Annotated in this window: 105 protein-coding genes and 1 tRNA gene (1 of these 106 only partly in view); 44 read left to right on the top strand and 62 right to left on the bottom strand. The window is 66.4% G+C overall.

All coding sequences use genetic code 11. The features are described from left to right. The 4 genes from ESP51_RS07060 to ESP51_RS07045 all read right to left on the bottom strand — a co-directional run. On the bottom strand, positions 1 to 6697 hold the 5' portion of the coding sequence (locus ESP51_RS07060) for a PA14 domain-containing protein (RefSeq protein ID WP_206737237.1). The gene continues 152 nt to the left of window position 1, outside the view; the window shows 6697 of its 6849 coding nt (coding positions 1-6697); the start codon lies at positions 6695 to 6697; the stop codon falls past the left edge of the window. 1787 nt (positions 6698 to 8484) lie between these two features. Then, entirely contained in the window at positions 8485 to 8997 is a 513-nt protein-coding gene (locus tag ESP51_RS07055; RefSeq protein WP_206737236.1) for a barstar family protein, read from the bottom strand. Between the two features lie 579 nt (positions 8998 to 9576). Then, entirely contained in the window at positions 9577 to 10314 is a 738-nt protein-coding gene (locus tag ESP51_RS07050; protein WP_129520187.1) for a hypothetical protein, read from the bottom strand. A 91-nt stretch (positions 10315 to 10405) separates the two neighbouring features. Beyond that, positions 10406 to 10846, bottom strand: a complete 441-nt coding sequence (locus ESP51_RS07045; RefSeq protein WP_129520186.1) for a hypothetical protein — start codon at positions 10844 to 10846, stop codon at positions 10406 to 10408. Between the two features lie 325 nt (positions 10847 to 11171). On the opposite strand from ESP51_RS07045, the gene ESP51_RS07035 reads away from it, so the two are divergent. Both ESP51_RS07035 and ESP51_RS07030 read left to right on the top strand, forming a co-directional pair. Continuing rightward, positions 11172 to 11528 carry a DUF6188 family protein gene (locus tag ESP51_RS07035; protein WP_129520184.1) on the top strand — a complete coding sequence of 119 codons (357 nt, stop codon included), beginning with the start codon at positions 11172 to 11174 and terminating at the stop codon, positions 11526 to 11528. Positions 11529 to 11680: 152 nt separating this feature from the next. Beyond that, positions 11681 to 12196, top strand: coding sequence for a hypothetical protein (locus tag ESP51_RS07030; RefSeq protein WP_129520183.1), 516 nt, complete (start codon positions 11681 to 11683; stop codon positions 12194 to 12196). A 112-nt stretch (positions 12197 to 12308) separates the two neighbouring features. Here the strand turns inward: ESP51_RS07030 and ESP51_RS07025 are convergent, their stop codons facing one another. Continuing rightward, positions 12309 to 12659: a DUF2750 domain-containing protein gene (locus ESP51_RS07025; protein WP_129520182.1), complete on the bottom strand. Its 351-nt coding sequence runs from the start codon at positions 12657 to 12659 to the stop codon at positions 12309 to 12311. Positions 12660 to 14307: 1648 nt separating this feature from the next. Here ESP51_RS07025 and ESP51_RS20565 point away from each other — a divergent pair. Then, positions 14308 to 14481, top strand: coding sequence for a hypothetical protein (locus tag ESP51_RS20565; RefSeq protein WP_164990445.1), 174 nt, complete (start codon positions 14308 to 14310; stop codon positions 14479 to 14481). Further along, positions 14478 to 14819 (top strand): hypothetical protein, encoded by a 342-nt coding sequence (locus tag ESP51_RS07020; protein WP_129520181.1) that lies wholly within the window; start codon positions 14478 to 14480, stop codon positions 14817 to 14819. Before ESP51_RS20565 ends, ESP51_RS07020 begins: the two co-directional genes overlap by 4 nt. A gap of 89 nt (positions 14820 to 14908) precedes the next feature. Here ESP51_RS07020 and ESP51_RS07015 read toward each other — a convergent pair whose 3' ends face one another. The 3 genes from ESP51_RS07015 to ESP51_RS07005 all read right to left on the bottom strand — a co-directional run bounded on the left by ESP51_RS07015 (position 14909) and on the right by ESP51_RS07005 (position 17317). Beyond that, positions 14909 to 15337: a hypothetical protein gene (locus tag ESP51_RS07015; RefSeq protein WP_241843028.1), complete on the bottom strand. Its 429-nt coding sequence runs from the start codon at positions 15335 to 15337 to the stop codon at positions 14909 to 14911. A 182-nt stretch (positions 15338 to 15519) separates the two neighbouring features. Further along, positions 15520 to 16362 (bottom strand): restriction endonuclease, encoded by an 843-nt coding sequence (locus ESP51_RS07010; protein WP_129520180.1) that lies wholly within the window; start codon positions 16360 to 16362, stop codon positions 15520 to 15522. A 4-nt stretch (positions 16363 to 16366) separates the two neighbouring features. Further along, positions 16367 to 17317, bottom strand: coding sequence for a hypothetical protein (locus tag ESP51_RS07005; protein ID WP_129520179.1), 951 nt, complete (start codon positions 17315 to 17317; stop codon positions 16367 to 16369). Between the two features lie 430 nt (positions 17318 to 17747). Between ESP51_RS07005 and ESP51_RS07000 the strand changes: the two genes are divergently transcribed. After that, positions 17748 to 18473 (top strand): NYN domain-containing protein, encoded by a 726-nt coding sequence (locus ESP51_RS07000; RefSeq protein WP_129520203.1) that lies wholly within the window; start codon positions 17748 to 17750, stop codon positions 18471 to 18473. 419 nt (positions 18474 to 18892) lie between these two features. Here the strand turns inward: ESP51_RS07000 and ESP51_RS06995 are convergent, their stop codons facing one another. After that, a complete protein-coding gene (locus ESP51_RS06995; protein WP_129520178.1) occupies positions 18893 to 19417 on the bottom strand; it encodes a DUF6326 family protein in 525 nt (174 codons plus the stop codon). A 100-nt stretch (positions 19418 to 19517) separates the two neighbouring features. On the opposite strand from ESP51_RS06995, the gene ESP51_RS06990 reads away from it, so the two are divergent. Further along, complete coding sequence (locus tag ESP51_RS06990; protein ID WP_129520177.1) at positions 19518 to 20183, top strand: TetR/AcrR family transcriptional regulator; 666 nt, start codon at positions 19518 to 19520, stop codon at positions 20181 to 20183. A 204-nt stretch (positions 20184 to 20387) separates the two neighbouring features. After that, positions 20388 to 20469 (top strand) — tRNA-Ser (locus tag ESP51_RS20560). A 272-nt stretch (positions 20470 to 20741) separates the two neighbouring features. Here the strand turns inward: ESP51_RS20560 and ESP51_RS06985 are convergent. From ESP51_RS06985 to ESP51_RS06955, 7 genes are all read right to left on the bottom strand, one after another. Next, the gene (locus ESP51_RS06985) at positions 20742 to 23144 is read right to left on the bottom strand and encodes a glycoside hydrolase family 3 N-terminal domain-containing protein (RefSeq protein WP_129520176.1); all 2403 of its coding nucleotides are present in this window, start codon (positions 23142 to 23144) and stop codon (positions 20742 to 20744) included. Beyond that, positions 23128 to 23313 carry a family 1 glycosylhydrolase gene (locus ESP51_RS21240; protein WP_129520175.1) on the bottom strand — a complete coding sequence of 62 codons (186 nt, stop codon included), beginning with the start codon at positions 23311 to 23313 and terminating at the stop codon, positions 23128 to 23130. Before ESP51_RS21240 ends, ESP51_RS06985 begins: the two co-directional genes overlap by 17 nt. Positions 23314 to 23365: 52 nt before the next feature. Continuing rightward, a complete protein-coding gene (locus tag ESP51_RS06975; RefSeq protein WP_129520174.1) occupies positions 23366 to 24157 on the bottom strand; it encodes an SDR family NAD(P)-dependent oxidoreductase in 792 nt (263 codons plus the stop codon). A 203-nt stretch (positions 24158 to 24360) separates the two neighbouring features. Beyond that, positions 24361 to 26199, bottom strand: a complete 1839-nt coding sequence (locus ESP51_RS06970) for a glycoside hydrolase family 3 protein (RefSeq protein ID WP_129520173.1) — start codon at positions 26197 to 26199, stop codon at positions 24361 to 24363. An 87-nt stretch (positions 26200 to 26286) separates the two neighbouring features. Next, complete coding sequence (locus tag ESP51_RS06965; protein WP_129520172.1) at positions 26287 to 27192, bottom strand: carbohydrate ABC transporter permease; 906 nt, start codon at positions 27190 to 27192, stop codon at positions 26287 to 26289. Then, the gene (locus ESP51_RS06960; protein ID WP_206737235.1) at positions 27189 to 28268 is read right to left on the bottom strand and encodes a carbohydrate ABC transporter permease; all 1080 of its coding nucleotides are present in this window, start codon (positions 28266 to 28268) and stop codon (positions 27189 to 27191) included. Before ESP51_RS06960 ends, ESP51_RS06965 begins: the two co-directional genes overlap by 4 nt. 74 nt (positions 28269 to 28342) lie before the next feature. Next, positions 28343 to 29614: an ABC transporter substrate-binding protein gene (locus tag ESP51_RS06955; protein ID WP_129520171.1), complete on the bottom strand. Its 1272-nt coding sequence runs from the start codon at positions 29612 to 29614 to the stop codon at positions 28343 to 28345. Between the two features lie 227 nt (positions 29615 to 29841). Here ESP51_RS06955 and ESP51_RS06950 point away from each other — a divergent pair, with 227 nt between their 5' ends. Next, positions 29842 to 30597, top strand: coding sequence for a TetR/AcrR family transcriptional regulator (locus tag ESP51_RS06950; protein ID WP_129520170.1), 756 nt, complete (start codon positions 29842 to 29844; stop codon positions 30595 to 30597). An 82-nt stretch (positions 30598 to 30679) separates the two neighbouring features. Here ESP51_RS06950 and ESP51_RS06945 read toward each other — a convergent pair whose 3' ends face one another. Then, positions 30680 to 32125, bottom strand: coding sequence for a GH1 family beta-glucosidase (locus ESP51_RS06945; RefSeq protein WP_129520169.1), 1446 nt, complete (start codon positions 32123 to 32125; stop codon positions 30680 to 30682). Positions 32126 to 32178: 53 nt separating this feature from the next. On the opposite strand from ESP51_RS06945, the gene ESP51_RS06940 reads away from it, so the two are divergent. Further along, positions 32179 to 33378: a LacI family DNA-binding transcriptional regulator gene (locus ESP51_RS06940; RefSeq protein ID WP_338420339.1), complete on the top strand. Its 1200-nt coding sequence runs from the start codon at positions 32179 to 32181 to the stop codon at positions 33376 to 33378. Positions 33379 to 33437: 59 nt separating this feature from the next. Here ESP51_RS06940 and ESP51_RS06935 read toward each other — a convergent pair whose 3' ends face one another. Both ESP51_RS06935 and ESP51_RS06930 read right to left on the bottom strand, forming a co-directional pair. Continuing rightward, positions 33438 to 35075 carry an endo-1,4-beta-xylanase gene (locus tag ESP51_RS06935; RefSeq protein ID WP_129520167.1) on the bottom strand — a complete coding sequence of 546 codons (1638 nt, stop codon included), beginning with the start codon at positions 35073 to 35075 and terminating at the stop codon, positions 33438 to 33440. Between the two features lie 564 nt (positions 35076 to 35639). Next, positions 35640 to 36239 carry a hypothetical protein gene (locus ESP51_RS06930; protein ID WP_129520166.1) on the bottom strand — a complete coding sequence of 200 codons (600 nt, stop codon included), beginning with the start codon at positions 36237 to 36239 and terminating at the stop codon, positions 35640 to 35642. Positions 36240 to 36339: 100 nt separating this feature from the next. On the opposite strand from ESP51_RS06930, the gene ESP51_RS06925 reads away from it, so the two are divergent. Beyond that, positions 36340 to 36843, top strand: a complete 504-nt coding sequence (locus tag ESP51_RS06925) for a hypothetical protein (RefSeq protein ID WP_129520165.1) — start codon at positions 36340 to 36342, stop codon at positions 36841 to 36843. Positions 36844 to 37520: 677 nt separating this feature from the next. Then, positions 37521 to 37922 (top strand): DUF7144 family membrane protein, encoded by a 402-nt coding sequence (locus ESP51_RS06915; RefSeq protein WP_129520164.1) that lies wholly within the window; start codon positions 37521 to 37523, stop codon positions 37920 to 37922. An 83-nt stretch (positions 37923 to 38005) separates the two neighbouring features. On the opposite strand, the gene ESP51_RS06910 is transcribed toward ESP51_RS06915, so the two are convergent. Then, on the bottom strand, positions 38006 to 39523 hold the full coding sequence (locus ESP51_RS06910; RefSeq protein WP_129520163.1) for a leucyl aminopeptidase: 1518 nt from the start codon (positions 39521 to 39523) through the stop codon (positions 38006 to 38008). Further along, positions 39520 to 41187 (bottom strand): MFS transporter, encoded by a 1668-nt coding sequence (locus tag ESP51_RS06905; RefSeq protein ID WP_129520162.1) that lies wholly within the window; start codon positions 41185 to 41187, stop codon positions 39520 to 39522. Before ESP51_RS06905 ends, ESP51_RS06910 begins: the two co-directional genes overlap by 4 nt. Before the next feature lie 142 nt (positions 41188 to 41329). Here ESP51_RS06905 and ESP51_RS06900 point away from each other — a divergent pair, with 142 nt between their 5' ends. Next, positions 41330 to 42910, top strand: a complete 1581-nt coding sequence (locus ESP51_RS06900) for an SLC13 family permease (protein ID WP_129520161.1) — start codon at positions 41330 to 41332, stop codon at positions 42908 to 42910. Positions 42911 to 42986: 76 nt separating this feature from the next. Next, positions 42987 to 43259, top strand: a complete 273-nt coding sequence (locus ESP51_RS06895; RefSeq protein WP_129520160.1) for a hypothetical protein — start codon at positions 42987 to 42989, stop codon at positions 43257 to 43259. 93 nt (positions 43260 to 43352) lie between these two features. Here the strand turns inward: ESP51_RS06895 and ESP51_RS06890 are convergent, their stop codons facing one another. After that, entirely contained in the window at positions 43353 to 43655 is a 303-nt protein-coding gene (locus ESP51_RS06890; RefSeq protein ID WP_129520159.1) for a hypothetical protein, read from the bottom strand. 133 nt (positions 43656 to 43788) lie between these two features. Next, positions 43789 to 44082: a hypothetical protein gene (locus ESP51_RS06885; RefSeq protein ID WP_129520158.1), complete on the bottom strand. Its 294-nt coding sequence runs from the start codon at positions 44080 to 44082 to the stop codon at positions 43789 to 43791. A 161-nt stretch (positions 44083 to 44243) separates the two neighbouring features. On the opposite strand from ESP51_RS06885, the gene ESP51_RS06880 reads away from it, so the two are divergent. Beyond that, positions 44244 to 44762 (top strand): hypothetical protein, encoded by a 519-nt coding sequence (locus ESP51_RS06880; RefSeq protein ID WP_129520157.1) that lies wholly within the window; start codon positions 44244 to 44246, stop codon positions 44760 to 44762. 86 nt (positions 44763 to 44848) lie between these two features. Here the strand turns inward: ESP51_RS06880 and ESP51_RS06875 are convergent, their stop codons facing one another. The 4 genes from ESP51_RS06875 to ESP51_RS06860 all read right to left on the bottom strand — a co-directional run bounded on the left by ESP51_RS06875 (position 44849) and on the right by ESP51_RS06860 (position 49724). Next, the gene (locus ESP51_RS06875; protein ID WP_129520156.1) at positions 44849 to 45790 is read right to left on the bottom strand and encodes a carbohydrate ABC transporter permease; all 942 of its coding nucleotides are present in this window, start codon (positions 45788 to 45790) and stop codon (positions 44849 to 44851) included. Between the two features lie 2 nt (positions 45791 to 45792). Beyond that, positions 45793 to 46704 (bottom strand): carbohydrate ABC transporter permease, encoded by a 912-nt coding sequence (locus ESP51_RS06870; RefSeq protein WP_164990443.1) that lies wholly within the window; start codon positions 46702 to 46704, stop codon positions 45793 to 45795. Position 46705: 1 nt separating this feature from the next. Next, entirely contained in the window at positions 46706 to 48034 is a 1329-nt protein-coding gene (locus ESP51_RS06865; protein ID WP_129520154.1) for an ABC transporter substrate-binding protein, read from the bottom strand. 73 nt (positions 48035 to 48107) lie between these two features. Beyond that, positions 48108 to 49724: an FAD-dependent oxidoreductase gene (locus ESP51_RS06860; RefSeq protein WP_129520153.1), complete on the bottom strand. Its 1617-nt coding sequence runs from the start codon at positions 49722 to 49724 to the stop codon at positions 48108 to 48110. A gap of 35 nt (positions 49725 to 49759) precedes the next feature. Here ESP51_RS06860 and ESP51_RS06855 point away from each other — a divergent pair, with 35 nt between their 5' ends. From ESP51_RS06855 to ESP51_RS06835, 5 genes are all read left to right on the top strand, one after another. Continuing rightward, a complete protein-coding gene (locus tag ESP51_RS06855; RefSeq protein ID WP_129520152.1) occupies positions 49760 to 50599 on the top strand; it encodes a helix-turn-helix domain-containing protein in 840 nt (279 codons plus the stop codon). A 322-nt stretch (positions 50600 to 50921) separates the two neighbouring features. After that, complete coding sequence (locus ESP51_RS06850; protein ID WP_129520201.1) at positions 50922 to 51839, top strand: DUF817 domain-containing protein; 918 nt, start codon at positions 50922 to 50924, stop codon at positions 51837 to 51839. 131 nt (positions 51840 to 51970) lie between these two features. Beyond that, positions 51971 to 52846, top strand: a complete 876-nt coding sequence (locus ESP51_RS06845; protein ID WP_129520151.1) for an LLM class flavin-dependent oxidoreductase — start codon at positions 51971 to 51973, stop codon at positions 52844 to 52846. 83 nt (positions 52847 to 52929) lie between these two features. Then, complete coding sequence (locus tag ESP51_RS06840) at positions 52930 to 53307, top strand: hypothetical protein (RefSeq protein ID WP_129520150.1); 378 nt, start codon at positions 52930 to 52932, stop codon at positions 53305 to 53307. 161 nt (positions 53308 to 53468) lie between these two features. Then, a complete protein-coding gene (locus ESP51_RS06835; protein ID WP_129520149.1) occupies positions 53469 to 54671 on the top strand; it encodes a HupE/UreJ family protein in 1203 nt (400 codons plus the stop codon). A gap of 15 nt (positions 54672 to 54686) precedes the next feature. Here ESP51_RS06835 and ESP51_RS06830 read toward each other — a convergent pair whose 3' ends face one another. Beyond that, on the bottom strand, positions 54687 to 55361 hold the full coding sequence (locus tag ESP51_RS06830) for a type 1 periplasmic-binding domain-containing protein (RefSeq protein ID WP_129520148.1): 675 nt from the start codon (positions 55359 to 55361) through the stop codon (positions 54687 to 54689). A 14-nt stretch (positions 55362 to 55375) separates the two neighbouring features. On the opposite strand from ESP51_RS06830, the gene ESP51_RS06825 reads away from it, so the two are divergent. The 12 genes from ESP51_RS06825 (at position 55376) to ESP51_RS06775 (ending at position 67953) form a co-directional block, all read left to right on the top strand. Further along, a complete protein-coding gene (locus ESP51_RS06825; RefSeq protein WP_241843027.1) occupies positions 55376 to 57148 on the top strand; it encodes a purple acid phosphatase family protein in 1773 nt (590 codons plus the stop codon). A gap of 80 nt (positions 57149 to 57228) precedes the next feature. After that, complete coding sequence (locus ESP51_RS06820) at positions 57229 to 58245, top strand: COG1470 family protein (protein ID WP_206737233.1); 1017 nt, start codon at positions 57229 to 57231, stop codon at positions 58243 to 58245. Between the two features lie 52 nt (positions 58246 to 58297). Then, a complete protein-coding gene (locus ESP51_RS06815) occupies positions 58298 to 59068 on the top strand; it encodes a CPBP family intramembrane glutamic endopeptidase (RefSeq protein ID WP_129520147.1) in 771 nt (256 codons plus the stop codon). Positions 59069 to 59114: 46 nt separating this feature from the next. Then, positions 59115 to 59810 (top strand): hypothetical protein, encoded by a 696-nt coding sequence (locus tag ESP51_RS06810; protein ID WP_206737232.1) that lies wholly within the window; start codon positions 59115 to 59117, stop codon positions 59808 to 59810. A 51-nt stretch (positions 59811 to 59861) separates the two neighbouring features. Beyond that, on the top strand, positions 59862 to 62114 hold the full coding sequence (locus ESP51_RS06805; protein WP_241843029.1) for an ATP-binding protein: 2253 nt from the start codon (positions 59862 to 59864) through the stop codon (positions 62112 to 62114). A 135-nt stretch (positions 62115 to 62249) separates the two neighbouring features. Continuing rightward, positions 62250 to 62969 (top strand): alpha/beta hydrolase, encoded by a 720-nt coding sequence (locus ESP51_RS06800; protein ID WP_129520145.1) that lies wholly within the window; start codon positions 62250 to 62252, stop codon positions 62967 to 62969. A gap of 75 nt (positions 62970 to 63044) precedes the next feature. Next, positions 63045 to 64538, top strand: coding sequence for an aldehyde dehydrogenase family protein (locus tag ESP51_RS06795; protein ID WP_129520144.1), 1494 nt, complete (start codon positions 63045 to 63047; stop codon positions 64536 to 64538). Further along, the gene (locus ESP51_RS06790) at positions 64535 to 65635 is read left to right on the top strand and encodes an NAD(P)-dependent alcohol dehydrogenase (protein ID WP_129520143.1); all 1101 of its coding nucleotides are present in this window, start codon (positions 64535 to 64537) and stop codon (positions 65633 to 65635) included. Before ESP51_RS06795 ends, ESP51_RS06790 begins: the two co-directional genes overlap by 4 nt. Positions 65636 to 65778: 143 nt before the next feature. Further along, positions 65779 to 65964: a hypothetical protein gene (locus ESP51_RS21005; protein WP_241843026.1), complete on the top strand. Its 186-nt coding sequence runs from the start codon at positions 65779 to 65781 to the stop codon at positions 65962 to 65964. Next, a complete protein-coding gene (locus ESP51_RS21000) occupies positions 65931 to 66215 on the top strand; it encodes a hypothetical protein (RefSeq protein ID WP_241843025.1) in 285 nt (94 codons plus the stop codon). Before ESP51_RS21005 ends, ESP51_RS21000 begins: the two co-directional genes overlap by 34 nt. Next, a complete protein-coding gene (locus tag ESP51_RS06780; RefSeq protein WP_129520142.1) occupies positions 66212 to 66403 on the top strand; it encodes a helix-turn-helix transcriptional regulator in 192 nt (63 codons plus the stop codon). The genes ESP51_RS21000 and ESP51_RS06780 overlap by 4 nt, the downstream gene beginning before the upstream one ends. A gap of 143 nt (positions 66404 to 66546) precedes the next feature. Next, the gene (locus tag ESP51_RS06775) at positions 66547 to 67953 is read left to right on the top strand and encodes a ricin-type beta-trefoil lectin domain protein (RefSeq protein ID WP_129520141.1); all 1407 of its coding nucleotides are present in this window, start codon (positions 66547 to 66549) and stop codon (positions 67951 to 67953) included. 71 nt (positions 67954 to 68024) lie between these two features. Here ESP51_RS06775 and ESP51_RS06770 read toward each other — a convergent pair whose 3' ends face one another. The 4 genes from ESP51_RS06770 to ESP51_RS06755 are packed head-to-tail and all read right to left on the bottom strand — an operon-like array spanning position 68025 to position 72410. Further along, complete coding sequence (locus tag ESP51_RS06770) at positions 68025 to 69299, bottom strand: family 1 glycosylhydrolase (protein WP_129520140.1); 1275 nt, start codon at positions 69297 to 69299, stop codon at positions 68025 to 68027. Then, complete coding sequence (locus tag ESP51_RS06765; protein WP_129520139.1) at positions 69300 to 70151, bottom strand: carbohydrate ABC transporter permease; 852 nt, start codon at positions 70149 to 70151, stop codon at positions 69300 to 69302. Then, positions 70148 to 71098, bottom strand: coding sequence for a carbohydrate ABC transporter permease (locus ESP51_RS06760; protein ID WP_129520138.1), 951 nt, complete (start codon positions 71096 to 71098; stop codon positions 70148 to 70150). Before ESP51_RS06760 ends, ESP51_RS06765 begins: the two co-directional genes overlap by 4 nt. Before the next feature lie 55 nt (positions 71099 to 71153). Continuing rightward, entirely contained in the window at positions 71154 to 72410 is a 1257-nt protein-coding gene (locus tag ESP51_RS06755; protein ID WP_129520137.1) for an ABC transporter substrate-binding protein, read from the bottom strand. Positions 72411 to 72605: 195 nt separating this feature from the next. Between ESP51_RS06755 and ESP51_RS06750 the strand changes: the two genes are divergently transcribed. Beyond that, complete coding sequence (locus ESP51_RS06750; protein ID WP_129520136.1) at positions 72606 to 73625, top strand: LacI family DNA-binding transcriptional regulator; 1020 nt, start codon at positions 72606 to 72608, stop codon at positions 73623 to 73625. A gap of 68 nt (positions 73626 to 73693) precedes the next feature. Here the strand turns inward: ESP51_RS06750 and ESP51_RS06745 are convergent, their stop codons facing one another. From ESP51_RS06745 to ESP51_RS06730, 4 genes are all read right to left on the bottom strand, one after another. Next, a complete protein-coding gene (locus ESP51_RS06745; protein WP_129520135.1) occupies positions 73694 to 74707 on the bottom strand; it encodes a LacI family DNA-binding transcriptional regulator in 1014 nt (337 codons plus the stop codon). A gap of 15 nt (positions 74708 to 74722) precedes the next feature. Beyond that, positions 74723 to 75955, bottom strand: a complete 1233-nt coding sequence (locus ESP51_RS06740) for a Gfo/Idh/MocA family protein (protein ID WP_129520134.1) — start codon at positions 75953 to 75955, stop codon at positions 74723 to 74725. Positions 75956 to 76144: 189 nt separating this feature from the next. Then, the gene (locus tag ESP51_RS06735; protein ID WP_129520133.1) at positions 76145 to 77044 is read right to left on the bottom strand and encodes a TolB family protein; all 900 of its coding nucleotides are present in this window, start codon (positions 77042 to 77044) and stop codon (positions 76145 to 76147) included. Positions 77045 to 77110: 66 nt separating this feature from the next. Continuing rightward, positions 77111 to 77959 carry a 3-keto-disaccharide hydrolase gene (locus ESP51_RS06730; RefSeq protein ID WP_129520132.1) on the bottom strand — a complete coding sequence of 283 codons (849 nt, stop codon included), beginning with the start codon at positions 77957 to 77959 and terminating at the stop codon, positions 77111 to 77113. Between the two features lie 258 nt (positions 77960 to 78217). Between ESP51_RS06730 and ESP51_RS06725 the strand changes: the two genes are divergently transcribed. Then, positions 78218 to 79471 (top strand): ROK family protein, encoded by a 1254-nt coding sequence (locus ESP51_RS06725; RefSeq protein ID WP_164990442.1) that lies wholly within the window; start codon positions 78218 to 78220, stop codon positions 79469 to 79471. Positions 79472 to 79487: 16 nt separating this feature from the next. On the opposite strand, the gene ESP51_RS06720 is transcribed toward ESP51_RS06725, so the two are convergent. Further along, on the bottom strand, positions 79488 to 80468 hold the full coding sequence (locus tag ESP51_RS06720; protein ID WP_129520130.1) for a LacI family DNA-binding transcriptional regulator: 981 nt from the start codon (positions 80466 to 80468) through the stop codon (positions 79488 to 79490). Positions 80469 to 80645: 177 nt separating this feature from the next. Here ESP51_RS06720 and ESP51_RS06715 point away from each other — a divergent pair, with 177 nt between their 5' ends. From ESP51_RS06715 to ESP51_RS06690, 6 genes are all read left to right on the top strand, one after another. Next, on the top strand, positions 80646 to 81389 hold the full coding sequence (locus ESP51_RS06715) for a sugar phosphate isomerase/epimerase family protein (protein WP_129520129.1): 744 nt from the start codon (positions 80646 to 80648) through the stop codon (positions 81387 to 81389). Further along, positions 81386 to 82507 (top strand): Gfo/Idh/MocA family protein, encoded by a 1122-nt coding sequence (locus tag ESP51_RS06710; RefSeq protein ID WP_129520128.1) that lies wholly within the window; start codon positions 81386 to 81388, stop codon positions 82505 to 82507. Before ESP51_RS06715 ends, ESP51_RS06710 begins: the two co-directional genes overlap by 4 nt. 53 nt (positions 82508 to 82560) lie before the next feature. After that, positions 82561 to 83886 (top strand): ABC transporter substrate-binding protein, encoded by a 1326-nt coding sequence (locus tag ESP51_RS06705; RefSeq protein WP_129520127.1) that lies wholly within the window; start codon positions 82561 to 82563, stop codon positions 83884 to 83886. An 80-nt stretch (positions 83887 to 83966) separates the two neighbouring features. Beyond that, a complete protein-coding gene (locus ESP51_RS06700) occupies positions 83967 to 84953 on the top strand; it encodes a carbohydrate ABC transporter permease (RefSeq protein WP_241843023.1) in 987 nt (328 codons plus the stop codon). Then, a complete protein-coding gene (locus ESP51_RS06695) occupies positions 84946 to 85785 on the top strand; it encodes a carbohydrate ABC transporter permease (RefSeq protein ID WP_129520126.1) in 840 nt (279 codons plus the stop codon). The genes ESP51_RS06700 and ESP51_RS06695 overlap by 8 nt, the downstream gene beginning before the upstream one ends. Next, complete coding sequence (locus ESP51_RS06690; protein ID WP_164990441.1) at positions 85782 to 86177, top strand: nuclear transport factor 2 family protein; 396 nt, start codon at positions 85782 to 85784, stop codon at positions 86175 to 86177. Before ESP51_RS06695 ends, ESP51_RS06690 begins: the two co-directional genes overlap by 4 nt. Before the next feature lie 85 nt (positions 86178 to 86262). On the opposite strand, the gene ESP51_RS06685 is transcribed toward ESP51_RS06690, so the two are convergent. Next, positions 86263 to 86697: an Lrp/AsnC family transcriptional regulator gene (locus tag ESP51_RS06685; RefSeq protein WP_129520125.1), complete on the bottom strand. Its 435-nt coding sequence runs from the start codon at positions 86695 to 86697 to the stop codon at positions 86263 to 86265. 125 nt (positions 86698 to 86822) lie between these two features. Here ESP51_RS06685 and ctlX point away from each other — a divergent pair, with 125 nt between their 5' ends. Beyond that, positions 86823 to 87785 carry a citrulline utilization hydrolase CtlX gene (gene ctlX / locus ESP51_RS06680; RefSeq protein WP_206737231.1) on the top strand — a complete coding sequence of 321 codons (963 nt, stop codon included), beginning with the start codon at positions 86823 to 86825 and terminating at the stop codon, positions 87783 to 87785. 83 nt (positions 87786 to 87868) lie between these two features. On the opposite strand, the gene ESP51_RS06675 is transcribed toward ctlX, so the two are convergent. From ESP51_RS06675 to ESP51_RS06665, 3 genes are all read right to left on the bottom strand, one after another. Further along, a complete protein-coding gene (locus ESP51_RS06675; protein WP_129520123.1) occupies positions 87869 to 88354 on the bottom strand; it encodes a hypothetical protein in 486 nt (161 codons plus the stop codon). Between the two features lie 277 nt (positions 88355 to 88631). Further along, complete coding sequence (locus ESP51_RS06670) at positions 88632 to 89240, bottom strand: RNA polymerase sigma factor (protein WP_164990440.1); 609 nt, start codon at positions 89238 to 89240, stop codon at positions 88632 to 88634. A 343-nt stretch (positions 89241 to 89583) separates the two neighbouring features. Beyond that, complete coding sequence (locus ESP51_RS06665) at positions 89584 to 89949, bottom strand: DUF4406 domain-containing protein (protein WP_129520121.1); 366 nt, start codon at positions 89947 to 89949, stop codon at positions 89584 to 89586. Between the two features lie 56 nt (positions 89950 to 90005). Here ESP51_RS06665 and ESP51_RS06660 point away from each other — a divergent pair, with 56 nt between their 5' ends. Further along, a complete protein-coding gene (locus tag ESP51_RS06660) occupies positions 90006 to 90761 on the top strand; it encodes a DeoR/GlpR family DNA-binding transcription regulator (protein ID WP_129520120.1) in 756 nt (251 codons plus the stop codon). Between the two features lie 63 nt (positions 90762 to 90824). Here ESP51_RS06660 and ESP51_RS06655 read toward each other — a convergent pair whose 3' ends face one another. From ESP51_RS06655 to ESP51_RS06645, 3 genes are all read right to left on the bottom strand, one after another. Then, positions 90825 to 91397 (bottom strand): dihydrofolate reductase family protein, encoded by a 573-nt coding sequence (locus ESP51_RS06655; protein ID WP_129520119.1) that lies wholly within the window; start codon positions 91395 to 91397, stop codon positions 90825 to 90827. Positions 91398 to 91424: 27 nt separating this feature from the next. Next, complete coding sequence (locus ESP51_RS06650) at positions 91425 to 92726, bottom strand: serine hydrolase domain-containing protein (RefSeq protein ID WP_129520118.1); 1302 nt, start codon at positions 92724 to 92726, stop codon at positions 91425 to 91427. Positions 92727 to 93669: 943 nt separating this feature from the next. Next, positions 93670 to 94992: an ATP-dependent DNA helicase gene (locus ESP51_RS06645; protein WP_129520117.1), complete on the bottom strand. Its 1323-nt coding sequence runs from the start codon at positions 94990 to 94992 to the stop codon at positions 93670 to 93672. A 160-nt stretch (positions 94993 to 95152) separates the two neighbouring features. Here ESP51_RS06645 and ESP51_RS06640 point away from each other — a divergent pair, with 160 nt between their 5' ends. Further along, positions 95153 to 96199 (top strand): hypothetical protein, encoded by a 1047-nt coding sequence (locus tag ESP51_RS06640; protein ID WP_129520116.1) that lies wholly within the window; start codon positions 95153 to 95155, stop codon positions 96197 to 96199. A gap of 15 nt (positions 96200 to 96214) precedes the next feature. Here the strand turns inward: ESP51_RS06640 and ESP51_RS06635 are convergent, their stop codons facing one another. From ESP51_RS06635 to ESP51_RS06555, 17 genes are all read right to left on the bottom strand, one after another. Beyond that, positions 96215 to 96757 (bottom strand): gluconokinase, encoded by a 543-nt coding sequence (locus tag ESP51_RS06635; RefSeq protein WP_241843022.1) that lies wholly within the window; start codon positions 96755 to 96757, stop codon positions 96215 to 96217. Beyond that, positions 96754 to 98772: a bifunctional copper resistance protein CopD/cytochrome c oxidase assembly protein gene (locus tag ESP51_RS06630; protein ID WP_206737230.1), complete on the bottom strand. Its 2019-nt coding sequence runs from the start codon at positions 98770 to 98772 to the stop codon at positions 96754 to 96756. The genes ESP51_RS06635 and ESP51_RS06630 overlap by 4 nt, the downstream gene beginning before the upstream one ends. A gap of 107 nt (positions 98773 to 98879) precedes the next feature. Next, positions 98880 to 99167, bottom strand: coding sequence for an HU family DNA-binding protein (locus ESP51_RS06625; protein ID WP_129520115.1), 288 nt, complete (start codon positions 99165 to 99167; stop codon positions 98880 to 98882). A gap of 260 nt (positions 99168 to 99427) precedes the next feature. Beyond that, positions 99428 to 99733 carry a 30S ribosomal protein S14 gene (gene rpsN, locus ESP51_RS06620; protein ID WP_129520114.1) on the bottom strand — a complete coding sequence of 102 codons (306 nt, stop codon included), beginning with the start codon at positions 99731 to 99733 and terminating at the stop codon, positions 99428 to 99430. Positions 99734 to 99736: 3 nt separating this feature from the next. Next, complete coding sequence (gene rpmG / locus ESP51_RS06615; RefSeq protein WP_021760158.1) at positions 99737 to 99904, bottom strand: 50S ribosomal protein L33; 168 nt, start codon at positions 99902 to 99904, stop codon at positions 99737 to 99739. Next, the gene (gene rpmB / locus ESP51_RS06610; RefSeq protein WP_129520113.1) at positions 99904 to 100140 is read right to left on the bottom strand and encodes a 50S ribosomal protein L28; all 237 of its coding nucleotides are present in this window, start codon (positions 100138 to 100140) and stop codon (positions 99904 to 99906) included. Before rpmB ends, rpmG begins: the two co-directional genes overlap by 1 nt. Before the next feature lie 220 nt (positions 100141 to 100360). Continuing rightward, complete coding sequence (locus ESP51_RS06605; RefSeq protein WP_129520112.1) at positions 100361 to 101479, bottom strand: Gfo/Idh/MocA family protein; 1119 nt, start codon at positions 101477 to 101479, stop codon at positions 100361 to 100363. Then, entirely contained in the window at positions 101476 to 102246 is a 771-nt protein-coding gene (locus ESP51_RS06600; protein WP_129520111.1) for a ThuA domain-containing protein, read from the bottom strand. Before ESP51_RS06600 ends, ESP51_RS06605 begins: the two co-directional genes overlap by 4 nt. Positions 102247 to 102314: 68 nt before the next feature. After that, a complete protein-coding gene (locus ESP51_RS06595; protein WP_164990439.1) occupies positions 102315 to 103355 on the bottom strand; it encodes a LacI family DNA-binding transcriptional regulator in 1041 nt (346 codons plus the stop codon). Between the two features lie 170 nt (positions 103356 to 103525). Then, positions 103526 to 104413 (bottom strand): glycine betaine ABC transporter substrate-binding protein, encoded by an 888-nt coding sequence (locus ESP51_RS06590; protein ID WP_241843021.1) that lies wholly within the window; start codon positions 104411 to 104413, stop codon positions 103526 to 103528. Positions 104414 to 104424: 11 nt separating this feature from the next. Then, positions 104425 to 105378, bottom strand: coding sequence for an ABC transporter permease (locus tag ESP51_RS06585; protein WP_129520108.1), 954 nt, complete (start codon positions 105376 to 105378; stop codon positions 104425 to 104427). After that, the gene (locus ESP51_RS06580; protein WP_129520107.1) at positions 105375 to 106685 is read right to left on the bottom strand and encodes a quaternary amine ABC transporter ATP-binding protein; all 1311 of its coding nucleotides are present in this window, start codon (positions 106683 to 106685) and stop codon (positions 105375 to 105377) included. Before ESP51_RS06580 ends, ESP51_RS06585 begins: the two co-directional genes overlap by 4 nt. 374 nt (positions 106686 to 107059) lie before the next feature. Then, on the bottom strand, positions 107060 to 107473 hold the full coding sequence (locus ESP51_RS06575) for a Fur family transcriptional regulator (RefSeq protein WP_129520106.1): 414 nt from the start codon (positions 107471 to 107473) through the stop codon (positions 107060 to 107062). Then, positions 107470 to 108312, bottom strand: a complete 843-nt coding sequence (locus tag ESP51_RS06570) for a metal ABC transporter permease (RefSeq protein WP_129520105.1) — start codon at positions 108310 to 108312, stop codon at positions 107470 to 107472. Before ESP51_RS06570 ends, ESP51_RS06575 begins: the two co-directional genes overlap by 4 nt. Continuing rightward, positions 108312 to 109274, bottom strand: a complete 963-nt coding sequence (locus ESP51_RS06565; protein WP_129520104.1) for a metal ABC transporter permease — start codon at positions 109272 to 109274, stop codon at positions 108312 to 108314. The genes ESP51_RS06570 and ESP51_RS06565 overlap by 1 nt, the downstream gene beginning before the upstream one ends. Before the next feature lie 47 nt (positions 109275 to 109321). Next, positions 109322 to 110143 carry a metal ABC transporter ATP-binding protein gene (locus tag ESP51_RS06560; protein WP_129520103.1) on the bottom strand — a complete coding sequence of 274 codons (822 nt, stop codon included), beginning with the start codon at positions 110141 to 110143 and terminating at the stop codon, positions 109322 to 109324. A gap of 4 nt (positions 110144 to 110147) precedes the next feature. Next, a complete protein-coding gene (locus tag ESP51_RS06555) occupies positions 110148 to 111233 on the bottom strand; it encodes a metal ABC transporter substrate-binding protein (protein ID WP_206737229.1) in 1086 nt (361 codons plus the stop codon). 157 nt (positions 111234 to 111390) lie between these two features. Here ESP51_RS06555 and ESP51_RS06550 point away from each other — a divergent pair, with 157 nt between their 5' ends. Both ESP51_RS06550 and ESP51_RS06545 read left to right on the top strand, forming a co-directional pair. Next, a complete protein-coding gene (locus tag ESP51_RS06550; RefSeq protein WP_164990438.1) occupies positions 111391 to 111876 on the top strand; it encodes a GNAT family N-acetyltransferase in 486 nt (161 codons plus the stop codon). A gap of 46 nt (positions 111877 to 111922) precedes the next feature. Further along, entirely contained in the window at positions 111923 to 112402 is a 480-nt protein-coding gene (locus ESP51_RS06545; protein ID WP_241843020.1) for a GNAT family N-acetyltransferase, read from the top strand. A 69-nt stretch (positions 112403 to 112471) separates the two neighbouring features. Here ESP51_RS06545 and ESP51_RS06540 read toward each other — a convergent pair. Continuing rightward, positions 112472 to 113574, bottom strand: a 1103-nt coding sequence (locus ESP51_RS06540) for a dihydrolipoamide acetyltransferase family protein (RefSeq protein WP_164990437.1), incomplete at its 5' end; no start/stop codon positions are given.

Below are 113574 nucleotides of genomic sequence, written 5' to 3'. Positions count from 1 at the left end.
TGAAGGTTATTCGCGATCCCGGGGGATCAAAATAGCCGTTCGACGTGACCGTGAAGGTCACGCTCGTGGGCGTGGTCGTCACCCAGACTCTCGCGGTTCCTTCGGCCGGGGTCGCGCCAACAAGGGTGCAATTTGTCCGGTTTACAAAGCTGTTGCAACCGTCAATCTTGAATGGAAAGACACTGGGATTCGCTTTGAAGACTGACATCACGGACTTGGCGCTCGTGTAACGGTTCTTCCTTGCGATTGGGAATGCGTACGAGTAGGAGTAGGACCCCACCTGGTACCACGCCCGCTTCGCGCCAACCTTGCCGTTGCTGCATCCGCAGTCAATCATATTCCCGGTGAGGTCGGTTTTGTTGATCGGGTCGGCGGGGTAGTCGTAGTTGTTGGTGACACCGCCCTCGATGGGGTCGACTTCCAGGAAGCGTCCGAGCGCCGGGACGTACTGGCGGGCGCCCATCTCGATGGTGTGAATCGAACCGGCGTGCTCGGTGAGCTTCCGGTGCGAGCCGAGCCAGCCCCAATCGGCGTTGCCAACCAGGGTGTCAGGGCCTGCATCGTCCGCCGCCCCCGTGCCGATCTGCCCAGTAGCCGGGTCGATCGGTTGTCCGAACGGGTCAAACCGTGACACCTGCGGGGTTCGGACCCCTGTCTCTCCCGCCATCACAACAATGTCGCCGTGAATGTTCGGATACGACCACGCCTCGCCACCACCGAGTCGTGACAAGGTAACTCCACCTGGCAGTCCGATCACGGACTGCGCGACATTGCTGTAACCGTCGAGGACCAGAATCGGGGCATCCCCAGCACCGGAGAACCCGTACCGCATCACCGTCACCTCAGCGTTCTGCCCCGCCGGGGTCTCCATGCGCTGCACGATCCGGCCCGTGCTATCCCGCAGGTACGCGACCACCGTGCCATCCGGCAAGGACGACCTCACGTGCTGGTCGGTGCTGTCGTACCCGATCTCCTGATCGGCAAGCTTGACCGTGTTCCCGTGCTTGTCGTAGGAAAGTTCCGCGGGGGCGAGACCATCGGCGACCGGATTGGCGCCGGAAGGCGAACCGGCGGCGGCCGAGCTGAGGAGCCGGTCGGCTTTGTCGTAGCAGTACGTCGTGGTGGTCGGGGTGCCGTCGGTCGGGGTCGTGGTGGTTGAGGTGCGGTTATTGTTCAGCCCGGCTTTCGCGAACGCGGGTGCTGCGCACCCCGTAGTGTCGCCGAACCCATAGCTGATAGTGCTGCCGGGGATGGTGGCTTGAGTCAGCCGGCCGCCGGCGTCGAAGGTGTACCCGGATGTGTAGGTGGTGGCGCCGTCGGTGAGGGTGTTGCCCACGATCCGGCCGGACTGGGATCGGGTGACGGCATCCGTCACGCCCGCGCCGGTCGGGAACGCCCATGTGATGGCGGTGGTGGCGCCGGCGGGGCCTCGTTCAATGCCGGTCAGCGCGGACCCGTTCCCCGCCCCTGCCCCTGCGGCTGGGTAGTCCACGGAAACCAGGCGTCCGTTCGCGTAGACCGGGTCCGCGATCACGGCGTCGTCGCTGCCAGTTGTGACGAGTTCGACCCGCCCGTCGATGTCGTAGTCGAACCCGTGCCGCTGCACGACCGCGCCCCCAGGGTCCCTGGTGGTCACGGTTTCGACCCGTCCGGTGAGGGGGGCGTAGTCCGTGGCGGTGGCGACGCCCCACACGTCGGTGTACGTGATGGTCCGGCCGAGTAGGTCGACCCGGGTGGTGATTCGCCCCCCGGTGGGTGACCCTTCGACGTCACCTTGCGTCCAAGACACGAGCGGGTCACCGGTGACGGGCTCCAGGAATCCGAAGGTGGCTGTTCTCCCGGGTGCGGTGTCCGTGGGCGCGGAAGTGACGTTGGTAGTGCGACCGCGGGTATCGAAGGTCGTGCAACTCCAAGCTGTGTCGCCGGTGCGTTTGCTGCCGACGGTGCGACCGAGGACGTCGTACACGAATTCGGTGACCACCTGTGCGCCGGTCTCGCCGGGCTGAGTGTGTTTCCACAGGAACCCGTATTGCGCGGTGGTCAGCGGCAGCTCGCAGATCGGCTCGGTCGCGCTCGGGTACGCGGAAGCGAGCGTCTGCGCGTCGCCGTAGTACTCGGATTTCGTCCCGTAGGTCGTGTCGGTGGTCTTGCCGTCGGCGACCGCGGCGGGCAGGTACCGGGAGGTGGGCCGGTTGTAGGTGTCGTACCCGGTGACGATCCGCAGGTTCAAACCGGCCGGGTCTACCGTTGTCTGGGTTGGGAGCCCGAGGTATGCCGTCCCATAGCTCGTCGCGGTGTTCAACGCGGTGACCCCGGCGCCCGCGGGACTGCCAGCGAGGAGTTGGTCGTCGGTCGTGGTCGAGGTGACCAGCCCGTAGTCAGGTGCCAGCGCTGTGCCAGGCACAGTCGTCTTGCTCGCTCCCCACGCGAGCTTCAAGACGGCGTCGGTGGCTCGCTCCATGTACTCGATCCGGATGCGCCGCGTGCGCTGGGTACCGGTGTCGAAATTGCCAACAGAGGACCATCCGGCCGAGCCGATACGCCAGAAATCAATGATGCGGACGTCATCGATCCACAACTGGGCACCGTCATCGGCCCACAGCCACAACTGCTGCGCGCCGTCCGTTTCGAACGTGATCGTTCCGGACAATCGAAGGGACCAGTTGTCCGCGCTCGGTGCGGCCCCGTAGGGCGCACCGGTACCCCAGTTGCGGTCGACCGGCCCGAACCCATACGTGGAGCCGATCCCGAGCCCGTATGCGGTGGGCTGCCCGGTGAGGGTCTGGTTCGGGAAGTACTCGGCACGCAAGCCCTGCATTCCCTCGTCGTATCGGGTACTCGTGTGTGCGGTCGACGATGCACACGGGGCGATGGGCTTGCGGTACGTGAGGCTCATCGGGTCGTTATCGAAGCAATCCGCTGGGGCCGGCCCGTACGTGTCGGTGGGCCGGTCACGCCCGTCGTACAACGTCGTGGACTTCACGTCCCACGGATCGGTGCGGGAGAGGACCTGGTCCTTCATGTTCCACTCGGTGTGCGCAGTCAGGCCGGAGGCAGACTGGTCGGACAAGGTTCGGAGCCCGTCGTCGAAGGTGACCGTGCGAGCGTAGCCGTTGGAACCCTCCGTTTCAGGCACATCCAGTCCCGCGACGTCCACGTGCGTTATGCCGGCCCCGTACACGTAGGTCTTACTGGGCTGCTCTGCTGGGGCGACACCATCGGGTGCGGCAAGAGTCACCGCGGTCGCCCGCCATGGCGAGTCTTCGTCGGCGGGGTCGGTCTGCGCGTACGAGATCGTCGTACCCGACGTGGTACCCGCGGGGTCCCTGGAGCTGTCCGCGGCGAGCCAGTCGTTCTGCAGTGAGTCCCATACCCCGTCCAGCAGCCCATTGAATGCGCTGTACTTGAAGCGTGCGGTCTCCCCGCCGGGGTCGACGATCTTCTCGAGCTGCCCGCCCAGATAGAACAGCTGGGTCGTGTCCGGTTGACCGGTAACGTGGCCGGGGTAGGTGATCTCGCAGAGCATCCCGGCCGGCGGTGTCGTGTGACCGGGAGCGGACGGGCACGTGGTGCCGGCGACTTGGTAGCTGAATTTCACCACTCGCTGGTACACACCCTGCGCGTCCTTGGACAGCGGGTCCCGGATCTCGGTGAGCCGCCCAGCGGAGTCATAGTTCATCAGCGGCGCGGCTGGTTTCTTCAGATCGAACGGGTGTTTGACGTTCTCGAACATTCCGTCCTTGCGGAATGTGTGGATGGCACCGGTGCCGTCGGTAAGAGATACCTTCCCGTCGCGGCCCACAACGAGTACGCCGATTTCACCGACCGGGGGCTGGTAGCCTCCGTTCGTCTTCGTGTACGTGTGGGTAGCCCCGGCGGCGTCGGTCACCGTCACCGAGTTCTCACTGACCCGGACCTGGGTGAACACGTTGCCCGCACCAGCCAGGGGGGTGGACGCCTCCCACCCGGGAGGCATCGTCGTCAGCGACCGTGTGAACCAACTCGGCGGCACCTCCATCTTGGTGTCGTCGATGCCGTTGCCGTTCGCGTCCGTTTTCCGGACCCACACCTGCGCGGTCGCAGTCGACACACCATCGAAGTAGTCCATCTCGAACTTCAACGGGGTGGCGTTCTCCTGGAAGGTGAGGTCCTTGCTCGTCTCCCATTGGATCTGTCCGTTGGTGTGCGAGTCCGTGTAGTAGTCGTACACGTATGCGTTGTTGATCTTGATCCGCGCGCCATTGTCCCTGACCATGCCGAACTCGTACCTGCCAGTAGGTCCCTGGATGAACCCGTCCCATCGCACCCGGAAGTTCTCGGCCGGGACACCCTCACCGGGCGAGGTGGTCTTCCACAGGAAGGAGACTTGCGGGTCGATGCGTTGCATCGCGAGCGTCCCCGCGGACACAGACAACGGATACGTGACCGTGGACCCGTCGGTGGGGTTGTGGTCGTAGTACTTCCCGAGTAGGCCCTGGTTGCTGGCCTGCTGTGAGTTGTACGTGAACGAATATCCCATGCTCCCGCCGGCCGCGGCCACCGTCGGCGAAGAGAAGCTCAGGTTCACGTTCCCGTTCGCGAGGTTCACGGTCACGGGACCGGCCGTGTCCGTCGGCGCGGGCCCAGCAGTACCGACCCTCAGGTCGACGCGGAGCTTGTTGGTCCAGTTCGTGAAGTACTCCCCGTACTGGTCCTTGGTCTTCACCGTCCACGCATACGAGCCGCCGTCCTGCAACGTTCCGGCTGGTACGGTCCACGTCGGCTCAGGGATCCACCCGGAGTTCGCGACCGCGCCGGTGAAGCCGTCGGTGCCTGTGGAGATGCTGAACTTGTAGCCGCTGACCGGTTTCCCGTCGGCGTCGGTGACTGCTCCGGTCGAGAGTTTCGGTCGCAGTGTCGCCATGATCGCCGATGCTCCCGGCGATGACGTCGACTGAGCTGGCAACCCCGGCGTTGTGGTATTGAACTTCCACACTGCACTGCCCCGGACGGTGGAAGTGCCCCACGTCCCGTTGTGCCCGTCGTGGACCTCGGCTTTCCAGTAATAGGTCTTGCCCGCCAACAGGGCCGAGTTTGGCACCACGACCTGGTCCGAGCTTTGCCACTGCGATTCCCAGACCTTGCTCGTGTCCGGATTCGAACCCGACCCGATCCGGAACCGGTACAGCAACCCGCCCCCACCAGGGTTGGTCGCCCCCGTGACCTTCAGGGTGGGCGTCAAGCTTGTCGTCGCACCATTGCCCGGCGACGGCGGGGACGCGATCGTCCCCGCGGTGGGGAAATCCTTCCACTCGACATACATCGACGCGGCCACATGCTTATACGTGTACGTCGCGGACTCGTCGCCGCGGAACATCAGGTACGCCCCGCTCGTGCGGTCCCGGACCCACTGTGCGATCTGTGTCGTCAACCGGTCGTCATTGACCTCGCCACCGGCCGCGTCGATCCGGATCCCGCCCAGGGTCGCCCCGACCCCGTTGTAGTTGAATGCGGTCGCGTGATGGAGTGAGCCCCACCGCGTCGTCGTGGTGCTGTCCGAACTGGGCGGGCTGAAGTAGATGTCGGCGTTCAGGATTTGCTTGCCGAAGAACTGCTCGTAGTTGAATTTCGCGACGGTCCGCCAGATGCCGTTCTCGTTCGTGTTTCCCATCTGGATGCCGTAATTGTGGTTGTACTGCCCGTTCGTTTTGTACGCGTGCGAGTCGTAGTAATCCGCCCACGCCGTCGGGTCCACCATCACCGGGTACACCCGGTCCGAATCGTTCAGCCACGCCCGCGACGCAGTCAACGTCAACCGCCACCCATCACCTGCAGCGTCTACATCAATATCCACACTCTGGGTCGCGTTCCCGGAGGTGCCATCCGTGCTCGCGGAATCCCACATCTGCGGCGCCGGCACTACGAATCCCACCTCACCGTCGGCGTCCTGGAACTCAATCGCGCCGAGCTCGGTCACCACCGGGACGAGGTCACCCGCGTCGACCAGCCACGACCACGACGTGCGCCCCTGCTCCCCGGGAGCCTCACGCAGCCGGAACAGCTCCTTGACCTCGGCACGCTCAACCTCGTACACCAAGTCCGTGTTCGCGAACACGCCCGGGTACTCCACCCGATTGTCCTCACCACCGAACGGGTTCAGATCTCGCTGCAACTTCGCACCAGACGCGTCCTCGAGCGTGAACGCGACCCGCTGGCCACCCGCATCGATCGAGAACACCCCGGCATCAGACGCGGTCTCCTTGAACACCGGCGCCAGAGGGTGCCGCACTACTTCGCCACCGCCGACTCCGAGAAACGACCAGAACCCCGTCCCAGCAATACCGGTCTCGATCGGCACCCAATCACCATCGACCCGCACGTTCAACGGCGCCACCGACACCTCAGTGAACCGCTCCTCGCCACCCAAGTCGTACGTGGTCGAGAACTCCGTGCGCTTCAGCACATCCGACTCGTCCGGGAACTCAGCCTCCCCAGGCGAGGGCATCTCCGACGTTGGAGCCACCAGATCCGGTGTCTCCGGCACGTCTGCGGCGTTCACCGTGTCCGGCTCGAACTGACCCGCCGGCACCTCGGGCTCGATCGAGACCGCCTCCACCGCAGCCTCAGCCGACTCTTCCGTCTGCGCCGGAGGCAACGCCAACATTTCCTCCACCGACGGCGCGGCGACACCATCGCCACCAGCCGGTTCCTCCGCCAAGGCGGGCTGCACAGTCGTAACCGACAAGACAACCACTAGAAGACATGCCACAACGCCGTCGCGCAAACCGTGCCGCACAGAGCCTCCAAAGCTCACCAGACTGCCGCCACGGCAATGCATCGAAACTACATTGCCCCGTCTCATTTGCCGTGTCCCCAATATGAGGGACAACTCAGCTGGTCATTGGACATGAGCACGAGCCATGAACGGGGGCGCGAAACGCCAAATGGTCCCTCGGGCGACGGCACATTTCTATCGGTGAGCCCAATAGCTCAGGAAAGCCCAGTGCGCTCGCAGAGGCGGCCTGGGCGGAGCCGGACGCGGCGCCTAAACCATGACACCCGTCGACCCCGAGGAGCTCGCCGATAAGGCGCGCTCCTCACGGTCTACTCACGGTTTCGCCAGGTTCACATCCATGCCGAGCTCTACCGCGACCGCAATCGCGGCGTCCACGACCTCGTCGACGCTCATCCGCTGAATCGTCATGCGTTCGAACGAGCGACCTCACTCGTCGCGTGACCCATGGCGCGTCCGGATCTGCCTAACCGCGCGCCCACCTGCGCACCTCACATTAGATTGGTCTTCGAGTGGGACGTCGCCACGATTAACTCACGGTTTTGCCGAGTTCACCACGGCTCACTTCAGTTCACATTCCACGTGATTCCGCGGATCGTGAGCCCGAATGAAGCACTGTGAGACGGCACTTAGGAACTTCAGCTTCCCAAGCTGATAGCGCGGGTTCGATTCCCGTCATCCGCTCTTCGCAAATACCCTGATCAAGGCCTATTTTTGGTCTTATCTCGAACGGGCCGCTCGTTGCGGGCGATGCAATGCGATGAGGAACCAGTTCACGATGGTTCCTGCGAACACATTCACAGCCCTGATCAGGGCCTTCGCCTCCTATGGAGCCGTGGCTTTCAGTTGCAAAACCGCTTTCGTAGTCACTTAATAGTCACAAATTCCGGCGTCGCCCCTTCCTCGCGGTGCCCGCAAGTCGGGGTGACGGATGCATCAGAGCGCGTCCACTCGGAGCCCCGAACTCAGCTTCCGCAACGCGGACATAGCCCCACACGGATCTGTCAACGACGGAGGCACGTGCTGGCAGACTGGCGCAGGTCGCGAGGGGATCCCTCGCCGGGCTCCCGTCAGGAGTATCACGGACGGAGTCGGACGACTTCTTTGAGGCTCGCAGCGAGGCTCAGCGTCAGCTCGACGTCGCCTTGCTCCGTGGGAACAGTGAGAACCCGTGGTCTAAATCGGCCAGCTGACACTGCCGTTGCATCGCTCCGAAGGTATGCGAACCCCACCCCGACGTACCTTTCGAGTATCTGACGCGCGTCGCCGTCAGACGTCTCTTCCTCAAAGTGATTCAAGGAGAATCCGCCATTCACATCAAGTGCGAACCACCGGTCGCCTGGGCTCGACACGACGACCCATCGTTCCGGCGTATCAGCGCGAGCGAGACGGAGATACGCAGCGTCCCGACGAACGCCAAGCTCGGACCAGATCTCATGGGAGTCAGGACGCAGCGAACGAAGGACATCGTCAACGCCCGACGTGTTCATCCACCGACTCCATCCGACCGACTTGATCTGGTTGCCATAATCGCATGCAGACCGAGAATGAATGTCTCGCACACGGATCTGTGAACGACGGAGGCACGTGCTGGCAGACCGCTCTTCCAGAACTCCAGGTTCGCCGAAGCGTCCGCATCACTCGAGCGCGTCGTGTGGCTGTACCAAATCCGCGAACCCGCACGCAGGCTCAATCATGTCCCCATCATCTGGTTAATGAAGCTGGGCCAACGGAACTCCGGCGGCTGACCAGCGACGTTCCCCATCTGCCAACATCGCCGTTTCTCCGGCCAGCACGACGTGAAAAGGGACCGCGCGTCGATCCCACCACTCGCCGAGCTCCACGGGCTGCGCCCACCCTGCGGCCGCGCCGGCCAGGCTGCCGATGAGCCATCGAAGCGATTCGGCGCCTGCATGAGCAAGCACTTGGTCGATCTCGGTGATCACCACCACGAATCCGGATGCCGGCGGAAGACCTTCCAGATCGGCTAAGCACTCGTCAAACGCATCCTTGTTCCCGCCGAAGTAGAGAGGGAACTGAAGCGCCGAGGCGAATTCATCGAACAGCGCTTGAAGCGTTCGCATCTCACGCCCCCGGACCACCCGAGCGGTCAGCCCAGCGTCAGTCCAGCTCATGACCGCGGTCGCTACCTCTTGGTGGTTCCCTTCCAGCAGGAGCAGACGGAACTCTTCATCCACCCGTGTCAGTTGCTCGAGTCCGCTCATCCCAGGCTTTCGGTCCGGCTACCCGGGATTGACGGGAGCTACGAAAACTTTAGCCGCCGCTCAACGAAGTCGCTCACCGTCAGCACCACAGCCACAAAGAGAGCCACGAACCCGAGAATCCAGCCCCCACTGCCGATCCACGCGTTGGGAATCGAGCCTTCGTAACCGAGATGCGACACTGCGAAGGACATCGGAGCTGATGCGAGGAACGATCCGCATTCGACGACAACGAGTGGCCAGAGAATCAGATTTAGATACGAAAGCGGGCGGCGTTCCGAGCCCTTTACGACAGCCGCGCAAACACAGACAGTCGCAACAAGGCCGCTAACCAGAATCCATCCAATCCCCAACAGCACCAACCAAGGTCGATCGCTCCCGAACCGGTGATACGCCTCGGACAAGCCGAGGCCAGTGGCAGACGGCATCTGCACGTAGACGTAGCTCGCCGCGACAGCAAGCGGGAGCAGCCACCCCACCAAGATCAGCAGGCACGTAACGGGCGCGATGGAACGTCGCTGTGCCCCTCGGGATTCCTCGACTACCAATTGCATGCCGCATCTGCTCTTCCCGTGCCAAGACTCACTGCGGTTCGAGCGCGGTCAGTTCGTAGTCGAGGCTCCACGGATCATAGGCCTTGGGGAGTTGACAGGTCCACTGATAGGCCGCCTGCGATGGCGGCTCGAACGTTCCATGGAACCGCCGCGACGGCGCATCATGATCGCTTCTCACCGTTACACGCGGCGGCCCAGTCTGTTCGGGCGGTGAGACGACCGCCGCGACGATATCGATGCAGGGAAGCCAACTATCGGGGTCGTAGGTATTGTCCGATTCGATCTCGATCGAATCGCGAGACGGCGCCGAGCACGACGGCCCGCAGAGCGGGACTTCTTGTCCAGGTCCGGTGTCGACGAGTTCCGCGTGCATGCTTCGAGCATCCGCGTCGATGGTCACCCGACACGACCAAGCGAGATACTCAGGGTCTCCTCCGCCCTCGTCCACGATCTTCGTTGTGCCCGAGATCTCCCACGCCCCGTCGATCGGCGACACGACCTCGATGTCGGCGACCACGATGTACAGGGACATTCCCGGGCCATTTCGGTGCTCAGGATCGGCGGAGAAGTTGGCGCAGGCTTGAACCTTGCCCTGGTCGATCCCGCTGTACTCGACGAAGGTGTCGCCGCTCGCGCCCCAATACGACGAGCATCCAGCCATCAAAGCAACGGATGCGGCTGACCACAGGAGCCCGATCGCGAGTCGACCGGATCTCCGGGCCGCTATCCTTGTGAACCGCCTGCTCGTCATGGTGCGATTCTGCACCGTCGAAGGCTCCAGGATGGGCTCAAATTACTCGATCCCGACTAGGACCTCCCCGCGAAGCGTCGCGAGTATCGGCGAACAGCGGAGACTCCTATTGCGGCTCAACCACGTTTCGCGTCGATTGCGGCGGGGTCGGGCTCTTGTCGCGTCGGCCAATCAGGTAAAAGCTGATGGCGCCGCACAGAACGACACCCACCCAGATGCCCACAGTCCAAAAGGACGCTGCAGTCAAGTCAGTCCTGACAAAATACCTCGCGATGGAGCCTGCTGTTCCGATGAGGCCAATCAACGGAATTGAGACCGCGATTGCAGCTAGCTCCGCGACCCAGGGTCGCGTTTGGCCTGCCAACCTCATGCAAATCCAGCCGATGGGCACAGCGACGACGAGCAGCGCGACCTGCGAGAGGCCGTAGGGCACGTGCTCCCGTTCGATCTCCCAAGATCCCCGGGTGAGCCCTATCCCGACGGTGAAAGCACCAATCACCGCCTGCCACACAAAGGCCCCGTGGATGGCTCCGCCCACCAGCAACATGATTCGCCTACTGCGCGGGCTCATCGTCGGTCCCATCTAGAAGCAGCCGTCGTAGTCATGCGGAAGAACAACTGCGGGATAGGTCTCTGGCCACCCTCGAGCCGCGAGGCCGGCTGTGTACGAGAATGCCGCTCGCGCCGACTTGGCGTCGGCAAGCACATGCCGAACCGCCCAGCCGTGACGGTGGACGAGGACCTTCATATCGGCAAGGGCTTGGTCCCGTGGATTACTCATGAGCCGAGCGTATCGAGCACGTCAACCGGCCCGAGCACGTCCGCAGGAAGATCCGGAATCGACTCCATCCCTCTCCCGGTACGCTCGGTCCGTGTACGGGATACCTGTAGGCGAGACCTTTGCTTTCATCGAGGGACGCGTCCTTGAGCAACTCTGCTTCGGCCGGCATGAGCTGGTTCTCAATTTCGACGATGGACTCTCAATCACCGTTGAAGGTGCGCTCGGTATCACCCTGGCGGGCGCGGGAGAGTCCGTTGTCGACGACGCGCTCGACATCGCATCGGTGCTCGTCGGCTTGATCTCCGACACCGTAACTGCGAGCGAGGTGAACGACCCTCGCTCCCTCTCCATGCGATTCGCCCAAGGCCACATCGTGCGCCTGATCGACAGCTCCGAGCGATACGAGTCGTTTCAAATTCGTCACGGAGATCGCCTCATCGTCGTTTAGGCCCGAGTGGGCGTGGAGGATGTCGCAGAGGGATCCGCTTGCGGAGGTCCACAGACCGTCGGGCTATTGGGCGTGAGCGATCGGTATCATCGCGGCGATCGTTCAGGCCAGCCCCGAGGACCGCTCTGTCTCTCCAGCAGCTAGATTGCTTCATGATGCGACAGAGCAAGCCGTTCCCCCGCGGGATAACCAAGGTCACCGTCATCGCTGCTTGTGTGACCGCCGTGCTGAGCGGGTGCGTCAGCAGGCTGCCTCTTGCGGCGCAACCGGACGCTGAGCGATGGGCGACGGACCAGGCCAAGCAGATACAAGCTTCGTATCCGGAGCTATCTGAACTGCCAGCGCAGATGAAGAGATTGAGCTGGTGCGGATACGAAGAGCTCGACGAGGGCGTTGGCACCACCGTACTCACCGCCGACATTCCTATCCAAGTTGAGGAGGCGAGGGCACTTCTCAGGCGGATTGGCGACGATTACGAGCGAGCGGGTTGGGATGTGGCTGGAGAAGGAGACTACGTCCCGAGCGCTGCCGCCCTCGACAATCGAGCCCTCGTCCCCACCGACACGGAGGGGCACCCGGAGATCTCGCTCCGCTATGAGGCTTCCCATTCCGTCCTTAGCCTGAGGGTGACGAGTGCCTGCTATCGCACGCTTGAGGGCGAGGGGTAGCGGCACCGGAGCTCGCCGATGTAAGCGTCCCGCAGTGAGCCTTTCCCCGCGGCCTCAGCCATTCCGATTGAGGGATCGCTCACGGCTAAAGCGTTCGGGGGTCGATGACCGATCAATGCGCCATGTTCAGATGCGCGAGCACTTCATCTGGAGTGAAGTCGAAGCCCGTGGCACGCTCGCCAGACCAGTTGAGGCCGACGCGCAGCCCGTCGCCTGCAAGCCCGGGAAACCAGCGGTCGACGAACGCCTCTCGGCTTACCTTTCGTGGACGGAAGTGCTCGAACGCCGGAACTGTGGCTATCACGCGCTCGACGCGGGATCGACGCGACCAGAACGGCATCGCCCGTCGACCGTCGGATCCGCGAGCGGCGGTGACGCCACTGTCATCTTCAACCGTCCATACAGATCCGTCCACACCGGCTTCCCGGTAGAACGCGTCTGCATGAGCTGCACTGATCCCCATGGACAAAAGCTAGCCCAGCACAGTCGCACGACTCGATCCTCTATGGGAAATCCGGTGAAGCGGCGTATCGGCCACCATCTCGAGTAATCCAGACCTTTCGCCCCAGTACCTGAGTGAGCACCTGCTCGGCGTCGCGAAGTCCAGTCTCTTCTTTCGACTCGGGGAGCACGAACCAGATCTCGTCCTCACTCTCGGTGGGCACGAATCGAGCCTTCGCCCACTCACCCAAGAGTCGGATCGTGGCGGCAACTGCCGCCCGCTGTCCGACATTCGTCCGCTGGTTCAATCCCTCGACACTCGCCACGTCACAAGTATCGGCCGACCCGACGACCAGATCCCGCCGCCGCCCCCATCGCGGTTCGGTCAACGGGGGATTCGGACGATCTTGGATATCGCTTCGCCTTGAGGCCGCAGTCAATCGCGAGCCCTTCAAGGCCCGGCGTCGCGAGCCACGCGAACGATATCGCGGCGATCGAATCGAACTCGTCGCCTAGGCCCAGTTCAGTCGATCAGGAACCGGGCCCCAGGGCCACTTCGAAGGAGCATCCACGTCAACAACCTTGTAGGACGGCGCGCCACGAATGCAGAGCCCCCAAAACCGAGTCCGTCCACACTCTTCGCAAACCAGGAAGCTCACGATCGTGTACTTCATGTCGGACTCTGCAAGTGCAAGCATGTCCTCGAGAGGGACATCCCCCCGCAAGTACCGCATGCGCCCACTCTCGACGCGTTCTTTGAGCGCCTCGGATGTCTTCGCGACTTCGACATCATGGGGCGGTGTGCCGGTATTTCGCACCAGCGCAGTGTCACACGTTGCGCAGTCCGTTCCCATGCCACCACCGTAGACGAGATGCCCAACCCGGGTCTTGGCCTCCCACAATGAGACACCTCTCCACCCTGCCCGTTGGGCAGTCCGTCACGGGGACGGTCTGCTAGTTCGCGAGCCGGACGCGAATCCGCGGCGTCCGACCGTGCCTGCACGGTGAAGGGACGCTCTATGTAACGCCGCTCGCACGACCGCGATCATCGTCAGGTAGCTACGTCGATTCAACGTGATCCATCCGAGCTCTCCGCCAGCCACGCCACGAATCGATCAGCGGGGTCGAGGCCACACGGTCGTGAACGGTTCGTAGTCACTTAATAGTCACAATTTCGGCATCACGTTAATTCACTCGAGTTCACACTTCCCCGCGATTCCGGGGCTCGTGAGCTCGAGTGAGACGCAGTGAACTACTACTGGATATCTTCAGCTTCCCAAGCTGATAGCGCGGGTTCGATTCCCGTCATCCGCTCTTCGAGAATTGCCTGATCAAGCGCTGTTTTTGGTCCTACCTCGAACGCGCCGCTCGTTGCGGGCGAGGCACTGCGATGAGAAACCAGTCCACAATGGTTCCTGCGAACACATTCACAGCCCTAATCAGGGCCTTCGCGTCCCACGGGGCGGCGGCTTTCAGTTGCAAAACCGCTTTCGTAGTCACTTAATAGTCACAATTTCCGGCGTAGACCCTGCTTCGCGGTGCCCGCAGGTCGCAGTCACGGATGCTTCAGAGCGCGTCCGCCCGGAGCTCCGAACTCAGCTTCCGCAGCACGGGACATGTCCCCCACGGATCCGTGAACGACGGAGGCCCGTGCTGGCAGACTGGCGCAGATGAGCGGCGATGCAGAGATGGAGTCGGACGGCGTGCTGGGCCTTCTCGTCGCTTGGGCACTCTGGATGGTGCGGGGCGACGTGGCGCCGACCGCGGTCGATGCTGCCACGCGTGCGCTGGTTCAGGGCGTTGACAGCGGGCCGCTTCGCTCGCGGGTGCAGCGACCGACATGAACGTGCTCGAGCTTGGCGCTCTGATCGACGCCGCCTTGAGCAGCGCCGGGATCGATGTCAGCGAGATGACCGAAGACCGGGCCCTGCAGCTCTCAGCGCGCCGCTATGTCAGGTGCGTGCTCCGAGGCCAGATGTCAGCGCGCGAGTTCGCCGGCTGGGCGCACTCGAGCATCGGGCACGAGGGCCCGGACTGGGCTCAGGAACTCGTCGAGCTCGACGACGACTATGACGCCTTCGACGGCGGCTGGGGTCACGAGCCGGATTGGGCGCAGACACTTGAACGCTTCCTCCTCGCTTCGGAGGGAGTGGCAGACGGGTGGGAACCGCCCGCCCGCTAGTTGACTCAGCAGAAGCGACCATCAACGGGCAAGCAACCCGCGATCGCCCAAGACGACCGGGGGCCATGTTGCGGATCCGGGGCTCGGTGTTACGCGGGCCGTGAGCGCAGTCTCAACCCGGACACGCTGGCCATCACGGCGCCGACGAGCACCGGGTAGCCGCTCGCTGCGCCGAAGGCCACCGCATTGAACGGATCCAGCCAATCCGAACCCGACCCCGACCATCCGATTCGCGCTGCCACAACGGCGGCGACCACGAGGACGATGACCACGCCGGCCGTCAGGCCTGCTACGGGCCAGCGCCACGCAATGGCGACCACGAGGGCGCCGACGATAGCGATCAACGACAGGGTCAAAGGATTGACCGTGAAGGGCCCAGCGACTTGCGCCGTCGCGACTACCGCGATGACGTAGTAGACAACGACGCCCGTGAGGACACCGAATACCAACGACACGGCGATCTTGGAAACGCTCAGTCGTGCATGACCCAACTCAGCAGGGGAATCCGATAAGACCATCATGCATCCTTTGTCACACGTCAGTGTCGGCGTCTCAGTTACGGCACCGTCTCTGAGATTCGGAGCGTACAGCTCATCTGAGACAACAACAGGCCCGGCTCGCCGCGGTGGCGACGGCCGGGCCGGCTGTCTCAGAGAACGATCGTCTTACGGACAGATGGGCTTGCCGAGTTCCCCTAGCGTTAGCCCACGCTCCCCGTCGCTGCCGTCGGACCGGTTCGAGCAAAGCAGATGTCGCCGGGCAGGCCGCCGTAGTCCTCAGGATCCTCGATTATCCAATTGCGCGTCTCCTCGTTGACTAGCCTCCGAAGCTCGGGCGAATCGCCGAGCCGATCAAGGAGCTGCTGCTGAAAGGCCACAAGGTGCCCCTCGGCATCGGTTAATAGCTCTCGAAGCTCCTCGGGAGACTTATCCCTAATCCCTCGACGGATGGTGCCGAGTTTCATGCCGATATCCATGAGTGCGAGACGCGCCTGCTCGACCACCTCCGCTGCCTGATTCGCCGGCACGTTCCGGGCAAGTTGTACGGCCCTCAGTCGTTGGGGTTCTACCGCCGATCCGCTACCTCGTCGCAGCGTCCCGTCGTCTCGTCGGCGGACCGCCCATACCCATGAACGTTGACGGAGCGAGAGTGCACGCCAGGCGCCGTAGATTGTGGCGAGCGCTTGGGTGGCCAGCGTGTGGCCCCGTGTGCGTCGTGCCAGATCGTTCATTTCTGTCACGTGATTGGCGACGGTGAAGGCGAACAACGCTACGTCGGTAATCTCTGCGGCACGGAGTGCTGCGGCGGTGTACCCGGAGCTCGAGTAGAACAAGACCTGGCTCGTCGTGAATGCCGCCCCGCGGACACGTTGAATGTCCGGCCCGCCGACCGGAGAACTCATGTGCTTCACTTGCGCGGCCGCGCCGGTCGCTATGACGTCAATCCCGCGATCCGCGCCTCCGGGCGTCCTCCTGGCGTCCAGGAACCCGATCTCACGCATGTGCACAACTGCTAGCTCCTCGGCCATCTCCCATGAGAACACCGACTTAACCGACCTTCAAGAAGGTCCCGCACCGCTGGCTGGTGAATGAGTAGTCGCCCGGCTCGATCGTTACCTCGATGCGGGCTGCGTTCGTCGCAAAGTTGTTGTCGATGATCTCCCCGGCGGCATCTGTTCGCTCCCAGTAGCAGCCCTCGAAGTTGCCCTCGCTGACATAGGTTCCGGGTTGGACTGGCTGGCCGATCACGTGAAGACCGGGCCCGAAGGCGGTGCCGTCCTTCTTTCGTTGCTCGAGCTCCGCCAGGCGTTGCGCAGCCTCGCCTGCGCGGGAGATTGCTTCCTGCACCGACGCCGCCGCCGGATGGTTCGGGCAGAGCAGGAGCACCGCGGCCGCTTCGACCGCCTGGGATTCGGAAAGATTCGGCAGCTGCCCGTTGCCGTAGTAGCCAAAGTCGGGCTCAGCGCACATGCCGTAGTAGATGTAGAGCCGGTCCAGTTCGATCCCGCCGGCTTGTGCCGCGGCAATCGCCTCGTCCGGCCAGGTGTCACCGCGGCCTAGTTTGGCATCGCAGACAGTGATGACAGTGCTGCCCCACGATGCTTCCCAAGACTCGTACCTGTAGCTGTTGCCGGCGCCGTCGCGGCAGGTGTAGGAGAACGCATAGGGGATCGGACGCTGACCGATCTCCCGAACCCGCATGGTCACCTGTTTCGCTTTGGCGGTAATCGACGTGCGGTCATCATCGGCCAGCGCCTGCTTCAGGAGCTCGACCTCCTTCTCGAGGGCCTTGTAATCGGCCGGGGCGGCGTAGTCCTCCGACTCCTCGAGGCGCCGTTCGCCAGCGGCGAGAGCAGTTTCGCCCTTCCGCACCGCCTCATCGTGCTCTGCCTGGCGCCTGTCGGCCCTCTCCTGCGCAGCTGCATCCGCGGCCTGCTGCTCAGCGATGCTCGTCTGGACCAGGCCAACACCGACAGCGGCGGCAATCACCACGAGCACCGCAGCTCCCGCGATGATGGCGTTCCTACGATTCAGCCAGGTCGGCTTCTTGTCCGTCTTGAGCCATGCGATCGCCGCGTCCCACCAGCTGCCCGTCGGAGCGGCGACCGGAGCCGGGACGTCGGTGGCGGTCGGAGTCTCAGCGGTCGTGGAAGGTGGTGGGGCAGTATCCGACGACGACGCCTCCTCAGCAGAAACCGTCTGAACTGGGCGGCTTTGCCCCGATCATCGCACACCGTCGAAGTGGAGCTCGCGAGAGTCATCGTGCGGGTCCGGGTACCAGACCTCTGGCAACTGTGGCATCTCCACAGTGTGCGCCTCGGGCCGTCACCGCGGGAGAACCCAGTTCGGGCTTCTCGCCACAGGGATCCTCAAACGGACGCGCCCGATCCGGGCGCCCACCACCGAACGCTGCGCTACCGTGGCCGTCATGCGTGTTGGCGTTTACATCGACGGGTTCAACCTCTACTACGGCGGTCTGGGCCACCTGGGCAGCTCGCCCGGTTGGAAGTGGATCGACCTCCGCGCGCTCGCGTCTCGCTATGCCTCGTGGCAGGGGGCGCAGGTTGATCGAGTCGTGTACTGCACGGCCCGCGTCAATGACGCTGCCGACCCGTTGCAAACTCAACGACAGGACTTCTACCTCAAAGCGCTCAAGCTGCACGGTTCTGTAGACGTCATCGAAGAGGGCTATTACACGTCTTGGGCCAAGGAATCCGTGATGACCGTAGAGCCTGCAGGCACGAAGGCGCCTTCGGCGCTTCGCGATCCACAGGCTCTGTTGTCATGGTCGGCAGGGCTCAGGATCCGTCGCAACGCTGCCGGCAATGTGTTCGCCACAGTCCGCAAGCGGGAGGAGAAAGGGTCCGACGTGAACGTCGCAACCCACCTGCTCGCCGACGTTCTCCAGGGGCGCGTCGATGCGGCGATCGTGATTTCAAACGACTCAGACCTGGCCCTACCGATCCGCATCGCCCGAGAGCACGTGCCAGTCGGACTTATCAACCCGCAGACAAAACAACTAGCCGGAGCGCTGAAGGGCCTGCCCACCGATGGAGTCGGCCGGCACTGGTGGCGGAGACTGAACCCAGTCGACCTGAAGCAATGCCAGCTCCCAGATCCCGTGGCCGGAATCGCAAAGCCTTCAACCTGGTGACGCGGCAAACGCAAGGAAAGTGTTAGAGCCAAATGCAAGGAAAGTGTTAGAGGCAAACGCAAGGAAAGTGTTAGAGGTAAACGTAAAGAGAGTGTTAGAGGTAAACGTAAAGAGAGTGTTAGAGTAGGTATTACCAACCCGCTCCTCCACGTGAGGGCGGGTCTTTTTTTCCCCAAATCGTGCCCCGCAGGTTTCTGTTGCGATCGCGGGGCGCCTGCCTCGAGCGAGCGCCGGATACCGCGACACGTGGGGCACGTGAGCCACGCATTAGCGATCGATCCCGCCTACCGTGACGAGATCGTTCACTACGGGGCGCAGCTATTGAATGACTCAGCCACCCGGCCCTGGAACGCCGAGAACGCGCAGGCCAGATTCGAGGAATGGCGCGAGCGAAGGATGCTCGGGCGCTGGGCGGGCAGTCACGCCTGCTGCGGCGTGCGGAGTGGCTCGCTGTCGAGGCTGGCTGCCAGGGTCGCCGGTGATGCGGTGCCGCGTGGCCAGGTCCAGGCGGAGCGCAGGATGAAGGCCAGGATCAGCACCTCGACTGCGATAGTGAGGCCGTAGTAGAAGGCCCAGTCCCAGGACGCCCCTGCCGCGTTGAACACGCAAATGGGGATGAAAAGCAATGCAACTACGAGGTTCGTGGCGCGGTTCACACGGGCGGGCAGCGTCATGGAGAGCAGCACCATCAGGGTCGGGATCGCTATGAGCGCGAAGAAAATGGTCAACAATGTCCCGCTGATTTCGAACACAAAGATGTCGCCACCCCGGATTTCGTCGATTTCGCCAGGCTGGTAGAGGTGGAAGTAGTCGATGTAGATGACGAGGAACATGAAGCTCGTCCAGGCTGCCGCAAGCTTGGCCTGCACGGGCATGCGCAGATCTTCCGGCGTGCTCTGAGACGGCGGATTCTGTAGTGCGGTGTGGGATTGAGGCGTTCTCATCACAATGCTCCTTGGCTTGATTCGTTAGATTCTGGCCTTACGGTTGTAAGGACCGGTCCCAAGCGTAGCCTTACGGGCGTAAGTGCGCAAGGATGGGAAAATGACGCGGCGCACACCACTGAGCAGGGAGAGGATCATTGCCGCGGCCGCCGCCGTCGCCGACCGCGCAGGTGTCGCCGCCGTGAGCATGCGCAGTGTCGCGAAGGTGCTCGGCGTTGAGGCGATGTCGCTCTACCATCACGTCCCAAGCAAGGAGGCGCTGCTCGACGACCTCGTCGACTGGGTATTCGAGAGGATCGAGCTGCCCGAGGTCGGCGATACCTGGCGGGAGGCGCTGACCAGCCGGGCACGATCGGCACGGTCGGTGCTCACCGCTCATCCGTGGGCGCTCGGGATGATGGTGCGCGCCAACCCCGGCCCAGCGCTGCTGCAGCACCACGACCGGCTGCTTGGCGTGCTGATGACCGAGGGCTTCAGCGTCGCGCTCGCAACACACGCGTTCTCGGCGATCGACGCCTACGTGTACGGGTTCGCGCTGACCGAGACGAGCCTGCCGTTCGAACCGGGGGACGGCGCCGAGGAGGCATTCGCCGTCAAGGTGGCGGCGCCGGCGGAGCTGTATCCGCACATTGCGCGCTCGCGCGCCGAGCTGCTGGGCGATAGCGGTTACGCGTTCGCGGACGAGTTCGACTACGGGTTGGAGCTGCTGCTGGAGGGCTTGGAGCGTCGGGTCGCCGACGAGAGCCCCGAGCTACGCGAGCGTTAGCGCATCCTTCAGTGGTCGGTCGTGGTCGTCAGGCGGCGATGTGGCGGAGGATGGGGTCCGCGACGAGGCGTGATGTTGACGGTTCGCTTTGGGAGACAACCGCAGCTCCGAGCGCGGTCCGAGGTCTCCGCTTAATCGCCATAAATTGGAGCTCACCTGGGCTTCACGGGAACTCACGGAGCGGCGAACTCCAGCGAAAGTGAGGCGCTGTGAAGTGCTGTGAAGCACCACTTGACAACTTCAGCTTCCCAAGCTGATAGCGCGGGTTCGATTCCCGTCATCCGCTCTCTGCAAATTCACCTGATCAGGGCTGCTTTTCGGTACTACCGCGAATGCGCCAGCCCCTTGCGTGCGAGGCACTGTGATGAGGAACCAGTCCACAATCGCTGCTGCGAACACATTCACAGCCCTGATCAGGGCCTTCGCCTCCCACGGAGCCGCGGCTTTCAATTGCAAAACCGCTTTCGTAGTCACTTGATAGTCACAAATTCCGGCGTCGACCATTCTTCGCGGCGGCCGCAGGTCACGGTCATGGAGCCCTGGGCTGTGCGTTTGATCTCACAACTCGGGGAGGCTGTCCTCGAACGTCACACGACTCGAAAGTGCGCGGCGGGCAGATTCGCCGCCGTGGGGTTCCCCGGTGAGGGTCACGTCTGCCTGGAAACGGGTGTCCGCCGATGAAGCACCGATGAACAGCTTCACGAGGCCGGGTTCGACCAGCCACCCTTCACCCTTGTCCCACAAGGCAAAGAGACTCGTGGGAACCTCCACGGCGACTCGTCGCTCCTCGCCCGCTGCCAAGGAGACGCGAGCGAAGGCTAGCAGCGTGCGCGCCGGGCGGACGGTTCGTCCGTGGACATCGCGCCCGTAGACCTGGACGACCTCATCGCCGGCACGGCGGCCCGTGTTCTTGATGGTGAACGCGAGACGAATCACCCCGTCTGTCGGTACTTGGGCGGACTCGAGGGCGAAGGCAGTGTAGGCGAACGTTGTGTAGCTGAGGCCGTGACCGAATGGATAGAGCGCACGAACGGAACCGTCGACGTATGCCGGCCCTTCGAGGCTCCGCCCATACGTCACGGGAGCAGCGCCGGCTGTCTCCAGCATCGCTATCGGAAGCCGGCCAGAAGGATTGGTATCCCCGAACAACGTCGAGGCCACCGCACTTCCCGCTTCCTCTCCACCGAACCAGGTGGTCAAGATCCCGGGGACGGCCTCCGCCATCCAGTGCAGTGCGTAAGGCCGGCCGTGGCTGAGCACGACGATGGTTGGCGTTCCCGTCGCAACGACTGCCTCGACGAGCTCTCGCTGAACTCCCGGCAGGGTGAGGTCGGCACTGTCTAGACCCTCGCCGACGGTTCCAAGACTGTTGATACCTGACTGGTCGCCGACCACGACGATCGCGACTTCAGCCGCCTGAGCTGCGCGCACCGCCTCCTCGAAGCCCGACCGGTCGTCACTGGCGATGAGGCTGCCCGGTGCGTAAAGCACATCCACGCCGGCGCCTGCTCGGGCACGGATGCCCTCGAGGAACGTCACGATCGGGACCGACTCCACGAGCAGCTTCGCATCGTCTGGGCCCGCGCCTGCGAGACCTTCGGAGTCCGCGGCCCGCGATTGCGGGTCATTGGCTGCAGCGAATTGGAGGGTCATGCTGTCGAGCACGTGGTAGCTGTAGTGACCGAGCTGCCCGAGTGGGCGGTCGGCGTTCGGACCGATGACGGCGATCGAGGCGAGATTCGATGACAGTGGCAGCAGCGGCTTGCCGCCGACAGGCCGATTCTGTAGGAGGACAGTCGATTCGGATGCGATGGCCTGCGCCAGGGTGCGCGCCTGCTCTGAGTCGAGGGTCTGCGGAACCGAATCGACGTCGACGTACGGGCTTTCGAAGAGGCCGAGTTCGAACTTGGTCCTGAGCACGTTTGCGACGGCACGATCGAGACTTTCCTCAGGCAGTAGACCGTTTTGGAGAGCTTGAAGGATCTTGTCTGAGGAGTCGCTGTTGGCAAGGTCGACATCGACGCCCGCATTCAGCGCCTGTGCGTAGGCCGCGGGAAGAGTCTCAGCGGTGCCGTGCTTCGTGTGCAGCTGGGGCACTGCTTCCAGGTCGGAGATGACCAATCCGGTGAAGCCATACTCCTCTCGAAGCATCCCGGTGAGCAGGTCGCGTGATCCCGTCGCGGGGATCCCATCGACGTCGTTGTATGCGGGCATCACGGCGCGAGCACCACCCTCACGGATGGCCATCTCGAAGGGACGTCCGTACACCTCGCGGAGTGCCCGCTCGCCGATGTTCGCTGTTTCGGTGTTGCGGCCGCCGTCGCTGGCGCCATAGCCGACGAAGTGCTTGAGCGTGGCGACGATGGGTTTGTCGGGCACTGCTCCCTGGATGCCCCGGACAAAGGCCGATGCGATTTGACCGACGAGATACGGCTCCTCGCCGTACGTTTCGCTCACCCGGCCCCACCGCGGGTCTTGGGCGACATCGGCGAGGGGCGACAGTGCTTGACGCGCACCAACGGCCGCCATCTGCGTTCCGATTTCGGCACCCATACGCTCAATCAGCTGCGGATCCCACGTGGTGGCTTGGGCGATGGCTTCCGGAAACATTGTCGCGTCGCGGACTTTGAAACCCACCAACGCCTCCTCTGCGAAGAGGACGGGAATGCCCAGTCGAGTGTCCTCGACATGCTTGCGTTGCAAGTCGTTGGCAAGTCGCGCTGTCTCACGCGGGGGCATCCGCAGTGAGCACAGGCCGGCCGCGACCACGCCCCACCCAGCCTCGGGTGGTGTGTGGGTGTCGACCATCGACCCGAACGGCGCGACGAGCTGCGCGGCCTTCTCCCCAGAGGTCATCCGACTGAGCAGATCGGCTACGCGTTCGTCGACCCGGCGAGAAGCGTCCCGATACGGCGCATCCTGGGGCGGGCGAATGGCGGTCGTGTCAGCCGGGGTTGTCATCGTGGTCCTTTCGTAGCGGAGGCCACCCTGCCGCCTCAAGAGCTGGGGGCGGGCCGCCGGGAGGTGATTGTGCGTCCGTTGCGATTTCGAATGTCTCGGGTGCGCCCTCGACTTGGTGCGCGGCCGTCGCGGCACCCCAGAGAAAGGGAGACGGAAAATGGCGAGTCATGGTGATCTGTTCCCTTGTGATCGTGGTGGGTCGTGCGTCCGGGTCGGCGTGCTCAGAGCACTGACTTCATTTGGTCGGCGATGAAGCGGGTTGCACGGCGCGGCGAGATCCTCGCGAGCTTGTCGAGTACGCGGGCATCCCCTCCGACGAGGATGCGGAACTTTCTCTTCGCGATGCCGTCGACGATCTGTCGGCCGGCATCCGCCGGGGTGGTAACGCGCACCTTGCGCCCGCCTGCGTCGATCATCTTGACGCCGGAGTTGCCCGTCAAGTTCGTGCTGATGTTGCCGGGGAAGATCGTCGACACGGCCACGCTGGTGTCGAGCAGCTCGGCGTATAGGCCCTCACTGAACTGCTTGACCGCACCCTTGCTCGCTCCATAGAAGCTCTGCCCCGCGAACGGCAACAGGGCGGCGAGGCTCGACATGTTGACGATGATCGCTTCGGGCCGCTCGCGAAGGATGGGGAGGAAGGTGCGGCACATATTCACCGTGCCCCAGAAATTGACGTTCATGACCCGCTGCTCTTCGTCCTCCGTCAGTTCACTGAAATGTACGAATCGATGGATGACGCCCGCGATGTTCACGATGCCGTCGACTGACCCGTGAGTCTTCTCCACCAGCGCCGGAAGCCCCCGAACCGCGTCGCGGTCGGTGACGTTGACCTCGTGGGCAGTGACTCGGCCGTCGACCTGGCCTGCTAGGCGCAACGTCTCTGCCAGTCCCGCACCGTTCAAGTCCAGCGCCGCAACACGAGCGCCGCGAGCCGCAAGCCCCAGGACGATCTCCCGGCCCATGCCGTTGCCTCCGCCGGTGACGACGAACACCTTGTCTGCGATCTTCATTGCTGGTTCTCTCTGTTGTCTGAGCGGTGGCGTGCATCGGCGTCATCGAGTCATCGCCATGAGGGATTCAAGGGTCGTCGGCCGAATCGGCAGGCTGGAGATGTGGACAAACTGCGACATCGTCATCGAGCGGATCATCGTCACTTGTTCCTCGGAAACGGGCCCCTGGTCGAGGCCTAGGCGTGATGATCAGCACAATCCGGTCAGCTGATGTCGAGTCCGAACCCGATGGGGAACAACGGGTCGCGGGTGCTTGAGGGCGCGTCTGGGGCGGAATGCTGAATGGCTTCCATGGATCGCGGAAGTTCAACCGGAAGGCGCCCTGTGGGGGTCCTCGTTCCGGTGAGGGCCGCGAGAAGCGCATCGTCTGACACGCCGAACGTGGCAGTAAGTCCGGAGAGAGCATCGACGATCGGAGCAAGCAATGCGGGCCGGTCGAGGGTGATGTCGACGATGAGCGGTGTGGTGGCTGCGATTGTCCGAAGCCTGTGGACCAAGCCGGGGCGCAGCTCAAGGGATCCTTGGTGGAAGTAGCTCTCGAGGAAGAGATCGTCGCGTGCCTCGAAGGGCGCTTCGATGCGGATAATCGCGACGTCGGCTTTTGCAGGGTCGGCCACCGGGGTGGCTGCACGAGACAGAACGCTCAGGTCCATACCTTCGGCATACACCTTGATTCCGGATGCGAGCGGCAAGGCGGGCGTGCCATTGACCAGCCCATTTTTCAGTACAGTCACCGATCGCGACTGGGCTTCGAGGCCCGCGCGACGCGACTCGGCGTTGCCGACCAGTGCCGCCGCGGCCTCCTCGTCGACGAAAGGATCGTCGAAGAGTCCCAGCTGGAACTTCACGAGGAGCACTCGCCGGGCGGATTCGTCGATTCTGGTTTCCGAGATGATGCCGTCGTGTACGAGGTCAAGGAGAAGGTCGGTGCACTGCTCGCCGCCGAACTGATCGGCACCAGCTTCGAGGATCTTTACCATGCGCTGTCGTGCGTCGAGCTCCTCGACGCCCCACGCGCGGGCGGGCAGCACCTGGTCACCGACGATGTTGTCGTTGACCAGTTCCCAGTCGGTGAGGATCACTCCGTCAAACCCGAGCTTCTCTCGCAGCAGACCTGTGAGGATCTGCTTGTTGTAGCCGAAGCCGACCTCTTCGATGGGCTCACCATCGATCTCGAGTCCGACTGGCATCCCGTAGTACGGCATGATGGCCGCTGTCCCGTTGCGGATAGCCGCCGCGAACGGACGCAGGTGCACGTCGAACGTGCCGCCCGGATACACCTGTTCGCGCCCGTAAGGGAAGTGCGCGTCCTCCCCATCAAGCTGGGGACCGGCACCGGGGAAGTGCTTGGTCACACAGGCCACGCTTGACGCGTTGAGCGACCGCCCCTGAAACCCGTCGAGGTAGGCAGTGGTGTACTCGACGACGAGGTCTGGATCGGCACCAAAGGTTTGAATCTGGCGCGCCCACCTCGGTTCGCTGGCGAGATCGACCTGGGGGTGCAGTGCCATGGTGATGCCCACGGCGCGATACTCGTCGCGTGCTCGTTCCGCGAACTCTCGCACTGCCTCGCTGTTTCGCAGTGCGGCCATGCCGAGCGCGTCGGGCCACTGGGAGAAGGGGCCGGCGGTGAACGAGGCGCCCACGTTCTCGACGAACGCATGACGAGGGTCTGTAGAGACGGTCACGGGGATGCCGTGAGGTGTTTGTGCGGCGAGCCGCTGCAACGCGTTGTTCCACCGTGCGGCCTCGCGCGCGCTCTTGATGCGGTGCACGTTGAAATGATTGATGAGGCGTCCGAGGACCACCTCCGTCGTCGGCGACTTGCTGACCGCGCCGGGCTGCTCCAGCAGGTCGCCGTCGGGCCCGATCTCGATGACGGTGTGGAAGAGAAGCCCGACCTTCTCTTCCAGGCTCAGCCTCGAGAGAAGGTCGGCGGTGCGCTCTTCGGCGCTCAGCTGCGGATTCTCGAAAGGGTCCATGCGACCATTTCCGTTCAGATCGCGGTAGGACGTCTCGGGGCGTGCGGTGATCGTGGTCATAGGGAAGTCCGTTTCAACTGGGGCGGTGCAGGACGGCGCGTTGAGCGTGGGGGTGCCGGGCCGGCCGTGCGGTTCGTCACTCGGCGGTTAGCCCTTGACCGCGCCCTGCATGACGCCCGCGACAAGCTGCTTGCCGAGGATGAAGAAGAGCACCAGCAGCGGAACGATGGAGATGAGAACCCCGGTCATGATGAGTGGAATGTCTTTGAAGAATCCGGTCTGTAGCAGTTGCAAAGCGACTGGCAGCGTCGGGTTCTGGGGGCCAAGAACGATCGCCGGCCAGAAGTAGTTCGTCCACGCTCCGATGAACGTGAAGAGCCCCAGCATTGCGGCTGCCGGGCGAACCGCGGGAAGCGCGATCGACCAAAAGGTTCGGAACGTGGACGCTCCGTCGATCCGTGCAGCTTCGATGAGCTCATACGGAAGAGCGGCCGTTAGATACTGTGTCATCCAGAACACGCCGAACGCGGTGACGATCCCGGGAAGGATCACGGCCCACAAGTTGCCGACCAGCCCCAGCTCGCGCATGACGATGTACAGCGGGACGACGCCCAACTGCGTCGGTACGGCGAGTGTGGCCACTACGAACGCGAGCAGGGCCGCTCGTCCGCGGAATCGAAGCTTCGCGAACGCGAATCCTGCGAGCGTCGAGAAGAAGACGACAGCCACCGCCGTCGCGGCGGAGACCGCCAGTGAGTTCCACGCGGCCTTCATGAGGTCGATGTCGGATTCGAAGATCCGGATCAGGTTGTCTACGAGCTGCCCGCCGGGAATCGGCGATGGGATCGGGTTCTGTGCCACTTCGCTTGACGTGGAAGAAGCCAGAAGGAAGGTGTAGTAGAGCGGGAGCACCGCGACGAGGATGACCGCTGCGATGAGCGTGTAGGTCACCCACCCGGGCCGGTTGCCCGCTGCGCTGGTGCGCCGTCGGGCCGCTTTCGCGGCGCCTGGGCCGGCGGTCTGTCGAATGTATGGAACGGATGGGGCAGTCATGGCGTCTTCTCGAGGACCTTTTCGGACGTGACAGCGAGTCCGGTGCTGTCGGAGCTGCGGGCATGGGCAGCTTGGTTCTTCTGCTTGGCGCGGCGGGCTGGGCGTTGGGCGATTGGTGCTTCGCCGGAGGCGATGCGGCGAGAGAGCCAGTTGCTCACGAGCGCGAAGACCACGATCAAGACGAACAGCAGCCAGGCAACAGCCGCTGCGCGTCCGAGTCGCTGTTGACTCCAGCCGAGCTCATAGAGGTACAGGGTGATGGTTTTCCACTGTCCGGAGTTTCCGCCGAGCCCTTGAGCGTCGTAGAGTCGCGGCTCGTCGAAGATCTGGAGCCCGCCGATCGTTGAGGTGATCGCGACGAAGATGATCGTCGGTCGCACTGACGGCACGGTAACGGAGAAGAACTGCCGCACCCGGCCGGCTCCGTCGATGATGGCTGCCTCATACAGGTCTCGCGGGATTGCCTGCATCGCGGCGAGCAACACGAGTGTGTTGAATCCGGTCCAGCGGAAGTTCACCATCGTGGCGATGGCGATGTGCGAGGGGAGGCTGTCACGGTGCCATCCGATGGGCTCAGCGCCCAGAAGCTCCAGGACGGCGTTGACGAGACCCGACTGGTCGGCGAACATGCGGGAGAAGATGAGGGTTACGGCTACGGGCGCGATCACATATGGCAACAGCACTCCCATGCGCCAGAAGGTCTTCGCGCGGATGTTGGCGTCGAGGAGGCTCGCGAGCACGAGGGCGATGGCGATCTGCGGGACGGTCGAGAGCAGGAAGATGCTGAGGGTGTTGCCGAGCGATGTCCAGAAGACCGGGCGGCTGAGGACGAACGTGAAGTTCTCCAGTCCGACGAAGTCGCCTTGACCGCCGATGAGGTCCCAGTCGTGGAGCGAAACGTAGGCCGTGTAGAGCAGGGGGAAGAGGCCGACGATCCCGAACACGATGAAGAACGGGGCAATGTAGGCGTACGGGGAGGCCTTGATGTCCCAGCGACCAAGCCGTTCTTTCCATGGGGAGATCGGTCGTGGAGCGGTAGTGGAACGCCGGGTCGCGTGCGCAGCGGGTTCGGACATGAGGTGCACTTTCTGTTGTGACGAGGGGCGCGCGTACGTTGGCGCGCGCCCCTCGCCCGCGGGAAGGTCAGGGCCTACTCGAGATTGCCCAGCTCATCCAGGAACATGTCCCAGGACTCCTGCGCGGTGTGAGTCTTGTCGACCGATACGCGGTTGATTGCCTTGTTGAACGCGTCCGTGATCGCGAAGTAGTTGTCTCCCTTGAAGGGGATTTCCTTGATCGCGGCTGCACGATCCGTGAGGATCTGGCCGACGGGCGCGTTGTTGAAGAACTCGTCCGTGACCTGCTGGAGTTCCTCGCTCTTCTGCGCCTCAATCTGACTCGGGAAGTTGCCGGTGGATGCGAACGCCTTCATTTGCTGCTCCGGCGCGGTCAGCCAGTTCGCGAGGGCCTGTGCCTCCTCTTGGTGCTCGGATTGCGTCGGAACGGTCAGGTACGAGCCCCCGCTGTTGCCGCCGCCGCCGGGGAAGACGTCGGCGACGTCCCAGCCGGTCACGCCCGCGGCGTTGCCCTCGATGACGCCGAGCATCCACGAAGGCGACAGCATCACGGCGAAGCCGTTGTTCTGGAACGCGTTGTTCCAGTCCTCGGTCCACCGAGCGAGGTGAGCCGACAGGTCGTCGTGCTCCATCGTGGTGTCATAGATGTTCTTCAGGTCGGGGTTGGTGCCGGCGATGATCTCTCCGGTTTCGGGGTCCTCCCACAGCACCTCGTACTGGTCGCCCCAGCTGGTTGCGATCGAGGCCGATGCGTCGTAGAACGGCACGCCCGTGTTCGCAGCCTGGAACTGCTCGCCGACGGCGAAGAAGTCCTCCCAGGTCGCGTCGTCGCCGCCGAACAGCTCGGCGACCGCTTCGCGGTCGGTCGGAAGGCCCGCGGCCTCGAAGAGGTCGGCGCGATAGGTGACCGAGGAAGGACCGATGTCAGTGGCGTAGCCGAGCAGTTTGCCGTCCTCTGCCGTCGCGAGGTCGACGTTCCACTGGTTCCACCGTCCCTCGACGTCCTCGGAGGTGAGGTCGACGAAGTTGTCCGGGTTCTCGAGCACCTGCGGGAGCCAGCTGTTGTCGACGCCGACCACGTCCGCAAGTCCCGATCCGGCACCCAGCGAGGTCTGGAACTGTTCCTTCGCCTCGTCGCTCGTGGCGAACCGGTTGTGCTCGATGGTGATGTTCGGGTTGAGCTCCTGATATTCCTCGAGCAGGTCCTCGTACCCCCACTCGCTGAACGTGGAGATGGTGAGGTTGACCTCCCCGTTGGCGTCGTCGGTGTCTGCGCCAGTGCATCCGGCAAGTAGAACAAGCGGAGCCGCGGCAAGCAGCACGGCGGCTCTGGGAATTGATCGCATTCTTACTCCTTTGTTTGTGCGAGGGCCACACCGTTCTCAGTAGCTGTGCCGGTGCTCGTGGTCGTGTTCACGTGTCTGCTGGTCCGTGAGACGCCTTCGAGTCGAGCTCGGTCACGGGTCCTGTCGTGTCCGTGGATTCGGTGGTGACAGGATGAGTATGCGCCATAACTTGGTCAGTTGACAAGTTTTCGTTTGAAACTCGTCGCGAGAGCGAATATCGTGGGGCCATGACCGACAGCAACAGAGCTCGCGGACCGTACCGCAAAGGAGTGGAGCGTCGCCGCGAGATCGTCGCGGCCGCGGCGAAGCTGTTCGCGGAGTCGGGATATACCCACTCCTCGATGAGGGAACTCGCTAAACGCGTGGGACTGTCCCAGGCGCTGCTTCTGCACTACTTCTCCGACAAGGAAGACCTGCTTGTCGAGGTGCTGAATCTTCGTGACGCGTCTGTCGCCGAGTACCTCTCCGACATCGCCGAGAGCGACGTCGCCACCCGGTCTCGAGAGGTTGCCCGTCATTCCGCCGAGCACGAGGGACTCACCTCGCTCTACATCGCTTTGTCCGCAGAGGCCATCGACCCGGATCATCCGGCCCATGGGTACTTCGTCGATCACTATCGATCGGCACAGGTGCAGACGCGAGAACCGGACTCCGACCAAGACGGGCCGCCGGTCGGAGTGAGCAAAGACATGGTGGCAACGCTCGGGATCGCCGTCATGGACGGTCTCCAGACTCAGCGGCGATACCGACCCGATTTGGACGGAGTGGCCGCTGTCGATGCCTATTGGGAGCTCGTCGCGGCCGCCCGATCGTGGTGGAATCTGGTGGCGAAGAATCCGGCTCTGAGCCCAACAGGGACGGGTGAAGCACCTCATTCGAACCAGGACTCAGACTCCGAGGTGGGTCTAGACGCGCCGCACCCACAGCCTCCGACTTTGCAGGACGCCCTCAGCGGTGACGCGGACCGCGCAGGCTCCGCCTGACCGGCGCTGCAAGGCGCGTTCCTGCGGCAGCGGCGGTCGGGGCGCCCGCGCTGGCGGCTGGTACGCCGGGCGTCGGCGGACCCTACGCGGGAATTCCTGCGTCTGAAAGCACCGGGATTGTGCGCGTCCGACACAGTTCAGCAAACCAGTGCGCGCTCAGTTTTGGAGTACGGCGGAGGGTATCGTAGTCGACCCGCACGATGCCGAACCGCGGGCCATAGCCGGCGGCCCACTCGAAGTTGTCCAGCAGTGACCAGACCAGGTAGCCGACGACATTCGCGCCTCGCTCGCGGGCTTGAAGCGTCGCCTTGACGTGATCGATGAGGAACCGCGTGCGGTCTCGGTCGATGACGGCGAGCTTGCCGTCGACTTCGGTGACAACGTCGTCGAACGCTGCGCCGTTCTCCATCACCATGATTGGAAGATCGGGGCGTTGTTCGGAAAGCGCCACGAGGTGATTCTCGAGTCCCCACGGTTCGACCGTCCAGTCCATCGCGGTGCGACCGAGCCCGGTGGGCCGGAACAGCTCGACGCGTTCCGAGCCGGGGAACGCGGTACCCCCCATCTGCTCCTGGGCAGGATCGAAGTCGGCGCGGTCTCGGATGTGCATGATCTCGTAGTAATTGACGCCGAGGAGATCGATCGGCTGGTGGCAGATTGCTTCATCCCCGGGGCGCAGGAATTCCCAGTCAGTGAAAGTCTTGGTGTCCTCGAGCAGGTCTGCAGGGTACGCGCCATCGAGAACCGGCCCTGTGAAGATGCGGTTTGCGACGGCATCGAATCGACGTGCCGCCTCCACGTCTGCAGCGGTTTCAGGTTCGACGCGGAAGATGTTCAGGACGATGGAGATCTTGGCGTCGGGTTTGGTGATCGTGCGGCGCAGCGCTGAGACAGCGAGCCCGTGGGCGAGGTTGAGGTGATGCGCGGCCTTGAGCGCGGCTTCGTGGTTCTTGATCCCGGGCGCAAACACACCGTGGCCGTAGCCGGCGAACGAGTTGTTCCAGGGCTCATTGTGGGTGGACCAGATCGCCACTCGGTCCCCAAAGGCCGCACCCACGATCTCTGCGTAGCGTTCAAATGCATAGGCGGTTTGGCGTCCTCGCCAGCCGCCATAACGATCTTCAAGCGCCTGCGGAAGATCCCAATGGTTCAAGGTGACGATCGGGCTGATTCCTCGCTCGAGCAGCCCGTCGATCAGATCGGAATAGAACCCCAGCCCGGCGTGGTTGACAACACCTTCCCCAGACGGCATTACCCGTGACCACGAGATGGAGAACCGGTACGCTTCGAGGCTGAGCGATGCCATGATGTCGAGGTCGGTCGCCACCTGGTGATAGTGACCGGCAGCGACATCGCCAGTCGCACCAGCGGCAGTGGCGCCCGGTGTGTGGCTGAAGGTATCCCAGATCGAGGGGCCTCGGCCGTCTTCTGCGGCGGCACCTTCAATCTGGTACGCGGCAGTAGCCGCCCCCAACATGAAGCCCGGCGGAAACGAGAGTTCGCCTGCCTTAATCGCGTCGTAGTTCATGGGCATTCCCTCCCCAGTCGTGTCGTCGTTTGTCCGCGGTTCGTCGCTTAGTCATGCGCTGCCGCTTGATCTATGCGTTTTGGCGTGCGCCACGCCACCGTACGGGATTGAGTGGCGGGTCGAAGAGGAACCCGAAACACTTTCGGCGTTGGAACTGCCCCATCACGCTGAGGCTCGAGCAGTTGCCACCCCGAGGTTGCGCAACTTTCGCTAACCACTACCCTGTCGATATGGGACCGGACCCAGCGCGCACCCCAACGCTTCGCGACATCGCACGCGCTGCCGGCGTGTCCGTTCCGACCGTCTCCAAAGTGCTCAATGGGCGCGGCGATGTCTCGCCTGCGACCCGAGAGCGCGTCCAAGAAGCGACCGCTCAGATCGGTTACAGACGTGTGCCTTCCGCGGCAGTGGATGCAATGATCGCGGAACAACTGGTCGATCTAGTACTCCCCGCCGTTGGCGACTCCTGGGCAAGTGCGCTGATCGGCGGCGTCGAACGGGTTGCGGCTGAAAGCGCCCTCGACTTGGTCATCATCATGGTTCGAAAGGATGACACTCAGCGGCGTTCGTGGGTGGAACGGCTTGTCGACCATCGGTCACGCGGCGCGCTCGTTGCCGTTGAGCAGCCCTCCGCCGTAGAACGACGGCTTCTCGATCGGGCGCGCGTTCCTTTCGTCCTCATCGATCCTGCTGGCACTCCTGACCGATCGGCGCCGAGCGTGGGAGCGTCGAACTGGGCCGGCGGCCATGACGCCGCCAACCTACTGCTGGATCGTGGTCACACGTCACTCGCCGTGATCGCTGGCGACCCGCGGTCACTCAACAGTCGTGAACGCGCAGGCGGGTTTCTCTCGGGTGTACGCGAGCGTCATCCGAATCTCAGCGTGCCCGTGGTCTATGGCGGATGGTTGATGGAGACAAGCGCCCGGGCGGCTCGGAATCTGCTGACTTCGACGGCTCGACCCACCGCCGTATTCGCGTGCAACGACAATATGGCGTTGGGCGTGTACGCCGCTGCTCGCTCGCTTGACCTGCGCATCCCTGACGACCTCAGCGTCATCGGGTTCGACGACCTGGTGGAAGCCAGACTCGCTTCGCCGCCTTTGACGACGATCCGACAGCCCATCGCCGAGATCGGAGCAACTGCACTGCGCACCTTGCTGGACCTCCGAAGTGGGCATCCGACCAGTCGACGGCTCGAACTGGCGACGGAACTTGTCATGCGCGGATCGGTAGCCGCAGCGCCACGATGAGTACCGCCCGGCAGGCGTGCTGCCGCCGGGCGGTACTTCTGGGGTCCCGATGTTGCCGGTCAGCGGACCTTCACATCGATCGGCTTCGATTCAGCCGATCCGTTTACGTTGGTGAAGACGACCGTGAGCGTGTGCGTTCCCGGACCCACGCCTTCGAGCGTCACCTGCGCGCTCTGCGCGTTCGGGGTAGCGGCGGTCAACGTCCCCTCTCCGACCACCTGACCGTCGAGCTTGAACGTGTACGAGGTCGCGTTCGTGCCCCACCACAGGTTCGCGGTCGCCACGAAGGAACCGTCCTGGTCCCAGTTGTCAGTGCTCACCAGGGGCTTGCCCGGTGCAGCATCCTTCACGACCACAGTGGTCGACCGTGTCGCAGTGACACCCTCGGAGTTGATCAGCTCCGCACGATAAACGTACGTTCCGTTCTGCTTGCCGGTGAAGGACGACGTCGCAGATTGCGGCGAGTTGCTAGCGGGATCCAGGCGCTGAGCTGCTACGAGGACGTCGTTCTCGTAGAGCCGGTAGTAGCTTCCGGGTGTGCCGTGCCAGAGGTTCATGTTGACGTCGTAGTTTCCGTCGTGAAGCCCGTTGACCCATCCGCTGGTGTTCGAGAGCGCCGCCTTGCCGGGGGCGGAGTCGCTCTGGACAAACTCCTGCAGCGCGTCTCGTACGGCGAAGTACGCCGGCTTCGGATTGTAGTCCTCGTCAAACATCAGGGGCTTGGAACCGGGAAGCCAGGTGTAGAGGTGGGCGTCGGTGAAGCCCCATGTGCTGATTTCGGTCACGCCGGCAGCAAGGGCCTCCGCGACGACGTCACCGTAGATGTCGGCCTGCGCGACCGGGTCGTACGTGTGTACGTCAAGCTCTGCGATGGACACCTCGAGCCCGAGGTCGTGATACGACTCCACCATCTCAGTGATGACGCCCGGTTGGGGGCCGTTGATGGTCTGATGCATCTGCAACGCGATGCCGTCGAGAGGGACCCCATCGGCAAGGAGACCGACCACAAGGTCGTACAAGGCCTGTCGCTTCGGCGCGTTGACTTCAACCATGTTCTCGTTGAGGAACAGTCGCGCGTCGGGATCGGCGGCGCGCGCGATTCGGAATGCCTCAGCAATGTACTCGGGGCCGAGGACGCGGTACCAGTCGTTCTGCTGCAGCGTAGTTCCGAACACCTCGAGGGGTTCGGAGACCACATCCCAACGATCGATCTTCCCGTCGTACCGGCCCATGATTGCCTCGAAGTGCGAGGCGAGCGCGGCACGCAGTTCGCCGGGGTCGGTGATCGCGCGGACGTAGTCCGGGTTACAGCAGTTGGAGATCAGACCATGGCCCTTTACGGCCATGTCGTGTTCTTCAGCGAATTCGACTAGACGGTCCAGACTGTCCCAGTCGAATTCTCCTTCTTCGGGCTGGATGAACATCCACTTGAGGTCGTTCTCCGGCGAGGCACTGTTGAACTGCTCGGACAGCACGTCACGGAATCGTGGGTCATCCAGGTAGTTCGGCCCCCGCCCATCGTCGAAGTAGCCGGCTTTGACTGCACCGGATCCGATGAGAAGACCAGCCTGTTCGGCCAGTTGACGAAGTGTGGGTTCTGTGTCGTCGTCGCCGGTTGAAGCCGACGCCGGGGCTGCGGCAAACGTCAGCCCGAGGGTGACGGCCGCGAGTATCGCTGTACTTTTCAGGGTTCTCATGTCAGTTCCAATCGCGTGGCGCGCGACACGGGCGGTGTGGCCGGTGGGTGCGGGGTAGATAGATGCGTGAGGCGGAACTGCATGGCGTGGTGGCGACGATGCCTCTCCGACTCCTCTTTGAGCGGTGCGCATCAGAATGACATTCGACCTCAGGCGTGCGTGCGCATTCCGAAACTCTTTCGTTCGATGTAGGCACGGCCGGTGACGAAGTGCACGGGCGTTTGAGCTGAGGCGATAAGTGCCGCATTCGATGCGGCCGACGGAGTCGGCCGAAACTCTGCGGAAGTGGTGACTTGAGCGGCGCACCAGCTCGTGCCAAGCAGTGTCCAGAGCCCGTGAGCATGCGCGTGCAATGTGTGGCGAGAAGTCGCTGCCGGGATTGGGAGTAGCCGAGATCTTCGGTGACGTACGCGATGGCGCCCTTATTCGTGCTCAGGTCAACGATGGTGCACTGGATGCCCTTGCTGTCCATGACTCGATAGGTGAGGCGCATGGTGCGCAGTTCGGCGTGCTGTTGACGACGACCCGGCTGACCCTGCACGGTGATGAAGTTTCGGCGACAGGTCAGCGCCTGAGCGCGGCCCTTCTCAGTTCGTTGAGCGAGTCTGCGAGTTGCTCGACACTGGCCCGATTCCACGACACAGCGATACCTCGCTCCGGGAACGGCGAGAGTTGCAACGCACCGTCGGCCGCGCCGGTATGCAGCTGGAGGCAATGAACAGTCTTGTACTGCAGCCGTACCACCTCGGGCCGAACGTCCAAGATGGACGCCCAGTCGATCTGCCAGAACTCGATCGGTCGAGATGCTGGCCCATACCAGAGGCTGATCCCGTCGGACGAAGCGACTGCTGTGAAGAAGTGCGGCGTCTTCCCGACACGTTCTGCGCTGGGAAACCTGCTCGGGTCCAGTTGCAGATACTTCTTCAGTGCTGGGGTCATCTCTGCGGTGAAGACCACGGCGTCGGCGTGATCGCGCGTCAGCCGTCGACGCCTGGCCAGGGCGAATTCGCCGTACGCGACGCCCACGAGAAGCGCAGCAGCAACTGGCCCCGCCAGAAATGGCAGGAATCCGAGAACGTCATCCCAGCCATTGCCGAGAGGGCCGAACGCACGGACGAACACCATTGCCATCGAGCCGATGCCCAAGGGGATGCCAAGGAGCATCCCGGAGGGAACTCCCACTCGCCGGTGGGTCTTCTGTTGATCGCTTGCCATCTGCTCCTCAGTCCGCCCGCATCGCCGAATTCTAGAGTTGCACGCCTGCTTGAAGGCACGGATCTCGTCCACAGTGTCGGCCGACGTCGCCGCCCTGAGCCCGCGTCGCCGATGGGAGGGCCCGTCCGGGATGTTCGCCGCGCTGTTCCTCACCGCCGGCGCTGCCGTGGTGACGCTCATGCTGGTTTCGGGGGGCCTGAACCTGGCGCTCCTCCAGTACGCCTCCGGTGGCCAGCCCGACCCGGCGGCGCTTCCCGCCCTCACCGTCCTCAACGAGTGGGTGGGTGCGGCCATTCTGCCCGCCAGTCTCGCGATGTTCCTCGGGGCGGCGGTGGCCATCCTGACCACCCGGGCGCTACCGCGGTGGCTGGGCTGGCTGGCCGCCGCCACGGTCGTGCTGCAGCTCATTTCTCTCGCGGGAGTATTCCAGACCGCCATCGAGGGAGTCGTCGGCATCGCCGCTTTCAGCGGCTTCCTGCTCTTCTTGGTCTGGGTCCTGGCCACGAGCGGCGTGCTGCTGCTCCGGCCCGGCCGGCAGCCGGCCGGTGCATAACGCCACGAAGGCCTGGAACCGCTGTCCGGGTCCGGGCCGGTGTTCATTCGCCGCGGCCGTTCAGTGCATGCGGAATCCCCGGCCCGTTCGCCCATGCCGGGCTGGGGATTCCGCCCTAAAGAACCGGACCCGCCGGGAAGCAGGGCTTTCCTCTTGCCCGGCCTCTTCCGGCTGGTGCGGTGGCGGACCGCGACGCTTGCCATCGATAAGGTGGTGACTCGTTGCGAACCCGAGCCTCGTCTCGGCGGGCGCCTTGTCGTCCTACGTCCCGCCGCCGCCCAGCCTCCTCGCCGCGTATGCGGACGAGCCCGCCCTCGGCGTGCTCCACATGGAGCTGCGTGACGCTCTACGAGTCGCCTTCACCTCGTCGCTCTTGGGTGTGCTCCCGCGCGCCTGAACCTTCTGTTTGCTGTGAGGAACTCAGGGAGCTCTGTGCGCTCGTAGTCACTTAATGGCGGGCACGGCGTCCACCGTTTCACCTGCGGGTACTCGAACGGGACTTGATGACCCGCGACCTGCCGCCCGAGATTTTCCGTCGCCGTGCTCAGATGTCACCGTGCAATGCGGCAGCGGCATCGGTCGCCGTCAGCGCCGCTGAGACGCTGGACACGCGCGGTGCCCGGGCCTAGCATTCCCAAAGGCGCGCCGCGTCGGGCGACGCCGATTTGGGGGTGGTCATGGCTAGTTCGATCTCGCGGCCCACAAGTGTGACGATCATTGCCGTCTTCACGTGGATCTCTGGTCTTCTCGATATCATCAGCGGCGTTGTATTGCTCCTCCAATCGGGAGTCGACGCAATAGTGGACAAACTCGGTGGCGCCGCTCCATTGATCGGTTCGGGACTGTTCACGATCCTCATCGGGGTGGTCGTAATCGTCGTCGCCGTCGGCTTGCTGCGGGGCAGTAACACCGCCCGCGTGACCGTTACGGTGCTCGAGGCGATCTCAGTGATCGGCTCGGTCTTCTTGGCGATCGCTTATCCTGCGGGGGCGATCGGCGAGTACTTCAGCATTGCCGTTGCGCTCATTGTCATCGCCCTACTTTGGACGCGTCGGGCAAACGCGTTCTTTCGGAGTTGAGCTGCACCTCGGTACTGCGCTAGCGACTGCCATGCAATGCGCAGATTCTCGTCTGGGGCGCAGGCAGCGTCGCAGCTGACATTTCACCGCGCCAGCTGGAACTGCCGTGCGACCTCGATGAGGATGCGCGTGCCGAAGCCCGTCGCGCCCTTCGAGCGCCAGAGGTCGTCGGAATCGGCCTGCATGGTGCCGGCGATGTCGAGGTGCGCCCACGGGGTCTCGCCCACGAAGTGATGGAGGAAGAGCGCGGCCGTCGTGGCACCGGCATAGGGCCCGCCGAGGTTCGCGATGTCGGCGATCTCCGAGTCGAGCTGCTTGCGGTACTTTCGCTCGAGCGGCAGTCGCCACACCTGTTCGTCGGTTACGGCCGCCGCGCGTTCCACCGTGGCGATGAGGGTGTCGTCGTTTCCGAACAGCGCTGCCGTCAGCTGGCCGAGCGCCATGAGCGAGGCTCCAGTGAGCGTTGCGATGTCGACGATCGCGTCGACGCCGGCCTCGTTGGCGAGCACGATGGCGTCCATCATGACGAGCCGGCCCTCCGCGTCGGTGTTGCGCACCTCGACGGTCGTGCCACCGAACGCGGTGAGCACGTCGCCGAGCTTGTACGCCGAACCCGACGGCATGTTGTCGGTGCACATGAGCCACCCGCTCACCGTCGCGCTCGCGCCGAGTGCGCGCAGGGCTGTGAAGGTCGCGAGCACGGATGCCGCACCGCCCATGTCCATCTTCATGAGCAGGTGCATCGGGTCGGAGGGCTTCAGGCTGATACCCCCCGAGTCGTACATGATGCCTTTGCCGACGAGCCCGAGATGCCCGGTGGGCTCGCCGGGCGGCGTGTACCGGAGCCGCACCATGCGGGGCTCCTCGGTGGAACCCTGATTCACACCGAGCAGGCCGCCGCAGCCGAGTTCGATGAGCTGCTGCTTGTCGTACACCTCCACGTCGAAGCCGAAGCGGGCACCGAGATCGACGGCGACGTCGGCCATCTCGGTGGCGGTGAGGTGCCCGGGCGGGCTGTTCGCGAGGTCGCGGGCGATGCTCGCGGCGCGCGCGGTGACGAGGCCGGTGTCGGCGCCGGCGGCCGCCTGCTCGACGTCGGCGTCGTCGAGCACGAGCTCGACCCTGCTGAGGGGAACGTCTCTCGGCGTGCGGCGCAGCGCGTCGAAGCGGTAGCGGGCGAGCAGGGCGCCTTCCGTGAGCGCCTGTGCGGCGGTCGCGGCATCGGTGTCGCCGAGCGAGGAGGCCCTGAGCCCGATCCGTGCGGATCGCGCTGTGGCACGCGTGAAGGCCGCGGCGGCGTTGCGCAGCGCCGCCACATCGACTTCGGTGGCGGCACCCAGTCCCACGAGCACGAGCAGCGGACCCGTCGCGGTGGGCAGCACGAGCGTCGAGCCTGGCTTCGCCTCGAACCCGACGCGCTCGAGTGCCGCCCGGTCGAGGTCGACGTCGGCCGGCAGCGCGCCGTCGCTTGTGACGAGCACGCCGATCGCGTCGAGCGTGGCCTCGTCGAGCTCGCGCACGACGGCGACCTGCGCCGACGTGTGCAGCGACGGCGTCGCCGTGAAATCGTCGCGGATCAGCTTGTTCGGGCTGCGGATCATCCGAGGGCCTCCTGCTCGTCGACGGGGTCGATCAGGTCATCGTCATCAGGTTCGAGCTTCTCGGGCAGGTCGCCGGCACGCTGTCGGGGCATCCGAGTCGCCGGCACGATCGCGAGCAGCGAGATCGCGGCGAGGCTCAGCAGCGAGATCTTGAGCGCGTGCAGGCGTGCCTCGGCGTTCACCGCGATCGCCGCGTCGAGCTCGGGTCCGCTGGCGCGGGTGGCGAGCAGTTCGGCCAGTGCCTCGTTGGTGATGAAGTTCACCTCATCGAGGTTCACCTGCGCGATGAGCTCATCGGAGATCTCGGGGTGCTCGGCCGCGCTCGTCGCGATCGACGATGCGAGGATGCCGACGGCGAAAGCGCTCGCGACGGCGATGCCGACGCTGCCGGACAGGTTGTGCACGAGCCCGCGCCAGGCGCCGACGTCGCCGGCGAGCTGCTTCGGCGCAGCGGAGAGCAGTGTATTGAAGACGAGGGCGACGATCGCGCCCTGTCCGAGGCCGAGCAGGATGAGCCCCGCCACCACGAAGGCCTGGCTCCACTCACCGCGCACTGTGAAGGCGAGCAGGGTGAGAGCGGACGCCACGACGACGAAGCCCGCGGTTGCGAGCACTCGCGGCGCGAACCGGCCGTAGAGGTAGGCCACGAACGTCGACGAGAGGAAGATCGACAGCGTATAGGGGATGATCGCGAACGAGGTCTCGATGCTCGACCGGCCCTGCACGACCTGGATGTAGAGAGGAATCAGGAAGTTCGCCGCGGTGCCGACGAAGAGCATGGTCGCCATGCAGGCGGTGACGGCGCGCTCGGAGCCCGTGGCGAGCACGCGCAGGTCGAAGATGCGCGGCAACCCCTCGTGTGCGCGACGGCGCAGCCACATGAAGAAGGCCTGCCCTACGATGAGGCCGGCGATGATGAGGATCGGGGCGGGCGAGATGCCGAGCACCTCGAACGGTGCCTGCGGTGTCGCGAGCACCACGCCCCACGTGGCGAGGCCGCTGAAGCCGAAACTCAACAGGATGACCGCGATGGCGGCAAGGATCGCGCCGGCCCAGTCGATGGAGAGCCCCGGCTGAGCGGGCACCCGCTTCAGGCGGAAGCTGAGCAGCAGGTTGATGAGGGCGAGCCCGACCATCAGGACGAACGACCAGCGCCAGCCGATCGTGTTCGCAAACCAGCCCGCGAGCAGGAGTGCGAGCACACCCGCGGCGGGGATCGCCGCTGCGAGGAGCCCGATCGCCTTGCCCTGCTGCTCGCCGTGGTAGTTCGTGGCGATGAAGACGGTGAGGGCGGGGGCGATGAGGGCGATCACGGCGCCCGATGAGGCCTGTGCGATGAACAGCATCGTCGGGCTCACACTCAGGGCGACGCCGAGCATCGCGAGCCCATGGATCACGACCGCGATCTGGAACACGCCGCGCGTGCCGAAACGCGAGCCTATCTTCGCCCCGAGGAGGATGAACGCCGCCATCCCGAACGTGCCGGCGGTGATCGCGGTGCCGACCGATGTGGCTGGCGTGTCGAGATCGGTCGTGATGCCGGCCATCGAGACGGTGAGCGCGTTCACCGCGAACGACGCCTGGATCTGGGTGAGGACCACGACGATGAGCGGCAACCATGAGGTGCGCACGACACGCGTCGTCTCGACATTCGTTGCAGTCATCAACGCCCCCCGGCTGATGTGAAGACACTCTGCGCGTCCGTTCCGTATCACAATATGACTGCGCAGTGTCGTGCGGTAGGGATAATCGTCGGTGTCGAGGGTTCCTTCGCGCCGCGTGTTCGGTCGCGGATAACCTGAGCGCATGGACCCAGTCGTGGTGACCTTCGTGATCCTCGGTGTCGCGGTGGTCGCGTTCATCTCGGGACGCATCCCGCTCGCGGTCGTCGCGGTCGGCGTGGCACTCGCACTGTGGGCCACCGGCATCCTCTCGCTCGAACAGGCGCTCGCGGGCTTCGGCGATCCCACGGTGCTATTCATCGCTTCGCTGTTCGTCGTGAGCGAAGGGCTCGACGCGACGGGCGTCACGGCTCGGCTCGGGCGGCTCGTCGTCGCGAAGGGCGGCGCGAGCCGCGGGCGCGTGCTTCTCCTCGTCATGGTGCTCGTCGCGCTGCTCACGGCGCTCATCAGCGTGAACGGCGCGGTCGCAGCCCTGTTGCCGATGGCGGTCGTCGTCGCGGTGCGCATCGGCCTTCCGCCGTCGCAGCTGCTGCTGCCGCTCGCGTTCGCCGCGCATGCCGGATCAATGCTCGCCCTGACCGGAACGCCGGTGAACGTCATCGTGTCGGAGTTCGCGGCCGATTCCGCCGGAGGCCCATTCGGGTTCTTCGAGTTCGCACTCGTCGGCGTCCCCCTCGTGATCGGTACGCTGCTGCTCTGCATGCTCTTGGGCAAACGGATGCTCCCGGCGCGCAGCGCCGCCACCGTGCCCCGCGACCTCACCGACCACGCCAAGACCCTGCTCGCCGACTACTCGGGCCTCACCGCGGCTGATGGCGGCGGTCGGGCGGCGGTCATCGATGCGGAGAACGGCGTGGCCGAGGTCATGGTGCCGCCACGCTCCGACCTCGTGGGCATGCGGGTGTTCCCAGGAATGTCGACGCCGAGCGGCAAGCTCGTGTTGCTCGCACTCGCACGGAACGGACGGGAGCTCACCGCTCCCGACGCAGACGTGCAGGTCGGTGACGTGCTTCTGCTCCAGGGCACTTGGGACGACCTCGAGGCGAAGACCGGAGGCGACAATGTGCGCGTCGTCGACGCGCCGGCTGCCGTACGCGGGCAGGCCGCGCCCATCGGTGCGCGAGGCATCGCGGCGATGGTCGTGCTCGGCGCGATGATCGTACTCCTCGCGACCGGCCTCGTGCCCGCGGCCGTCGCGGGCTTGCTTGCTGCCGGCGCGATGATCCTCCTCCGGGTCGTCTCGATCGGCCGGGCGTATCGCGCCATCTCGTGGACCACGGTGATCCTCGTCGCCGGCATGATCCCGATGTCGACGGCGTTCAGCACCACCGGCGCCGCCGAGGTGGTGGGTCGCGCCCTCGTCGACGCAGCGGGCCCTGGCGGCCCGCTCCTCGTACTGCTCGCTGTCTGCGTGCTCGTCGTCGTGCTGGGCCAGCTGATCAGCAACATGGCAACGGCGCTGATCGTCGCACCGATCGCGATTTCGGCCGCCGTCGAGATGGGCGTCTCGGCTCGCCCGTTCCTGATGGCGCTGACCGTCGTCGCGGCGGCAGCGTTCCTCACCCCGATCGCCACCCCGGTGAACCTGATGGTCATGGGCCCAGGCGGCTACCGGTTCGGCGACTACGTCCGTTTCGGCTGGCCGTTCACGCTGCTCTTCCTTACGGTAGCGGTCCTGCTCGTGCCGGTGATCTGGCCGTTCTGATTCACGCAGCAGGCCGACAGGACGGGAGCGCATCGCACTGCACTCCCGTCACGGACCCAGGATCGATGCCAGCGAGATGACCGAAGACCAGGCCCTGCAGCTCTCGGCGCGCCACTACGTCAGGTGCGTGCTCCGAGGCCAGATGTCAGCGCGCGAGTTCGCCGGCTGGGCGCACTCGAGCATCGGGCACGAGGGCCCGGAGTGGGCTCAGGAACTCGTCGAGCTCGACGATGACTATGACGCCTTCGACGGCGGCTGGGGTCACGAGCCGGATTGGGCGCAAACACTCGAGCGCTTCCTCCTCGCTTCGGAGGGAGTGGCAGACAGATGGGAACCGCCCGCCCGTTAGTTGACTCAGCAGAGGCGACCCTCAACGGGCTCTTGGGAGTGGACTTTGTAGATTTGGCTCAATCGCCGCAAGAATCGAGATCAGAAACGATCGCTACTGGTTTCGGTTCTGCGCTTCGTCGGGCCAACGCCATCGGCGGGGTCGATCGGAGATGTTGTCACCCGTCAAGCGCCGGTCGACGTAACGCATGACGACTCCCGCGGCAATAAGCGCCGCTCCAAGGGGCGCGAGCACAGTTCGTGCGAGGCCGATGATGATCTCGAAGATCCCGACCGCGGAATACCATTCATCAGTATTGGGCGCCCACCATGCGCCGACGGCCGCCGGCGCGGTCGCCACAAGGAGCCCGCCCGTCACGACGATCGCAACTCCCCAGAGCGTCACTGTTCTCGGCATAGATCCGATCGTCATGCGCCTCCCTACGACTTCGTACGCAGACTACCGGGCCACCCAACTCGTCCCACGTGTACTCGGTCAAGATCGATGGTTGGAGAGCGCATTCAATCGATCGTTTCTGTGGTCGGCGAGATCAGTCGGCTGGACGTTTGGGTGCCTTCGCCACCAAGTAGTCGAGACTGGAACCACCTGCGACCACGTATTCGATGAGCTTGAGCTCGATACCCGGGCCTGGACGCGATCTACTTTCGATTGCGATGCCCATAGGCTCTATTCCTGCTTGGGTAGCCGTTTGGATGGCTTCATCTAGTTCCGCCAGGGCCGCGAGCGCTTTCGTGATATCGAGTTGAGCATCGGACCAGGCCGAACGAAGTCGAATGACGAGTTCGTCGCCTTCAGGTCGAAGTCGGTACGGGGTCGCGTTCACGGATACCAGCCTAAGAGGCGGGACACAGTAGCCGCCTAGGTCACCAAACGATCGTTTGCGAACACCTTTCGCTCCGGGCATCTTCCAACGACCAGCAGGGGTGAGGTTCTAGGCCGCATCACGGATCACATCTTTGTTGCGCTGACACTACGGTGAGCGATATGAGTCGCATGCAGACAATTCGGTGGATCGGTGCTGTCGGGCTTGCCCTAGCGATGTGCGGATGCGTGGTCGCAACGGTCCCGGTGCCATCAGTGACGTCCCGCACGATTGCGCCCACCCCGTCCACATCCACCGCTTCTGAACCGCCGGCTCTCAGCGAGTTCGAACAGCAGCTGCCTCTCACCGGATCGTTCGTCTCCCAGGCCTCGGCCACAACCGGGACCGCTCGGATCGAACGCCGTGCCGATGGCTCGGTCTGGGTGACCCTAGAGGACTTCCGAACGGGAGACGCGTCGGACCTTCGTTTGTACCTCAAGACAGACCCATTGGTTCAGGACGCGGCCGGCCACTGGGGCTCCGCCGAGGATGGCTACGAGATCGCGTCGATTGACCCGTCTGCACCGATACAAGAGATCGAGGTGCCCGGCGCCTGGACCATGCCGGCAATCCGGACGCTCACGGTGCGGAACTACGTCGCGCCAGATTTCCCGGCGTTCGGCTCCGCCGCGCTCGGCTAACGCTGCACGGAGATACCTGATTCTGCCGGACTCGGCGCAGCGGGTGGAGGGAGGTCGAAATGCTCTTGGAATCACGGTTTGGGGGGTCACGACTTCACGGCTCCGGCGGTAAGGCCCTCGATGACTTGTCGTTGAAGTACCAGAAACAGGATGATCGGCACGAGCATGACAATCGTTGCTCCCGCCAAAGCACCGGTGATGTTGAACCCGAACTGTGATTTGAAGGCGGCGAGGGCGAGCTGGACGTTGTGGTTCTCGGAGGAGACGGTGAGCAGGTTGGCGAAGAAGAACTCGTTCCAGATTTGCACGAACGCGACCACGGAGACGGTCGCAATAGCTGGTCGCGACAGCGGGAGGACAACCCGGCTAAGTATCGTGAAGTATCCGGCGCCGTCCATGATGGCCGCTTCCTCGAGCTCCGGGGGAATCGACTGCAGGAACGATCTGAGCACCACGAAGGTGAACGGGAACTGCAACGCTGCGTAGAGGACTACGAGCCCGATCTTCGAGTCGAACAGGCCGAGTTCGCGGACGATGAAGAACACCGGGGTAGCCAGGCCGACGAGCGGGACAGCGAGGGCAAGCGCGAATGTGACATTGAGGAACCCCTTCCCGAGGAAGTCGAATCGCGCGAGGGGGTATGCGGCGAGAAACGCGACGACCAGTGCTCCCATGGTTCCGCCGATCGCGTACAGGAGGGAGTTGACGATGTACTCCTGCAGATGGATCTGGGTGAACGCGTCGATGTAGCCCTGGAATGTAACGGGTGCGGGCCAGAAGCCCTCGCCCGTATTGATCTGAGCTGCGGTCTTGAAGCTCGAGACCATCACCCAGAAGGCAGGGAGGAGAGAGAGCACGGTCGCCAGGATGAGGGCCGCGTAGAGGACGGCGGAGGCCAGCGCACCTCGCCCATCGAAGAGCCGTGCCCGGCGGGGCGTTGCGCTGGCGGCGGCCCGCGCACCTTGCCCATTAGAGAGCCCTCCCTGCCGCGTTGCGCTCGTGGAAGTCGTTGTGCTCGTGGAAGTCATGGTCAGCGATCTCCGATTCGGAAAAGCCGGCGGACCAGAACGATCAGGATTGCGCCCAAACCGATGATTACGGTCCCTATGGCGTTTGCGTAACCCCAGTCGCCTTGCAAATACGCACGGTAAGCGTAAAGCGCGAGGGAGACGGTGGAGTCGTCTGGGCCGCCGGAGGTAAGGATGAATACGAGGTCGAACATTCCAATGTCTGCGAGTACGCGGATGAGCACGCATGTGCCGATCGCGTTACGGAGAAGGGGCAACGTTATGAGGAGCTGCTGCTGCAGCTCGCTAGCACCATCGACACGCGCCGCTTCGTACAACTCCCGCGGAATTGAAGCGATCTCGGCCATGATCACGATCATCACAAAGCCGAGAATGAACGCAAAGGTCCCGGCGACGGCCCAGCGGGCGGTCTCGCTGTCAAACAGCCAGTCGCGGCCGCTGATGCCGAGCGGGGCGAGGAGACTGTTCAGTAGTCCGGATCGCGAGTTGTAGAACATCGAGAAGATGAGCGCATACGCGGCGCCGGATATCACGAACGGGATGAACAGCAGCGTCCGGAACGCCTTCCAGCCGCGCGGTTTCAGGGCTAGGACCATCCCTACGCCCACGCCTAGTGGTACTTGGACAAAGACACCGATGGCTAGGTAGAAGAGCGTATTGCCGAGAGCTTTCATGAACACGGGATCCGTGATCATCCGCTGATAGTTCTCGACGCCCACGATCTCAAGGGACCGCCCGCTCCAAGATGTGAAGGACGTCGCAATCAGGACTACAAGGGGTATCGCGAAAAAGGTTCCGAAGAGGACCGCGGCGGGGACGATCGAGACGAACGCCGAGAAGCGCATTCCTCGAGGTATGGGGGATCCGGCTACGCCGCCGTGTTGACGGCGTAGCCGGAAGGTGGGCGCGCTCACCCTAGTCTCCGCTCGCATTCGCATCATCGGCCAGACGCGTGAGGAACGTTTCCGTGTCGATGTCGCCCTTCACGTAAGCAGGCCACAGGTTCTTCCAGGCATTGCCAAAGCCAGCCGGCCCGTGAACGCGAACGTGGGGGTAGGTAAGGGCTACGTCATTTGACGCAGAGACGAGAGCGGATGACAAGGGTTCCAGATCCGCGGCTTCGAGGGCCGTCTGGTCGACGATTACCGCAGGGTTTGCTCCGGTCTGCTCGGCCTGGATGATCACTTCCTCTTCCGAGGAGACGAACTTCAGGAAGGCAAGCACCGCTTCGAGCTTGGTCTCGTCTTCTGCGCCTGAGACCCATCCGGCACCCGAGACCACGATGAGGCCCTGGCCATCGTCCCATCCCGGTGAGACCGAGTATCCGGTCGACTCGTAGATGCCGTCGATGGCGGCATCACCTTGCAGATTGGTCTTCACGAACCATGGGCCGTTCGGCACCGTGGCGGCCGAACCGGATAGGTAGGCGGCTGCAGCGTTTTGGAATTCGCCAGAGAAGGCATCAGAGTTGACCAGGCCCTCGACGTGCCAGTCTCGAAGCCGTTCAGTGGCCTCATATGCGGCCTCGTCGTCGACGAAGTCTTTGCCGGCGATCCCCTCGTTGAGGAACTCCTGTCCTCCTGGCGCGGTACCGATCAGGTTGGTCCACATGAGCATGGTCGCCCAATCACCGTCCAGGGCAAGAGGGATTGCGCCGGTCTCCGCAAGGGCTCGGGCACCTTCCTCGAACTCGTTCCATGTTGCCGGCAGTTCGTCGTAGCCGGCCTTGGACCAGAGATCCTTGTTGTAGTAGATCCCGATCGGGTCGCGCTGCTGTGGGATCGCCCAGACCTCCCCGCCGATGCCAGTCAGCGCGTCGAAGGTGCCGGGTTGGAACGTGTCCGCCCATGCCGTATCCGACGCGAGCTCGCCGGTGAAGTCGTGGAGAGACCCGGTCTCGGACAGGGCGGAGATCTCAGCAGAATTGAGCTGGAACAGGTCGGGGAGGTCGTCAGCGAGAGCCAGCCGCTGGTAGTACTGCAGACGTTCATCGCCCGAGCCGGCATTGGCGTTGCTGAGCGTCTCGATGCGGTATGTGCCATCGAACTCCTCGTTGAACCGTTGAGCCGCCTCGAAGTTGTACTGCAGGAACGGGTCGGTGGGGGACTCCTGGCAGGTGGCGCACGTGATGACGAGCTCATCATTCGCCGCCTCCTGCCCTCCGCCGCTGCAGGCGGCAAGCGTCAAGGCTCCGGCAGCAACCGCTGCGATAACGACTCCTGTGGGGAATTTGCTGTGTGTCATGCGGTTCCATCTCCTTCGATGGGTTGTGGGTATGGGTAATTCAGGTCCGTGATTTCAGATCGAAGCGTGATTTCTAGTAACCGACGATCCGAGGCCAATGCCGTTCAATCCCCGCGCCGTCCAACCTCTTCTGAAACGCCTGAAGGAGGTTGTCGGAGTTGCGGACTGCCTTCGGCGACGTCGAGTTGGCTTCACAGAATGCGATGAGGTGGGCCCCGACCTCTGCGACATTCCACTCGACTAGTGGCATTCGATAGGCGCCGTTGGTGATGTGGGTGGTGCCGATGTTCTTTGCGGCTGGGAGGAGATTCGTGATTCGCACAGGGAGAAGGCTGCCAAGCGGAATCTCAAACGGGCTGCAGCCGATGTCGACGTATGAATCACCGCCGGTTGAAGGGTGTAGGTCGATCCGGTAGATGCCGACGCCGATGGAGTCCCGATGCTGCACGGCCCCGTGTTCGCCGCGGACCTCGAGCGAGATCTCTTGTTCGACGACGGTGTGCTCAGCGACGATCCGACGTGCCTCTCGCACATAGGGCGCCAGCGCGAGGCCGTCGCTCGCGTCGCCAAGGAGGTCTCCACGCAGTCGCAACCCGGGCCAGCCCGTGCCTCCATCTGGTCGAGGAGCCTCCGTCTGCAACCAGTACAGGAAAGAGAGCGAGAGCGACCGGGCTCGTTGAATGTGAAGCTCCGCATCGGCCACATCGAAGATCGGCGACTCCCAGTAATCGATCTGGGGCCAGTTCACGAGGGTGATGTCGGAACGGTAGGCGCCCGGGATGAAGTTCTGTCGTGCCGCGATCCGCCTGAAGGTCCACAGGTTGCGATCCATCTCACCGACTCGATGATCGGCGTAATCGGGGCGGATGGACCGAAAGTCACCGTCCGGGTTGGGGATGAATTTGTGATGCTGGGGTGCGAGTGTCTTTGGGTGTGGCGCCGTGAATGAAAGCTGTCCCTCGGGCCAGTACGGAGCGCGCGCATCCAGAAAGTGCTCGTACTCCGCTGGCTTGTCGATGGTGTGGTCGCCGTCGACGTGGTCGATCGCGAAGCACACGCTGACAGGCTGCATGTTGAGGGGATCCGCTTGGTCCGGTGCGTGAGGTTCGCCCGTCACGGTCCGTGATTCTGCGCCCGTCACGTACTCAACTCCGGCGAGAGGAAGTAGATCACCAAGCTCTGTCGCATCGACGACCCAAGCCGCCTCGACGGTGACGGTGTCGCCGGTTCGAAGGTCGCGCAAAGTAACTGCCCGAATGGCGTCTCCATCGACGTCAACGCTCACAGGGGCGTGCTCCATAAGCACACGGAGCCGCCCATCGGCCCGATGCGGCGCCAGAAGCGCGTCGATCACGGCAACCGTAACCATTGGTTCGTGACATAAGTCGGACACCTTCGCCGCACCCGGGTTGAATGCCCGCTGTGTGCGGGCTTCCTCGGTGAGCGGATAGTGGTCGCGGTAATAGCGCCGGATCTCGTTGCGTAGATGACGATATGTCGCCGTTGAACCGAACTGCTCGATCCACAGATGCTCGTCCGGGGGGACCGCTTGCGATGTCAGGACCCCTCCTAACCAGCGAGTGGGCTCAGTGAGGACGACGGTGAGTCCGTTACGCGCTGCCGTGAGGGCTGCGGCGACTCCGCCGATCCCTCCACCAACAACCAGGACTGTGGTTCGGTAACTCTGCACGTGCACAATGCTGCCCTCAGGGCTAGCGTCAGTACATGGCTGGTCCGCGCATTAATGTGTCTGAAATTGATATCGCGTCTCGCCACCTGAGCCTTGTGCACTGTGTTGTGCAGCCGCTAAATCAAGACCCTGGCAGCCAGATCGGGCCCCGCATGCAGCGCCAGATACAGATGGTCCTTGTGCATTCGGGACTCATGATGGTGTCCATTCAGGGCGGGAGGACCTACGAAGTCGCAGCCGGCCAGATGTGCATCCTCCTCCCCGGTCACATCGAGACGATTCGGTTCTCAACAAGCGGCGTCACAGCGCAAACCATCATCCGAGGCGATCCAGATAGGCTCACCGAGGCGATGCGGGCTTGGTTGGAAGATCTTCGCCCAACGCGCAATCTCTCGGCGGCACTGACGTACTTGGCCAGGGAAGCGGTAGCAACAGTCCAGACCCGGCTCACGGCACAAGGAGCGCTTGTAGATGCTCTCAGTACCGCATTGCTCTGGCGATTCATCGCCGAGTTCGAGAACTACCCGGCCGCCCTGCCAGAACGTATTGAAGAGGCTCGCCTCTTCATCCATCAGCACCTCGAAGAGGAGATCACGCTAGACGACATCGCGAAGGCCGCACATGTGACCCCAGCACACCTGATCCGACTATTTCGGGAGCATGTTGGGACAACACCAACCAGGTACCTCTGGGAGAGAAGAATCACATTGGGGATGGAACTCCTAACCAGCTCGGGAATGCCGGTCTCGGTCGTTGCCGTCAGATCGGGGTTCAAGACGAGTTTTCACTTTGCGAGGAGGATCAAGGAGGCAAGCGGGCTATCTCCTACCGCCTTGCGTGAGGCGTCATGGCGAGTCTCGCGTTCATCCGAATAATTGAGGCGTGAGCCCGCTCGTAGTCACTTAATAGTCACAATTTCGGCATCACGTCGAATCACTACTGGATATCTTCAGCACCGCCTGATGCGGGGACGACGAGCTCACATCCCGCGGTGTGAAACTCAGGCTTCCGGTCGACTGCCGCCGCTACTCTCCACTGCATGGGAGCCGTGATCATTCACATGCCGCCGACCGACGCCGAGACGCACAGCTGGGAGCCGCTGCCCGCTCCCCCGCTACCTGCGGTCGACACGGCATCGCGGCGGCCGGAGTGAAGTCCGAAGCCCGGCACCCGACCGTGCACACTCCCGCCCAGGCCGTGCGGGAGACCGCGCACCAGCAGGAGCTCACCGCCGTCGAGCGCGCGATCGACCGCGCGGCGCACCGCCTGCTCGCCGACGCATCGGAGCGAGGCATCCGTGCGGGCCTCATCGAATTCCTCGTGTTCGGGGCGAAGCAGGCATGGGCGTGCATCTTCGGCGCCGCGCTGCTCGTCGTGATCGTCGCGGCACGCCTCTGGTATCCCGACGATGCCGCCCTCGCGCGGAACGACGCCCTCACGATTGCGGCCGTGCTGATCCAGGTCGTCATGGTCGCTACCCGGCTCGAGACCGGCCGCGAACTCTGGGTGATCGTGCTCTTCCACGTGACCGGCACGGTCATGGAACTCTTCAAGACCGACGTCGGGTCGTGGTCGTACGACGGCGACGGCGTGCTCCGCATCGCGGGTGTGCCGCTCTTCTCGGGCTTCATGTACGCGGCCGTCGGCTCGTACATGGTGCGCGTTCACCGGCTCTTCGACCTCGGGTTCACGCGCTACCCGAGGCAATGGCTCACGGCGATCGTGGCCGTCGCGATCTACGCGAACTTCTTCACGCACCACTATGTGTTCGACCTGCGCTGGGTGCTCTTGGCGGCCGTCGTGCTGCTCTGGTGGCCGACAGTCATGCACTTCCGGGTGTGGCGGCGCACGTTACGGATGCCGCTCCTCGCTGCCTTCGGCCTCGTCGCGCTCTTCATCTGGCTCGCCGAGAACATCGCGACGTGGGCGGGCGCGTGGTTCTATCCCGACCAGGTCGACGGATGGCAGCTCGTGTCGCCGTCGAAACTCGTCTCCTGGTTGCTGTTGATGATCATCTCCGTCGTGCTCGTGACCTGGGTGTACCCACCGAGGCCGCCCTCGATCGCGCGGACCGAGGTCGAGCGAGGAGCCATTGCGAGTCCTGTGCGGGGCTGATGGGTCATCCGCTCGTAGATCTGCATGTCGAAGGCGGGTGGTCGTCGGCCGTTTGACCATGAATGGGCATTCTGTTCGAATGAGCACGGCACCTGTACAGCTGTGTGGGATCTACACCGAGGAGAAGATCGATGAGGGCGGGGATCACGATCCTTCCGGAGTACCGCTGGGCCGAGGCGAAGCCGAGGTGGCAGGCGGCGGAGGCGTACGGCTTCGACCACGCGTGGACGTTCGACCACCTGGGCTGGGGGCCGCTGGTCGGCAGCCCGTGGTTCGGCTCGGTGCCGACGTTGAGCGCAGCGGCGCAAGCGACGTCGCGGATCGGGTTGGGCTTCATGGTGGCGTCGCCGAACTTCCGGCACCCGGTGCCGTTCGCGAGGGACGTCACGGCATTGGACGACCTGTCGGACGGAAGGTTGACGGTGGGCGTGGGTGCCGGCGGAGTGAATGGCTACGACGTGGACGTCTTCGGCGGCACCACGAAGGCCGCGAGCCCGTCGAGGCGGTACAAGGAGTTCGTGGAGTTGCTGGACGCGCTGCTGACCACAGACGGCGTCGACTACTCCGGCGAGTACTACACGGCCGTGGACGCCCGCAACGCCCCCGGCTGCGTCCAGCGTCCGCGCACCCCGTTCGTGATGGCCGCGAACGGTCCGAAGGCGTTGGCGCTGACCGCCCGACACGGCCAGGGCTGGGTCACCATCGGCACCGTGCACGACACTCTCGAGGGGTGGTGGAAGTCGCTGGCGGAGCTGTCGGCCCGGTTCGACGAAGCCTTGGCTGCCGAGTCCCGCGACCCGGCCACGGTCCGCCGCTTCCTCCAGACCGACGCCGCGCCGGTCTTCAGCCTCTCGAGCGTCGAGGTCTACCGCGACTTCCTTGGCCGTGCCGCAGAACTGGGCTTCACCGACGTCCTGGCGCCCTGGCCGCGGCACGAGGGCCCGTTCGCGGGTGACGAGGCGGTCCTCGACACCGTGGCCACGGATGTCCTGCCCACCCTGTCCTGACGCCGGCTGTCTATCATCGCCGACTCATCATCGCTTGGGGCGTCCTCTCCTATAGTTGGTGCGAGGCTCACCGGGAGACAAGTATGTCTGCACCTATCGTGTTCATCAGCCATTTCAGAGTGAAAGACTTGGCCGCGTACGAGCGGATGGCGCCTGAGGCTGTCCGCCGCCTCCAAGCTGAGAAGCCGCAGACGGCGGCGTTCCTCCACTACCTCGACCGCGAGGAATCCCGGTTGACGATCATCCACCTGTTCGCCGATGCTGATGCGCTGGACCGCCACCTTGAGGGGGCGGAGACACGCGGGGAGCAAGCGGGGCAGGTCATGGAAAGAGAGGCGTGGGAGATTTACGGCCCAGCCAGTGATCAGGCGCAGACGACGATGCGGCGGCAGGCGGAGTCGGCTGGCGTCCCGCTAACGGCACACGCGGAGTACATCGCCGGCTTCGTCCGTCTCGCGTAGGCATCAGACCTCCACTCCGCCGCTCACCGCCGGATCGAGGTTGGACTTCAGCGAGGGCGTGTCGCTGCGGGCGGGGAGCACGGTTCTCACCCCGTTTCCCAGATGGCTTGGTCTCGTTCACCCGGCTCGGCGAGCATCAGCGCGCCCCCAGAAGGAGTCAGATGTCCAGTCGCCCCGGCGTACGCCACCTCATCGCGGCAGCCGCCCTCGCACTTACGGCGACTGCTTCGGTGATCGTCTCACTCCCCGCCGCCGCGCACGGGTTCTCGACCGTCGTCCACGTGGATGCGAGCGCCCAGGCGGATGACACGGTACGCACCGAGCTCGGCCTGGAGTACGACCTGCTCGTCGTCTCCGTCGCAGACTTCGAGAACGCCCCGCAGTTCTTCGAAGACGGGATGGACGTGTTCCAGACGGGCGACGAGGCATCCGCTCTCAACGCACATGCAGGCGCGATCATGCGGTACGTCACAGAGCGCTTCGAGGTCAGCGCCGACGGGCAGCCGTGCGAGCCGGACCGAGTCGGCGAGATCGGCGTGACACAGCGGGAGGGCGTTCCCTATGCGATGCTCACGCTCGATCACGCCTGCGGGCACGGTTCTGTTCACGAGATCCGGAGCGAGTTGTTTCCGGATGCCGAGGAGTACGTCACGGGCACCGTGACGGTCCTCGAATACGACCTCGATGGCCAGAGCGGGAGCGCGGCGCTCGACCGCGAGGCGCCGGTCTTCACGACCGAACAGCCCTTGCTCGAGCGATTCGGCCACTTCTTCGTGCTCGGAGCCGAGCACTTGCTGTTCGGCATCGACCACGTGCTGTTCCTGCTCGCCCTGATCGTGGGCTCGCGGCGATTGCGCGACGTCGTGCTGGCGGCGACCTCGTTCACGGTGGCGCACTCGGTGACCTTCATCTTGGCCGCGCTGGGCATCGTGTCGGCGCCGGGAGTGGTCGTCGAGCCGATCATCGCCCTGTCGATCGCCGTGGTCGCCGCCTGGTACCTGTGGCGGCTCTGGCGTGGGCCACGCACGCTCGCACCGGAAAGCCCCGGCAGGTTCGGCCTCGACCGGGCCGACTGGGCGCGGCTCGCGGTCGTGTTCGGCTTCGGCCTCGTGCACGGGCTCGGGTTCGCCGGGGCGCTCGGGATCGACGAGCCGTTCTCGTGGCCACTCCTCTGGTCGTTGCTCGTCTTCAATGTCGGCATCGAGGCGGTGCAGATCGCCGTCATCGCCGCCGTCTTCCCGCTGCTCGTGCTCCTCCGCCGACGCGAGCCGAAGCTCGCGCTCGGGGTCGGCGCCGCCGTCGCTGCCGGGGTGGCCGTCACGGGCCTGGTCTGGTTCGTGCAGCGCCTTGTCGGCGCTGGATGACGACTGGCGAGCCGGTCAGCCGAGCCAGACGACGATGCCGGTGATACCGTTCACCACGCTCGCGACGCCGGCCCGCACGGCGGCGTCGGCCCGATCGGGGGTGACGGCATCCGGATCGCTCGATGTCGACGAGTTGGCGACCTCGCTCCCGCGGGACGAGGCTCCGTGCCACACCGCGGCCGTCACGTTCCCGGTGGGCTCGGGCAGCTGCGCGCCGACGATGAGGAACTGACGGTCGAGGTGGCTCGCGGTGACCACCGCCAGTGGGTCGACGAGTTCGTCGCCGGCGCTGACGATGAGGTCGGGCCCGAGCTCCATGGCCTCGACGATCCCGTCGATGGCGCGTTCGGGCTCCGTGACGGTGACCGTCTTGAGGCTGACGTCTTCGGCGGCCGCCCACTCCGCCACTGCGGTCGAGAGCGTCGCCGTTGCCGCATCGTCGCCCAAGGTGAGCAGCACGACCCGGTATCCCTGCGGCGGATGCACCGCGTCCCACGAACCCGAGCGCGGCGCGATCGTCGCACCTGGCGCAGGCGGGGCATCCGTGAATCCCGGTGCAAGGGTGCCGATCGGCTGCAACTCGGATCGGGGGCCCGACCAGTCGTCGGCGGAGCCGCACCCGCTGAGCAGCAATGCGAGAGCGGATGCCACGGACACGGCGGCGGAGCTGCGTTGGGTTCGAACGCGCAAGGAATCGTCCTCCTGTGGCTGGAAAGCATCCCATTTCTACCGCATCGCCGATCGACGAAGACGGCGTCGCGCGCCTCCTGCCGAGTGTTCTGGACCTGACGGGTCAACATTCCGACGACGTTCACCGGCTCGTCATGGTCGCCCGCGACGGTGTCGTGGGGTCGATGGCGGCCCTCATCCATATCGAGAAGGAGTTCTCCGAGATGAAGACCAACCTGCGAACGCCGAATGCGTCGTTCGCCCCACTTCGGCGCCGCGCGGCCATCGGGGTCGCCGCAGCAGCCGTGTGCACCGCGATGGCGCTCGGCGGCATCGTGTCCGCCGCCCAGGCCGAAGATCCCGCCGCGATCGACGACATCATCCTGCTCGTCGGGGCCGACGAGTCCCAGCGGGTCGTGAACTGGTACGCCTCCGCGGCCACGGCGCAGGTCGTGCAGGTCGCCCCCACCGACACGATCATCGACGGCGAGTTCCCGGCCGACGCGATCAGCATCCCAGCCATCGTGAGCCCCAACACCGTCAACGGCGGCTACAACGGCCACGCCGTCATCTCGGGCCTTGCCGAGAACATCCAGTACTCCTACCGCGTGGGAGGCGACGGCGACTGGTCGGAGTCCTACGCGTTCAAGACGCGGAAGTTCGAGGGCAACTTCGACTTCCTGTTCTTCGGCGACCCGCAGATCGGATCCTCGGACAACATCCCCCTGGATCAGGCCGGCTGGGAGGACACTGTCGAGGTTTCCCTCGCCGCGAACCCCGAGGCAGAACTGCTCGTCTCCGGCGGCGACCAAGTCGACACCGCGAACGTCGAGGCGGAGTGGAAAGGCTTCCTCGCACCTGAAGGTCTGCGCGCGGTGCCGTGGGTTGCGACGATCGGAAACCACGACGTCGGCGGCAAGGCATATGAGCAGCACCTCTGGACCCCGAACACCGACCGCTCACCGCAGTACTACCGGTCGAGCAACCTCACGACCCAGTCGGGCGGCAACTACTGGTTCGAGTACAAGGACACGCTGTTCATCGACATCAACAGCAACGCCTACTCCACGAGCGGCGCGCCTGGCGTTGACGCAGATGAGGCGCACATCGACTACATCACGGACGTCATCGAGGAGCACGGCGCCGAGGCGAAGCACACCGTGCTCGTCTACCACCACTCGATCTACTCGCCGGCCGACCACGCGAACGACCGCGACGCCAAGGAACGGCGCCGGGACTTCCCGACGGCGTTCTCAGAGCTCGGGGTGGACCTGGTTCTCCAGGGCCACGACCACGCGTACTCGCGCAGCTACCAGATCAAGAACGGCGCGAAGGCCAACCCTGACGAGCAGCCCGGCGCTTCGAGCGTGTTCCAAGGCCCGGGCGGCGTCACCTACGTCACGGCGAACTCCGCGTCCGGCTCCAAGTACTACGACCTCACCGACCCAGACGTCGCGGCAGACCCGAACTACGGTCCCGACCCGCTGAATCCCGACAACCACTGGGCGAACTCGGTCGAGAACCAGGAGCACGTCCGCAGCTATGTCAAGGTCTCGGTGCGCGATGAGCACCTCACCGTCGAGAACATCCGCAGCGGCACCTGCGAGGCGCCCAACGCAGCGGTCGAGGTCGGCCGGGTCGACTGGTGCGGACCCGACAACGGTGCGGCCGAGGCGCTGCCCGTCGGGTCGATCGTCGACCAGGTCGTGATCCACAAGTCGGAGGCCAAAGCCGGCGGTCACCGGAAGGACGCTGCCGCGCCGGTCACGACCGAGCAGGGCACGACGACGATCACCACGCTGAACTGATCGTTTCACTCCAACGGATGGGTGGGCGCCTTGGCGCCCACCCATCCGCTCGACATCACGCCGATCCCCCGAACCTCGAGATGAGCACGATGCAGACGTTCAGTCCCCGTCAGACCCTCAACGGGCGGTTCCTTTGGCGCGTGGTCGTCGCCGCGCTCGCCGCCTTCCTGCTCGCGGGGGCTTTTCTCGCCGCTCCCGCCGAGGCGGCCGAGAATGGCCCCTCATGGGTCGTTGACACCGCTGATGGCTCGCACGGTTCCGGTCGGCAGAACTACGACTATCTGGTTGAACGGGGCGACCGGATCGAGGACGCTCTCGTCGTCGTCAACGACGGCCCGGCTCCGATCGACCTCCGCTTGTATGCCGCGGACGCGTTCACCACCGAGACCGCACAGCTCGACCTGCGCACTCGAGAGCATGCGTCGACCGGTGTGGGCGCTTGGCTCCGGATGGCCCAGGAGCGGATCAGCCTCCAACCGGGCGAGTCCGGAGAGATCCCGTTCACCGTCACCGTCCCGGATGACGCCACCCCGGGCGACCACATGGGCGGAATCGTCACCACGTCGGCGTCGACCTCGAACGGCACCGAGCCGGAGCGACGGGCCGCCATCCGCGTCCATCTTCGAGTGGGTGACGCGTTTCAGCCGAAGCTGTCGGTAGAAGACCTGAGCGTGAATTTCTCAGGTGATCCGCTCGGCGCGGGGCTCGCCATGGTGACGTACACGGTCCGCAACACCGGCGACACCATGCTCTCGGCGGAACAGTCGGTCACTGTCGCCGGCCCCTTCGACTCATTCGGCGTCACGGCAGAACCCATTGAGAACATCCCCCGACTGCTCCCGGGCGAAATCTGGCGTGTCTCCGTGCCCATCGACGGCGTGGTCCCGTCCGGGCTCCTCGCCGCCACCGTCACGGTTGTACCCCTGTATACGGATCCGGCCGGCTCCACCGGTCCGCTCGCCGGCTCCGAGCACACGGGAAACGGCTGGGCGATCCCATGGCTGCTGCTCATCCTTGGCGTCGGCGCGCTCGTCGCCGTGGTGTTCGTCCGGAAGCTCCGCAGGTCCGCCCCACAGAAGGCCGGTGGCCTCGCATGACTCGTCTCGCCGTATTCACGGACTGGCCACTACGGCCCGGTAAGGTGCGCGGGTGACAGGTGATCGTTGGCGGGCTCTCGGATTCGGCACGGCCGTGCACGTCCTTCGGTTCGGGGTGATCATGGGAGCCCTGGCGTTCGCGCCACTGCTGGGGATCTCGGGCTGGTACCTGGGGCTCGCCGCCAACGTCGCGTGTGTGCTCCTCGCCGTCGTGCTCGTGACCGTACGCGGCCAGTGGCGCGTGTCCGGCCTGTTCTCGTTGTGGCGGGGAAGAACCGCCGCCCTGTTCCTCGTTCCGTTCGTCATCGAGACGCTGCTGTGGGCGGTGCCGACCGGACTCATCGAGCTCCCGCCCGGCTTCGGGCTCTGGGCACTCACTCTGCTCCTCGTCGGTGTGAACGAAGAGCTCATCAGCCGAGTCGTCGTACTGGAACGGATGCGGCGTTCCTTCGGTCCCGCGGGTGCCGTCGCGCTCACCGGCGCCCTCTTCGGCCTTCAGCACCTCTCGGCTTTCGCCACCACCACCTCACGCACGGCCGAAGACGTCCTCCTCAACGTCCTCGTCTCCGCGTGCTACGGCATCGGGTTGGCGGCGTTCCAGTACCGCTTCCGCTGGGTGCTTCCGCTCGTGCTCCTGCACGCCGCCGTCGACTTCACGAGCGTCCTCTCCGCGAACCCACTGCCGGACCCTGTCGTCGCAATCACTTGCGTCGCGTTCCTTGCGACCGCGGCGGTGATCCTGCGCCCGCTCGTCATCGGCCGGCTTCCTTCCGCTGCCGCCCCCGCCGAACCCGAAGCAGAGACATCCGGCCGAGGCGCTTGAATCTCGGCTGCGGCAGGCGCACAGTGGAAGGAGCGATGGAGGTCTCATGCGCGACTGGATGGCTCACCCGGATGTCATGCCGATCCTCTCCCCGGGCCGGCACCGCTCGCCGCGGCGCGGGGCGTGCTTCATGGAGTTCGCGTCGTACGTCGCGGGGGAGCGCTGGAGCGATCATCCGGCATGTACGCACGGCACCCTCGCGCATCTGGCGCGGATGGTGAACGACCAGACGAGCGATGCCGGCCGCGCGCGGCTCGCGCCGCTCATTCCGGCGGTCATCGGCCTGACGAGCGACGACCCGCTGCTCGACGTCCTGCTCGCCGTGCGAGCCGCCCACGCCGCCCTGCCGATCGCCGCTGAGGAGCGCCAGCGTTCGCAGGCGGTGGGACTGCGCGTCGCCCTCACGGTCCTCGCGGAACGCGACGATGAGCTCGCCGCGGAATCGCGCGAACTGGCACAGGCCGCCCTCCGCGCCGCGCCCGCCGCCAGCGCTTGGGCCATCCGGTTCATGGAGGAAGTCGGTCCGGGCCGCCCGAGCATGACGGCGCGGCAGTGCCGCGACATCGTGACCGGCGCCGTCGACGGCATCGCGCGGGCGTGCGTCGCGGATCCCGACGATCGACTCGTCGCCCTGCTCACCTCCGCCGTGTCGGACACGGCGCGCTTCGTCGGCGCGAGGCGTGAAGCTCCGGATGTCCGCGCCGAGGCGGATGTGCCCGTCGGCTCCCAGGCGCTGCGATAATCGACCCACCCGAGTTCACCGCCCGCCTCGGGCGATGACGCTGGAGTCGTGATGATCAGAGAGCCGCGAAGCGCGTTCGTCGGTCGCCATCGCGAGCTGGAGGCTCTCCAGTCGCTCCTCGATGCATCTTCGCTCGTGACCCTCACGGGCGTCGGCGGTGCAGGCAAGACCCGGCTCGCGATGCGCGCGGCGAACCGGTATGCGGAACATGAGGGCGTCGACTGCTGGTTCGTCCCGCTCGAGTCCGTGCAGGACCCGCAACGCGTGCCGCTCGCGGTGGTGCGCGCCCTTCCGCTCGCCGACCAATCGGGGCGCGATCCGCTCGAGGTCGTCGTCGCCGCGCTTCGCGACACGCCTGCGATCCTGGTTCTCGACAATTGCGAGCAGATCATCGATGCTGCCGCCTCGTTCACCGACGAACTTCTGCTCGTGCTCCCGCAGCTCACCGTGCTCGCGACGAGCCGTCGTCCGCTCGAGCTCGATGGCGAGCTCGTCTATCCGGTGCCGCCGCTGTCGTTGGAGGCCGCGTCGGAGGGGACATCCGATGCGGTGTCGCTCCTCGTGGCCCGAGCACGTGCCGCCGACGCCGCCTTCGAGCTCGGTCCGACGGAGGAGGCGTCCGCCGCCGAGCTGTGCCGCTCCCTCGATGGGCTGCCGCTCGCGATCGAACTCGCCGCGACGCGGTTGCGCACCCTCTCGATCGCGGAGCTCGCGAGCGGTCTCTCCTCCCGGTTCACCCTCCTTCGCACCGGCTCACGCAGCGCCGTCGGGCGCCAACGCACCCTGCGCGCGGTGGTCGACTGGAGCTACGAGCTGTGCTCGCCCGAGCAGCGGGAACTCTGGTGCGCGCTCGCGGTGTTCTCCGGCCCGTTCGACCTCGGGGCCGCTGCGGCGGTCGGAGGCTACACGATCAAGGACGTCGTCGACCCGCTCGACGAACTCGTCGCGCAGTCCGTCGTCGAGGCGGATCATGAGACCGGTCGATTCCGGATGCTCGAGACGATCCGCGGCTACGGACGGGAGCGCGCCGAGGAGGAGGGGCGGTCGCCGGTGCTGACCCGGCGCCACCTCGATCACTTCGCGGCCGTCGCGGCGAGTTCGCGCGTGGATTGGTACGGCCCGGGGCAGACCAGGGTCCTCGCGCGACTGCGCGCCGACCGGGCCGAACTGCAGTCCGCTCTCACCGTGGCCACCGCGGTCGACACCGACACGGCCCTCGCCCTGTTCTCCGATCTCTGCTACCACTGGGCGGTCGGCGGTTTCATCCCCGAGGGTCGCGGCTGGGCTACCCGCGTGCTCGCCCTGCCGGGAGGGTCCGCCACCCACCGGGTTCCAGCTCTCATCAACGCCGCCTGGCTGTGCCTGCTGCAGGGCGACCTCGACGAAGCGGCGGCGCGACTCGACGAGGCCGACAGTCAGAGGAAGGGCGCCTCGTTCTCAGCGGACCGGGCGGCCACCATCCGCGTCGAGATCGACCGCTGGCGCGGCACGCATGCGATGTTCTCCGGCCGGCCGCAGGATGCGGTGGGCCAGTTCGAAGCGTCGATCCGGGCCGCCCAGGAGTGCGGCCACCCCGAGGAGGCCCTCCTCGCGCAGTTCCAGCTCACCACGGCCCTGAGCCATCTCCGCGAGCCCGAAGCGGCCCGTGCCGGGAGGGACGCGCTCGCCTACGCCGAGTCCGCGGGCGAGACGTGGATGCGGTCACACGCGCTGTGGTCGCTCGGCCTCGCCGCGTTCGTCGAGCGGGATCTGGATGCCGCGGAGCGCTTCGCGCGGCAGGCCATCGTGACCGATCGCGGTTTCGACGATCCCGTCGGCGAGTGCCTCATGCTCGAGGTGCTCAGCTGGGTCGACGCAGAGCGCGGCCTGGCGGATCGGGCCGCGATCCTCCTGGGAGCGACCGACGCCCGCTGGCGGCTCATCGGGTCGGCGATCACGGTGCACGGGCCCCAGCTCGCGGCGCATCACGATCGGTGCGTCGACGAACTCCGGCGGCGGCTCGGCCCCCAGCGGTACGACAAGCTCGTCGGCGCGGGCGCGCACCTCGACTCCGACGAGGCCGTCGCGTTCGCGCTCGAGTCGAAGACCACGGTCGCCGGGGGGCTCAGCGCGCGGGAGCGCGACGTGGCGATGCGCATCCATCGCGGAATGAGCAATCGCGAGATCGCCGGGGAACTCGTGCTCTCGGTGCGCACCGTCGACACTCACGTGCAGCGCATCCTCGGCAAGCTCGGCTTCTCCTCGCGCGCGCAGATCGCGGCCTGGTACGAGGCGACGTTCGCGTCGACGTCGCCGATTACGTAGTCCTACGGATACCGCCGCGCGACGCGCGAAGGCACGCTGGGGAAACGACACCGACGTCGACCCAGCAGATGCGCAACGTCGGGCATCGCGAGAGCGAACCCGTGCGCATCCCGTCCGCAAAGGCATGGAATCCCGATGACTGCGCAACTCCGCCCTCGAATCATCCTCGTCCACGGCGCCTGGGTGGGCCCGTGGGAATTCGCCCCGCTCGTCGAGATCCTCCGCGAGCGCGGCTGGGAGGTCGACGCGCTCGATCTTCCCTCGACCGGCACTACCGAGAGCATGCTCCAGGATGCCGCGGCGATCACCGCCGCGATCGATCGCAACGACGGACCGGTCGTACTCGTCGCGCACTCGTACGGTGGCGTGCCCGTGACGGAGGCGGGCGATCACCCCGCGGTCGAGCGCATCGTGTACGTCGCGGCGTTCGCCCTCGACGCCGGTGAGAGCGTCATCGCCTCGGTGGGCGGCGCCCTGCCCGAGGCGTGGGGCATCGCCGACGGTCAGGTGACCATGGGCCGCAGCCGAGACGAGCGCGTCGACCTGATCGCCGCCGACATGCCGCCCGGCGTTCCGCGCGAGGCATCCGAGCAACTCGCCGATCTGTTCCGGCCGCAGTCGCTGGCTTCATTCAGCGACGAGGTCTCACGCGTCGCGTGGCGGGTGAAGCCTGCGACGTACATCCTCACCGAGAACGACGGCGTCGTCGCGCCCGAGTTCCAGGAGTCGCTCGCCGTGCGCAGCGGCGCCGAGATCGTGCGAATCCCGAACGGTCACGCGCCGTTCCAAGAGGACCCCGCCGGCTTCGCCGACCTGCTCGAGCGCGTCTCGGCGCTCTCGTCCGTCGCGAACTGACCGCCCCAGTCGGACAACCGGCACCAGACCCACCACCCCCACGACCGCATCCACCACTCAGAGAAGAGCAGAACGATGACCCTCACTGAAACCCAGACCCCCGCATCCACCACCGCTCCCCCGCCCGGACGACTGTTCATCGGCGGGCAGTGGCGGGACGCCTCGGACGGCGGCCGCATGGACGTGATCGCCCCCGCGACCGGGAAGAAGCTCACCGAGGTCGCGAAGGCGACGACCGCCGATGTGGATGCCGCGGTCGCGGCCGCGCGCGCCGCGTTCGACTCGGGGGTGTGGTCGGGGTTGTCCAGTCGCGAACGGGCGCGGATCCTGCAGCGCGCCTACACGCTCATGCGCGAGCGCTCCGAGGAGCTCGCCCAGGCGGAGAGCTCGAACGTCGGCAAGCCGATCACCTTCGCCCGGGTCGTCGATGTCAACAACGCCGCCGAGCTGTACGAGTACTACGCGAGCCTCGGGCACCACCTCGACGGCTCGGTGCGGGAGAGCACCGGCCAGACGCACGTCTATGTCAAGCACGAGCCGATCGGCGTCGTCGCGGCGATCACCCCGTTCAACTTCCCGCTCATCCTGTCGAGCACGAAGATCGCCCCCGCGCTCATCGCCGGCAACACCGTCGTGCACAAGCCGGCAAGCGATACCCCGCTGACCGCGCTGCTGATGGCGCAGATCCTGCAGGAAGCCGGCGTGCCCGACGGCGTCTTCAACGTCGTGACCGGCTCGGGCGCCGCGATCGGCGATCACCTCGTCGCGCATCCGGGCGTCGACAAGGTCGCCTTCACCGGCTCGACTGAGGTCGGCGCGCACGCGGCCCAGCTCGCGGGCAGCACCCTCAAGCCGTTCACCGCGGAGCTCGGCGGCAACGCCGCCAACATCCTCTTCGCAGATGCCGACCTCAACACGGCGATGCACACCGTCATCGCCGCATTCGTCTTCAACACCGGGCAGTTCTGCATGGCGGGACCCCGGCTCCTCGTCGAACGTCCCATCTACGAGGTCGTGCTCGGCATCCTCGCCGAGGCGGTGCCGCAGGTGCCCTTCGGCGACATCACGAATCCCGAGACGGTGATCGGTCCGCTCGCGAGCGCGACCCAGCTCAAGAAGGTCGCGGCGATGGTCGACCGCGCGAAGGCGGACGGCGCCCGGGTGATCACGGGAGGCGAAGAGGCCGAGCTCGACGGCTTCTACTTCCTTCCGACGGTGCTCGCCGACCTTGCCGCCGACGCCGAGGCTGTGGCGGAGGAGGTCTTCGGACCGGTGCTCACCGTGCAGCCATTCGACACCGAAGAGGAGGCGATCCAACTCGCCAACTCCACGCGCTACGGGCTCGCGAGCGGCATCCAGACCTCGGATCTCGCAAAGGCCCACCGCGTCGCCGCGCGGCTCGACGCGGGGATCACCTGGGTGAACGGCTGGGCCCTGCTCGACCCCGCCACTCCGTTCGGCGGGGTCAAGGCCTCGGGCTGGGGTCGCGAGGGGGGACCAGAGGCGATGGCCTCCTACCAGCGCTCGCACTCGATCGTGTTCAACCTCGAGCAGGGGGCCGCCCAGTGACGGCGGGACGCGCCGCCGTCCTCGAGGCGCCGGGCGAACTTCTGGTCACTGACGTCGAGTTCGCCGACCCCGGGCCCGGGGAGGTGCTCGTCAGGCTCGTGGCCTCCGGCCTGTGCCACACCGACCTCGGCGTGATCGCCGGTGGGATCCCCTTCCCCTCGCCCGGGATCATCGGCCACGAGGGCGCCGGCATCGTCGACCGGGTCGGCGAGGGCGTGACGGGCCTCGCCGTCGGCGACAAGGTGCTGCTGAGCTTCACGTCATGCGGCTCGTGCGAGGCGTGCGACTCGGCGCACCCGGCCTACTGCGAGACCTGGCTGCCGCGGAACCTCCTGGGAATGCTCCGTCCAGAGGGCTCTGCGGATGTCACGCGCAACGGCACGCCCGTCGCGAGCCACTTCTTCGGCCAGTCGTCGTTCGGCCAGTACGCGATCGCCGACGAGCGCTCGGCCGTGAAAGTCGACGCGGGAGCAGATCTCACCGTGCTCGCCCCGCTCGGCTGCGGGGTGCTCACCGGTTTCGGATCGATGTGGAACGTGCTCGATCCCGGTGAGGGCGACATCGTCGCGGTCTACGGGGCCGGCGCCGTCGGCCTGTCGGCGGTCATCGCGGCGGCGCAGCGGAATCCGTCGCAGCTGATCGCGATCGATCTCGTCGATGAGCGGCTGCGGCTCGCGGAGGAGTTCGGCGCGACGGCGACGATCAACGCCGGCACCGAGGACGTCGGCGCGCGGCTCGCCGAGCTGACCGGCGGTCGCGGCGTCAGCCTGAGCTTCGACACCACGGGCAACCCGAGGGTCGCGCGTGGAGCCCTCGATGCCGCCGCGGTGCGCGGCACGGTGCTCGTGTGCGGCGCCCCGCCTCCCGGGACCGAGATCCCCGTCGACATCCAGGGAATCCTGTCGGGGAAGGTGCTGCGCGGGGTCACGATGGGCGACACGGACCCGGCGACGCTCATCCCGCTCCTGATCGCACTGCACGCCGAGGGGAAGCTGCCGCTCGAGAGGCTCGAGAAGCGCTACCCGCTCGACGAGATCGGTCGCGCGGCGGACGACATGCACCACGGCATCACCGTCAAGCCCGTGATCGTGTTCTGATCGCCGGCGGCGCGGCCGGTTGGTGCGGCACGCGCACTCACCGGCCGCGCGGCATCCGCTCTCGCATTCTCGAGTCAAGCGTGCTTTACTTCTTGCATGAGTAAAGTGAGCTTGACATCGAACGGCTGCGAACGATGATCGACGTGCCGAGCCCCACTCCGGGCAAGGGGCGCGCACCGGTCGCCCACTACCTGCTGGCCGGCGCGTTCGCGTCCGTCGCGACCATCGCCGTCTCGTTGCTCGTGGGTGCCACGAACCCCGACGACTTCTGGCTCGCCGCGGGCATCGGCGCGATGTGCACGCCTACCCTGCGCTCTCACTCGGCGTGAAGATCTTCGTCTCGAACCACACGGTCACTCGCGATGCCCGCGGCGCAGAGAGCGTGGAGTCGCTCTGGCTGAAGCAGGCGAGTGCCGGCGCATTCCTCGATGTGCTGGTGGCGACGATCATCGGATCCATCGTGCTCATGCTCGGCGGGTTCGAGGTGCCCGCTCTGCCGGCTCTACTGGCCCTCATCGGTCTCAGCGTGGTCGACGCCGGCCTGCGCTATTTCGTGATCCGTCGCCGCTCGCTGCGATGAACAACGACCTGGCGACCCGCCGGCTGGAACGCGAGTGGACGCAGGCCGACCTGGCCAAAGCGCTCGGCGTCTCACGCCAGACGGTGATCTCGATCGAGCGAGGACGATTCGACCCGTCGCTGCCCCTGGCCTTTCTCATTGCACAGACATTCGGCTGCTCGATCGAAGACATCTTCACGCCCGAGTGAGCGATCGCTGCCGACGCAATCCGGGACGGTCGGACGAGACCTCTTGCGCTGAGGGGCCAAGGTGTGAGACCTTCGGGACTCTGATGTTGACGTCAACATCCTGACATCGCGGCGCATCGACGCCCCGCGAAGATTGGAGACCGATGAGAAACCCAACGGGCATCGTCCTCGCGGCGGCCCTGCTCACGGCGGTGGCCGCTCCCCTCCCCGCAGTCGCCGCCCCCTCGACCGGCCCCGCCGGCACGAGTGAGTTCCGCGGAGTCAACTGGGCCGACCCTCGCGACAACTACGCCGACGACGAGGTCGTGCCCTCCGGGCTCGACACCGGCGACGACTACCGAACCACCTACGCCAAGGCGTCGGACATCCTCCTGGAGTTCCGCAAGGAAGTCAGCGCCAACACCGTGCGGCTCCCTATCAATCCCTCGAGCGTCGGCACCGACTGGTGGGAGTCCTACCAGGGTGCCATCGACGCCGCCACCCGGCACGGCTTCAAGGTCATCCTGAGCTACTGGGAGGCCGACAACGCCAAGGACGGCCGGGCCGACGACCCGGCTGCATTCGACGCCATGTGGGACACCGTGGTCGCGGCGTACGGCCAGAACCCCCAGGTGTACTTCGAGCCGATGAACGAACCGTTCGGCTACACCCTCGACGAATGGGTCTCCCTCACCTCTGGGTGGCTCGACGACCACAGCGACGTCCGGCGCAAGCGCGTGATCATCTCGGGCACCGGCTACAACGATGACGTCACCGGCGTCGGCGCCGCCGAAGAGCTCGAGGGCACGCTGCTGTCACTGCACTTCTACGGGTTCTGGGACGACCACACCACCGAAGACGAGTGGAAGCAGAACCTGCTGCCCCGGATCGGCGAATACGGATGGCGCACCGTCGTCTCCGAGGCGGGTTCACCCATGACCACGGGCCTCAACTACGGCAACCATGAGGGCGACGTCTACACGTCGTACCTCGGCGCGCTCACCGAGGTGGCCCGCGACCAAGGCATCGGCCTCGTGTACTGGCCGGGTCTGCGCACGAACGACGCCTACACGCTGACGACCTTGACCGCGGATGGCGGTCTCGAGGTGACCAACGAGTCGGGCCTCGCGCAGATCCAGTGGGGCTGGGGACTCCTGAAGGAGGAGCAGCTCAACGACCTGCCCCCCGCTCCTCCCGGCGAGCCGCTCGTGAGCGTGAAGCACGGCGTGTGCGTCGACGTCCCGGGATTCTCGACCACGACCGGTACCACCCTCGGGCTCTGGTACTGCAACGGCGGCGGGAACCAGTCGTTCAACTGGACGGCCGAGCGCGAGCTCACCGTCTACGGCAACCTGTGCGTCGCGCCCGTCGATGGAGTCGTCGCCGGCAGTCGGCTGATGATCGCCGACTGCACCGGCACGCCCGAGCAGCAGTGGGAGCTCAACGCCGACCTCACGATCAGCAGCGTCGCGGATGCCGGCCTGTGCCTCGCGACCCCCGAGAACGAGTGGGGCCTGGCGCTCGCGGCATGCGATGCGACCGCCACGACCCAGCAGTGGACTCGCGGATAGCGTTCGGCTGCTACTGAAGCGCGCCTGTCTCCCCGCGCGGGGAGGCAGGCGCGTTTCGCGATGTCCGCACGCTACTCGAGCCGCGCGTAGGCGCGGCGCGCCACCCGCGCATGCGCTTCGAATCGGGCGGCGACGGGATTGCGGCGTCGTTCGAGCCCGGTCGGCGTCTCGACGAGGTCGAAGAGGCCCATCGTCAGTCGATGCGCCATGGGTGGCTCGGTCGAGTGGCGGTAGGTCCACTCGATCATGTCGAAGAGGGGCCACCACGTGTAGCCGACGACGTCGACGCCGCTCGCGCGAATGCGCTCGACCGCGGCGACGGATGTCTCCAGCCATTCGATTCGCTCGGCCGGGCTTCCGGTCACGCAGGTCTCGGTGACCATGACGGGCGCACCGTACCGGTCGGCATACAGGCGGAGCATCTCGGTCAGCCCCGCAGTGCCGTCGTCTCGCGTCGGCCGCGGATCGGCGAACCCGCCGCTGTGGTGGACGCCCGCCTCGAAGACCTCGGTGGAATGCCGCGGGTAGTAGTTCACGCCCATGACATCTGGCGCGACCGCGTGGTCGGCGAACCACGCGAGCTCGTCATCGCCGACACCGTGCCCGGTGAGCATCGGTGCGAGCGGATGACCCTCGCCGACCCGGCCCGTCACGAGATCCTCCACGAGGAACGCCTGTTCACTGAGTCGCCGTGCCTCCGCGCGGTGCTCCGGCGCATCGATGTCGCCGACATATCGCAGCGAGGCATCCACGTGGACGAACGTCGCATCGGCTTGCACGTCGGCGATGCCACGCTGGGTCTCGACGAAGCCGCGGGCGAGCGCCGCCGACACCGCCACGAGTCCGGCCGGGCCGCGGCCGTACGGAGGCCAGTACCCGTACTCGCCGCAGAACAGCGCGTGGATCATCGGCTCGTTGACGGGGGTCCAGTCGGTGGCGACATCCGAGTACCGCTCGGCGGCTCGCGTCGCGAACTCGGCGACGTGTTTCGGATAGTCGGGATGCAGGAACTGGTCGTCGAGCCAGAGTGGCGTGCCGTAGTGCAGGAGGTCGACGATCGGGCGCACGCCGAGCTCGCCGAAGCGCGCCATCACCCGGTCGGTCCAATCCCAGTCCCAAACACCCGGCCCCGGGCTTACCCGATGCCACGGGATGCCCCAACGGAGGAACTCCGCGCCGACCGACTGCGTGAGCGCGAGATCGTCGTGCCAGCGCTCGTAGTGCTCGGTGAGCTCGTACTCGTCGATCGGCCGCTCCCCCGGCCCTGCCTGCGGCACGAACGTGTTCTCGATGCCCGCGCCGAAGTGCAGCCGGCCGTCATTCCACCACTGAGCCTTCGTCGTCACTTACTTCATTCCCGTCGTCGCGACGCTCTCGATGAAGCGTCGCTGGATCATCAAGAACATCACCGCGAGCGGCAGCACCGCGATGAGCGAGCCCGCCATCATCACGCCCTGCGGGATGATCCCGCCGGGCCCGGTGAGGAGTGTGAGGCCCGAGGTGATCGTGCCCATCTCGGCGTCGGTCGTGAACACGAGCGGCCAGAGCAGGTCGTTCCAGTTGTTGACGAACGTGAAGATGCCGAGCGTGAGCAGTGCAGGCACCGCGTTCGGCAGGATGACGCTGCGGAAGATCCGGAACTCGCTCGCACCGTCGATGCGCGCGGCGTTGTCGAGGTCGCGCGGCAGTGAGAGGAAGAACTGGCGCAGGAAGAAGATGCCGAAGGCGTCGGCGGCTCGAGGCGCGATGAGCCCGGCGAAGGTGTTGACCCAGCCGAGGTCGGCGACGAGTTGGTAGATGGGAATCAGCGTCGCCTGGAACGGGATCATGAGGCTCGCGATGATCGCGATCAGCAGCACCCGGCTGCCGCGGAAGTCGATTCGCGCGAGCGCGTAGGCGGCGAGCGAGTCGAACGCCAGCGCGAACAGGGTCACTCCGCCGGCGAAGACGATGCTGTTCAGGATCAGCCGTGCGAAGGGCAGTTCGTCGAAGATGCGCGAGAAGTTCTCGAGTGTCCACTGGCCCGGCACGAGAGTCGGCGGGTAGGCATTCACCTCGGCGATCGGCTTGAAGGCGGTGAACACGATGATGGCGATCGGAAGGAGAGCCGCGGCAGCCGCGAGCAGCATGCCGATCACGAGCATCACGGATGCCGCGTGCACGCGACGCGGGCGACGGAGAAAGCCGGTCGCGGTCATTGTGCATCCCGCTCTCGTCGGCCGAAGAAGACGAACTGCACGAGGCTGAGCAGCAGCGTGATCGCCAGCAGCACGTACGACAACGCGGAGGCGAAGCCGAGTTCGAGTTCGCGGAAGCCCGACTCGTAGATCTCCATGACGATCGTCTGCGTGGAACCGAACGGACCACCGCCGGTCATGACGTAGATCTGGTCGAACGCCTGCAACGCGGCGATGAGGGCGACGATGAGCACGAAGGCGAAGGTGTTGCTCAACATCGGCAGGGTGATGTGCACGAGTCGCTGCCAGGCGTTCGCGCCGTCGACGACGGCTGCCTCTCGGATGCTTCCCGGGATCTCCTGCAGGCCCGCGATGAAGATGACCATGTAGAAGCCGAAGTTCTTCCAGACCGCCACGAGCGCGACGGTCGGCATGGCGAGGGCGGGGTCCTGCAGCACGTTGCCGAGCTGGATCCCGGCACCGCGCAGCCAGTAGTTGAGCAGCCCGATCTGCGGGTCGAGCAGGTACGACCAGGCGAACGCGGCGACCGCGAGCGACACGACGAACGGCAGGAACAGCGCCGTGCGGAATGCGCCGCGCAAGGGGAGGCGGGGATGATTCAGGGCAAGCGCGAGCACGAGCGCGACGATCACCGCGGTCGGCGTGAAGAGGCCGGCGTAGAGCGCGGTGTTGCCGAGCGCCCGGAGCACCGCCGGGTCGGTGAAGACTCTCGTGTAGTTGTCGAGGCCGATCCAGCTCTCACGGCCGAACCCGCTCGAATCGGTGAACGAGAGGCGGAACGCCGAGAGCATCGGCCAGGCGACGAAGGCCCCGAGCAGCACGAGCGCCGGAGCGAGGAACAGCAGGGCGAGGATGCTGCGCCGAGAACGCCGTGGGCCGGCGCGGCGGCCGCCGAGCGGCGCGGGGGGCCGGTATCGCGCCGCCGGCTTGGGCAGGGTGATGGACATGGTTCTCCGTTCCGGTCGGGTGGGGGCTCGCGCCCCCACCCGGGGTGCCGAACGCTCAGTCGGCGAGTGCGGCCTCGATCTCGGCTTGCGCTTCCGACAGCAGCGCGGCGGGATCGCCGCCTGCGAGCGCCTTCTGCGTCGCCGTGTCCACGGCGGACAGCACGTCGACGCTTGCGGTCACGCCCGGCAGCAGCGGGCGGCTGGTCTCGGCGATCTCGGTGAGCGACGCGACGACCGGGTTCGACTCGACCGCGGAGGCGGGGATGTCTCCACGCAGCGGCGGCCATCCCGAGCCGAGCGACCATTCCGTCGCGACATCCTCGCTGAAGAAGTACGAGAAGAACGCCTCGGCACCGTCGACCTGGGCGTCGTCGGCCTGCGCCGTGATGCCCATGGCGACGCCGATCGCGCTCGACGCCTGCGCCTCGGGACCGGCCGGGATCGCGGCGATGCCGTAGTCGATGCCGCTCGCCTCGGAGATCGACGCCATCCACGGTCCGCCGACGTGCATCGCCGCCTTGCCCGAGCTGAACAGTTCGTCGGCACTGATGCCATCGAGCCCGGTCGGAGAGATCTTGTTCGTCGCGACGGCCGATGACCAGTACTCGAGGGTGGCCACGTTCTCGGGCGAGTCGATGACCGCCTCGCCGCCGGCCACGACGTCTCCGCCGCCGCCGTAGAAGAGGCTCGGCCAGAGGCCGTTCGCCACGGTGGCGTGATCGGGAAGCGCGAGTCCGTACTGCTCGGGGGTGCCGTCGCCGTTCTGGTCGAAGGTGAGCTTCGTCGCGACGTCGACCCATTCGTCCCAGGTGGTCGGGAAGTCGGTGATTCCTGCCGCGTCGAACAGGGCCCGGTTGTAGAACACCGAGAGCGGCACGAACCCGGTCGGCACGCCGAACTGGCTGCCGTCGGCTGTCACCATGTCGACCGCCGCTGGAACGACCTCCGCGACGTTCTCGTCGTCGGCGTAGAGCTCGCCGAGGTCGACGAACGCGCCCTTGTCGGCGTAGACGGGCATACGCTCGGCGGGCATCGCCACGATCTCGGGGCCTTCCTCCGCTGAGAGTGCCGGAAGGAGCGTGTCGTCGATCACATCCCAGGTCTTCACCTCGGTCTCGACGACCACCGCGTCCTGCGAGGCGTTGAAGTCGTCGACGATCTGCTCGAGCACGTCGCCATCGGCTTCCGTGTACCCGTGCCAGAAGGTGATCGTGGTCGGACCCTCTGCTGCGGGTTGGGTAGGGGAGCATCCGGTCAGGGCAAGGGCCCCGGCCGACACTGCGGCAAGTACTGCCGTTGCCGTCTTCCTCATCGAAGTTGCCTTTCTGTGGTGACGTCGTCGTCATCCCGCTCGACGTCGTCGGAGTGGGGGCGCCCTGCCTCTGCCGGCGAGGGTAAACGTTGTAGCGTAAACGTTGTACCAGAATCTAAGCCCAACCGTGTGGGTTGTCAAGGGCTTGGTACAACGTTGTATTCTTGGCGTGGGTTGCACGAGATCGGAGGCCGCATGAGCACGACGCTGCACGACGTCGCACGCCACGCGGGCGTTTCCATCAAGACGGTCTCGAACGTGGTGAACGGGCTCGGCAGGGTCAGTGCGGCAACGCGCGAACGAGTGCTCGCCTCGGTGGCCCAGCTCGACTACCGACCCAACCTCTCGGCCCGCAGCTTGCGATCCGGTCGCACGGGCGTCATCGGCCTCGCGATTCCCGAGCTGTCACTCGCCTACTTCGCCCAGCTCGCCGACGCGGTCATCGAGGAGGCCGAGCAACGGGGCCTCGTCGTCCTCATCGAGCAGACTCGTGGCGGCGCACGCAACCGTGAACTCGAACTCCTGCGCGGCCCACAGCGGCAGCTCACCGACGGGCTCATCTTCAGCCCGTTCGGCATGATCGAGGAGGATACCGAGTTCCTCGACATCGGCTCGCCGCTTGTACTGCTCGGCGAGCGACTGCCCGGCGCGAGCGTCGACCGCGTCACCATGCGCAACGTCGAGGCCGGCGCCGCAGCAACCGCGAGCCTCTTGAAGCTCGGACGTGAGCGGGTTGCCGTCATCGGCGCGCACCTCGACGCACGCCTCGGTTCCGCCGTGCTTCGCTACGAAGGCTACGTGCAGGCGCTCCGGGAGCACGGCATCGAGCTGCGCGACGAGCTCGTCGTGGAGGTCGACCTCTGGCACCGCAGCAACGGCGCCAAGGCGATGCGGGAGCTCCTCGCGCGCGGCGAGCCCTTCGACGCGCTGTTCGCCATGAACGACGAGCTCGCCCTCGGCGCCTTGCGAGTGCTGCAGGAGGACGGCATCGACGTGCCGACCGACGTCGCGCTCATCGGATTCGACAACGTCGACGACGGACGCTTCTCGCGACCGAGCCTCTCGACCGTCGATCCGGGTCGCCCTGAGATCGCCAGGATGGCGATCGAGCTGCTGCTCGAGCGCATCGGCGGCGCCACCACCGACGACGTTGCACCGCGCGAACTTCAGTCGCCGTTCCGCATCATCGAACGCGAGTCGACCAGCGGTGCATGAGGTCGGTCGAGTCCGAGTGTTTCCGAGAACGTCGTCGAGTCGCTGAAGCAACGGATGCCGCGTGGCGGCTATGTGCACCCGCAGGACTGACGAATCACCAGGGTCGCCGGCTGCACGAAGCGCCGGGGGGCATCGACCGGCTCCGCATCGAGGACCTGCTCGACGGCGGTGGCGGCCAGCTCCTGCACCGGCTGTTGCACGACGGTGAGTTGGGGGTTGGTGAACTCGGATTCCTTCGTGCCGTCGAAGGCGACCACCGCGACGTCGCCCGGAACGGAGAGTCCCGACTCGTAGAGCGCGCGGTAGAGGCCTACGGCCTGCAGATCGGAGCTGACGAAGACGGCGCTCGGCCGGTTGGGACCGGCGAAGAGTCGAAGTCCGGCCCGGTAGCCTCCCTCGCGAGAGAACGCGTCGCGAGCGATCGGCCCGTCAGGCAGGCCTGCATCTCGAATGGCCTGGAGCCAGGCTGCCTCTCGGAGCTCGAGATCGGCGCCGCCGCTGCCACCGATGATGAGGCCGATCGTGGTGTGACCGTGCCCGATCAGGTGCTGCACACCCTCGTAGGCTCCTTGGAATGCGTCGACGGTGACGCTGTCGAACGGGGTTACCTCGCGGAGGGTGTTCAGCAGGATCGTGGGTATCCCGGTATCGGGAAGAGCGGCGGCATCCGGGCGCCCCAAGACGCTCGTGATGATGATGCCGTCGACTTGTCGAGCCGCCAGGTTGAGGAGGTGCTGCCGCTCGACGGTCGCATCGCCTTCACTGTTGGCGAGGATCAGATCGAAGCCGCGTTTGGCCGCTGCATCCCCCACGGCGAGCGCGAATTCCGCCCAGAGGGGGTTGTCGATCTCGGGAAAGATGAATCCGAGAAGCCGTGTGCTTCCGGTTCGGAGGGCTCGCGCGCTGACATTGGGACGGTAGCCGAGCACGCGGATCGCATTGCGGACGCGTTCTGCTGTGGCGGCGGCGACCGGTCGCGGCCCTTCGTTGACCACATAGCTGACGACAGCGGTGCTCACTCCGGCATAGCGGGCAACGTCGGAACGCGTGACTCGCTCGTGCGACGATGCACGGTTGGTCACGGCTTCACAGACCTCTCAGCTTGCTTTTCGGTCGAGTGTATTCGACGCGTCGGCCGAGGCGGGGGCATCCCCGAAATCGGGGATCTCGAGGCGAGCGCCGCCCTGGAGAGCGGACTGGTGGGCGATGATGCCGGGCAGCGTGTAACGGGCAGCCACCCACGCGTTCACGGGAGGAAGGGTTCGATCGACGACGGCGCGCACGAAGTCGTCGACGAGGAAGTGGTGGCTGCCTTCGTGTCCACTCGGAACGCCGTGGTAGACCTCGGGGAGTCGATCGACGTCGTGAACCTCGGCGTATCCCGACACGAACGCCTCCCGCAATTCGGGAGCGACGTTGGCAAGCGAGGGGTCGTCGAGTGACATCGTCGGCTTGGTCTCGATCTGGTCGCTGATGTCGAAGACCTCGTGCTTGTCCTGCCACACGCTGACCGTGGCGAGCTGCTCGAAGCTGGCCTCGGTGCCGAAGTAGCGGAACCGCGACTCCCTGATCTGCGAGGGGTAGCCCACGCGCCGCATCTCGTTGATGCGCATCACGCCGCCGTTGTCGAGCTCGAACAGGGCGCTGGCGTTCGAGAAGTCGTTGTCGAACTGGCTGATCTCCTTGTCGAAGACTCCGTCGTTGCGGTCGTCTCGGACTCCGATGCAGCTGACACTCACCGCATGGCCCGGGATCGCACCCAGCACCCCACCGACCGAGTGAGTGGGGTAGAGCATCGGCGGGTAGCTCGCCGTCTTCTTCCATTCGGCGCCGCCGCTGTATTGGTAGGCGGAGTAGAACCCGAGGTCCATATCGTGGACGTAGTCACCCTCGGCATAGAAGATGCGGCCGAATGCTCCCTCGGCGACCTTCTTCCGCGCGAAGACGGTGGCCGGGTTGTAGTGGCTGGTCTCGCCCATCATGTAGGTCAGACCGGTCTCGCGCACCGCGTCGATGATCGCCGAGATCTCCTCTTGGGAGATGGCCATCGGGACAGCCGAGTACACGTGCTTGCCGGCACGAAGCGCCTGGACGACGAGCGGCCCATGGGTCCAGCGCTGGGTGAACAGTGCGATCGCGTCGACGTCGGAGGCGAGAAGTGCTTCGAAGTCGGCCACGGTGCCGTCGAGCCCTTCGCGGTCCACCAGCTCCGTTGCCCTCTCGGGCAGCAGATCCGTTACCAAGACAGCGCTCACATCGGGGTGGATCTTGAACAGCGTGGCGAACTGGGCGGCGAACTGCCCAGCTCCCACCACTCCGATGGAGATCATGTGAAGCCTTTCGAGGAGCGCTGCTCATGGGTGCGTTGTGACGGCGGACTTGGACATTCTGACACTCTTGTCTACTCGTGACAACTACCCACTATCCCCGGTCTGGGTGGGCAGCACAGATCGTCTCCAATACGTACGCTACTCGCGTAGATGAACGCGTGCCCGTTGTGGCGGGTGGGTGCGACGGTGTCAGCCGATCGGGTAGCTCACGAACGCGAAGCGGTCGCCCTCTGGAGACCACGAGTTCACGTTCACCGTCCCTTGGCCGCCGAACAGCGTGACCAGCGTCTTCGCACCGGCCCAGTCGCCGTCTCGTACGAGCCTGAGCTCGACATCGAGGTCGGCGGGGTGCCCCTCGGTGCCCTCCGGGAACGCGATGTAGACGGCATGATCACCGGCCGGCGCGAGGTGAGGGAACCAGTTGACGCGTGCATCCGTCGTCAGTTGCTCGAGGGCCGTGCCGTCGCGACGGACGCGACCGATCTGGGCGTGCCCGTCGAAGAGCTCCGTGTTGAGGTAGATCCACTGCCCATCAGGGGAGTATTCGCTGCCGTCGGTGTGTGCGCGGGAATCAGTGATGGGCCGGATGCCGCTGCCGTCCCTGCCGGTGAGGTAGACGACGCCCGGACCCCACGAATCGCCTTCGGGGCGTTCGATTCCGATGAAGGCGAGCTCGACGCCATCGGGCGATATGCCGTGGAGGAAGTGCAGGAGGCGGGAATCAGAGGTCACGCGTTCTGCGCGTCCGCCATGGATCGGGGCTCGGTAGATGTGGCCATCCATCGCCGAGAGGAAGATGTGTTCGCCGTCGGTGTCGAGCACGTGGTCGTTGTTGATCGGGGGCAGCGCTTCGATCGATACCGGTTCCAGGCGGCGGCTCGCCAGCGTGTACGTCCAGAGTGCGCCGTCGCCGTTCAGCACGAGTCGCGTGCCGTCGAGGGTCCAGTTGGGAGCTTCGAGCAGCACCCCATCGGTATCGATGACGGTCTCGACGCTGCCGTCCACTCGGGCGATCTGCACCAGGCACCGCTGCTTCGGTGCGAGCGTGCGCGGGAATCCCGGCACATCCAGGATCTCGGGGTCAGTCATGTCGTTCTGCTCCAATCACGCCACGCGCGAGCTGCGCACGGTACTCGTCGATCTGGATGTTCACGGTCACGGGGTGTCGAGTTCGCGGATTCGGATGTTCCGCCATCGGCACGCAGCACCAGGCGCCCAGCGGGAATCACCGAAGACCGCATCGTTGTCGTGCACTTCGAGCGCAATCCGGCCGCGCTCGCCGAGCAGCTTCCACACCGTATCCGGGTCGTAGTTCGGGTACTCGAATGTCGCCGCGTCCGCCTCGGCGACGAACACGTCGTTGACCCAGGTCGTCACGAGGGGTCGGGCACCGACGCATCGGATGCGCAAGTGGTTCCAGTCGTCCCATCGCCATGCCGCCAGGAACTCCTCGGCTGAACCGGCGCGATGGAGCATCGCCCGCTTCTCGGGCAACAGTTCCTCGAGGGTCGTCGCCGGGTCCTCCTCGATCAGTCCCACGGGCGTGCCGTCGATATCGCGGTCCACGTCGATCACGAACGGCACGCCGTGGAAGCTGCCGATGCCGTTGCCGAAGAAGCCGCCGATCGAACCGGACTTGCGGTGGTCGACGAGCACTTGCAGGCCCTCCCAGCTCTCGGGGAGGCGGCGGATCATCACCCCGGTGTCGGCGGGCCAGTCGGCGCGGAACTCCAACTCGAGCTCGAAGTCGCCGAAGTCCTCTTCAGAGACGAGGTAGCCGCCCCAGCCGGGATTCTCCGCATCCTGCCGCCCGACGATGGCGCCGCCCTCGACGGTCCACACCGCGGGGTACTCGACGGCGCGGTCGTTGTAGTCGTCCGGGATCGCATCGATGACGTCCACCACGCGGGGTCCGCCCGGCCAGACTGTGCCGTAGGTGCGCGGGGTCGCACACCAGCCGTCGAGCGTCTCCCCGTCGAACAGGGACTTCCATTCTTCGCCCATTCCGTGCAGTCCTCTCCGATGACAGCTCCTCGACGTCGAGACGCTATCGAGATGCGCGCAATGGCTTCAAGGGCGGAATTCGGTCGCGGCGCGCCGGAAATACACACTCTTGCCAGCGAGCCGAGTTCGTGGGAGCATCATTTAGCTCGTGCTAATAGGTGCAATATAGGTCGTGCTAATTGCCTGAACAATGGAGTTCCGATGCTGCCGCACCTTCATTTGGAGGTTCCCCCGCTGTCGGCGCGCGTGAGTGCCGCGATGATCGCCTCCACCCTCGCCCGGCTGATCGCGAGCGGCACAGCCGCAACCAAGGCCGACCTCGTCCGCACCACCGGGCTGGCACGGACCACCGTAGACACGGGGCTCCGCGCACTCTTCGAGCTCGGGGCCATCCGGATGCAGGGCTTCCGCGCGGCCGTCGGTCGTGGGCGACCAGCCGAGGTGATCGAGATCGAGCCGAGCTTCGGAGCGACGATCGTGCTGGACTTCGGCGGGCACAGTGTTCGCCTCTCGATCGCCGACCTCGGCCAGAACGTCCTCGCACACGACGAACTTCCGGTGCTGCTCGCCGCAGGTCCGGAATCCGTGCTCTCGTCTGTGCTTGCTCGCGCACACGAGCTGGTGAATGCTGCCGGCCTGGCAGAGCGGCACCGAGTGACCGTCGTCGGGGTTCCCGGTCCGGTGAATGCCAGGGAGGGCAGCGTTGTGCGACCGCCCATCATGCCGGGGTGGGACGGCTTCCCGATCGTGGAGCGGGTGCGCGAATCGCTCGGCGGCCGAGTCCTCCTCGTCAATGACGTCAATCTTCGGGCACTCGGCGAAGCCCGCGCGATCGATTCCGCCGGATCGCTGATCTACCTCAAGGTCGGCACGGGCATCGGCGCGGGCATCGTCGACGCCGACGGCCGACTCGTCGACGGCGCCGACGGCGCTGCGGGTGACGTCGGGCACGTTCGCTCGCCCGGTTCCACGACCCGTTGCGGCTGCGGCGCCGACGGATGCCTCGAGGCCACCGCCTCGGTCACGGCGCTCGCCACACGCGCCGCATCGCTCGTCGGCGATGGTGCCGACGCAGCGGACCGCTTCCTCACCCTCCTGCACGAGCGCGACCCGCAGTGCGTCGAACTGGTCGTCGACGGCGCCGCCGCGATCGGCGAGGTCGTCTCGATGCTCGTGCACGTCGTGAATCCGTCGCGCATCGTCATCGGCGGGTCACTCGATGCTGCGAGCGATGACCTGCTGGCGGGCATCCGTCGCGTCGTCTACGGTCGCGCACTGCCCCTCGCAACCCGCAATCTCACCATCGCGCACGCCACCCTCGGTGGTGAGGCGGGCATGGCGGGTGGAATCGTGCTCGGCGTCGAGAGCGCGTTCGACGCCGACCGGCTGGAGGAACTCCTCGAACGCCGGGCCCGCGCGCTGCGGGCCGCCGCTCTGCACCGCGGACGGGAGTTCAGCGGCATCCGCGAGCTCCCTGCCCCGCAACGACTGGGCCTCGTCGCGAGCCGGTAGAGCGGATCCGACCATGTCAGTCGACGCGAGCCGGCCCAGTCGAGTCTCGCACGACGAGCGTAGCGGGAGTGAGAATCAGAGCGCGCGGCCGATCGCGATCGGCGAGGCGCTGCAACACGGCATCGAGCGAAGCCTCAGCTGTGGCGTCCACGTCCTGCCGCACCGACGTGAACCGGTGGTACGAGAGCGCCGCCACGTAACTGTCATCCCACCCGACGATCGAGACGTCCTCAGGTACCCGCACACCGGCTCGGGTGAAGACGGCAAGCAGTCCGGCCGCAGCCTGGTCGCTGCAGCAGATCACCGCGGTCGGCAGGACCGAGCGATCGAGCAGCTCGCGAGCCGCGTTCGCTCCATCCTCTTCGCCCCACCCCGCGCCGAGCACGTCGATCTCATCGTGCAGGCCCACGAGGTCCATGCCGAGCCGGTAGCCACGAGCACGCTCCTGACCCGCAGGCTCCTCTGTGCCGCGAACGTGGGCGATGCGGCGATGCCCGAAGCCGACCAGGTGTTCGATCGCAAGCCGCATCCCGGTGACATTGTCGATGTGGACATTGTCGTGCGGGGCGGGCACCGGTCCACCCAACCACACGGTCGGGATGATCTTGCCGATGCTCTCGAAGGAAGCCGTCCAGTCATCCGGAACGAAGCCCACGAGCGCTTCCACCCGCTGCTCGACCAACTCGTCGAGGACCTTGCCGGGCGTGCGCTCGGAAGTCATCGGCCCCAGAACCACGCCGAACTCCCGGCCCGCCGCACGAGCGAACAGTTGCTCGACGACCTGCGACTCGAAGGGGTTGCGCATCGAGTAGAGGGCACCGATGAGCCGGGTGCGCTTCTGCCGCAGCAGTCTCGCCGATGCATTCGCCCGGTACCCGAGCTCGGCCGCGGCGGCAAGGATCCGCTCCCGCGTCTCGGCGCTCGGGCCAGGGACGTCGCGCATGACCAACGACACGAGCTGGCGAGAGACACCCACGTGCTCCGCGACGTCGCGCATCGTAGGGTGCCTGACACTCTCCTGCGCATCCACGTCGCAAGTCTGTCACGGCCGGAACGCCCCGCATCGGCACGAATTGCGCCGGATGCGGGCGGAAGTGGGGCGTTGAAGGCGCATGCTCGACGTTCATACTCTCGACCCAGCCGCGACACCAATGTCGCGGGGAAGGCGGGCGGAATGCACACATCGATCCAGCTCTGGAGCCTCCGCGACGACATCGCTCGCGACGGATTCGGACCGGTCATCGCGAGGATCGCCGACGCCGGCTATCCGAGCGTGGAGGCGTTCGGCCTCGTGCACACCGTCGACGCCGTCGCCGACGCACTGGTCGGCACCGGCCTCACCGTGCCGACCGTGCACGCCGAGCTCGACACCGAAGACCTCGGCGTCGTCGCGGATGCAGCACTCCGCCTCGGCGCCCAGACGGTGATCCAACACATGTTCCCGGCGCACCGGTGGGCCGACGACTCCGCGCTCGACGCAACCGCCGCGATCCTGCAGCGGGCAGCCCGACAACTCGAGCCCTTGGGACTGCGAGTCGCCGTTCACCACCATGATGACGAGCTGCGCACCCGGATCGGCGATCAACCTGCCGTGCACGCACTGCTCCAGCGCCTCGATCCGTCGATCGGGGTCCAGGTCGACATCAATTGGGCGGCCGTCGCCGGTGCCGATCCGATCGCCCTGGTTCGAGACCTCGGCGACCGTGTGCCCGCCGTGCACATCAAGGACGGACCGCGCCGCGGGCTCAACACCGAGCAGACGGCGCTCGGCCGCGGTGAGCTCGACGTCGAAGGGTTCCTCGCCGCCGCCCCTGCGGATGCTGTGGCGGTGCTCTCGCTCGACATGTATCAGGGCGACGCCATGGAGGCCGTCGTTGCCAGCCGAACCTGGCTCGAATCGAAGGGACTTGATCGATGAGCAACCAGCGCATCCGGATCGGCGTGATCGGCGCCGGCGACGTGACCCGCCTGTACCTCCCGGATCTCGGCGGGCACGAGGACCTCGAGGTGGTCGCGGTCGGCGACCGGAACCCGGACCGCGCCGAGGAGTGCGCCGATCGCTATGGCATCCTGCGGCACGGCGACGTCGCCTCGGTGCTGGAGGCTCGGGATGTCGACCTCGTGCTGAACCTCACCTCGCCCGCTTCGCACCTGGCCATCACCCGCGCCGCCCTCGAACACGGCAAGCACGTGTTCAGCGAGAAGCCACTCGGCACCGACCTCGACGAAGCGCGTGCCGTGCTCGCGGTCGCCGAGCGCGCCGGACTCGTCATCGGCTGCGCTCCGGACGCGCATCTCTGGAACGGGTTCCAGGACGCGCTGCGTCTCTTGCGTGATGGCGCCGTAGGCGAGGCGGTCTTCGCGCGATGCCAAGCGGTGCTCGCCGGACCCGAGTCGTGGCATCCGCGCCCGCAGTTCCTCTACGCGCACGGCGGCGGCCCGCTGCTGGACATCGGTCCGTACTACCTCACCGCGATGATCGTGGCCCTCGGGCCCGTGAGCCGTGTGCGGGCGGTCGGCACCGCCAAGTCGCCCACGCGGACGATCGGCAGCGGCCCTCTCGCCGGCACCGAGTTCCCGGTCGAAGTGCCCTCGCTCACCACCGCCATCCTCGAGTTCGCCTCGGGCATCGCGGGTACCGTACTGCTCACTTTCGACTCCGCCTCCCATCGCGGCGGCGGCCTCGAGATCCTCGGGACCCGGGGCACCCTGAGAACTCCCGACCCCAACCTCCACGAAGGGCCCTCAGCGGTCATGGCCGCAGGGAGCACCGAGTGGAGGGATGTGCCACTGGGGAGTTCGGGTGCCGGACGCCCAGGCGGGCTCGTCAATCTCGCCCGACACCTCCGCGGGCTCGAGCCGCTGCGCGTCGGCAGTGACCTCGCGTTCCACGTGCTCGAGACGATGCTCGCCATCGACCAGGCCGCGAGCAGGGGTCGGTCGGTCGAGGTCCACAGCCGCTGCCACTCGCCGGAGCCGCTGCCGGCCGGCTGGGACGCCGGTCTGCTGGCAACGGCGGTTCCGTCGGAACGCTGATCGTGCCACCTGTCCCACCCGCACCACCACTGCATGCCCCCAAAGGAGAGATCATGAAGCAGCACCGCAGGGCCATCGCCCTCCTCGCAACCGCGGCACTCGGCGTCACCGCCCTCACGTCGTGCACCGCCGCGCCGTCGGACGACGAGGACGTCACCATCACCTGGTGGGCGACGAACCTCGCATCCTCGATCCAGCGCGACGAGGAGATCCTCACCCCGATCCTCGAGCGGTTCACCGAGGAGACCGGTATCAAGGTCGAGTTCGAGGTCAACACCTGGGCCGACTACTACAACAAGGTCCTCGGCGCCGTCTCGAGCGGCGAGGGGCCCGATGTCATGAGCGTCGGCACCACGTGGACCCAGACGCTCGCCGACACTGGCGCCTTCCTGCAGCTCGACGGCACCCGCATGGACGCGATCGGCGGCGCGGACAAGTTCGTGCCCGCCTCGATCGCGGCAGCCGGTGGCGACGCCGAGGGCGGTCCGTCCTTCCTCCCCATGGTCAACGGCGTCACCAACCTCTGGTACAACCCGGCGATGTTCGCCGAGGCGGGTCTCACCGAGCCGCCCGCCGACTTGGACTCCTTCGTAGAGGTCGCCAAGCAGCTCACCATCGACACCGATGGCGACGGCAGCATCGACCAATGGGGACTCGGCTACCCCGCGGGCTCCGCACAGGAGCTCTCCCACACGATCTTCGCCTTCGGGCGGCAGTACGGCGGAGAGATGTTCGACAAGGACGGCGAGCCCACACTCGACGCTGACGGCATCGTCGAGGCCGCAAAGTCCCTGACCGACCTCATGGCGGCTGAGGGCATCGTGTCGACCGCCGATGTGGAATCCACCCAGTCGCAGGATATGTACCAGGAGTTCATCGACGGTCGCGTTGCGATGATCTGGGGCGCCAACCCCGTGCCCGCCTTCCGTGACGCCGGCTTCGAGGACTACGCCCCCGGTTACATCCCGGTCATCGAGCCGCTGATCGGCGACCCGATCCAGACGCATATCGCAGGCGTCAACATCGGGGTCTTCGCCGAGACGAAGCACGAAGAGGCTGCACTGGAGCTCATGCGCTACCTCACCGATGTCGAGACCCAGGCCGACTTCTGGAACGAGCTCGAGCTGCTGCCGACCAACGCGGAGGCCTACGACTCCGGCGCAGTGGAGAAGACCGAGGCATTCGAGATCTACTCCGACATCCTGGCGAACCACGCCGACACGTTCCCGCTGAACTCGAAGACCGGGCAGGCCGAGACGCTCATCGGCGACGCCATGAAGCAGCTGTTCGCGCGGGCCGCTCTCGAAGGCCCCCTGAGCGAGGCCGCGATCCGTGAGGTCCTCGAACAGGCGAACACGCAGCTCATCGCCGCGGGTTGAGCAACCTGGCCGGGGCGTGCGGAGACCGCCTGCACGCCCCGACCATCATCATCCCCATCCATCGCAACCCTGGAGGAATCGTGTCAACCCTCATCCAAGAGGCGCGCCCGTCCACCCCGGCTGGGCCGCCCGCCAAGGGGAACCAGCCAACACGCCGCCGCCGGCGGCGGAACGTCCTGCCCTACGTCCTCGTGCTTCCCGCGCTCATCGCTGAGCTGTTCATCCACATCATCCCCATGGGGCTCGGCATCTGGATCGCGTTCCTCTCGCTGAACCAGCTGTCGATCCGGAATTGGATCAATGCCGACTTCATCGGCTTCACCAACTTCCTGAACGGCCTCAACCCGACCACGGCGATCGGCTCCCAGTTCTTCGGCACACTGGGCCGTACCGCCGTGTACACCGTGCTCGTGCTCGGGTTCTCGTGGGCTCTCGGCACCGCAGCCGCGTACTTCCTCAACGCACGCTTTCGCGGGCGAGCAGTGCTTCGCACGTTGTACCTGCTGCCTTACGCGCTCCCGGTCTTCGTCAGCGCCATCGCCTTCGCCTTCATGTTCAACCAGCGTGACGGCATCATCAACAAGATCCTCGTCGACGACCTGCATCTCTTCGCCGACCGCCCGTTCTGGCTCATCGGCTCGAACGCCTTCGTCGTGCTCGTGATCGCCTCGATCTGGACCACGTGGCCGTTCGCCTTCTTGCTGCAGCTCGCTGCGCTCCAGACTGTGCCGGAGGACGTCTACGAGGCCGCCTCCCTCGACGGAGCGGGCAGGATCCGGCAGTTCTTCGACGTGACCCTGCCGATGATCCGCGCATCGAATGTCGTGATGTTGCTGCTCATGTTCCTCGCCACCTTCAACCAGTTCACGGTGCCCTTCGTGCTGTTCGGACCGAGCGCACCCAGCGAGAGCCTGCTCATCTCACCGCTGATCTACCAGTTCTCATTCGGAACCTGGAACTTCGGGCTCGGAGGCGCGGTCAGCACCATGCTTCTCGTGCTGTTGTTCGTGGTCTCGTTGATCTACATCCGACTCGTCATGCCGAAGGAGAGGATCCGCCGTGCGTGAGACGCTGTCGTTCAAAGCCGTCCGGGCGGTGGTGCTCACCGTCATCACGGGCATCGTGCTGCTGCCGCTCTATGTGGTCCTGGTGAGTTCGTTCAAGCCGCTCCGCGACGTCTCCGGTCCCTTCACCTGGTTGCCCGAGACGTTCACGATCGAGCCGTACATCCAGATGTGGTCGACGATCCCACTGGCCAAGTACCTCTTCAACAGCCTCATCGTCACCACCCTGTCGACAGCGCTCGCGCTCGTCATCGCTGTCCTCGCCGCGTTCGCGCTCGCTCGGCTCCGCTGGCGCGGGCAGCGCTCGTTCAGCCTGCTGGTGCTGTCGACGCAGATGTTCCCCGGCATCCTGTTCCTGCTGCCGCTGTATCTGATCTTCACGCAGATCCAGCGGACGATCGGCATCCAGCTCAACGGCAACTACGCCGGGCTGATCATCACGTACATGACATTCTCGGTGCCGTTCGCCACCTGGATGCTCATGGGATTCTTCGCCTCGATCCCCGACGAGCTCGAGGAGGCAGCCATGATCGACGGCACAACGCGACTCGGCGCTTTCCTCCGCGTCGTGCTGCCGGTCGTCCGCCCGGGCATCGTCGCGGTCGGCGTGTTCACGTTCCTCAACGGCTGGGGCGAGGTGCTGTTCGCCTCGGTGCTCACCACGAGCGACACGAGAACACTGGCAGTCGGCCTCCAGGCATTCTCCTCGCAGGTCGATGTGCGCTGGAACGAGATGATGGCCGCCTCGATCGTCATCTCCCTGCCGGTACTCATCGCCTTCCTACTGGTGCAACGCCACTTGGTGCAGGGACTCGCGGCGGGAGCGGTCAAGTGAGCACCGCTGCTGTGGCCGAGCGCAACGCCGCCATCGTCGAGCGCTTCTACGAGAGCGAACGTCGCCGCGACCTCGAGACATGGGCGTCACTCTGGCATCCAGCCGGCCGGCAGACGTTCCCGTTCTCGAAGGAATCGGAGGTGCGTGGCATCAACGACCTGCGCCGGGTCACCGCCCGCAAGTTCGAGGTGCGCCCGCCCTACGAGATCCATACCCGCGTCGAAGCGTTCGCCGATCCGCATCGTGTGCTCGCGCGTCTCCGACTCGTGATGACGGTGCCCGCGGGCGCAGAGGTCAACATCTGGTGCGTCTTCCATTTCGACGATGACGGCCGGGTGCTGGAAGTCGAGGAGATGCTGGACACGGCCTCGGCGCCACCAGTACCGCAATAGACGGATGCTCCGCCCTTGCGGCGACCCTTCATTCGGCTCTCGTGCGCGGTCACGCTCGTGCTCTGCCTGCGTCAGCGGCGTGTCGTCACAACATCACGGAGCTGAGCAACAGGCTCGTCTCGCTGTTCTGCACGCCGTGGATCGACCGGATCGCGCCCAGGACCCGGTCGAAATTCCCGAGACTGTCGGTCTGGATCTCCGCCACGAGATCCCAGCTGCCGTTCGTCGTGTGCAGCGAACGAATCTCGGGGATGCCCCGAAGGTGCCGGATGACGTCGGTCGTGGTGCGGCCCTCGACCTCGATGAGTGCGATCGCCCGCACCGAGTCGAGGTCGTCCTGCTCACGGATCACCGCGGAGAACCCCACGATGACACCAGAGGAGATGAGCCGATCGATCCGGCTGTTGACGGTTGCTCTCGTCACGTCGAGTTTGCGGGCGAGACTGGCGACCGGCTCCCGGGCATCGGCACGTAAGGCCGCCAGGAGACGCCGGTCAAGATCATCGAGCGGGATAGCCATGATCAGACTGTATAGCGGCTCGTTTACTTCTGCTCATCTGACTGGACGAAATGACGCACTCAGCGCATTGCCGCTGCATATCGCGCACTCGTACCGTGAGAGCAGCGAGCAGAGGAGGCACGTCGGTGAGCGTTCAGGCGCCGAGCGCGGTCGTGCTCATCCGCCCGCACCGGTTCAGGCCGAACCCCGAGACGGCCGTCGACAACGCCTTCCAGTCGCTCGACCCCGGCCGCAGCGATGAGGAGATCGCCCTCGCCGCCTATGACGAGGTGACGGCCGTGGCTGCGGCGCTCGAGACCGCCGGCGTCGGCGTGCACCTCTTCGAGGACCCTGACGGCAGTCGCCCCGACAGCGTGTTCCCGAACAACTGGTTCTCGACGCATCCCGACGGTCGCGTCGCGACGTATCCGATGTTCACCCCGAATCGCCGAGCCGAGCGACGGTGGGACGTCATCGAGTTCCTCGAGCACGAGTACGTCGTCAGCGAGGTGGTGGACTACTCCAGGCTCGAGCGTGATGGCATCTTCCTCGAGGGCACCGGCGCCATGGTGCTCGACCACGTCAACAGAGTCGCCTACGTGGCGCGGTCTCACCGGGCCGACCCGGTCGCGTTCGAGCGGTTCTGCGCAGACTTCGCGTACGAGCCGATGCTGTTCGACGCGGTCGACGAGCACGGCGTGCCGATCTATCACACGAACGTGATGATGGCCGTCGCGACCGACTTCGCCCTCGTCGGACTCGACCTGATCACTCCGGCAGAGCGCCGGGAGGAGGTTGCGACGCGCCTTGCCGACTCGGGCCGGGAGGTCGTCGTGCTCAGCGCGGGCCAAGTGCACGAGTTCGCCGGCAATGCGATAGAGCTTCGCGGGTCGCGCGGGCGGATCCTCGCGATGTCCCGCCGAGCGGAGTCGAGCTTCACCACCGCACAGCGCGAGGTCATCGAGCGGAGCTGCCGCATCCTCGCCGTCGACGTCGAGACGATCGAGCTCGCCGGCGGTTCCGTCCGCTGCATGATCGCCGGCGTCCACCTCGATCGGCGGCCGAGATCGCTGCGCCGCATGGATGAGGACTCTCCGCGGGGTTGGTGAGGTCGTCGGGCATCGAGGATCGCACACGAGAACGGACCCGCGCCGATCGGCGAGGGTCCGTTCTCAAACGCGTCAGGTGCGGGTCAGTGGCCCTGCACTCCAGCGCCGACGTCGACGCCGGCGTCGCCCTCGAGGTCGACGGCTCCGCCGACTCCCTCGACGGTCTCGAGGCCGGTCTGGCCCAGCTCTTCGACCTTCTCGACGCCGGTCTGGCTCAGCTCCTCGGCAGCGTCGAGCGCAGCCTGGCGCTGCTCCTCAACCGTGCCGAGTCCGCTCTGAACGGCGTCTTCAGCGGCCTTCAGCGCGGCTTCCTCGTCGAGCTCGGCCTGCACCTCGGCGTCGAGCTTGACCTCTTGCGAGGTCTTGACGTCGACCTTCGTGTCGACACCCGAGTCGGTCACGACCTCGGCCGGAACCTGCCCGGTGACCTCGTTGAAGACCTCCTGGGCGGCGGTGGGCAGCACGCCGGTCGCGCCGGCCACGCCGGTGCCGGTGATGCCCACTACTGCCGCGGCGCTCGCGCCGATTGCGATCTTCGCTGCCAGGCCGAGGCCGACAAATGCGCTCAAAGACACTCTTCTTCTCCTTGTTCCCGGCATCGACGCCACCGGCGCCAGCACCGAAGTCGATGTGGTCATTCCGTCTGCAGAAGTCGAGATCCTCTCCGCCCTCTCGAGGTCGAGGCGAAGCGCCAACTCAGCCGATGGCTGAGGGGCCGCTCCGAAAGAGGCCTGCCGGAACATCGAAACGGCGTCTGCCACAGCGGCGAGGTCTTGGCGTGCCTCGGGGGTCTCCCCGCGCAGCACGGCCGAAGCCTCTTCGTCTGTGATCCGGTGGTCTCTCATCTCACTCCCTGCTATCGCCGGATGCCGCTGTAGGGGTACGCCCTGCGGAAAACTTTTTTCGAAGTGTTTGAAGCGCGCGTCGCTGCAGAGCCTTCACGGCGCCGGGACGCTTGCCGAGGATCTCGGCAACCTGCTCGACGGTGAGGTCGGCGACGATGCGCAGCACCATGACGTTGCGCTGGTCGGGCGGGAGCCCGTCGAGCACCGCGCGCGCCGAGGCATCCGTGAGATTCTCGATCGCCTCGTGCTCTGCACTGGGGCTTCGACGCGCGTCGAGCTCGTCGCTCCACTCGACGTCGTGGCCGCGCTTCGACCGCTTGCGCAGTTCGTCGACGAGCCGCCGATACGCGATCGTGAACACGAACGTGCGGAACTCCGCCTCGCCTCCGCGGAAGCGGTCGAGCTGGTCGAAGACGGCGAGGAAGACCTCGCTCGTCAGGTCCTCGGGCTCGTACGACCCGCGAGCCCTGAGGAAGGCGGTGACCGCTGGGGCATGGTCGACCCACAGATTCGTGCACGCCCACGATGCACCCGACTGGGCCGCAAGGAGCACCGCGGGGAAGGCGTCGGCATTGATGCCTTTGCCGGGGACCGAACGGGACGAGGGCATGCGGCGGAGGTTTGAGCGGGGGAGGGCGCCCTCAATTTCAGCCATGACCAGAGAGCATAGGACAGCGAGCCTCCACGCGATCCGATCATCCACAAGGATCGCGGCCTCGCCAAGACCTATGCCGACGACGGAATATGGCTGCCGAAGCGGGTACGCCGTCCGCAAGGTCACAACCGGTCGCAACATCAGCAACGCCTGCACGAGGGCGACGATCGCGCTGGCCGACCAGGCCTGCGGCGAGCAGGCGTACGGATAGATGCACGGGTATGGATGGTCATCCCCTCACGGCCACCGTGCTGCAAGCGGAGGGATTCCGCTGAGTTCGGGCGGGTCGCCCACCGGCTCAGGCGCGCTGCTGGATCTCCTCGAGGTCGAAGTACACGGGGATGCCGCGCCGACGGGCGATCGCGACATCCGTGTCGGCGCCGTTCGACTCCCCCGGCAGCCGCAGCACGGCGTCGCAGTGCTCGAGCAACCGCGCGGCCGTCTCGTACATGACGTCGCCGCCGCCGTCGGCCTGTGCGATCTTCTCGACGCCGCGGAGCACGGGCAGCGCGACCCACTCGCCGATCATCGGCACGTGCCCTCGGCGGAAGATCGGCCAGGCGGCGTCCTCGAGTCGTGCCAGGTTGCGGGCGATGGCATCGGGATCGCCGTTCGTTCCCGAACGATAGGGGCCAGCGATGAGGATGAGCAGTGGAGTTTCCATGTCGGGTAGCGTAGCGTTAACCGTGCACAACCGTGCAACATCGAGAAGGAGTACGGATGCTGAGTGCCCAACGTCGCGACCACCTGCTCGCAATCCTCGCGGCCGATGGGCGCGTCGTCGCGAAAGACGTGGCCACCGACCTCGGCATCTCGGAAGACAGCATCCGACGCGACCTGCGCGCCCTCGCCGAAGCCGGGCTGTGCCAGCGCGTGTACGGCGGGGCGCTCCCGGTCTCGGCGGCGATCAGGCCGTACGGCGATCGGCTCTCGCTCGCCACCGAGAGCAAGGAGCGGGTCGCGCGCGCGGCGCTGGCGCTCATCCGTCCGGGCACGAGCGCGATCCTCGATGCCGGCACGACGACCCTCGCGATGGCGAGACTGCTGCCCGCCGACCTCGAGGCCACCATCATCACGCCGAGCCCCACCGTGGCGATCGCGCTGGCGGAGCATCCGCTCGTCGAGATCGTGCTCATCGGCGGCCGGCTCTCGCGGCACTCGATGGTGACGAGCGGGTCGCTCGCGGCCGAGGCGATCCGGCGAGTCAGGGCCGATGTCTGCTTCCTGGGCGTGACCGGCGTGCATCCCGACGCCGGGCTGACCACCGGCGACCTCGACGATGCCGCCACGAAGCGCGCCCTCGCCGCCCAGGCATCCGAGTCCTACATTCTCGCGAGCGCCGAGAAGCTCGGGGTCGCGTCGGCGTTCCCGGTGCTCGAGTTCGAGGAGACCGCGGGCATCGTCGTCGATCCCGCTGCCGAGCTCGATCCACGACTCGCTGACGGACTCCGTGATCGTGGAGCCAAGCTGATCTGAACGAGTGGGTCGGCGGGCCGGTCAGCGGTCGACGCTCACAAGGCGGCGCTCACCAGTCGCCAGTCAGGCGAAGTTGCCCTCGCGAATGCCATAGCGCAGGAAGACGAACCCGTTGTCGAATGGTCGCTCCTCGATGCGATCGAGGCGCACGTGCACTCCGTCGGGCAGGAATCGGGTGCCTCCACCGACGAAGACCGGGCTCAGGAACATGCGGAACTCGTCGACGAGTCCGGCCCGGATCGCGTGCGCCGCGAGGTTCGGGCCCGAGATCGTGAGATCACGCTCGGAGACGGCCTTCATCCGCTGCAGCGCCTCGGCGTCGAACTGCCGCTCGAGACGCGTGCGGGGCGTGGTCACCTGATCGAGCGTCGACGAGTACACGATCTTGTCGGCGGCTTTCCACAGCGCCGTGTACTCGCGCTCGACCTCGGCCTGCTCGGGCGCTTCGTCGGCGGTCTCCCAGTAGCGCATCACCTCGTACATGCGGCGTCCGTACAGGTAGGTGCCGACCGGCCGCTCGAGCTCGTTGATGAACGTGTGCACCTCCTCGTCGGGTGCAGCCCAGCTGAAGTCCCCTTGATCGTCGGCGATGTACCCGTCGAGCGACATGATGCCGCTGCAGATGAGCTTGCCCATGACTCGCCTCCTTCATTGCGGTGCGGATCAGCCTTCGGCTGGCACCGCTTCCGGCGCGCGCGGGCACTTCGCGAGCGCGCGCATGTTCTCGGTCGCCTGCTCGATCGACCACGGCAGCTCGACAAGGGGGCGCTCGCGGTCGGCCTGCGCCTCGGCCTTCGACGCGATCGATGCCAGGGCGAACGCGACCTCGCGCACGAAGTCGGCCCCTGACGAGGAGTTGTTGAGCGCGACCACGACCGTGAGGCCGGTCTCGGGATCGGTGAACGCCGCCGTCAATGCGCCGGCGGTCTCGCCGGCGGTGCCGCGCAACGAGCCGTACTGGCCGCCGCCGAGGCCCCATGCCTGCCACGCGGGCGACTCGGCGCCCATCGGGGTCGGGCTCCATTGCCGGCGGACGGTGTCCTCGTCGAGGAGGACCCCCGTCGCGAACGCCTCGCTGAGCTTTCGCATGTCTTCGAGGTTCGAGACGGCGCCGGCCGCGACGCCGCCCATCGAGCTCGATTGCGACGAATCGTCGAGGAGCACGGCGCAGTCGACGTTGCCGTCGGGCAGGATCGCCGCCGAGTACGAGCCGAGCAGGTCGCCGTGCTCGGTGTCGTTCGGCGCGGGGATGCCGGTGCTCTCGAGTTCGAGCGGGTCGAAGACGTACTGCTCCGCGAGGTCGGCCCACGAGCGGTTGGTCGCTCGTTCGAGCGCCATGCCGAGCAACACGATGCCGGAGCGCGAGTGCGCCCACTGCTCGCCCGGCTCGCCGACGCGACTCATCGCGAGCGCGTTCGACACGAGCTCGTTCGCCGGCCACACGCGTTCGGGGTTCGACACGAAATGGCTGCGGAGCAAGGGGTAGTAGTCGGCGAGCCCCGACGTGTGCCGGCAGAGCTGCTCGAGGGTGATGCCGTCGAGGTCGGGTATCCACCTGACGTAGTCGCTCACCTCATCGTCGAGTGCCACCTCGCCGATGTCGACGAGCCGCAGCAGGATGGTGCAGGTGATCTCCGTCGTGAGCGTGCCGATGCGGAACCGGGTGTCGGATGTCGCAGCAGGCGCGTCGTCGGTGAAATCGACGGTACCCGACGCACTCGACCATTCGCCCGCCCAGGGTGCCCAGACCCCCGCGATTGCGCCGCTCGACCCGCTGAGGGCGACGGCCTCGTCGAGCACCGCCGCAAGCGTGCCGGTCACCTCGTCGCTGAGCGCCGCATCGACCTGGTCGAACCGCGCCTCGGGGTCTCCGGTTCCTCCGGTGCACCCGGAGACCGCGAGCGTCGCTGCAAAGACGGCGACGAAAGCGCTCCATCGCCGCCGTTTCCCCAGGCGGTCAGCCACCTAGCCCCCTAGCTGCGTGTCCGATTCGATTCTAGCTCGCGAAGGGAGATTCGAACCGTCGCGCACGCGTGCGGATCGTCGGAATCCAGACCGGCGCCGGCGAGCGCCGCCGGGCGCGCTGACTCGCCGTCTGCTGCTCTCAGCCGCCTCGCTTCGATTGCGACGTCATGGACACGGCGGCCCGAAGAGCGCGCCCAGGAGTGAGTCCGGCTCGTCGCACTCCTCGGCCGGATCGGGGCGCTCGGAGTCTCGGCTGGGCTCGGGGAGGGTGCGGTGTCAGGCTGCGGCGGCTCGGCGGCTCCTGGGTCGGCCGGCGGCGCGACGGGCGCCTCGGTCACCGGAGCCGCCGGCGCTTCGGGCCGCGGTGTCGGACTGGGCGGGCCCGTCGGACTGGTCGGACTCGTCGGACCGGGCGATGGCCGCGGCCCCGGACTCGCGACGACCGGCGCAGAATCGCTCGGCGTCGTCGGGTCGATCGGCGTCGGGCGGCCCGTGTCGACGATCGTCGCCGCCTCACTGTCGGGCCGCGGTTCGCCCGCGAAGGGGATGAACGCCAGCGCGCCACCGATCATCGCGACGGCCGCAACGGAGACGGCGGAGATCAGCACGCGCGCGCGGCGTTCGAACAGCCACGCAGCTGCGGCCAGGATGCGCGATTCGACGGATGCCGCGACCGGGGTCGCGGCTGCCGCGCGCCGCGCTCGTCGACCACCTGCAAGCACCGTCTCAGCCGCCGGCGGCGCAGCACGACGTCCGCGGGGTCGACGCATCGGCTCGTGGCGCTGCTCCCAGTCGGACACGTGCTCACCTCGCCTCGTCGTCGCTGCCCCACCCCGTTCGGGGGGCACGGCATCCTACGACAATACGCAGCGATGCCTCCCGACTCCATCCCCGGACCGCCGCGATACTCGTCGGCCGAGGCCGATGCAGTAGGGGAGACGCTCTAAGCGCCCGCGCTGGGGCGCAACGCGGCGTCGATCTCCCGCGTCGCCCCGGCCATGAACCGCTCGACGTTGCGGTCGACGATGATGTCGCTCGGGCGCAGCGGCCGCGACAGGTACAGTCCCTCGAGCGAGGTCAGCCGGCTGAGGGCGACGTAGGTCTGGCCGGGGCTGAAGACGCGCTGGCCGAGGTCGACGATCGCCGTGTCGTAGCTGGCGCCCTGCGACTTGTGGATCGTGACCGCCCAGGCGAGGCGCAGCGGGAATTGCGTGAACTCGGCGACGACCTGCCGCTCGAGCTTCTTGCGCGTGGGATCCCACGTGTACTTGAACTTCTCCCATGTGACCTGTTCGACCTCGTGCTCGTCGCCGTCGATCTCCACACGCACGGCGCGCTTGAGGTGCGTCACGGTGCCGATGGTTCCGTTCACCCAGCGCTGGCCGTCGGGACCGATGGCGTTGTCGTTGCGGAGGAACATCACCTGCGCGCCGATCTTCAGCTCGAGCCGCTCGTCGGCGGGGAACGCCCTGCCGCCGAAGTCGCCGTTCACGTCGGCCTCGTTCGCCTGCGAGGTGCCGGGCAACCGGTGGAGCTGGGTCGCATTGATGCGGTTCACCGTGTCGTTGCGAGTCGCCAGCGTGATGGCGCCGTGCTCGGGCAGCGGCCGCCGCGCGCCGATGCTGTTCAGCACGCCCGCGATCTCGGCGGTCACCATGCCGTGCCGCACCGCGTTCAGCATGAGCTTGAACTCGTCGTCGTGCTGGCGATGGATCTCGCCTAGCTCGAAGATCCTCAGGTCGGCCTCGCGCCAGACCTTCGCGTCGAAGAACCACATCGACTCGTAGGTGTCAGCGAAGTAGGCGCGCTCATCGCCGTCGCCCGGCACGGGGGCGAGTTGGTAGGGGTCGCCGAAGAGCACGACCTGTACTCCGCCGAACGGCTCATGGGGGCGCTGCCTCGCCTGGCGCAGCGAGCGGTCCATCGCGTCCATCAGGTCGGCGTTCACCATCGACACCTCGTCGATGACGAGCGTGTCCATCGCGTTCAGGATCTTGCGCACCGCGTCGTTCTGGTCGATGGCGTGATCGGCGACGACCCCGATCGGCAGCCGGAACAGCGAGTGGATCGTCTGCCCGCCGACATTGAGCGCGGCGACCCCGGTGGGCGCGCAGATGACGATCTGCTTGTTCGTGTTCCAGTTCAAGTGGTTGAGCAGCGTCGACTTGCCGGTGCCCGCACGCCCGGTGACGAACACGTGCTCACGGGTGCCCTCGATGGCCTGGAACACCGCGGCCTGTTCGCGGGAGAGGGTCACGTTCTGCACGACGGTTCTTTCCGAAGAGCTGGCGGATGCCGCGAGTCGGCGCCGCGCGGCGAGTGCGCCCTTGCGCGGGCGCGATCCCACTGTAACCCCGCTCCGGCATGCGATCTCCGGGCCTGGGGATATCGCGGGCTCGATCTGCGACCCCGCATAGACTGTGCGGGTGGGGAGCTCTCGCGTGCGTGGCGGACGGGTGTCACCGCTGGCCGTCGCCGCATGGGCGGGGCTCGCGGTGCTCCTCGCGGGCGCCTTCCTAGCGGCCCTCGGCGGTCTGAACCAGACGATCTACGGCGCCTCGAGCTTCGTCGAACGCTATCTCGAGGCGATCGCCGACGACGACATCGCGACCGCGTCGACCACTCCCGGGGTCGCGCTCGACGAGGCCGAGCTCGAAGAGCTCGGCCTGCCGGCGAACATCTCCACTGCCATGCTGCGCTCGGGAGTCATCGAGGCCGGCCCCGAAGACGTGCGCATCGTGAACGACGAAACGCTCCCAGATGGCTCCCACTCGGTCACGGCGAGCTACCGGCTCAAGGCCGCGATCATCGAGTCGACCTTCGACGTGCGACCCATCGACCCGCTCTACGGGTTCCTCAATCGGTGGGAGTTCGCGGTCAGCCCGCTCGCCGTCATCGACGTGACCGCTGCCCACAACCCGCTCTTCACCGTCGGCTCACTGTCGCTCGACACGCGGGCGGCGAAGTCCGGCGAGGAGCTCGCCGCGTTCACGCAGGTCACCCCTTACCTCGCCATGGCACCTGCGGCGTACGAGTTCCACTACGACTCGACCTTGCTCGACGCCCCGCACGTCTCGGTGCAGGCCGAGGCGTCGGCACGCACGTCGGTCGTCGTCGACGCCCAGCCGACCGCCGAGTTCGTCGATCGCGTGCAGGTCAAGGTCGACGAGTTCCTCCAGGCGTGCGCCGAGCAACCGGTACTGCAGCCCACCGATTGCCCCTTCGGCATCGAGATCGACGATCGTGTCGTGAGCGAACCGCAGTGGAGCCTGGTCTCGATACCCCTCGTGGTGCTCACGCCGGGCGAGTCGTCGTTCGAGATGCCGCCCACCGAAGGGGTCGCACACATGACCGTCGAGGCGCAGTCCCTCTTCGACGGTGACTTCTACACCCTCGAGGAAGATCGGCCGTTCACGCTGGCCCTCACCGCCGTGATCAAGCCCGACGGAAACATCGCGATCCAGCTGAGATGACGCGTGCAGGCGCCGTCAGCGGCGCAAGCCGCTGAGCCCTGCAAGCGCGGAGTCGACGACCTCATCGATCGGAGCTCCGAGCTCGACGACCACGCCCGCCTCGTCGTCGTCGAGCGGCTCGAGCGAACGGAGTTGCGAGTCGAGCAGCGACGCGGGCATGAAGTGTCCCCGCCGGGCTCCGAGCCGCGTTGCGAGCACTGCGCGATCGCCGTGCAGGTGCACGAAGACCGTGTCGGGCGCGGCGAGCCGGATCCGGTCGCGGTAGTGGCGGCGCAACGCTGAGCAGGCCACGACGATGCCGGCTCCGGATGCCGCGGCGAGGGTCGCCCCCACGAGGTCGAGCCAGGGCCGGCGGTCGTCGTCGTCGAGCGGGATGCCGTTCGACATCTTCTCGATGTTCGCGGGCGGATGCAGCTGGTCGCTGTCGGTGAAGTCCGCTCCCAGGCGTGCAGCGAGGGCCTCGCCCACGGTCGACTTGCCCGAGCCGGCCACGCCCATCACGACGATCCGCGAGGGCGCGGATCTCGTGCCGGCTGCGGCATCCGTCGCCCCGTTCATGACCTGCTCTCATCGTGCTCGGCGATCGCCGCGAGCCGTGCGTTGTACGCCTCGAGTTCGGCGTCGCCAGTGCGGTCGGCGTGGCGGTCTCGGCGCCGCGACTCCTTCTCGTCGCTTCGCGCCCACTGCATCGCGACGGTGATCGCGAGTGCCACCGTGGGGATCTCGCCGATCGACCACGCGATGCCGCCGCCGAGCTGCTGGTCGACGAGCGCGTCGGTGCCCCAGCCCATCGCGCCGTACCAGTCGGCGAGCAGCAGTCCGGTGCCCGACATGATGGCGAGGCCGAAGAAGGCGTGGAACGCCATGGTGCCGAGCAGCAGCACGAGCCGGAACGCGTGCGGCAGCCGATAGGGCACCGGGTCGATGCCGATGAGCGATTGCACGAAGAGGTAGCCCGTGATGAGGAAGTGCACGATCATCCACTCGTGCCCGATGTGGTCGAGCATCGTCCAGCGGAAGAGCGGCGAGTAGTAGAACACCCAGAGCGAGCCGGCGAAGAGCAGCGCCGCGACGATCGGGTTCGCGATGATGCCCGCGAACCTCGAGTGCACGGCGAGCATGATCCACTCGCGGCCGCCGCGGCTGCCGTCTTTCCTGGGACGGATGGCGCGTGCCGCGAGAGTGACCGGCGCACCCGGCACGAGCAGCACGGGCACCGCCATGGTGAGCACCATGTGCGCTCCCATGTGCGCGGAGAAGAGGTACTGCTCATACACGTTCACGCCGCCGCTCGTGATGTAGGCGAGCAGCAGCAGGCCCGCGACCCAGAGCACCGTGCGGTAGATCGGCCAGCTGTCGCCGCGCTTGCGGAGCCGGCGCACGGCGGCGAGGTAGAAGAAGATGCCGAAGCCGCTCGCGAGCAGCCAGATGAGGTCGGGGCTCCACTCGGTGAAGAACCGGTGCCACTCGGGCCACGGCGGCAGCGGCTCGCCCGTGAGGATCTCGGCGGGCGTGCGGGCGAGCGTACCCGTCTGCTCGGGCACGGGGGTGGGCGTGCGGGCGAGGGCTGCGGCGACGCCCGACGCGAGCCCCATGAAGGCGAGTTCGGCGACGACGAGCAGCCAGAACGCCGGCTGCCGAGCACCCGGTGGTCGAGTAGCCCGCGAAGCAGGCGTATCGAGGCCACCCTCCCCCGCCCCGACGATCCGCCCGATCAGGAACCGCCGCTGCGCCGCGCCGAATAGGCCGAGCGCGATGAGCGCCGTGACCTTCACGAGCACGAGCGAGCCGTAGGGGGTGCCGAGCTCGTCCCACGTGCCGATGCGCAGCGCGGCACTCGCATACCCCGACAGTGCCACGACGATGAAGCAGATGAGGGCGACCGTCGAGTAGCGCGAGAGCACCACCGGGAGCCGGTCGCTGCCGAGCTCGCGGCGCAACAGCACCATCGTGACGAGCCCGCCCACCCACACGCCCGCGAACACGAGGTGCAGTCCGAGTGCGGTGATGGCCTCGGAGTGTCCGGCCGCCCCGGCGGCGTGCCCCTGCTGGGCGAGCGGCACGAGGGCCGCGACGGCGACCACGGTGACGAACACGAGCGCCGTCTGGTTGCGCACCGCGAAGCACAGCACCGTCACGGCGGCGGCGACGAGTGTCGTCGTGAGCCACGCCTGGCCGAGCTCGATGGTGGTCGCGAACTGGCCGAGCTTCTGCCCGAACGACTCGCTGAGGTCGAACGGCACCGCCGTCACGACCATGAAGGTGAAGAACCCGGTCGCGGCGCTCGCGACGGTGAGCAGGGCTGCGGATGCTGCGGCCACATCGAGCGCGAGATCGAACTCACGGCGCTCGGGGGTCAGTGCCCACACCGCGAGCACGAGCGCGCCGAGCATGCCGGCCGCACCGAGGTTCACGAGCAGCTTCGCGACCGGCACCCCGAATCGTGCGATCGGGCCGGGGTCTTGGATGAGGTACGGCTCCGCTCCCCCGCCGTAGGCGAGGCCGGCGAACGTCGCGAGAAGCGCGACGGCGAGGAGCACGGCAGGGCCGAGCACGCGTACGGAGCGGGGCACCGAACCAGCCTAGACGGCGCTGCCGTGAGCGGCCCCGAGGCCATCGGCCCCGGAGACGACGAAGGGACGCTCGGCTTGCGCCGGCGCCCCTTCGGGAGTCTCAGATGCTACTTGGCAGCAGCCTTGAGCTTCGAGCCCGCCGAGATCTTGACCGAGTGTCCGGCCGGGATCTCGATCGTGGCACCCGTCTGCGGGTTGCGGCCGGTGCGAGCGGCACGCGAGGTGCGCTCGACGGCGAGCCAACCCGGGATCGAGACCTTGGTGTCGTTGCCCACGGACTCGGCGAGCGCCTCGAAGAGGCCGCCGAGGACGGCGTCGACGGTGGCCTGGCTCTGCCCGGTCGATGCAGCGACCTTCGCGACGAGCTCGGTCTTGTTGAGCGACTTGTCAGCCATTGAATGTCCTCCTCGGACCTTCGCTGTTCGGTACAGCAATAGTGAGTTCTCGGGAACGATCGTTCAACCGCCCCCGTGGCCGATCGGGCCGCCTTGAATGTAGCAGAGATCCGCGGAATCCCGCGGATTTCCGGATGCATCTCGCAGACTGGCTCCGGCGTGTCGCACATGCCGGGCGCCCGCACCGCGGCATCCGCGACCCACAGGGACGACAAAAGGGGCGCCCCTTGCGGGACGCCCCTCTCGGCACAGGCTGTGGCTTACCAGCTCGACTTGGTGATGCCGGGCAGCTCGCCGCGGTGCGCCATGTCACGGAAGCGGACGCGCGAGACGCCGAACTTCGTGAGCATGCCACGGGGGCGGCCGTCGATGGCGTCGCGCGAGCGCAGGCGAACCGGCGACGCGTCGCGGGGAAGCTTCTGCAGGCCCTTGCGGGCTGCTTCGCGGGACTCGTCGGTGCCGTTCTCGTCGACGAGCGCCTTCTTCAGCTCGAGGCGCTTGGCCGCGTAACGGTCGACGATCACCTGGCGCTGGTTATTGCGCGCGATCTTGCTCTTCTTGGCCATGTCTTAGCGCTCCTCTCGGAAGTCGACGTGCTTGCGCACTACGGGGTCGTACTTCTTGAGCACGAGACGGTCGGGGTTGTTGCGGCGGTTCTTGCGGGTCACGTAGGTGTACCCGGTGCCGGCCGTGGAGCGGAGCTTGATGATGGGGCGGATGTCCTGCTGCTTTGCCATCAGATCTTCTCCCCGCGGGCCAGGATGTCTTTCACGACGGACTCGATGCCACGAGCGTCGATCACCTTGATGCCCTTGGCGGACACCTTGAGGGTGACGTTACGTCGAAGCGACGGCACGTAATAGGTCTTCTTCTGCACGTTCGGGTCGAAGCGGCGCTTCGTCCGGCGGTGCGAGTGCGAGATGTTGTGTCCGAAGCCGGGAACGGCTCCGGTCACCTGGCACACTGCGGCCATAGTGGTTTCCTCCAATACCGAGGGGCGGATGCCCCTCCCAAGGTCTCTTGTCTGCTGACGATCCCGCACGAATGCCCGCGATCTCTCGCGAAGTTCGATGGGGATTGTCGCGGTCTGGGCAGTGGAAGTGCCCAGCCAAAGGTCGATCTTATCAGGTTCGGGCGGTGCGGCCGAAACGATCCCTACAGCGTGCCGATCATGCCGGCGTTGAGGGTTTCGCTCAGTGTCGCTCCTCCTGAGGGCTCAGGGCCTCGCGAACGGTCGGCCACGATTTCAGGACGCCGAGCGTTTCGGCGTCGCGCTCGGTCGCGAGCGCGGCGTCGTAGGAGCGGTCGAGCACGTCGTCGATCGCGACCCGCCGCCCTTGGGACGCACTCTGCGTCGCTGCCTCGACCATGGCGAGGCTCATGATGTTGGCGTGCACGCGCCCCATCGGTTCTCGGCCGTGCCGGACGGCGGCGATGAACTCGCGGAGCGACCCCGCGATCTCCCTGCCGGGGTCGTCGCCGGGCTCCGTCTCCTCGTCGGGGTCGGTGCTCGGGTCGTTCTCGCCGTCCCAGAGGACGGAGCCGCGTTCGGCCGAGATCCGCCAGGAACCGTTCCAGGAGGTCTCATGGCCGGGGCTGCACCAGGAGCCGTTGTAGGTGAACCGGGCGCCGCCCTCCATCGCGAAGACCGCGTTCGCGGCCGCGTCGCCGGCATACCAGCTCCAGCCCGGGTTGTACTCCTCGCAGGAGACGGAGACGGGGTCGGCGTCGAGCAGGAACCGGGCCATGTCGAATTGGTGGATGGCCATGTCGAGCAGGAGCGGGCTCGCCATCTCGTCACGGAAGCCGCCGAAGCGGGGGGACTTGAAGAAGTCGACCGCGACGATCCCTACGGTCCCGAGCCCGGCGACCTGACGCTTGGCCTGGTGCAGCGCCGGGTGGTAGCGGCGGGACTGGCTGACCATGAACAGCTGCCCGGTATGCTCGGCCGTCGCGGCGAGCGAGAGACCTTCCGCCACGGTGGCGGCGACCGGCTTCTCCCCGAGCACGGGGAAGCCTGCGTGCAGCGCCGCGATCGTGACCGGGTGGTGCGCTTCTGGAATGGTGGCGTTCACGATGGCGTCCGCGCCGACGCGCCGCGCGAGTTCGACCGCGTCGGTGCCCACCGCGAGGCCGGGGATGCCGGTGTCGGCGGCTGCGGATTCGGCCGCTTCGACGTAGAGATCGGCCATCCCGACGAGTTCGGCATCGGGGTCGGCCTTGATGGTGTGGGCCCAGGCCCGTCCCATGCCGCCCGCGCCGACCACGACGAGGCGGAGGGGCCCCTCGGATTCGATGGTTCGGAAGCTCATCGCTCGAACGCTCCCCGGTAGCCCTGGCCGTTGAAGAAGTCGTCGGTCTCGTAGCGCAGCAGGGTCGGCGTCTCGCGCTCGCGGTCGGGCCGGGCCCATTCGATGCCGTTGGCGATCACGTGGTTGACGTCGGGGTGGTGGTAGACCGGGAAGTCCTGGTCGCCGGGGCTGAAGTAGAAGATGCGGCCGAAACCGCGGCGGTAGGTCATGCCGCTGCGGAAGACCTCGCCGCCCGTGAAGCCGCTGATGAAGATGAGCTCGTCGGGGGTGGGCACGTCGAAGTACTCGCCGTACATCTCCTGCTCGGGGATGACGATCGGGTTCGGGATGCCGCGGGCGATGGGGTGCTGCGGGTTCACGGTCCACACCAGTTCGCGGTCGTGCTCGCTGCGCCAGCGCAGCGTGCAGGTGGTGCCCATGAGCTTCGTGAAGATCTTGGACCAGTGCCCGGAGTGGAGAACGACGAGGCCCATGCCGGCGAGGACGTGCCGGTGGACGCGCTCGACGATCTCGTCGGCGACCTCGCCGTGTGCAGCGTGGCCCCACCAGACGAGCACGTCGGTCTCGTCGAGCACGTCGGAGGTCAGCCCGTGCTCGGGCTCGTCGAGGGTGTGCGTGGTGATGCTCGCGTTGTCGCCGAGCCATTCACCGACGCCATTGGCGATGGCGCCGTGCATGCCGTCGGGGTAGCGCTCGGCCACGGACGGCTCGACCTGCTCGTGCCGGTTCTCGCCCCATACGACGACTCGGATCGGTTGTGCGGCCATGTGGACCTTCTCCTCTTCTGGGTGTTGGTGTCTAGTGAGCTTGAAAGCCTTGGGGGCATGAAGATCGGTCACGCCGCCGGGTCGGTGCTGGAGCGGATGACGAGCGTGGGCGGCAGCAGGAGGTGCTCGGGTTCGTCGGGCCGTTCGATGACGAGGCGCACCAGTGCCGAAGCGATGGCCGCCGACTGCTGGCGGACCGAGGTGATGCCGACCGTGCCGAAGGATGTCAGCGTCGTGTCGTCGTAGCCGGTGACGGCCACCTCCCGGCCCGGAGCGAGACCGCGGCGCTGCAGCGTGATGAGGACACCCGCCGCGAGGGGGTCCGAGACGCAGATGATCGCAGTCGGGGGCGAGGGGGCATCGAGGAGGTCGGCGGCGGCACGGACGCCGGAGGCGAGGTCGCCGTCGCATGGCACGATCCGTGTGTTGTCGAGTGATCCGGTGAGCCCCAGTCGCACGCACGCTTCGCGGTAGCCGGTCTCGCGCAGGGCCATGGTGACGTTGCCGGAGTCGGCGCCCACGAACGCCAGCTCGCGGTGCCCGCGCTCGGCGACATGCTCGACGGCGAGCGCGATACCGAGTGCGGCGTCGCCTTCGACCCAGCTCCACGGGGCAGTGAAGGCCTCGGCGGTCCTGCCGTAGGCCGCGAACGGAATGCCGCGCTCGCGCAGGCCGACCGGGCGCGGGTCGGTCGACCACACGTTGGAGATGACGAAGCCCGCCACCGATTGTCCGTAGTACAGGTCTTCGCAGGCCGTCATGAGCGCCTCGGCGTCGCGCTCGGTGACGAGGGTGAGGTTCCGCTCGACCGCCTGGCAGGCGGCGGCGAGGTCGTGGAGGAACGTGTCCATGTACTGGTTGCCCCCGGTGTCCTGGGCGGGGAGCACGTAGGCGATCTGCCGCGGCTGCGCGAGCCTGAGGCTGCGGGCGACCAGGTTGTTGCGGTATCGCAGGGCGCGCATCGCGGCGTGGACCTTCTCGCGGGTCGCCTCGGAGACGACCTCGGGCCGGTTGATGACGTTCGAGACCGTCATCGTCGAGACGCCCGCGAGCTCGGCGACGTCGGACATGCTCGCCTTGCGGGGTGTGCGGGTCGATTCGCCGCTCATTCGCCGCCTCCCTTCGGTGCTCCGGGGTCTGATGCCGCGGAGGATTTTAAGCATAAAAGTCGGCGGCGGTCAAGGGACCCACGAGCGGAGGGCTCGGGCGCCCATGCCCAGGGACGACGACGGCGGGTGAGCGGATGCCGCTGCATCCGTTCACCCGCCGTTGATCTGCGTTACAACGTCAACGAGTCGACGTACTCGCGGTTCTCGGAGATCCACTTCTCGACGGCGGGACCGTAGTCATCCGTCTCGGCCTGGTTGAACATGGCGTTCTCAAGCGAATAGAGCAGCTCGGAATCCATCGTGAAGTCGGTCAGCCACTCGGAGAGCGTCGGGAAGTTCGCCTCGAAGCTCTTGCCGCCGAACGAGTGGATGCCCTCGGCGTCGCCGAGCGTGCCCTCGGGGTCCTCGAGGTCCTTGAGCGCGAACGCGTCGTAGGCCCAGTGCGGGCGCCACAGCGTGACCGCGACGTTCTCGCCGGCCTCCGTCGCCGCCGTCAGCTCGGCGAGCATGGCCGGAGTCGACGACGTGATGTACTCCAGGTCGTCGAGGCCGTAGGTCGGGATGACGTCGTCGGTCGTGACCCGGTTGAGGCCCGAGCCCGGCTCGATGCCGATGAGCCGGTCGTCGAACTTGTCGGCATTCGCCGCGAGCTCCTCGAGCGAGTCGATCGGGGCATCCTCGTTCACCGCGATGGTGAGCTTGGCGTCCTCGTTCCAGGCGCCGAGGTCGACGAGGTCGTCGCCGAACTGGTCGATGTAGTCCTGGTGGGTGATCGGCAGCCACGTGTCGAGGGTCACGTCGTAGTCGTCGGTGCTGAGACCCGAGTAGACGGGCGCGGGGTCGGCGTACTCGAGCGTGACGTCGTAGCCGCGCTCGGTGAGGATGGCCTTCCAGAGCTCGCTCGCGGCGATGCCCTCGTCCCATCCGTTGAACACGGCGATCGTGAGCTCGCTGCGGTCACCGTTCTCGAGCAGGTCGCCGCCCGCTGCGCCGGTGCCGCTCGCGCAGCCCGTGAACGCGAGCGCTCCTGCTGCTCCGAGGGCGATGAGACTGGTCATTCGACGTCTTCTCATGAGTGTTCCTTTCCTCCCGCGTGCTGTGGCACGGGCAATGCGGAGTCGCGCGGTTCCGCGCGACGGGGATCAGGGGTGCCGATCCGGGTGGTGGGGTCGCCGGATGCACGACGCTTCGGCTTCCGCCGCTGCGAGCCGAGGGCTCCGGTGAGCCGGTCGAGGATGATCGCGAGGATGACGACCGAGAGGCCGGCCTCGAAGCCGAGTGCGATGTCGATGCGGCCGAGCGAGGCGACGACCTCGCCGCCGAGTCCGCCCGCGCCGACCATGCCGGCGATGACGACCATCGAGAGCGAGAGCATGATGACCTGGTTGACGCCGGCCATGATGCTCGGCATCGCGAGGGGCAGCTGGATCTGGCGGAGGATGCGCGACGGTGACGACCCGAAGGCGTGGCCGGCCTCGACCACTTCCTTGTCGACGCCGCGGATGCCGAGTTCGGTGAGGCGCACACCGGGCGCCATCGCGAACACGATCGTCGCGACGATGCCGGGCACGATGCCGACCCGGAACAGGATGAGGGCGGGGATCAGGTAGACGAAGGCCGGCATCGTCTGCATGAAGTCGAGGATCGGGCGGATGATTCGAGAAGCGAGCTCGGATCGCGCCGCGAGAATGCCGAGCGGCACGCTCAGGGCCACCGCGATGAGGCTCGAGACGAGCACGAGGGCGAGGGTGTCCATCGCGTTGTCCCACTGGTCGACGCCGACGACGAGGACCAGTCCGACCGCGCTGCCCACGGCGAGCACCCAACCACGGGCGAAGTAGCCGAGCGCGGTGATGGCGACGATGACGATCCAGAACGGGGGCGTCGAGAGCGCGAGGTCGACGGCGTCGTAGAGACCGGCGAAGACGATGCGGATCACATCGAAGAGCCCGCCGAAGACCTCCGTGACGAAGTCGATGGCGTCTTCGACCACTTGGCCGAGGGGGAGACGGAAGTCGTTCATGCGAAGGCCTTCTCCTCTGCGACATCCGACTCGCCCAGCAGGGCGGTCTCGTGCAGCGTGGCGGTGATCGTCTCGACGGCGATGGTCGCCGGCGGCTCGATGACGGCGTGCTCGCCCGTCGCCGACGACACGTTGCCGAGCGCGGCGAGCAGCGTGACGCGGGGTACGACGCCGATGAGCCGATGCTGGTCGTCGACGACCGCGAGCGGGAGCACGCTCTCGACGGCGCTCTCGAACAGGTCGGAGAGATAGGTCTGTCGATCGACGAACGCCACGTCGTCGCGGATCACCGACTCGAGCGAGCGGTCGCCGCGTTTCACGAGCCGCATCACATCGCGGTCCTGCACGGCGCCGAGCAGGCGACGTCCCTGTCCGACGACGAAGACCGACGAGGTCTGCAGGTCCCGCATCGTGCGCAGCGCGGTGCGCGGCCCGGCCGATGACGAGACGAGCGCGCGAGGCGCCTCCATGACGGATGCCGCGGTGAGCACTCGCGCCCGGTCGACGTCGTTCACGAACTGCGCGACGTAGTCGTCGGCGGGATCCGTGAGGATCTCGTCGGCGGTGCCGAGCTGCACGATACTGCCGTCGCGCATGACGGCGATGCGATCGCCGAGGAACATCGCCTCGTTGAGGTCATGCGTGATGAAGACGATGGTCTTGCCGAACTCCTGCTGGAGTTCGACGAGCTGCTCCTGCATTTCGCGGCGGATGAGGGGGTCGAGTGCCGAGAACGCCTCGTCCATGAGCAGGATGTCGGTGTCGGAGGCGAGGGCGCGGGCGAGCCCGACGCGCTGCTGCATTCCGCCCGAGAGCTCGGAGGGCATGCGCTCGTCCCAGCCGGCCAGGCCGACGCGATCGAGCACGTGCTCGGCGCGTTCGCGCCGCTCTGCCTCGGCGACGCCCTGGATCTCGAGTCCATAGGCGGCGTTCTCGAGCACACTGCGGTGCGGAAGCAGCGCGAAGTGCTGGAACACCATCGAGACGTGGCTACGGCGCAGCTGCCGGAGCCGCTTGGGCGAGATGCCCGTGAGCTCCTCCCCCATGACCGTCACGGTGCCGCCGGTCGGCTCGATGAGCCCGTTGAGCATGCGGATGAGCGTCGACTTGCCGGAGCCCGAGAGCCCCATGACGACGAAGATCTCGCCGCGCTCGACGGTGAAGTCGGCATCGACGACGGCCGGCGTGCCGAGCGACGCGAGCTCGGCTCGACTGGCGCCGGCGCGCAGGCGCTCGATCGCTTCGGCCGGCTTGCGGCCGAAGAATTTGCTGAGGTTGCGTGCCGCGATTGCGGGTGGTGCGGTCATATCGGTGCTCCGGGAGGCACGCCGGATGACACGCACGAGGACGTGCGCCATCATCGCTCGGTGGGGCGAGCTCATGGTTCACGACCGGGTTGACGACGCGTCGGAAGCCCGGACTCAAGCGCGGGACGAGTTCATCGTCGCCGGGCGAATCCAGGCCTCGTCACATACGGCCATCGGGGCCGTATGCCACGCCGCCGAACCATACGATCACGTGTTCCGAAACCGGAATTCGTGAGCGCGGACTGGGCGGTTGGGTCTTGTGGACCGTCGACCACCGTATCGACGATCCGCGCGCTGCCCAAATGCGGCCCGGTGAAACCCCATGCCATCAGGGCTTTCGCTGAACGGGTGCGTCGGGCAACCACACCAGCTGGTTACGCGAGTGGCTGCTCCCCCGCGGCCAGCAGTTTCGTGCAGTTGGCGCACAGCCCGAACACGTCGACGACGTGCGCGGCGGCCGTGAAGCCGTGGTCGGCGGCGACCCTCTTGGCCCAGGCCTCGACCTCGTCGGCGGCGATCTCGACGGTGAGTCCGCAGTTTCGGCAGATCAGGTGATGGTGGTGGCCGGTCGTGCTGCACGCCCGGTAGAGCGCCTCGCCGTCGGGCGACTGCAGCGAGTCGGCTTCGCCGTTGGCGGCGAGGTCGCCGAGCGCGCGGTAGACGGTGGCGAGGCCGATCGGCGAACCCGTCTGGTGCAGCGCCCCGTGGAGCGCCTGCGCGCTGATGAAGCCCTCGGTGTCGTCGAGCGCTTCGCGTACGGCTTCGCGTTGCCAGGTGTTTCTCTTCATGCGATTCGTGCGTCCTCTGCGGTCGCCACCGGTGAGGCGACTGGGTTCAACGGTAGCCCGCGCAGCTTGGAGATTCCCAGTGCCAGGAGGAAGAACGCCGTCGCGGCGAGGGCGATCGCGGGCCCGGCTGCGATCGCGAACGTGCGAGAGGCGAGCACCCCGAGCACGCCGGATGCCGCACCGATGACCGGAGCGGCGATCAGGATGCCTCGGAAGCTCGGCACGAGCAGCCGCGCGGCCGTGGCAGGGGCGGCGAGCAGGGCGATCGCGAGGATGGCGCCGACCGCCGGCAGGGAGCTCACCACCGACGCGGCGATGAGCCCGAGCACGAGCACCTCGATGGGCCACTCCCTGAATCCGGCCGCCCGGAATCCGGCCTGGTCGAAGGTCGAGAACGCGATCTCCTTGCCGAACGCCGCCACGAGCGCGACCGCGACGAGCGCGACGGATGCCGCAAGCAGAATATCTCCGTCGCTCACGGTGAGGATCGACCCGACGAGCAGCGACTCGGCGCGAACGGGGAGTCCGGGAATCGCCGCTTGCAACAGCGCTCCGGCGGCGAACCCACCGGTCAGCACGATGCCGGCCGCGACCTGGGCGCCCTGTCGGCGCACGCGGGCGATGGCCGCCATCGCGGCGACGAGCACGACGGATGCCACGGCCGCGCCCAGCGGCACGCTCACGCCGAGCGCCGCCGCGCCGACCGCGCCGGGGTAGGTCGCGTGCGTCAGTGCCTGTGCGAAGAACGTGCGGCGACGCAGCACCACGAGGGCGCCCACGAAACCCGCCCCTGCACCGATCACCACCGCCGCGAAGAGGGCACGCTCGAAGTAGCCCATCAGCTCGTCTTTCGCGGGGAGACCAGGGGCGTGCTGAGGAGGCCGGCCATCTCCGCGCCGCGCCGCGCTTCGCGCGCGTCTTCGAGCGTCGGGCGCGGGCGCCCCGTCCGCGCGTGACGCCGGTCGAGGAGCACGCGCACGAGCAGCGCGACCCCGTAGCCGATCACGAACACGCCGACGACGGTGCTCCCGGCCGGGAGGTCGAAGCCGCCGCCCACCGAGATCGCATAGCCAGCCGCGAGCCCGAGCCAGGCGGCGATGGCGGCGAAGGCCGCGGCGGCGGGGAACAGCCACCACATGCGCTCGGTGGCCAGCCGGGCGACGGCGCCCGGGACGATCAGCAGCGCGAGCACGAGGAGCGTGCCGATCGTGCTCGCCGCCGCTACGACCACGAGTGCGACGGCGGCGTTCAGCACGAGGTCGAGCACGAGCGACGAGTCGCCGGCGGCGCGGCTGCCACGCGCGTCGAACGCGCGGAAGAGCTGCTGCTTGAGCGTGAGCGCGACGGCCGCGAGTGCGACGAGGCTCACCACGACGAGCGGCACGACCTCCGACGGCGGGATGGTGAGCACCCGTCCGAACAGGAGCGCCTCGAGCTCGCCCGCATAGTCGGAGCTGCGCGAGACCACGATGACGCCGACGCTGAAGGTCGCCGTGAGCACGATGGCGATCGCGGCATCGGAAGTGATGCCCGCGCGGTCGAGCCAGGTGAGTGCGAGGGCGCCCGCGAGTGCGGCGATCGCGGCGCCCGGGATGAGGCCGGCCGTGCCGCCCACGGCCAGCCCGATCGCGAGGCCCGGGAAGACGGCGTGGGTGAGCCCGTCGCTGATGAACTCGAGGCCGCGCAGGTTCACGAGGACTCCGACGAGGCCGGCGACCACCGCCAGTACGAGCATGACGACGAGCGCCCGCCCCATGAACGGGATCGCGAAGGAGCCGAAGAGCGCGTCGACCAGGTTCATCGGGCGCCACTCCCCCGGGCATCCGCCGTGTATGCGATCTGCGGCATTCAGTGGCCCTCGTGGCCGGGCACCACGAGCGTGTGCTCGTCCATCTCGACGCCGACCCCGTCGAAGCACTCCTGCACGTTGCCGAGCGTGAGCACTTCGTCGACGGGTCCGCTCGCCAGCTGGGTGCCGTTCACGAGCACCACCGTGTCGCACACGAGCCTCGCGAGCTCGAGGTCGTGCGTGGACACGACCACGGCAACACCACGGTGCTTGAGCGTGCGGATGGTGTCGATGAGCGCGTCGCGGTTCGCCTGGTCGAGTCCGTTGAACGGCTCGTCGAGCAGCAGGAGTCGAGGCTCGGATGCCAGGGCGCGAGCGAGCAGGCCCCGCTGACGTTGCCCGCCCGACAGCTCGCCGAAGCGATGCTTCGCGAGCGAGGCGAGGCCGACGGTCTGGATCGCCTCGCGGACCGCCTGCCGATCGGCCCGGCCGGGCCACCGCAGGAGCCCGAGCCCGCGGTATCGGCCCTGCATGACCACTTGCTCGAGGCTGATCGGGAAGTCGGGGTCGAGCTCGGCCGACTGGGGGAGGAAGCTCACCATGCCGTTCCGGGCATGCGTCGCGGGCTCGGCCGATGCAGTCGAGTCGTTCGAGGTGCTCGCGTTCACCGACGCCGCCGCGGTGCCCAGCTGCACGCTGCCCGCCGTGAGCGGCACGAGCCCGAGGACACCCTTCAGCAGCGTCGACTTGCCGGCGCCGTTCGGCCCGATGAGTGCCACCGCTTCGCCTGCCTCGACCGCGAGGTCGAGCTCGCTCACACCGGCGCCGCCAGGGTAGGTGAAGGCGGCGCCTTCGAGGCGGAGCACGGTGGCGTCAGTCATCCAGTCATCCTTGCAGCACGGCGGGGAGCGCGGAAGGCTCGACCCCCCACGACTCGAGAATGAGTCGCGCGTTGTGCTCCTGACTGCCCAGGTACGTCTCGCCATCGGTACCAGTGGCACCGAGCGAGTCCCCGTAGAGTGCGTCCTCGCCGGAGTAGACCTTCACTCCGGACTCGGTCGCGATGGTCTCGGCGGCCTCGGGGGAGATCGATGCCTCGGAGAACACGGCCTTGACGCCCGTCTCGCGGATCTTGGCGACGAGGTCGTCGATCTCGGCGGCGCTCGGCTCGGCGTTGTCGTCGAATCCGGGGATGACGCTTCCGACAAACGTGAGATCGTATGCGGCGACGAAGTAGGTGAACGCGTCGTGGTTCGTCACGAGCAGTCGCTGCTCGACCGGCACTGTTGCGACGTTCTCCTCGATCCAGTCGTCGAGGGCGGTGAGCTTCTCGAGGTAGGCCGACTCGTTCGCCTCGACCGTGCCGGCGTCGATTCCGGGCACTGCGGCGAGGCCGTGGGCGATGTTCTCGACCATGTGCTCGGCGAGCTCGGGATCGGTCCAGATGTGCGGGTTCCCCTCGGCGTGCTCGTCCTCAGCGTGCTCGTCCTCAGCGTGCTCCTCCGCCTCGTCGGCGTGCGCGTCCTCAGCGCCTTCCTCGGCCGCCTCGTCGGCGTGCGCCTCGTGGTCGTCGGTGCCGAAGAGCTCGATGCCGGAGCTCGCGTCGATGAGCTCGCCGTCGAAGCCCGAAGCCTGCACCGCGTCGTCGAGCCAGCTCTCGAGGCCGGCACCGTTCACGACGAGCGCGTCGGCCTCGGTGAGGGCCAGCAGTTGGGCTGCCGACGGGTCGAAGCCGTGGGCGCTCTGTCCGGCTGAGAGCAACTGGGTGACCTCGGCGCCATCACCCACGAGTTCTCGCGTGAAGTCACCCACCTGTGTGGTCGTCGCGACGATCTTGGCACCGCCTTCAGCACCGTTGCCGGATGCCGCCGTCGCAGCGCATCCGGTGAGCGCGAGCGCACCGGCCGCCAGCATCGCGACTCCCGCAATGGGCGCAAGCGGGCGGCGGAAATCAGCGTGGCGTCGTCTCATGTCTTCGACGCTACGCTTATTGATAATGGTTGTCAAAATCACCATAGCAACCGGCTCTTCATCTCGTGAGAGTGCAACACGAGGTAGATGGCGGCATTCCCCCGATCCTGTGGAAAGGGTCTGGAAAGTGTCGTACCGACGTGCGAGAGTGATGCCCGTGGATACGACGACAACCCCGCTGACGTTGCATCCGTTCACCCTCGCCGACGCGGTGCGCGTGCTCGCGGGCGAGGTCGACCCGCACGACGGGTGGGAGGGCGGCTACGCCTTCACCGATGAGCCCGAGCTTCTCAGCGCCTTCGTGCAGACCGTCCGCGAGAGCGGCGATCCCGCCCCGTTCGGGCCCTATCTCGTGCGCCGCGGTGAGCACGGCGCCGCCATCGGCGGTGTCAACCTGTTCGGCCCGACGAGCGCCGACGGCGTCGTCGAGTTCGACTTCGGCCTCGTGCCCGCCGTGCGCGGTCAGGGCCTCGCGCTCCACGTCGTGCAGGCCGCGCTCACCCTCGCCCGCTCGGCTGGCGCAGCCATCGCTCGTGCCGAGACCGAGATCGCCAACCTGCCTGCCCGCCGCGTGCTCGAGCACGCCGGCCTGGTCGAGGCCAGGCGCTCGAAGACCGCCGTCACCTATGAGATCCGTCTCTGAGTCCTTCCCAGCGGATGCATCGGGCAGCACGCGCGGCGATCTGCCGGTGATCCGGACCGATCGGCTCTGGCTCGTGCCCTACACGCCGGCGCACGCTCGACGTCTCCTCGAGGGCGACCCGCACGGCGACGTGTGGGCGGCCGGATATCCGACCGACGACGAGCTCGATGTCGCACGGATGTATCTGAGCCTCATCGGGCCGCACGGCGACCCCGCGCCCTTCGGGCCGTACGTCATCCGCCTCGATGGCGACGATCGTGCCGTCGGCGGGTTCGGCTTCTTCGGTCCTCCCGACCACGACGGCTTCGTGGAGTTCGGCTACGGGCTGGTCGAAGCCGCTCGCGGGTCCGGCCTCGCCACCGAGGCGGTCGTCGCTGCACTCAGCACGGCGGCCGCACACGGTGCACTCGGAGCGCGCGCCGACACGACGCCCGGGAACCTCGCCTCGCAACGGGTGCTCGAGAAGGCCGGGCTGGTCGAGGTGCGTCGCGATGCGGCATCCGTCGCCTACGAGACGCGCCGCTGACACGCCGCTCGGCTCGCCGGCGGGGGAGTGGCGACCGCGCCAGCCAGGCGCGCGGAACACCAGCCCCGATCACTCGAGCAGCAGCGCCGGCTCCTCGATGATCGACGCGACGTCGGCGAGGAATCGGCTCGCGACGTCGCCGTCGACGACCCGGTGGTCGAACGAGGCGCCGATCGTCGTGACGAATCGGGGGCGCACCTCGCCGTCGACGACCCACGGCTTCTGCTTGATCGTGCCGAGCGCCACGATCGCGACCTCGCCCGGATTCAGGATCGGCGTGCCGGTGTCCATGCCGAAGACGCCGATGTTCGTGATGGTGATCGTGCCTCCCTGCATCTCGGCGGGCTGCGTCTTGCCCTCGCGAGCCGTGAGCGTGAGCTGCTCGAGTGCGGCGGCGAGCTCGACGAGCGTCATCGCCTGCGCCTCCTTGACGTTCGGCACGAGCAGACCGCGGGGGGTCGCCGCGGCGACGCCGAGATTGACGTAATGCTTGACGATGATCTCGCTGTCGGTCCACTGCGCGTTCACCGTCGGGTTGCGGCGCACCGCCCAGATCATCGCCTTCGCCATGATGAGCAGCGGCGACACCTTCACTCCCGCGTAGTCGGGGGAGGCCTTGAGTCGCTTCAGGTACTCCATCGTGCGACTCGCGTCGACGTCGACGAACACACTCACGTGCGGCGCTTGGAATGCACTCTGCACCATGGCGCTGGCGATCGCCTTGCGAACGCCCTTCACCGGAATGCGGTCTTCGCGGCCCTCGGGCCATTCGGGCGTCTGGATGTTGCGGAACACGCTCGCCTGGCTCGCCTCGCGAATCACGTCGTCGCGTGTGATGTCGCCGATGGGTCCGGTGGGGGCGACCCGCGAGAGGTCGACGCCGAGGTCTTTCGCGAGCTTGCGGATCGGCGGCTTCGCGATCACCGGCAGACGCGGTCCGGGAGCGGATGCCGCGGTAGGAGCGGGTGCGGCCGGGGCCGGAGCCGGCACCGGCGCCGGCGCCGCGGGAGCCGCCACAGGCGGCGGGGGAGTGGGTGCCGTGAAGTTCTCGTGCGCTCCACCGGGAGACGGATGACGCCGCCGGCGGGTCGCCGAAGGACCCGAGCTGCCGTGTCCGACGAGCACGGCGCCGCCGCCCTCCTCGGCCGCCGGTGCAGCAGGCGCTGCGGGAG

Source organism: Agromyces albus (genome assembly GCF_004134825.1).
GTDB classification, from domain to species: Bacteria; Actinomycetota; Actinomycetes; order Actinomycetales; family Microbacteriaceae; genus Agromyces; species Agromyces albus.
The sequence above is the reverse complement of the archived record's forward strand: the minus strand, read 5'-3'. Positions and strand labels throughout refer to the sequence as shown.

What these genes read in the sequence shown, in the direction of transcription:
- ESP51_RS06865 (WP_129520154.1), bottom strand. Translation starts at nt 48,034, where the DNA reads ATGACACACAGCAAATTCCCCACAGGAGTCGTTATCGCAGCGGTTGCT.
- ESP51_RS06555 (WP_206737229.1), bottom strand. Translation starts at nt 111,233, where the DNA reads ATGAGACGACGCCACGCTGATTTCCGCCGCCCGCTTGCGCCCATTGCG.
- ESP51_RS06795 (WP_129520144.1), top strand. Translation starts at nt 63,045, where the DNA reads ATGACCCTCACTGAAACCCAGACCCCCGCATCCACCACCGCTCCCCCG.
- rpsN (WP_129520114.1), bottom strand. Translation starts at nt 99,733, where the DNA reads ATGGCCAAGAAGAGCAAGATCGCGCGCAATAACCAGCGCCAGGTGATC.
- ESP51_RS06625 (WP_129520115.1), bottom strand. Translation starts at nt 99,167, where the DNA reads ATGGCTGACAAGTCGCTCAACAAGACCGAGCTCGTCGCGAAGGTCGCT.
- ESP51_RS07055 (WP_206737236.1), bottom strand. Translation starts at nt 8,997, where the DNA reads ATGAGCGGACTCGAGCAACTGACACGGGTGGATGAAGAGTTCCGTCTG.
- ESP51_RS06820 (WP_206737233.1), top strand. Translation starts at nt 57,229, where the DNA reads ATGAGCACGATGCAGACGTTCAGTCCCCGTCAGACCCTCAACGGGCGG.
- ESP51_RS21240 (WP_129520175.1), bottom strand. Translation starts at nt 23,313, where the DNA reads ATGACTCGCCATTTTCCGTCTCCCTTTCTCTGGGGTGCCGCGACGGCC.
- ESP51_RS06975 (WP_129520174.1), bottom strand. Translation starts at nt 24,157, where the DNA reads ATGAAGATCGCAGACAAGGTGTTCGTCGTCACCGGCGGAGGCAACGGC.
- ESP51_RS06585 (WP_129520108.1), bottom strand. Translation starts at nt 105,378, where the DNA reads ATGAACGACTTCCGTCTCCCCCTCGGCCAAGTGGTCGAAGACGCCATC.
- ESP51_RS06735 (WP_129520133.1), bottom strand. Translation starts at nt 77,044, where the DNA reads ATGACTGACCCCGAGATCCTGGATGTGCCGGGATTCCCGCGCACGCTC.
- ESP51_RS07045 (WP_129520186.1), bottom strand. Translation starts at nt 10,846, where the DNA reads ATGTTGCTGGTGGGCGGAGCCATCCACGGGGCCTTTGTGTGGCAGGCG.
- ESP51_RS07025 (WP_129520182.1), bottom strand. Translation starts at nt 12,659, where the DNA reads ATGGGGATCAGTGCAGCTCATGCAGACGCGTTCTACCGGGAAGCCGGT.
- ESP51_RS06710 (WP_129520128.1), top strand. Translation starts at nt 81,386, where the DNA reads ATGAGCAACCAGCGCATCCGGATCGGCGTGATCGGCGCCGGCGACGTG.
- ESP51_RS06965 (WP_129520172.1), bottom strand. Translation starts at nt 27,192, where the DNA reads ATGACTGCCCCATCCGTTCCATACATTCGACAGACCGCCGGCCCAGGC.
- ESP51_RS07000 (WP_129520203.1), top strand. Translation starts at nt 17,748, where the DNA reads ATGCGTGTTGGCGTTTACATCGACGGGTTCAACCTCTACTACGGCGGT.
- ESP51_RS06945 (WP_129520169.1), bottom strand. Translation starts at nt 32,125, where the DNA reads ATGAACTACGACGCGATTAAGGCAGGCGAACTCTCGTTTCCGCCGGGC.
- ESP51_RS06780 (WP_129520142.1), top strand. Translation starts at nt 66,212, where the DNA reads ATGAACAACGACCTGGCGACCCGCCGGCTGGAACGCGAGTGGACGCAG.
- ESP51_RS06760 (WP_129520138.1), bottom strand. Translation starts at nt 71,098, where the DNA reads ATGTCCATCACCCTGCCCAAGCCGGCGGCGCGATACCGGCCCCCCGCG.
- ESP51_RS06905 (WP_129520162.1), bottom strand. Translation starts at nt 41,187, where the DNA reads ATGACTGCAACGAATGTCGAGACGACGCGTGTCGTGCGCACCTCATGG.
- ESP51_RS06950 (WP_129520170.1), top strand. Translation starts at nt 29,842, where the DNA reads ATGACCGACAGCAACAGAGCTCGCGGACCGTACCGCAAAGGAGTGGAG.
- ESP51_RS06845 (WP_129520151.1), top strand. Translation starts at nt 51,971, where the DNA reads ATGAGGGCGGGGATCACGATCCTTCCGGAGTACCGCTGGGCCGAGGCG.
- ESP51_RS06685 (WP_129520125.1), bottom strand. Translation starts at nt 86,697, where the DNA reads ATGGCTATCCCGCTCGATGATCTTGACCGGCGTCTCCTGGCGGCCTTA.
- ESP51_RS06855 (WP_129520152.1), top strand. Translation starts at nt 49,760, where the DNA reads ATGGCTGGTCCGCGCATTAATGTGTCTGAAATTGATATCGCGTCTCGC.
- ESP51_RS06755 (WP_129520137.1), bottom strand. Translation starts at nt 72,410, where the DNA reads ATGAGGAAGACGGCAACGGCAGTACTTGCCGCAGTGTCGGCCGGGGCC.
- ESP51_RS06705 (WP_129520127.1), top strand. Translation starts at nt 82,561, where the DNA reads ATGAAGCAGCACCGCAGGGCCATCGCCCTCCTCGCAACCGCGGCACTC.
- ESP51_RS06895 (WP_129520160.1), top strand. Translation starts at nt 42,987, where the DNA reads ATGACCGAAGACCAGGCCCTGCAGCTCTCGGCGCGCCACTACGTCAGG.
- ESP51_RS20565 (WP_164990445.1), top strand. Translation starts at nt 14,308, where the DNA reads ATGAGCGGCGATGCAGAGATGGAGTCGGACGGCGTGCTGGGCCTTCTC.
- ESP51_RS06600 (WP_129520111.1), bottom strand. Translation starts at nt 102,246, where the DNA reads ATGGCCGCACAACCGATCCGAGTCGTCGTATGGGGCGAGAACCGGCAC.
- ESP51_RS06835 (WP_129520149.1), top strand. Translation starts at nt 53,469, where the DNA reads ATGTCCAGTCGCCCCGGCGTACGCCACCTCATCGCGGCAGCCGCCCTC.
- ESP51_RS06805 (WP_241843029.1), top strand. Translation starts at nt 59,862, where the DNA reads ATGATCAGAGAGCCGCGAAGCGCGTTCGTCGGTCGCCATCGCGAGCTG.
- ESP51_RS06985 (WP_129520176.1), bottom strand. Translation starts at nt 23,144, where the DNA reads ATGACAACCCCGGCTGACACGACCGCCATTCGCCCGCCCCAGGATGCG.
- ESP51_RS06565 (WP_129520104.1), bottom strand. Translation starts at nt 109,274, where the DNA reads ATGAACCTGGTCGACGCGCTCTTCGGCTCCTTCGCGATCCCGTTCATG.
- ESP51_RS06605 (WP_129520112.1), bottom strand. Translation starts at nt 101,479, where the DNA reads ATGAGCTTCCGAACCATCGAATCCGAGGGGCCCCTCCGCCTCGTCGTG.
- ESP51_RS06590 (WP_241843021.1), bottom strand. Translation starts at nt 104,413, where the DNA reads ATGACCAGTCTCATCGCCCTCGGAGCAGCAGGAGCGCTCGCGTTCACG.
- ESP51_RS06915 (WP_129520164.1), top strand. Translation starts at nt 37,521, where the DNA reads ATGGCTAGTTCGATCTCGCGGCCCACAAGTGTGACGATCATTGCCGTC.
- ESP51_RS06750 (WP_129520136.1), top strand. Translation starts at nt 72,606, where the DNA reads ATGAGCACGACGCTGCACGACGTCGCACGCCACGCGGGCGTTTCCATC.
- ESP51_RS07020 (WP_129520181.1), top strand. Translation starts at nt 14,478, where the DNA reads ATGAACGTGCTCGAGCTTGGCGCTCTGATCGACGCCGCCTTGAGCAGC.
- ESP51_RS06935 (WP_129520167.1), bottom strand. Translation starts at nt 35,075, where the DNA reads ATGAGAACCCTGAAAAGTACAGCGATACTCGCGGCCGTCACCCTCGGG.
- ESP51_RS06955 (WP_129520171.1), bottom strand. Translation starts at nt 29,614, where the DNA reads ATGCGATCAATTCCCAGAGCCGCCGTGCTGCTTGCCGCGGCTCCGCTT.
- ESP51_RS06990 (WP_129520177.1), top strand. Translation starts at nt 19,518, where the DNA reads ATGACGCGGCGCACACCACTGAGCAGGGAGAGGATCATTGCCGCGGCC.
- ESP51_RS06655 (WP_129520119.1), bottom strand. Translation starts at nt 91,397, where the DNA reads ATGGGCAAGCTCATCTGCAGCGGCATCATGTCGCTCGACGGGTACATC.
- ESP51_RS06575 (WP_129520106.1), bottom strand. Translation starts at nt 107,473, where the DNA reads ATGAAGAGAAACACCTGGCAACGCGAAGCCGTACGCGAAGCGCTCGAC.
- rpmB (WP_129520113.1), bottom strand. Translation starts at nt 100,140, where the DNA reads ATGGCCGCAGTGTGCCAGGTGACCGGAGCCGTTCCCGGCTTCGGACAC.
- ESP51_RS06775 (WP_129520141.1), top strand. Translation starts at nt 66,547, where the DNA reads ATGAGAAACCCAACGGGCATCGTCCTCGCGGCGGCCCTGCTCACGGCG.
- ESP51_RS06810 (WP_206737232.1), top strand. Translation starts at nt 59,115, where the DNA reads ATGCGCGACTGGATGGCTCACCCGGATGTCATGCCGATCCTCTCCCCG.
- ESP51_RS06940 (WP_338420339.1), top strand. Translation starts at nt 32,179, where the DNA reads ATGCGCTGCCGCTTGATCTATGCGTTTTGGCGTGCGCCACGCCACCGT.
- ESP51_RS06595 (WP_164990439.1), bottom strand. Translation starts at nt 103,355, where the DNA reads ATGAGCGGCGAATCGACCCGCACACCCCGCAAGGCGAGCATGTCCGAC.
- ESP51_RS06725 (WP_164990442.1), top strand. Translation starts at nt 78,218, where the DNA reads ATGATCGCCTCCACCCTCGCCCGGCTGATCGCGAGCGGCACAGCCGCA.
- ESP51_RS06890 (WP_129520159.1), bottom strand. Translation starts at nt 43,655, where the DNA reads ATGCCGAGAACAGTGACGCTCTGGGGAGTTGCGATCGTCGTGACGGGC.
- ESP51_RS06665 (WP_129520121.1), bottom strand. Translation starts at nt 89,949, where the DNA reads ATGGAAACTCCACTGCTCATCCTCATCGCTGGCCCCTATCGTTCGGGA.
- ESP51_RS07030 (WP_129520183.1), top strand. Translation starts at nt 11,681, where the DNA reads ATGATGCGACAGAGCAAGCCGTTCCCCCGCGGGATAACCAAGGTCACC.
- ESP51_RS06840 (WP_129520150.1), top strand. Translation starts at nt 52,930, where the DNA reads ATGTCTGCACCTATCGTGTTCATCAGCCATTTCAGAGTGAAAGACTTG.
- ESP51_RS06930 (WP_129520166.1), bottom strand. Translation starts at nt 36,239, where the DNA reads ATGCTCCTTGGCATCCCCTTGGGCATCGGCTCGATGGCAATGGTGTTC.
- ESP51_RS06660 (WP_129520120.1), top strand. Translation starts at nt 90,006, where the DNA reads ATGCTGAGTGCCCAACGTCGCGACCACCTGCTCGCAATCCTCGCGGCC.
- ESP51_RS06560 (WP_129520103.1), bottom strand. Translation starts at nt 110,143, where the DNA reads ATGACTGACGCCACCGTGCTCCGCCTCGAAGGCGCCGCCTTCACCTAC.
- ESP51_RS06570 (WP_129520105.1), bottom strand. Translation starts at nt 108,312, where the DNA reads ATGGGCTACTTCGAGCGTGCCCTCTTCGCGGCGGTGGTGATCGGTGCA.
- ESP51_RS06720 (WP_129520130.1), bottom strand. Translation starts at nt 80,468, where the DNA reads ATGCGCGACGTCGCGGAGCACGTGGGTGTCTCTCGCCAGCTCGTGTCG.
- ESP51_RS06995 (WP_129520178.1), bottom strand. Translation starts at nt 19,417, where the DNA reads ATGAGAACGCCTCAATCCCACACCGCACTACAGAATCCGCCGTCTCAG.
- ESP51_RS06880 (WP_129520157.1), top strand. Translation starts at nt 44,244, where the DNA reads ATGAGTCGCATGCAGACAATTCGGTGGATCGGTGCTGTCGGGCTTGCC.
- ESP51_RS06960 (WP_206737235.1), bottom strand. Translation starts at nt 28,268, where the DNA reads ATGTCCGAACCCGCTGCGCACGCGACCCGGCGTTCCACTACCGCTCCA.
- ESP51_RS06740 (WP_129520134.1), bottom strand. Translation starts at nt 75,955, where the DNA reads ATGATCTCCATCGGAGTGGTGGGAGCTGGGCAGTTCGCCGCCCAGTTC.
- ESP51_RS06635 (WP_241843022.1), bottom strand. Translation starts at nt 96,757, where the DNA reads ATGAACGGGGCGACGGATGCCGCAGCCGGCACGAGATCCGCGCCCTCG.
- ESP51_RS06875 (WP_129520156.1), bottom strand. Translation starts at nt 45,790, where the DNA reads ATGACTTCCACGAGCACAACGACTTCCACGAGCGCAACGCGGCAGGGA.
- ESP51_RS06910 (WP_129520163.1), bottom strand. Translation starts at nt 39,523, where the DNA reads ATGATCCGCAGCCCGAACAAGCTGATCCGCGACGATTTCACGGCGACG.
- ESP51_RS06715 (WP_129520129.1), top strand. Translation starts at nt 80,646, where the DNA reads ATGCACACATCGATCCAGCTCTGGAGCCTCCGCGACGACATCGCTCGC.
- ESP51_RS06800 (WP_129520145.1), top strand. Translation starts at nt 62,250, where the DNA reads ATGACTGCGCAACTCCGCCCTCGAATCATCCTCGTCCACGGCGCCTGG.
- rpmG (WP_021760158.1), bottom strand. Translation starts at nt 99,904, where the DNA reads ATGGCAAAGCAGCAGGACATCCGCCCCATCATCAAGCTCCGCTCCACG.
- ESP51_RS06670 (WP_164990440.1), bottom strand. Translation starts at nt 89,240, where the DNA reads ATGCCCTCGTCCCGTTCGGTCCCCGGCAAAGGCATCAATGCCGACGCC.
- ESP51_RS07015 (WP_241843028.1), bottom strand. Translation starts at nt 15,337, where the DNA reads ATGGTCTTATCGGATTCCCCTGCTGAGTTGGGTCATGCACGACTGAGC.
- ESP51_RS06580 (WP_129520107.1), bottom strand. Translation starts at nt 106,685, where the DNA reads ATGACCGCACCACCCGCAATCGCGGCACGCAACCTCAGCAAATTCTTC.
- ESP51_RS06765 (WP_129520139.1), bottom strand. Translation starts at nt 70,151, where the DNA reads ATGACCGCGACCGGCTTTCTCCGTCGCCCGCGTCGCGTGCACGCGGCA.
- ESP51_RS06900 (WP_129520161.1), top strand. Translation starts at nt 41,330, where the DNA reads ATGGACCCAGTCGTGGTGACCTTCGTGATCCTCGGTGTCGCGGTGGTC.
- ESP51_RS06730 (WP_129520132.1), bottom strand. Translation starts at nt 77,959, where the DNA reads ATGGGCGAAGAATGGAAGTCCCTGTTCGACGGGGAGACGCTCGACGGC.
- ESP51_RS06970 (WP_129520173.1), bottom strand. Translation starts at nt 26,199, where the DNA reads ATGACCACGATCACCGCACGCCCCGAGACGTCCTACCGCGATCTGAAC.